111 protein-coding genes, 7 tRNA genes and 2 pseudogenes (2 of these 120 cut by a window edge) are annotated in these 112073 nt (G+C 57.9%); 60 read left to right on the forward strand and 60 right to left on the reverse strand.

Going from position 1 to position 112073, the window contains the following annotated elements:
* The 3 genes in view from ASC97_RS36245 to ASC97_RS14200 are tightly spaced (at most 1 nt apart) and all read left to right on the forward strand, a layout consistent with a single transcriptional unit that may run on beyond the window.
* A protein-coding gene (locus tag ASC97_RS36245; RefSeq protein ID WP_057468951.1) for a Lar family restriction alleviation protein crosses the window boundary here: on the forward strand, window positions 1-319 show its 3' end. The gene continues 458 nt to the left of window position 1, outside the view; the window shows 319 of its 777 coding nt (coding positions 459-777); the start codon falls outside the window, past its left edge; its stop codon occupies window positions 317-319.
* Window position 320: 1 nt separating this feature from the next.
* The gene (locus ASC97_RS14195; RefSeq protein WP_057468952.1) at window positions 321-584 is read left to right on the forward strand and encodes a hypothetical protein; all 264 of its coding nucleotides are present in this window, start codon (window positions 321-323) and stop codon (window positions 582-584) included.
* On the forward strand, window positions 581-1717 hold the full coding sequence (locus ASC97_RS14200; protein ID WP_057468953.1) for a tyrosine-type recombinase/integrase: 1137 nt from the start codon (window positions 581-583) through the stop codon (window positions 1715-1717). The genes ASC97_RS14195 and ASC97_RS14200 overlap by 4 nt, the downstream gene beginning before the upstream one ends.
* Window positions 1718-1834: 117 nt before the next feature.
* Here the strand turns inward: ASC97_RS14200 and ASC97_RS14205 are convergent.
* The 3 genes from ASC97_RS14205 to ASC97_RS14215 all read right to left on the reverse strand — a co-directional run bounded on the left by ASC97_RS14205 (window position 1835) and on the right by ASC97_RS14215 (window position 3516).
* Window positions 1835-1908 (reverse strand) — tRNA-Cys (locus tag ASC97_RS14205).
* A gap of 183 nt (window positions 1909-2091) precedes the next feature.
* A complete protein-coding gene (locus ASC97_RS14210) occupies window positions 2092-2589 on the reverse strand; it encodes a methyltransferase family protein (protein ID WP_162246688.1) in 498 nt (165 codons plus the stop codon).
* 468 nt (window positions 2590-3057) lie between these two features.
* Entirely contained in the window at window positions 3058-3516 is a 459-nt protein-coding gene (locus ASC97_RS14215; protein ID WP_057468955.1) for a BA14K family protein, read from the reverse strand.
* A 218-nt stretch (window positions 3517-3734) separates the two neighbouring features.
* Between ASC97_RS14215 and ASC97_RS14220 the strand changes: the two genes are divergently transcribed.
* Together ASC97_RS14220 and ASC97_RS14225 are read left to right on the forward strand one after the other, a co-directional pair.
* On the forward strand, window positions 3735-4376 hold the full coding sequence (locus ASC97_RS14220; RefSeq protein ID WP_057468956.1) for a DUF47 family protein: 642 nt from the start codon (window positions 3735-3737) through the stop codon (window positions 4374-4376).
* Window positions 4376-5380: an inorganic phosphate transporter gene (locus tag ASC97_RS14225; protein WP_057468957.1), complete on the forward strand. Its 1005-nt coding sequence runs from the start codon at window positions 4376-4378 to the stop codon at window positions 5378-5380. Before ASC97_RS14220 ends, ASC97_RS14225 begins: the two co-directional genes overlap by 1 nt.
* Here ASC97_RS14225 and ASC97_RS14230 read toward each other — a convergent pair whose 3' ends face one another.
* The gene (locus tag ASC97_RS14230; RefSeq protein WP_057469367.1) at window positions 5381-5677 is read right to left on the reverse strand and encodes a hypothetical protein; all 297 of its coding nucleotides are present in this window, start codon (window positions 5675-5677) and stop codon (window positions 5381-5383) included. It abuts the gene before it with no gap.
* A gap of 117 nt (window positions 5678-5794) precedes the next feature.
* Between ASC97_RS14230 and ASC97_RS14235 the strand changes: the two genes are divergently transcribed.
* Together ASC97_RS14235 and ASC97_RS14240 are read left to right on the forward strand one after the other, a co-directional pair.
* Window positions 5795-5869: transfer RNA gene (locus tag ASC97_RS14235), tRNA-Asn, on the forward strand.
* A gap of 235 nt (window positions 5870-6104) precedes the next feature.
* Window positions 6105-6845 carry a hypothetical protein gene (locus tag ASC97_RS14240; RefSeq protein ID WP_057468958.1) on the forward strand — a complete coding sequence of 247 codons (741 nt, stop codon included), beginning with the start codon at window positions 6105-6107 and terminating at the stop codon, window positions 6843-6845.
* Between the two features lie 41 nt (window positions 6846-6886).
* Here ASC97_RS14240 and ASC97_RS14245 read toward each other — a convergent pair whose 3' ends face one another.
* From ASC97_RS14245 to ASC97_RS14255, 3 genes are all read right to left on the reverse strand, one after another.
* The gene (locus ASC97_RS14245; RefSeq protein WP_057468959.1) at window positions 6887-8110 is read right to left on the reverse strand and encodes an MFS transporter; all 1224 of its coding nucleotides are present in this window, start codon (window positions 8108-8110) and stop codon (window positions 6887-6889) included.
* Window positions 8111-8333: 223 nt separating this feature from the next.
* Window positions 8334-8891: an RBBP9/YdeN family alpha/beta hydrolase gene (locus ASC97_RS14250; RefSeq protein WP_057468960.1), complete on the reverse strand. Its 558-nt coding sequence runs from the start codon at window positions 8889-8891 to the stop codon at window positions 8334-8336.
* Between the two features lie 13 nt (window positions 8892-8904).
* Window positions 8905-9105 carry a hypothetical protein gene (locus ASC97_RS14255; RefSeq protein ID WP_057468961.1) on the reverse strand — a complete coding sequence of 67 codons (201 nt, stop codon included), beginning with the start codon at window positions 9103-9105 and terminating at the stop codon, window positions 8905-8907.
* 268 nt (window positions 9106-9373) lie between these two features.
* On the opposite strand from ASC97_RS14255, the gene ASC97_RS14260 reads away from it, so the two are divergent.
* From ASC97_RS14260 to ASC97_RS14275, 4 genes are all read left to right on the forward strand, one after another.
* Window positions 9374-10828: a cryptochrome/photolyase family protein gene (locus tag ASC97_RS14260; protein WP_057468962.1), complete on the forward strand. Its 1455-nt coding sequence runs from the start codon at window positions 9374-9376 to the stop codon at window positions 10826-10828.
* A complete protein-coding gene (locus tag ASC97_RS14265; protein ID WP_057468963.1) occupies window positions 10825-12162 on the forward strand; it encodes an NAD(P)/FAD-dependent oxidoreductase in 1338 nt (445 codons plus the stop codon). The genes ASC97_RS14260 and ASC97_RS14265 overlap by 4 nt, the downstream gene beginning before the upstream one ends.
* Complete coding sequence (locus ASC97_RS14270; protein ID WP_057468964.1) at window positions 12159-13001, forward strand: DUF1365 domain-containing protein; 843 nt, start codon at window positions 12159-12161, stop codon at window positions 12999-13001. Before ASC97_RS14265 ends, ASC97_RS14270 begins: the two co-directional genes overlap by 4 nt.
* 180 nt (window positions 13002-13181) lie before the next feature.
* Window positions 13182-14438 carry an SAM-dependent methyltransferase gene (locus ASC97_RS14275; protein WP_057468965.1) on the forward strand — a complete coding sequence of 419 codons (1257 nt, stop codon included), beginning with the start codon at window positions 13182-13184 and terminating at the stop codon, window positions 14436-14438.
* A 108-nt stretch (window positions 14439-14546) separates the two neighbouring features.
* Here ASC97_RS14275 and ASC97_RS14280 read toward each other — a convergent pair whose 3' ends face one another.
* Window positions 14547-15380, reverse strand: a complete 834-nt coding sequence (locus tag ASC97_RS14280) for an SDR family NAD(P)-dependent oxidoreductase (protein ID WP_057468966.1) — start codon at window positions 15378-15380, stop codon at window positions 14547-14549.
* A 98-nt stretch (window positions 15381-15478) separates the two neighbouring features.
* Window positions 15479-16120, reverse strand: coding sequence for a ChrR family anti-sigma-E factor (locus ASC97_RS14285; RefSeq protein ID WP_057469368.1), 642 nt, complete (start codon window positions 16118-16120; stop codon window positions 15479-15481).
* A gap of 231 nt (window positions 16121-16351) precedes the next feature.
* Between ASC97_RS14285 and ASC97_RS14290 the strand changes: the two genes are divergently transcribed.
* From ASC97_RS14290 to ASC97_RS14310, 5 genes are all read left to right on the forward strand, one after another.
* Window positions 16352-17392: a cysteine synthase A gene (locus ASC97_RS14290; protein ID WP_057468967.1), complete on the forward strand. Its 1041-nt coding sequence runs from the start codon at window positions 16352-16354 to the stop codon at window positions 17390-17392.
* A 6-nt stretch (window positions 17393-17398) separates the two neighbouring features.
* The gene (locus ASC97_RS14295) at window positions 17399-18136 is read left to right on the forward strand and encodes an alanyl-tRNA editing protein (RefSeq protein WP_057468968.1); all 738 of its coding nucleotides are present in this window, start codon (window positions 17399-17401) and stop codon (window positions 18134-18136) included.
* A gap of 18 nt (window positions 18137-18154) precedes the next feature.
* Window positions 18155-19024: a 3-mercaptopyruvate sulfurtransferase gene (sseA, locus tag ASC97_RS14300; protein WP_057468969.1), complete on the forward strand. Its 870-nt coding sequence runs from the start codon at window positions 18155-18157 to the stop codon at window positions 19022-19024.
* 5 nt (window positions 19025-19029) lie between these two features.
* On the forward strand, window positions 19030-19590 hold the full coding sequence (locus ASC97_RS14305; protein ID WP_057468970.1) for a GNAT family N-acetyltransferase: 561 nt from the start codon (window positions 19030-19032) through the stop codon (window positions 19588-19590).
* 70 nt (window positions 19591-19660) lie between these two features.
* Window positions 19661-20134, forward strand: a complete 474-nt coding sequence (locus ASC97_RS14310) for a DUF1203 domain-containing protein (protein WP_057468971.1) — start codon at window positions 19661-19663, stop codon at window positions 20132-20134.
* 56 nt (window positions 20135-20190) lie between these two features.
* Here the strand turns inward: ASC97_RS14310 and ald are convergent, their stop codons facing one another.
* Complete coding sequence (ald, locus tag ASC97_RS14315) at window positions 20191-21309, reverse strand: alanine dehydrogenase (RefSeq protein WP_057468972.1); 1119 nt, start codon at window positions 21307-21309, stop codon at window positions 20191-20193.
* Between the two features lie 154 nt (window positions 21310-21463).
* Between ald and ASC97_RS14320 the strand changes: the two genes are divergently transcribed.
* The 4 genes from ASC97_RS14320 to ASC97_RS14335 all read left to right on the forward strand — a co-directional run bounded on the left by ASC97_RS14320 (window position 21464) and on the right by ASC97_RS14335 (window position 25397).
* The gene (locus ASC97_RS14320) at window positions 21464-21925 is read left to right on the forward strand and encodes an Lrp/AsnC family transcriptional regulator (protein WP_057469369.1); all 462 of its coding nucleotides are present in this window, start codon (window positions 21464-21466) and stop codon (window positions 21923-21925) included.
* A gap of 85 nt (window positions 21926-22010) precedes the next feature.
* On the forward strand, window positions 22011-22892 hold the full coding sequence (locus ASC97_RS14325; protein ID WP_057468973.1) for a DMT family transporter: 882 nt from the start codon (window positions 22011-22013) through the stop codon (window positions 22890-22892).
* Between the two features lie 94 nt (window positions 22893-22986).
* Complete coding sequence (locus tag ASC97_RS14330) at window positions 22987-23319, forward strand: PilZ domain-containing protein (protein WP_244481462.1); 333 nt, start codon at window positions 22987-22989, stop codon at window positions 23317-23319.
* 89 nt (window positions 23320-23408) lie between these two features.
* Complete coding sequence (locus tag ASC97_RS14335) at window positions 23409-25397, forward strand: bifunctional 2',3'-cyclic-nucleotide 2'-phosphodiesterase/3'-nucleotidase (RefSeq protein ID WP_057469370.1); 1989 nt, start codon at window positions 23409-23411, stop codon at window positions 25395-25397.
* 38 nt (window positions 25398-25435) lie between these two features.
* On the opposite strand, the gene ASC97_RS14340 is transcribed toward ASC97_RS14335, so the two are convergent.
* On the reverse strand, window positions 25436-26404 hold the full coding sequence (locus ASC97_RS14340; RefSeq protein WP_057468974.1) for a LysR family transcriptional regulator: 969 nt from the start codon (window positions 26402-26404) through the stop codon (window positions 25436-25438).
* 140 nt (window positions 26405-26544) lie between these two features.
* On the opposite strand from ASC97_RS14340, the gene ASC97_RS14345 reads away from it, so the two are divergent.
* Complete coding sequence (locus ASC97_RS14345) at window positions 26545-27159, forward strand: FMN-dependent NADH-azoreductase (RefSeq protein ID WP_057468975.1); 615 nt, start codon at window positions 26545-26547, stop codon at window positions 27157-27159.
* Between the two features lie 88 nt (window positions 27160-27247).
* On the opposite strand, the gene ASC97_RS14350 is transcribed toward ASC97_RS14345, so the two are convergent.
* The 3 genes from ASC97_RS14350 to ilvA all read right to left on the reverse strand — a co-directional run bounded on the left by ASC97_RS14350 (window position 27248) and on the right by ilvA (window position 30370).
* Complete coding sequence (locus ASC97_RS14350; RefSeq protein WP_200959480.1) at window positions 27248-28519, reverse strand: GGDEF domain-containing protein; 1272 nt, start codon at window positions 28517-28519, stop codon at window positions 27248-27250.
* Window positions 28520-28756: 237 nt separating this feature from the next.
* Window positions 28757-29083: an HlyU family transcriptional regulator gene (locus ASC97_RS14355; protein WP_057468977.1), complete on the reverse strand. Its 327-nt coding sequence runs from the start codon at window positions 29081-29083 to the stop codon at window positions 28757-28759.
* A gap of 36 nt (window positions 29084-29119) precedes the next feature.
* Window positions 29120-30370, reverse strand: a complete 1251-nt coding sequence (gene ilvA / locus ASC97_RS14360) for a threonine ammonia-lyase (RefSeq protein ID WP_057468978.1) — start codon at window positions 30368-30370, stop codon at window positions 29120-29122.
* Window positions 30371-30549: 179 nt separating this feature from the next.
* Here ilvA and ASC97_RS14365 point away from each other — a divergent pair, with 179 nt between their 5' ends.
* Both ASC97_RS14365 and ASC97_RS14370 read left to right on the forward strand, forming a co-directional pair.
* Complete coding sequence (locus tag ASC97_RS14365) at window positions 30550-30939, forward strand: antibiotic resistance protein VanZ (protein ID WP_057468979.1); 390 nt, start codon at window positions 30550-30552, stop codon at window positions 30937-30939.
* A 30-nt stretch (window positions 30940-30969) separates the two neighbouring features.
* A tRNA-Leu gene (locus ASC97_RS14370) sits at window positions 30970-31054 on the forward strand.
* A gap of 375 nt (window positions 31055-31429) precedes the next feature.
* Here the strand turns inward: ASC97_RS14370 and wrbA are convergent.
* Entirely contained in the window at window positions 31430-32026 is a 597-nt protein-coding gene (wrbA, locus tag ASC97_RS14375; protein WP_057469371.1) for an NAD(P)H:quinone oxidoreductase type IV, read from the reverse strand.
* 295 nt (window positions 32027-32321) lie between these two features.
* Between wrbA and ASC97_RS14380 the strand changes: the two genes are divergently transcribed.
* The 6 genes from ASC97_RS14380 to ASC97_RS14405 all read left to right on the forward strand — a co-directional run bounded on the left by ASC97_RS14380 (window position 32322) and on the right by ASC97_RS14405 (window position 40876).
* On the forward strand, window positions 32322-33095 hold the full coding sequence (locus ASC97_RS14380; protein ID WP_057468980.1) for a competence/damage-inducible protein A: 774 nt from the start codon (window positions 32322-32324) through the stop codon (window positions 33093-33095).
* 105 nt (window positions 33096-33200) lie between these two features.
* Window positions 33201-34043, forward strand: coding sequence for a universal stress protein (locus tag ASC97_RS14385; RefSeq protein WP_057468981.1), 843 nt, complete (start codon window positions 33201-33203; stop codon window positions 34041-34043).
* Window positions 34044-34226: 183 nt separating this feature from the next.
* Window positions 34227-34724: a xanthine phosphoribosyltransferase gene (gpt, locus tag ASC97_RS14390; protein WP_057468982.1), complete on the forward strand. Its 498-nt coding sequence runs from the start codon at window positions 34227-34229 to the stop codon at window positions 34722-34724.
* Window positions 34725-34907: 183 nt separating this feature from the next.
* On the forward strand, window positions 34908-35495 hold the full coding sequence (locus tag ASC97_RS14395; protein ID WP_057468983.1) for a PDC sensor domain-containing protein: 588 nt from the start codon (window positions 34908-34910) through the stop codon (window positions 35493-35495).
* Window positions 35496-36087: 592 nt separating this feature from the next.
* Window positions 36088-39912, forward strand: coding sequence for a vitamin B12-dependent ribonucleotide reductase (locus tag ASC97_RS14400; protein ID WP_057468984.1), 3825 nt, complete (start codon window positions 36088-36090; stop codon window positions 39910-39912).
* A 298-nt stretch (window positions 39913-40210) separates the two neighbouring features.
* Complete coding sequence (locus tag ASC97_RS14405; protein WP_057468985.1) at window positions 40211-40876, forward strand: hypothetical protein; 666 nt, start codon at window positions 40211-40213, stop codon at window positions 40874-40876.
* A gap of 426 nt (window positions 40877-41302) precedes the next feature.
* On the opposite strand, the gene ASC97_RS14415 is transcribed toward ASC97_RS14405, so the two are convergent.
* The 3 genes from ASC97_RS14415 to ASC97_RS14425 form a co-directional block, all read right to left on the reverse strand.
* The gene (locus ASC97_RS14415) at window positions 41303-43255 is read right to left on the reverse strand and encodes an AAA family ATPase (RefSeq protein WP_057468987.1); all 1953 of its coding nucleotides are present in this window, start codon (window positions 43253-43255) and stop codon (window positions 41303-41305) included.
* A gap of 22 nt (window positions 43256-43277) precedes the next feature.
* Complete coding sequence (locus ASC97_RS14420) at window positions 43278-43874, reverse strand: hypothetical protein (protein ID WP_057468988.1); 597 nt, start codon at window positions 43872-43874, stop codon at window positions 43278-43280.
* A gap of 197 nt (window positions 43875-44071) precedes the next feature.
* Window positions 44072-45385, reverse strand: a complete 1314-nt coding sequence (locus ASC97_RS14425) for a hypothetical protein (protein WP_156390372.1) — start codon at window positions 45383-45385, stop codon at window positions 44072-44074.
* A gap of 31 nt (window positions 45386-45416) precedes the next feature.
* Between ASC97_RS14425 and ASC97_RS14430 the strand changes: the two genes are divergently transcribed.
* Window positions 45417-45857 (forward strand): hypothetical protein, encoded by a 441-nt coding sequence (locus tag ASC97_RS14430; protein ID WP_156390373.1) that lies wholly within the window; start codon window positions 45417-45419, stop codon window positions 45855-45857.
* Between the two features lie 276 nt (window positions 45858-46133).
* Here the strand turns inward: ASC97_RS14430 and ASC97_RS14435 are convergent, their stop codons facing one another.
* Both ASC97_RS14435 and ASC97_RS14445 read right to left on the reverse strand, forming a co-directional pair.
* The gene (locus ASC97_RS14435) at window positions 46134-47963 is read right to left on the reverse strand and encodes a WG repeat-containing protein (protein ID WP_057468991.1); all 1830 of its coding nucleotides are present in this window, start codon (window positions 47961-47963) and stop codon (window positions 46134-46136) included.
* A gap of 576 nt (window positions 47964-48539) precedes the next feature.
* Window positions 48540-49007 (reverse strand): annotated as a pseudogene (locus ASC97_RS14445) (IS66 family transposase); the annotation flags it as partial.
* A 60-nt stretch (window positions 49008-49067) separates the two neighbouring features.
* On the opposite strand from ASC97_RS14445, the gene ASC97_RS14450 reads away from it, so the two are divergent.
* Window positions 49068-49250, forward strand: a complete 183-nt coding sequence (locus ASC97_RS14450; protein ID WP_057468994.1) for a hypothetical protein — start codon at window positions 49068-49070, stop codon at window positions 49248-49250.
* Window positions 49251-49526: 276 nt separating this feature from the next.
* On the opposite strand, the pseudogene ASC97_RS35290 reads toward ASC97_RS14450, so the two are convergent.
* Window positions 49527-49700, reverse strand: a pseudogene (locus tag ASC97_RS35290) (thermonuclease family protein); the annotation flags it as partial.
* 212 nt (window positions 49701-49912) lie between these two features.
* Here ASC97_RS35290 and ASC97_RS32970 point away from each other — a divergent pair.
* Entirely contained in the window at window positions 49913-50224 is a 312-nt protein-coding gene (locus ASC97_RS32970) for a hypothetical protein (protein WP_156390374.1), read from the forward strand.
* A gap of 229 nt (window positions 50225-50453) precedes the next feature.
* Here the strand turns inward: ASC97_RS32970 and ASC97_RS14460 are convergent, their stop codons facing one another.
* From ASC97_RS14460 to ASC97_RS14485, 4 genes are all read right to left on the reverse strand, one after another.
* Entirely contained in the window at window positions 50454-50783 is a 330-nt protein-coding gene (locus tag ASC97_RS14460; RefSeq protein ID WP_244481463.1) for a hypothetical protein, read from the reverse strand.
* Between the two features lie 205 nt (window positions 50784-50988).
* Window positions 50989-51558, reverse strand: coding sequence for a chloramphenicol phosphotransferase CPT family protein (locus ASC97_RS14465; protein ID WP_244481464.1), 570 nt, complete (start codon window positions 51556-51558; stop codon window positions 50989-50991).
* Between the two features lie 1030 nt (window positions 51559-52588).
* Window positions 52589-53137, reverse strand: a complete 549-nt coding sequence (locus ASC97_RS33990) for a DUF3885 domain-containing protein (protein ID WP_156390375.1) — start codon at window positions 53135-53137, stop codon at window positions 52589-52591.
* Window positions 53138-53301: 164 nt separating this feature from the next.
* Entirely contained in the window at window positions 53302-53559 is a 258-nt protein-coding gene (locus ASC97_RS14485) for a hypothetical protein (protein WP_057469000.1), read from the reverse strand.
* Between the two features lie 213 nt (window positions 53560-53772).
* Between ASC97_RS14485 and ASC97_RS14490 the strand changes: the two genes are divergently transcribed.
* From ASC97_RS14490 to ASC97_RS14500, 3 genes are all read left to right on the forward strand, one after another.
* Complete coding sequence (locus ASC97_RS14490) at window positions 53773-54138, forward strand: hypothetical protein (protein WP_057469001.1); 366 nt, start codon at window positions 53773-53775, stop codon at window positions 54136-54138.
* A gap of 142 nt (window positions 54139-54280) precedes the next feature.
* Window positions 54281-54454 (forward strand): hypothetical protein, encoded by a 174-nt coding sequence (locus ASC97_RS33995; protein WP_156390376.1) that lies wholly within the window; start codon window positions 54281-54283, stop codon window positions 54452-54454.
* A 297-nt stretch (window positions 54455-54751) separates the two neighbouring features.
* Window positions 54752-55357, forward strand: coding sequence for a hypothetical protein (locus ASC97_RS14500; protein WP_057469002.1), 606 nt, complete (start codon window positions 54752-54754; stop codon window positions 55355-55357).
* On the opposite strand, the gene tnpC (ASC97_RS14505) is transcribed toward ASC97_RS14500, so the two are convergent.
* The 8 genes from tnpC (ASC97_RS14505) to ASC97_RS14540 form a co-directional block, all read right to left on the reverse strand.
* Window positions 55344-56930 carry an IS66 family transposase gene (tnpC, locus tag ASC97_RS14505; RefSeq protein ID WP_057469003.1) on the reverse strand — a complete coding sequence of 529 codons (1587 nt, stop codon included), beginning with the start codon at window positions 56928-56930 and terminating at the stop codon, window positions 55344-55346. The genes ASC97_RS14500 and tnpC (ASC97_RS14505) overlap by 14 nt on opposite strands.
* 69 nt (window positions 56931-56999) lie before the next feature.
* A complete protein-coding gene (gene tnpB / locus ASC97_RS14510; protein WP_057469004.1) occupies window positions 57000-57353 on the reverse strand; it encodes an IS66 family insertion sequence element accessory protein TnpB in 354 nt (117 codons plus the stop codon).
* Window positions 57350-57736 (reverse strand): IS66-like element accessory protein TnpA, encoded by a 387-nt coding sequence (tnpA, locus tag ASC97_RS14515; RefSeq protein ID WP_057469005.1) that lies wholly within the window; start codon window positions 57734-57736, stop codon window positions 57350-57352. The genes tnpB (ASC97_RS14510) and tnpA (ASC97_RS14515) overlap by 4 nt, the downstream gene beginning before the upstream one ends.
* Before the next feature lie 94 nt (window positions 57737-57830).
* Window positions 57831-58181, reverse strand: coding sequence for a hypothetical protein (locus tag ASC97_RS35295; protein ID WP_244481465.1), 351 nt, complete (start codon window positions 58179-58181; stop codon window positions 57831-57833).
* 334 nt (window positions 58182-58515) lie between these two features.
* Window positions 58516-59052, reverse strand: coding sequence for a restriction endonuclease (locus tag ASC97_RS14525; protein WP_057469007.1), 537 nt, complete (start codon window positions 59050-59052; stop codon window positions 58516-58518).
* On the reverse strand, window positions 59052-59927 hold the full coding sequence (locus ASC97_RS14530; protein WP_057469008.1) for a nucleoside 2-deoxyribosyltransferase: 876 nt from the start codon (window positions 59925-59927) through the stop codon (window positions 59052-59054). The genes ASC97_RS14525 and ASC97_RS14530 overlap by 1 nt, the downstream gene beginning before the upstream one ends.
* Window positions 59928-59975: 48 nt before the next feature.
* Complete coding sequence (locus ASC97_RS14535; RefSeq protein ID WP_057469009.1) at window positions 59976-60869, reverse strand: nucleotidyltransferase domain-containing protein; 894 nt, start codon at window positions 60867-60869, stop codon at window positions 59976-59978.
* Window positions 60870-60879: 10 nt separating this feature from the next.
* Complete coding sequence (locus ASC97_RS14540; protein WP_200959468.1) at window positions 60880-61818, reverse strand: patatin-like phospholipase family protein; 939 nt, start codon at window positions 61816-61818, stop codon at window positions 60880-60882.
* A 223-nt stretch (window positions 61819-62041) separates the two neighbouring features.
* Here ASC97_RS14540 and ASC97_RS14545 point away from each other — a divergent pair, with 223 nt between their 5' ends.
* On the forward strand, window positions 62042-62299 hold the full coding sequence (locus tag ASC97_RS14545; protein WP_156390377.1) for a hypothetical protein: 258 nt from the start codon (window positions 62042-62044) through the stop codon (window positions 62297-62299).
* Between the two features lie 101 nt (window positions 62300-62400).
* Here ASC97_RS14545 and ASC97_RS14550 read toward each other — a convergent pair whose 3' ends face one another.
* On the reverse strand, window positions 62401-63489 hold the full coding sequence (locus ASC97_RS14550; RefSeq protein ID WP_156390378.1) for a hypothetical protein: 1089 nt from the start codon (window positions 63487-63489) through the stop codon (window positions 62401-62403).
* A 281-nt stretch (window positions 63490-63770) separates the two neighbouring features.
* Between ASC97_RS14550 and ASC97_RS14555 the strand changes: the two genes are divergently transcribed.
* The 3 genes from ASC97_RS14555 (at window position 63771) to ASC97_RS14565 (ending at window position 68278) form a co-directional block, all read left to right on the forward strand.
* On the forward strand, window positions 63771-64982 hold the full coding sequence (locus ASC97_RS14555; protein WP_057469013.1) for an RES family NAD+ phosphorylase: 1212 nt from the start codon (window positions 63771-63773) through the stop codon (window positions 64980-64982).
* A gap of 168 nt (window positions 64983-65150) precedes the next feature.
* Window positions 65151-66506, forward strand: coding sequence for an SIR2 family protein (locus tag ASC97_RS14560; protein WP_057469014.1), 1356 nt, complete (start codon window positions 65151-65153; stop codon window positions 66504-66506).
* On the forward strand, window positions 66503-68278 hold the full coding sequence (locus tag ASC97_RS14565) for an ATP-binding protein (protein WP_057469015.1): 1776 nt from the start codon (window positions 66503-66505) through the stop codon (window positions 68276-68278). The genes ASC97_RS14560 and ASC97_RS14565 overlap by 4 nt, the downstream gene beginning before the upstream one ends.
* A 206-nt stretch (window positions 68279-68484) precedes the next feature.
* Here ASC97_RS14565 and ASC97_RS14570 read toward each other — a convergent pair whose 3' ends face one another.
* Both ASC97_RS14570 and ASC97_RS14575 read right to left on the reverse strand, forming a co-directional pair.
* On the reverse strand, window positions 68485-69051 hold the full coding sequence (locus tag ASC97_RS14570; protein WP_057469016.1) for a TetR/AcrR family transcriptional regulator: 567 nt from the start codon (window positions 69049-69051) through the stop codon (window positions 68485-68487).
* 142 nt (window positions 69052-69193) lie between these two features.
* Window positions 69194-70576 (reverse strand): KAP family P-loop NTPase fold protein, encoded by a 1383-nt coding sequence (locus tag ASC97_RS14575; protein WP_057469017.1) that lies wholly within the window; start codon window positions 70574-70576, stop codon window positions 69194-69196.
* A gap of 501 nt (window positions 70577-71077) precedes the next feature.
* Here ASC97_RS14575 and ASC97_RS14585 point away from each other — a divergent pair.
* Window positions 71078-71635 (forward strand): type II toxin-antitoxin system VapC family toxin, encoded by a 558-nt coding sequence (locus tag ASC97_RS14585; protein WP_057469019.1) that lies wholly within the window; start codon window positions 71078-71080, stop codon window positions 71633-71635.
* Between the two features lie 128 nt (window positions 71636-71763).
* On the forward strand, window positions 71764-73929 hold the full coding sequence (gene dcm, locus ASC97_RS14590) for a DNA (cytosine-5-)-methyltransferase (protein WP_057469020.1): 2166 nt from the start codon (window positions 71764-71766) through the stop codon (window positions 73927-73929).
* On the opposite strand, the gene ASC97_RS14595 is transcribed toward dcm, so the two are convergent.
* Window positions 73909-74649: a hypothetical protein gene (locus ASC97_RS14595; protein ID WP_057469021.1), complete on the reverse strand. Its 741-nt coding sequence runs from the start codon at window positions 74647-74649 to the stop codon at window positions 73909-73911. The genes dcm and ASC97_RS14595 overlap by 21 nt on opposite strands.
* Before the next feature lie 614 nt (window positions 74650-75263).
* Here ASC97_RS14595 and tnpA (ASC97_RS14600) point away from each other — a divergent pair.
* The 4 genes from tnpA (ASC97_RS14600) to ASC97_RS14620 all read left to right on the forward strand — a co-directional run bounded on the left by tnpA (ASC97_RS14600) (window position 75264) and on the right by ASC97_RS14620 (window position 79192).
* Window positions 75264-75710, forward strand: coding sequence for an IS66-like element accessory protein TnpA (tnpA, locus tag ASC97_RS14600; protein WP_057469022.1), 447 nt, complete (start codon window positions 75264-75266; stop codon window positions 75708-75710).
* The gene (gene tnpB / locus ASC97_RS14605; RefSeq protein WP_047637286.1) at window positions 75707-76060 is read left to right on the forward strand and encodes an IS66 family insertion sequence element accessory protein TnpB; all 354 of its coding nucleotides are present in this window, start codon (window positions 75707-75709) and stop codon (window positions 76058-76060) included. The genes tnpA (ASC97_RS14600) and tnpB (ASC97_RS14605) overlap by 4 nt, the downstream gene beginning before the upstream one ends.
* A 62-nt stretch (window positions 76061-76122) precedes the next feature.
* Complete coding sequence (gene tnpC / locus ASC97_RS14610; protein ID WP_057469023.1) at window positions 76123-77775, forward strand: IS66 family transposase; 1653 nt, start codon at window positions 76123-76125, stop codon at window positions 77773-77775.
* A 197-nt stretch (window positions 77776-77972) separates the two neighbouring features.
* A protein-coding gene (locus ASC97_RS14620) for an IS3 family transposase (RefSeq protein ID WP_156390379.1) occupies window positions 77973-79192 on the forward strand; the annotation gives its coding sequence in 2 pieces (ribosomal slippage) (window positions 77973-78309 and window positions 78309-79192; 1221 coding nt in all).
* On the opposite strand, the gene ASC97_RS14625 is transcribed toward ASC97_RS14620, so the two are convergent.
* The 4 genes from ASC97_RS14625 to ASC97_RS34000 all read right to left on the reverse strand — a co-directional run bounded on the left by ASC97_RS14625 (window position 79183) and on the right by ASC97_RS34000 (window position 81972).
* Window positions 79183-80562, reverse strand: a complete 1380-nt coding sequence (locus ASC97_RS14625; protein WP_057469025.1) for a hypothetical protein — start codon at window positions 80560-80562, stop codon at window positions 79183-79185. The genes ASC97_RS14620 and ASC97_RS14625 overlap by 10 nt on opposite strands.
* A gap of 83 nt (window positions 80563-80645) precedes the next feature.
* The gene (locus ASC97_RS14630; RefSeq protein ID WP_156390380.1) at window positions 80646-80921 is read right to left on the reverse strand and encodes a TIGR02594 family protein; all 276 of its coding nucleotides are present in this window, start codon (window positions 80919-80921) and stop codon (window positions 80646-80648) included.
* Window positions 80922-81499: 578 nt separating this feature from the next.
* On the reverse strand, window positions 81500-81775 hold the full coding sequence (locus ASC97_RS14640) for a hypothetical protein (protein WP_156390381.1): 276 nt from the start codon (window positions 81773-81775) through the stop codon (window positions 81500-81502).
* Between the two features lie 44 nt (window positions 81776-81819).
* The gene (locus ASC97_RS34000; RefSeq protein ID WP_156390382.1) at window positions 81820-81972 is read right to left on the reverse strand and encodes a hypothetical protein; all 153 of its coding nucleotides are present in this window, start codon (window positions 81970-81972) and stop codon (window positions 81820-81822) included.
* Window positions 81973-82137: 165 nt separating this feature from the next.
* On the opposite strand from ASC97_RS34000, the gene ASC97_RS14645 reads away from it, so the two are divergent.
* Together ASC97_RS14645 and ASC97_RS14650 are read left to right on the forward strand one after the other, a co-directional pair.
* Entirely contained in the window at window positions 82138-82434 is a 297-nt protein-coding gene (locus tag ASC97_RS14645; RefSeq protein ID WP_057469029.1) for a hypothetical protein, read from the forward strand.
* A gap of 114 nt (window positions 82435-82548) precedes the next feature.
* Window positions 82549-83394, forward strand: coding sequence for a tyrosine-type recombinase/integrase (locus ASC97_RS14650; protein WP_244481466.1), 846 nt, complete (start codon window positions 82549-82551; stop codon window positions 83392-83394).
* A gap of 25 nt (window positions 83395-83419) precedes the next feature.
* Here ASC97_RS14650 and ASC97_RS14655 read toward each other — a convergent pair.
* The 3 genes from ASC97_RS14655 to ASC97_RS14665 all read right to left on the reverse strand — a co-directional run bounded on the left by ASC97_RS14655 (window position 83420) and on the right by ASC97_RS14665 (window position 85697).
* Window positions 83420-83496: transfer RNA gene (locus tag ASC97_RS14655), tRNA-Arg, on the reverse strand.
* 53 nt (window positions 83497-83549) lie between these two features.
* Window positions 83550-83855: an ETC complex I subunit gene (locus ASC97_RS14660; RefSeq protein ID WP_037066152.1), complete on the reverse strand. Its 306-nt coding sequence runs from the start codon at window positions 83853-83855 to the stop codon at window positions 83550-83552.
* A gap of 171 nt (window positions 83856-84026) precedes the next feature.
* Complete coding sequence (locus tag ASC97_RS14665) at window positions 84027-85697, reverse strand: phosphoethanolamine transferase (RefSeq protein WP_162246690.1); 1671 nt, start codon at window positions 85695-85697, stop codon at window positions 84027-84029.
* 181 nt (window positions 85698-85878) lie between these two features.
* On the opposite strand from ASC97_RS14665, the gene ASC97_RS14670 reads away from it, so the two are divergent.
* The 4 genes from ASC97_RS14670 (at window position 85879) to ASC97_RS14685 (ending at window position 89481) form a co-directional block, all read left to right on the forward strand.
* Window positions 85879-85955: transfer RNA gene (locus tag ASC97_RS14670), tRNA-Pro, on the forward strand.
* 298 nt (window positions 85956-86253) lie between these two features.
* On the forward strand, window positions 86254-88353 hold the full coding sequence (locus ASC97_RS32990) for an acyltransferase family protein (protein WP_082529999.1): 2100 nt from the start codon (window positions 86254-86256) through the stop codon (window positions 88351-88353).
* A gap of 36 nt (window positions 88354-88389) precedes the next feature.
* Window positions 88390-88614 (forward strand): alkylphosphonate utilization protein, encoded by a 225-nt coding sequence (locus ASC97_RS14680; protein ID WP_057469031.1) that lies wholly within the window; start codon window positions 88390-88392, stop codon window positions 88612-88614.
* Between the two features lie 225 nt (window positions 88615-88839).
* Entirely contained in the window at window positions 88840-89481 is a 642-nt protein-coding gene (locus ASC97_RS14685; protein WP_057469032.1) for an outer membrane protein, read from the forward strand.
* A gap of 62 nt (window positions 89482-89543) precedes the next feature.
* Here the strand turns inward: ASC97_RS14685 and ASC97_RS14690 are convergent, their stop codons facing one another.
* Both ASC97_RS14690 and ASC97_RS14695 read right to left on the reverse strand, forming a co-directional pair.
* Window positions 89544-90026, reverse strand: coding sequence for a DUF192 domain-containing protein (locus ASC97_RS14690; RefSeq protein ID WP_057469033.1), 483 nt, complete (start codon window positions 90024-90026; stop codon window positions 89544-89546).
* Entirely contained in the window at window positions 90026-90604 is a 579-nt protein-coding gene (locus ASC97_RS14695) for a cold-shock protein (RefSeq protein ID WP_057469034.1), read from the reverse strand. Before ASC97_RS14695 ends, ASC97_RS14690 begins: the two co-directional genes overlap by 1 nt.
* Window positions 90605-90797: 193 nt before the next feature.
* On the opposite strand from ASC97_RS14695, the gene gloA reads away from it, so the two are divergent.
* The 3 genes from gloA to ASC97_RS14710 all read left to right on the forward strand — a co-directional run bounded on the left by gloA (window position 90798) and on the right by ASC97_RS14710 (window position 92702).
* The gene (gloA, locus tag ASC97_RS14700; protein WP_057469035.1) at window positions 90798-91238 is read left to right on the forward strand and encodes a lactoylglutathione lyase; all 441 of its coding nucleotides are present in this window, start codon (window positions 90798-90800) and stop codon (window positions 91236-91238) included.
* Between the two features lie 157 nt (window positions 91239-91395).
* Window positions 91396-92457, forward strand: a complete 1062-nt coding sequence (locus tag ASC97_RS14705; protein ID WP_057469036.1) for a YcbK family protein — start codon at window positions 91396-91398, stop codon at window positions 92455-92457.
* Between the two features lie 170 nt (window positions 92458-92627).
* Window positions 92628-92702 (forward strand) — tRNA-Glu (locus tag ASC97_RS14710).
* Between the two features lie 87 nt (window positions 92703-92789).
* Here ASC97_RS14710 and ASC97_RS14715 read toward each other — a convergent pair.
* The 3 genes from ASC97_RS14715 to ASC97_RS14725 form a co-directional block, all read right to left on the reverse strand.
* A complete protein-coding gene (locus ASC97_RS14715; protein WP_057469037.1) occupies window positions 92790-93557 on the reverse strand; it encodes an alpha/beta hydrolase family protein in 768 nt (255 codons plus the stop codon).
* 69 nt (window positions 93558-93626) lie between these two features.
* The gene (locus tag ASC97_RS14720) at window positions 93627-94859 is read right to left on the reverse strand and encodes an adenylate/guanylate cyclase domain-containing protein (RefSeq protein ID WP_057469038.1); all 1233 of its coding nucleotides are present in this window, start codon (window positions 94857-94859) and stop codon (window positions 93627-93629) included.
* A 123-nt stretch (window positions 94860-94982) separates the two neighbouring features.
* Window positions 94983-95747: a TIM barrel protein gene (locus tag ASC97_RS14725; RefSeq protein WP_057469375.1), complete on the reverse strand. Its 765-nt coding sequence runs from the start codon at window positions 95745-95747 to the stop codon at window positions 94983-94985.
* 274 nt (window positions 95748-96021) lie between these two features.
* Between ASC97_RS14725 and ASC97_RS14730 the strand changes: the two genes are divergently transcribed.
* The 3 genes from ASC97_RS14730 to ASC97_RS14740 all read left to right on the forward strand — a co-directional run bounded on the left by ASC97_RS14730 (window position 96022) and on the right by ASC97_RS14740 (window position 99068).
* On the forward strand, window positions 96022-97224 hold the full coding sequence (locus ASC97_RS14730; RefSeq protein ID WP_057469039.1) for an MFS transporter: 1203 nt from the start codon (window positions 96022-96024) through the stop codon (window positions 97222-97224).
* A 363-nt stretch (window positions 97225-97587) separates the two neighbouring features.
* Window positions 97588-98388: a membrane-anchored protein gene (locus ASC97_RS14735; RefSeq protein WP_244481467.1), complete on the forward strand. Its 801-nt coding sequence runs from the start codon at window positions 97588-97590 to the stop codon at window positions 98386-98388.
* Window positions 98389-98594: 206 nt separating this feature from the next.
* Window positions 98595-99068, forward strand: a complete 474-nt coding sequence (locus tag ASC97_RS14740; protein ID WP_244481468.1) for a CAP domain-containing protein — start codon at window positions 98595-98597, stop codon at window positions 99066-99068.
* Between the two features lie 253 nt (window positions 99069-99321).
* On the opposite strand, the gene ASC97_RS14745 is transcribed toward ASC97_RS14740, so the two are convergent.
* The 7 genes from ASC97_RS14745 to ASC97_RS14775 all read right to left on the reverse strand — a co-directional run bounded on the left by ASC97_RS14745 (window position 99322) and on the right by ASC97_RS14775 (window position 106124).
* Window positions 99322-99397: transfer RNA gene (locus ASC97_RS14745), tRNA-Lys, on the reverse strand.
* A 123-nt stretch (window positions 99398-99520) separates the two neighbouring features.
* Entirely contained in the window at window positions 99521-100432 is a 912-nt protein-coding gene (locus ASC97_RS14750) for a PhzF family phenazine biosynthesis protein (RefSeq protein ID WP_057469040.1), read from the reverse strand.
* A 66-nt stretch (window positions 100433-100498) separates the two neighbouring features.
* Window positions 100499-101245 (reverse strand): NUDIX hydrolase, encoded by a 747-nt coding sequence (locus ASC97_RS14755; RefSeq protein ID WP_057469041.1) that lies wholly within the window; start codon window positions 101243-101245, stop codon window positions 100499-100501.
* Window positions 101242-102351, reverse strand: a complete 1110-nt coding sequence (locus ASC97_RS14760; protein ID WP_057469042.1) for an endonuclease/exonuclease/phosphatase family protein — start codon at window positions 102349-102351, stop codon at window positions 101242-101244. The genes ASC97_RS14755 and ASC97_RS14760 overlap by 4 nt, the downstream gene beginning before the upstream one ends.
* A gap of 70 nt (window positions 102352-102421) precedes the next feature.
* On the reverse strand, window positions 102422-103450 hold the full coding sequence (locus ASC97_RS14765) for an ABC transporter ATP-binding protein (RefSeq protein WP_057469043.1): 1029 nt from the start codon (window positions 103448-103450) through the stop codon (window positions 102422-102424).
* The gene (locus ASC97_RS14770) at window positions 103438-105132 is read right to left on the reverse strand and encodes an ABC transporter permease (protein WP_057469044.1); all 1695 of its coding nucleotides are present in this window, start codon (window positions 105130-105132) and stop codon (window positions 103438-103440) included. Before ASC97_RS14770 ends, ASC97_RS14765 begins: the two co-directional genes overlap by 13 nt.
* A 14-nt stretch (window positions 105133-105146) precedes the next feature.
* Window positions 105147-106124: an ABC transporter substrate-binding protein gene (locus tag ASC97_RS14775; RefSeq protein ID WP_057469045.1), complete on the reverse strand. Its 978-nt coding sequence runs from the start codon at window positions 106122-106124 to the stop codon at window positions 105147-105149.
* Between the two features lie 167 nt (window positions 106125-106291).
* On the opposite strand from ASC97_RS14775, the gene ASC97_RS14780 reads away from it, so the two are divergent.
* A complete protein-coding gene (locus ASC97_RS14780) occupies window positions 106292-107350 on the forward strand; it encodes an aldo/keto reductase (RefSeq protein ID WP_057469046.1) in 1059 nt (352 codons plus the stop codon).
* A gap of 19 nt (window positions 107351-107369) precedes the next feature.
* Here the strand turns inward: ASC97_RS14780 and ASC97_RS14785 are convergent, their stop codons facing one another.
* Together ASC97_RS14785 and ASC97_RS14790 are read right to left on the reverse strand one after the other, a co-directional pair.
* Window positions 107370-108593 carry an aminotransferase-like domain-containing protein gene (locus ASC97_RS14785; protein ID WP_057469047.1) on the reverse strand — a complete coding sequence of 408 codons (1224 nt, stop codon included), beginning with the start codon at window positions 108591-108593 and terminating at the stop codon, window positions 107370-107372.
* 215 nt (window positions 108594-108808) lie between these two features.
* Window positions 108809-109300, reverse strand: coding sequence for a YidB family protein (locus tag ASC97_RS14790; protein ID WP_057469048.1), 492 nt, complete (start codon window positions 109298-109300; stop codon window positions 108809-108811).
* 143 nt (window positions 109301-109443) lie between these two features.
* Here ASC97_RS14790 and ASC97_RS14795 point away from each other — a divergent pair, with 143 nt between their 5' ends.
* Entirely contained in the window at window positions 109444-109701 is a 258-nt protein-coding gene (locus tag ASC97_RS14795; RefSeq protein ID WP_057469049.1) for a GlsB/YeaQ/YmgE family stress response membrane protein, read from the forward strand.
* Between the two features lie 105 nt (window positions 109702-109806).
* Window positions 109807-110394 (forward strand): class I SAM-dependent methyltransferase, encoded by a 588-nt coding sequence (locus ASC97_RS14800; protein ID WP_057469377.1) that lies wholly within the window; start codon window positions 109807-109809, stop codon window positions 110392-110394.
* Between the two features lie 49 nt (window positions 110395-110443).
* Here ASC97_RS14800 and ilvC read toward each other — a convergent pair whose 3' ends face one another.
* The gene (gene ilvC / locus ASC97_RS14805; RefSeq protein WP_037066175.1) at window positions 110444-111463 is read right to left on the reverse strand and encodes a ketol-acid reductoisomerase; all 1020 of its coding nucleotides are present in this window, start codon (window positions 111461-111463) and stop codon (window positions 110444-110446) included.
* Window positions 111464-111515: 52 nt separating this feature from the next.
* Window positions 111516-112073: the 3' portion of a TetR/AcrR family transcriptional regulator gene (locus ASC97_RS14810; protein WP_057469050.1), read on the reverse strand. 108 nt of this gene lie beyond the right edge of the window; 558 of the gene's 666 nt are visible here — the last part of the coding sequence; its start codon lies off the right edge, out of view — the gene reads right to left on this strand; the stop codon is at window positions 111516-111518.

Raw genomic sequence — 112073 nt, forward strand, 5'->3', positions numbered from 1 at the left:
TATGGGTTGGCATCGTTCTAGCTTTCGCCGGGATGATCTCAGTCGGCTCCATGTGCATTGGTTTTGGGGTTTTGTCCTTAGGACTGGCCGCCATCGCCTATCGGCTGAAGCGACAACGTCCGAAATAGGCGATGCCATGGCTTTGGGAGTCCGGCTTCCGAGCGCAGCAAAGGCCCATCGCAGGGTTGGCGATGGGCCTCTAGGCCAGTACAGGAACAACAAGCCCGATGATCAACCGTCTGCTGGCCTGAATGTTCCATCCTCTGCACGGACGGTGGTTGCCGCCCCTGTGGACGATTCCGGTGGAAAGCGGGGATAACATGGGCACCACCGTTGATCTCACCCGCAATGTGCCCCGCCTTGGACTGAACAGGTCCGAGGTCGCTCTAGCCATCGGCGTGAGCGTGAACACGGTCGATCTCATGGTCGAGGAGGGTTTTCTTCCGAAGCCGCGGAAATGGCATACCCGAAAGGTGTGGCTTGTCGCAGAGGTCGCCACCGCTATGTCTGAGTGGCCTGAGGACGGCATTCCGAAGCAGAGGGAAGACGCTGACGACGGTGATGACTGGCGGGCGTCTGCATGACAGACGTGGCCAATATCGATCTGCCTTACGTGGAGAAGAACAAGAGCCGCCATGGCTCGACGCGCTACTATCTGCGCATCGATGGCGCCCGCATCTGCCGGCTGCCGGACGATATCAACAGCGAAGAGTTCGCCTCAGCCTATTGGAAGGCCCGTAAGGCCGCAAAGCCGGCCGTGGAGCGCGTTGGCGAAGCGAAGGCAATATCTGTCGTCGTGAAGCCAAACAGCTTTAGGTGGCTCTGTATGGAGTATATGCGCAGCAATGCGTTCATCACCCTCGACCAGTCGACGCAGACGCGCCGCCGCAACATCATGGAGAGCATGTGGGCGGAGCCATTGAGCGAAAAGGACGACAGGACGTTTTCGGATATCCCGCTGCCCAAATTAACCGTGTCGCACCTTGAGGTCCTTCGCGATCGGAAAAGGGAAGCCCCGTTTGCTGCCGACGAGCGGCTAAAGGTTCTGCGCCAGGTATTCGACACCAAGAAGGACGGCAAACCGATCACGGCGAACATCGCTCGACTGGTCGATCCCTTTAACGAGCATTCCGACGGGCACGAGACGGCCACTCCCGACGACATTGCGAAGTTCATCGAACATCATGGCACCGGATCCAAGGCGGTGCTCTACGTCGCTATCCAGATGTACACCGGCTTCCGCGTGTCCGATCTCGCGGTCCTAGGCCCGCAACACCGCCGCAAGGACGCCTTCAAGCTCCGCCTGTTCAAGAACAGGAACCGGACGCCCGTCGATATCGACATTACCATCCACCCCATCCTAGAGGCCGTTCTGGCCACGCACACGGTTACGGCAATGACCTATCTCGTAACTGAGTTCGGAAAGCCGTTCAGCGTGAAGGGCCTGGGCAACAGGATCTCCGATTGGTGGAGGCAAGCCGGTATGCCCCACCTCACCTCGCATTCGGTGCGCAAGGGACTTGCAACGGATGTCGCCCACAACGAGGCGACCGACAGCATGCTCGAGGCGATGTTTGGCTGGAAGGATTCGAAAACATCGAAAATTTACACGCGAAACGCGGAGAAAGCGCGCCTCGCTAGACAGACGGTTGAGAAGATCAACTGGGATGGAATCGGTTCAAAGCTGCTGCCGCTGAAGGACGGAACCGAAGGCTGAAACGGGAACGCATTGCCACACCTAGCTTTTGGTGTGGCGGAACGGTTCAAGTCCAAACTGCCACACCTGAGATAATGTGCAGCAAAACCAGATACCTAAATCGTGGGAAAAGAAGGTTGGAGGCCTCGCCCGGAATTGAACCGGGGTGCAAGGATTTGCAGTCCTCTGCGTCACCACTCCGCCACGAGGCCTCACGCGGTCGAAAAAACGAACCGTGGCGGTCGTTTAGAACCATCCTAGAGAAATCGCAAGAGGGTTCATTCTGAATATGGTCGTTTTTTATTCTGACTAAGCGTTGCGCGAACGTTCTTCCACAGGCTTAAGCTCTTGCTCCCGAAACCGACCAAAAGGGATCGCCGAGTAGTCGCCATGCCTCATGGAATATAGAAGACCGCGTAGAGGTATCTCCCTTCGTGCAGGAACTCCAGAAGCTCGGACAATGGGATCAGTGCTATCAAGAAAAGGGCGTCGCGGAACGCAGTGGTCAAAGACGACGTGCGGAAGGTGACTTCTGCGCCGAGCTTCATCAGCAGCGGATTCGGCACAAAGAATGGAGTTCGTGCCGCATAGTCGTCATAGACAGAGCCGAATTTCGATCTCAGATACTCGCTTTCGCGCCGCGCGGCATAGGCGAACAGAAAAAAGAAAATTGGCACGAAAATGGCTGTTATCAACGCGGAACCGATCATCAAGCTGACGCCGAGGATCGCCAGCATCGACGACACGTAGAGCGGATTCCTGGTTATCGAATAGGGACCGGTGACGATCAGGTGCCGGTTCTTGCGTTGGCCGATATACAAAGTTGACCAGAGACGGCCCAAAACACCGGCGATGACGAGAATGACGCCAATGTTCTCAAACAGTTCGTGCAATGCTGTTCCTACATACAGCGGACGAGCAAGGAATATGAGTGCAAAAAAGGCTGTCGTTGCGAGCCAAAGGCCGCCGATGCGCCTCTTCTGAGAGAATGGTTTTTTGGTATTCAGAACCTCCATGAGAATGCCCCTCCAACGCGCGCCCGCAGTCGCACGGGTTGCGTTCTACCGTCGAGTTGATTTCCTTCGACTACCTCCTAGTAAACTACAAGGATCGCGATTTCACAAAGCCCATCGTTGCTTGCGATGAATCCAACGTCAGAACGCGCTCCATATCGAACGCATTGCCGGGTATTTGAGGCGTTGGAGGAAGTTTTGGCGTGAATAGAGCGCAACGGAGTTGTTGACAAAACTATCGCATTTCGATGGATCGATCGGACAGCAGTGCTGCCGGTCTTATTCCCCACAGCACGGTGCTCGATTTCGGAATTCCAATGTCCTCCGCCCTCTCGGTGCGCGTTTTCATCACGGAGAAATGCACTGGCGGCGCGGGCCATAGTTCGGCTGGAATGTGTTGTCGGAGGAGCGGTAGGACCGATAGCGACTGTAGCACCAATCGACATGGGAGTTGCCGTAGGATCGGGCGCGCGGCTGCGAGGCGATGATGCCCCCGATAATTGCGCCAGCCGCCAGGCCACCGATTATAGCGGCGGCGCCGTTGTCGTCATGGCGATCGTAGCCGCGATCGTTGTAGCGATCGCGATAATAGCGATTGTTGCGGTATCCGTTGTCACCGTAGCGATAGCGACCACCGCCGCAGCGATAGACATCGCATCCTCTGGACCGGTGGTTATCCACACCTGAGTCACCGAAGCTTCCGCGGCTCTGGGCGGAATGCGGATCGTTCGAGTTCTCGGCAAGGGACGGCGAGAAGCTCGTCAGAGCAGTTGCGAATGCCAAAACGATGGTTGCCAGTCTTTTCATTGTCTTACCTTTCCAAGCAAACGCATTCTGTCACGCATAGACACCTAAATCTAACGCGGCGCTGAGGCGCATGTTCCATCCGCCTCCGTCGTTGTGGCGTCGAGGCCACCGCGGCCGACAAACCGAAAAAGAATCGGACGACTCCATTTGTGACACTTTTATTGCACGTCCCGCTATTTTATGACGGGCAACTAAAAATTATCGAACGGATGGATGGAATGCTCAGCTGGTTTCGCAAACTTCTGCCAAGGGAAGACAGGTTCTTCGACCTCTTCGCGCAGCATTCAAAGACCATCGTCGGCGCCGCCGAAGCGCTGAACGAGCTGCTTTCAGGCAAGGATGCGGAGCGGCATTGCGAGCGCATCGTAACGCTTGAGAACGAGGCGGACGATATCACCCGCGAGGTGCTGTTGGCCGTCCGGCGCAGCTTCATCACCCCATTCGACCGGGTCGACATCAAGGATCTGATCCAGTCGATGGATGACGCGATCGATATGATGCACAAGACAGTCAAGACGATCCGTCTGTTCGAACAGAGGGAGTTTGATCCGCTGATGCAGGAAATGGGCGCGGCCATCGTTCAGGCAGCGCACTTGGTTGCGGAAGCTATCCCGCTGCTCGACCGAATCAACACCAACGCCCCCAGGCTCATAGCGATTGCCGAAGAGGTCACGCGCGTCGAGGGACGATCCGACGAGTTGCATGACCGCGGCCTGAAGGAGCTTTTCATTCGTCATGGCATGTCGAATGCGATGGCCTACATCATCGGCAGCGAAATCTTCGGTGAACTGGAGAAGGTCGTCGATCGGTTCGAGGACGTCGCCAACGAGATCAGCGGCATCGTGATCGAGAACGTCTGATGGACGCCACCCTCGCCTTCCCGTTGCTCGCCGGGCTGATCGCGATCGCGCTGTTCTTCGATTTCCTGAACGGCCTTCACGATGCAGCGAACTCGATCGCGACGATTGTTTCGACGCGCGTCCTTCGCCCGCAATATGCCGTTGCCTGGGCGGCATTCTTCAATTTCATCGCCTTCCTGTTCTTCGGGCTGCACGTGGCCGAAACGCTCGGCACCGGCATAATCGATCCCGCCATCGTATCGCCGCTTGTCATTTTCGCAGCGCTGATGGGGGCAATCGTCTGGAACATCGTCACCTGGGTCTTCGGCATTCCATCCAGTTCGTCGCACGCTCTTGTGGGCGGTCTTGTCGGCGCAGGGCTCGCGAAGGTCGGGTTCAGCTCGATCGTCTGGAGCGGCCTCCTGAAAACGGCCGGCGCTATCGTCATGTCGCCGATGATCGGCTTCCTGCTGGCGCTTTTCCTCGTGCTGATCGTTTCCTGGATCTTCGTTCGGCAAACGCCGTTCGCGGTGGACCGCACGTTCCGCATCCTGCAGTTCGTGTCCGCATCGCTCTATTCGCTGGGTCACGGGGGCAACGACGCGCAAAAGACCATGGGGATAATTGCCATTCTGCTTTATTCGCAGGGCTATCTCGGCGGCAGTTTCCACGTCCCACTGTGGGTCGTTCTGTCATGTCAGTCGGCTATGGCGCTTGGCACGCTGTTCGGAGGCTGGCGGATCGTTCATACGATGGGATCGAAGATCACCCGGCTCAATCCGATGCAGGGTTTTTGCGCGGAAACGGGAGGCGCGCTGACACTCTTCGGCGCGACGTGGCTGGGCATTCCGGTCTCAACCACTCATACCATCACCGGCGCGATCATCGGCGTCGGCGCCGCACGGCGGGTATCGGCGGTGCGCTGGGGCCTCGCAGGCAATATTGTGGTCGCCTGGGTCGTTACGCTTCCGGCAGCAGCCCTGATTGCGGCAGCGGTCTATTGGGTCGCAGGCTTCTTCGGCTGATCAGGAGGCGGACTTCCGCCTCCTCTGCCACCACACTGAAAATCGTCGCCTCATGCGGCGTGCGATGTGAAGGTCGTGCGACAGAACCAAAATGCCGAGCGGCACCATCCAGAATCCGAGAATCGGCAAAAAACCCAAAAAGCCGCCAAACACAAGCAGGCTGCCAATCGACACGCGGGCCGCGCGCGATCGCGGCAGCGGGATGCGTGTCGACCCCATAACGATGTGGCCAGTCGAATGATCAATACCAAAACGCTTGGCGCCTGGTTTTCCGGTGGTATCATGCGCTTCAGTCATCCACAGGAGATGGGGATAAACAGGCTGAATGCAAGCGGATGTCATTTTTTTGAAAAAACCGCTTGGCAAATCGAGCAAGCATTTGTATTAGCCCACTCACACCGCGGCGAGCGGTGATCCCTGGTAGCTCAGCGGTAGAGCATTCGACTGTTAATCGACAGGTCGCCGGTTCGAATCCGGCCCGGGGAGCCAAATTCGAGAGGGTTGCGCAGCTAGCGCGACCCTCTTTTCATTTGAGCAATACAGCGACTTCAGGACACCTTTGAGATTGCGCTCGGCGCACCGCGTTTGCTCACGTGCGACTCCAGTTCAATTTTTGTCCCATTGGCGAAGCATCGATCGTCATCGAAATATCATTGACGCGCTGGAGAATAGTCGCATTTATATTAGATATTCAGCACGTTCTGTTTTTGCAGCGGGAGCGAGCATGGTTGACGTCGACACGATTGATGCGCGGTTACCCATACTGTCGGACGACGCGATCCGACAGATATTCCACGAGATCGAGACCCAGGGTTTTAGCTGCATTCCTCACTATATACAGGAACGAGATTTGCATCGGATGCAGGCGTTTGTGTCCAATGCGGTTACTCGATCGGAACATGAGTATGTCGTGTTTAACGGCAGCGACGCGGTACCCGGCACCGGAATCGACGAACTGGCGGCATCCGAGAAGTTTCAAAGCATTTTCTCGCGGCTCTATACGCTCGCTTCAAGCGGTCCCGCCCCGCAGGTGACGTTCTATCAGATCCTGCGCTGCCTGACTGGAAAAGGGGCGGCCAGGCACTCCCTTATCTTTCACTACGACTCTTATCTCATCACTGCCCTGATCCCCGTCACGATTCCGACCGTCGGCAAGCGAGGAGATTTCCTGCTCTTTCCAAACAGGCGAAAGGTGAGAACCTACTACGCGACAAACTTGATCGACAAGGTTCTGCTCGACAACAGGATCACGCAGTTCCTGCTCCGGACACTGGTGCAGTCCGGAAAGTCACCGCTCACCAGGATTGAGCTGGTGCCCGGCAATGCCTATTTTTTCTGGGGCTATCGAAGTGTACACACCAATGAAGCATGCGATCCGGAGGCGGTCCGCGCGACGGCACTCTTTCACTTCGCCGACCCTCACTTCGATAGTTCCTTGAGGGAGCGCTTGCGAGGTCACAGGTGATGACAGGAAGCCAGCACTTCACACCTATTGGCGGTTACTGCTCAGCCCTGCAGCGTTTTTACCTTGCGAAGATCCGGGAACAGTCCTGCCCATAGCAGAACGACGACGATCGTGCCGACGCCGCCGATGACGCCGGCCGCGACAGGTCCCATCATGCCTGCCAGCATGCCGGATTCGAATTCTCCGAGTTGATTGGACGTACCGATGAAAAGCGAATTCACCGCATTGACGCGTCCCCGCATCGCGTCCGGCGTCAGCAGTTGCACAAGGGAACTGCGCACGACGACGCTGACCGTGTCTGAAGCGCCGACAACCAGGAGGGCGACGATCGACAGCGTGACATTGGTCGACAGCGCGAACACGATGGTCGCAAGGCCGAACACAGCGACAGCACACAGCATCTTGAAGCCGACCTTGCTGGTTAGCGGTCTCCGTGCCAGGACAACCGACATCGCAAGGGCCCCGATGGCAGGGGCAGCACGCAGGAGGCCCAGCCCCCACGGACCGGCGTGAAGGATGTCGCGTGCAAACATCGGCAGCAGCGCTGTTGCGCCGCCGAGCAGGACGGCGAAGAGATCAAGCGAAATCGTTCCGAGCATGACCGGCCGGCTCTTGATGAAGGATACCCCTGCAAACACCGACGTCAGGGTCACCGGTTCGCGCTTTGAGGGTCTCCATTCCATTCGGATAGAGATGACGTTGATGCTTGCAACCGAAAAGAGCACGGCAGCCACCGCAAACGGCGCGACAGGGTCGAGACCGTAGAGCAGTCCTCCGAGCGAAGGCCCGACGATCAAGGCCGTCTGCATTAGCGACGTCGAGGTCGCGACGGCACGCTGCAACATGGACGTCGGCATGATGCTCGGAAGGAGAGCCGCCATCGTCGGACGCTCGAACGCGACGGTGGCCCCCATGACGGTGACGGCGACCAGTATCCCCGGCGGCGTCAGCCAGTTCTGCCAAGTGGCAACGGCCAGCAGAGCCGATACAGCCGCCTCGATCACCTGGCAGACAAGCCCGATCCGCCGCCGGTCGAACCGGTCGGCGACGTGGCCGACGACAAACGTCAATGCGACCATCGGTAAAAACTGGCACAGACCGACAAGCGCCAAGGCGAAGGCGCTATGCGTCTGATCGTAGATCATCCAACCCATCGCGATGGCGACGCACTGGAATGAGAGGGAAGAGAAAACGCGAGAGGCCGCGAAATTCAGATAGCCGGGATGGCGAAGGACGCTACCCTGCGGGACTTGACTTGTATCCATTGAGCGACTGTCCGGCGCGAGATCGGGAGCGCGCCTCTAGGTTTTTTTATGCCTGCCGTTTCGACCTCAACGGATGCGTTGTCAACCTCAACGGCGGCCTGTTCGGCCTCATCGGGCCAATACACCAAAGAGTGATCGGTTGCCTCGATCGGCAATTCGTTTTGAAGGTGACAGGAAGCTCGACGGATCTCGCCAGTCGAACCGGCGTGCGCAGGGGGCTACGTCATGCATAACGGCGAGGCGCCTTTGCCTTGTCTTTCAAGTTGTCGAACAGGGCGTACCCTCCCGCCCACCTGCCAAAGCCGCTGGAAATATTGATATGGCCTGCGAGACCGATATTTCGCAGGTCCGTCTTCCACAGCCGCGCATAAAGCGTCAGGCGGTCGAGGTCCATGTAGTGATCGTTCAGGCTCCCGACGGTGATGGTCGGAAAAGGAAGCCGTTGGGTCGGCATCGGTCCGAAGCGGATCGCGCCCGGGTGCATCTTCTCGGTCGGCCGTAAATCGCACGGCGCCACAAGGAGGGCAGCTTTGATCCGCCGGGCCGATGGTCTGTCGGCAAGTTTCGCAGTCAGCAGACAACCAAGACTGTGGGCGACGATGTAGGCTTCGCCCTGTTCCAGAAGAACATCCTCAAGCCGTTCCATCCATCTGTCGACCAGCGGCGCCTGCCAGTCGTCCTGTTGCACCAGAATGCTCCGCGGATCGTCGTCAAGCCAGAACCGCTGCCAGTGCCCCTTGTCCGACCCATTCAGCCCCGGCACGATGAGTGTCGCCGTCATTGGAGTTTCGACCTTACAAATCAAAATAGCGCGGACGATGTTCGAGAGCCGAGATCTCTTCCGTCACCTCGGTGATGCGTACACGCAAATCCCATCCCGTACCGTCTTCCAGATCTTCGCTGCCGAGGCAGTAGCGTGCTTCATGAAGTTCGAGCTTGGCTTCCAGTTGATCCCGAAGGGTACAAAGGCGATCGAAATGCCGAATAATGCTCATGCTCTGCTCCTGTTCGGCCGCAGTACCGGGGCGACGATCCCAGGAAAGTATTGCCTATAATTTTAGTAGATTAAAGAAACAGCGCACCAAGCTTCGCCCCGCGCGCGAAAATTCCGCATCGAAGAGATGCGTCAGCGAGCCGAAGACCACGCCTCGATCCGATTGAACCACGTTGGATCGATCGTGATCTCAATGTTTTCCCGCCCGCGAAACTTTTGATCCATGTTCCCCGTAGTTTCGTAGCAGATGCAAACCAGCAAATTGGGGAATGATTTCATTGCCGGATCCAGTGGAAAAGCCGGTCGTCCTGTGGTTTCGAAAGGATCTGCGCGTCGACGACAATCATGCGCTGCACGCCGCCTGCAGGAGCGGCCGTCCGATCATACCGCTCTTCATCCGCGAACCTGCCTCGGCTGGAACTGGCGCACTCGGGCGGGCGCAAGACTGGTGGCTCCATCATTCCCTCAAATCCCTGGACGATTCCATCAACGGTCTTGGCGGATCGCTGCACCTTGCGAGCGGAGACGCGCTCGACGTGCTGCTCGCTATGATCGAGACGACAGGCACAGACCTAATTTTTTGGAACCGGCGCTACGACCCGCCGGGTATGGCCATCGATGTTCGCATCAAGCGCAAGCTGGAGATGCGAAACGTCGAGGTAAAGAGCTTTGGCGGACAACTGTTACATGAGCCGTCGCGGCTACTGACAGCCGGTGGCACGCCCTACAGGGTCTATACGCCTTTCTGGCGCGCGCTCGAGAGGTCCGGCGAGCCGCCTCGTCCTGTGGATGCGCCAGCAACGATGAGGTTTGCGCCTGACGTGCGCTCTGCGGAGCACCTCGCCTCATGGGGACTTGTGCCGTCCGAACCGGATTGGGCGACGCGCTTCAACGAAATCTGGTCCCCCGGCGAAAAGGCAGCACGCCAGCGTCTGGAGGACTTCGTCGACGACGCGCTCGATGGCTACAAGGACAATCGTGATTTTCCCGCGAAGCAGGCAACCTCGATGCTGTCTCCCTATCTGGCACTGGGGGCAATATCCCCTGCCCGCATTTGGGAAGAAACGCGCGGCCTCCCCATTCCGTCCGAAGACGTCGTCCATTTCCGCAAGGAACTCGCCTGGCGCGAGTTTTCCTACCACCTGCTCTACCATTTCCCGAAGCTGCCTTACGCCAACTGGAACAGCCGGTTCGACGGGTTCGCCTGGCTCAATGACGCGATGCATTATCAAGCCTGGACCCGTGGCATGACAGGCTATCCGATCGTGGATGCCGGCATGCGCCAGCTCTGGCGGCACGGGTTCATGCACAACAGGGTGCGGATGATCGTCGCGTCGTTCCTCATCAAGGATCTGATGATCGACTGGCGGCGCGGTGAATCCTGGTTCCGCGACACGCTGATCGATGCCGACCCCGCAAACAACGCCGCAAGCTGGCAGTGGGTCGCAGGGTCCGGCGCGGACGCGGCACCGTTCTACCGTATATTCAACCCTATCCTGCAGGGGGAGAAGTTCGACCCGGATGGCTCTTACGTGCGCGAATTCGTGCCGGAGCTCGGCGCTCTCGACAGCAAATACGTACACAAACCCTTCCAAGCGCCCGCCAGCGTGCTCGAAAAGGCAGGCGTTAGGCTGGGTGATACCTATCCAAAACCGATCGTTCAGCACGCAGCCGCCCGAGATCGGGCGTTGAAGGCCTACAAGGCTGTAAAGGATGCAGCATGAACGCGCATTTTCACCCCCCGCTGCAGCGTCTGAAAATTGCCATTATCGGCTCAGGCATCTCGGGCGCATCAGCCGCCTGGGCGCTAAATCCTCTGCACGACGTGACGCTCTACGAAAAAGCGGCGCGTCCCGGTGGCCATACGGCAACCGTCGACGTTGACTATGACGGCGTCCAAATTCCCGTCGATACCGGCTTCATCGTCTACAACGAGCCAAGCTATCCAAAGCTGACGGCACTCTTTGCGGAACTTGGAATTGCAACGCATTCCAGCGACATGAACTTTTCGCTGTCGTTGGATCACGGCAAGCTGGAATGGAGTGGCGGCGGTCTGTCTTCGATCTTTGCACAGAAGCGCAATCTTCTCAGCCCGTCCTTCCTACTCATGATCCGGGAAATCCTGCGGTTCAACCGTACCTGCCTGCAGGACCGCGCCGCCGGTCTCCTCGCATCCCGCTCGATCGGCGATTATCTCGACTGGCGCGGCTTTTCGCCGGGCTTCACCAACAACTATCTGGTGCCGATGGCTGCCGCCATCTGGTCGACCCCCGCGACCAAAATGCTGCAGTTTCCCGCGGAGCACTTCGTGAACTTCTTCGATAATCACCGCCTGATCTATTCCAGGCAGCATCAGTGGCGCACCGTCACCGGAGGCAGCCGCAATTATCTGAGCAAGCTCCTGGCCCCACTTGGGGAACGGGTCAGGCTGGGTCTCGGCGTGCGTGGCGTCCTGCGCAGCCAGACGGGCGTCACAGTCATCGATGAAAGCGGCGAGGAGAATAGCTTCGATACCGTCGTCTTCGCCGCCCACAGCGATCAGACGCGCCGCATGCTGATCGACGCGACCGACCAGGAAAAGGGGATTCTCGCCGCGGTCCCCTACCAGACCAACAGGGTCGTTCTTCACCGCGACCCGAGATTGATGCCGCAACGCCAAAAGGTCTGGGCGTCCTGGAATTACCGGAGGTCAAGCCATGGAGACAGCGGGGCCGGGGTCGCGGTGACCTACTGGATGAACAGGCTTCAAGGTATCGACAACCGCCACCCGCTGTTCGTTACGCTCAACCCGGATCGAGAGCCGGACGAAGACAAGGTGTTTGCCGAGTTCGCCTACGATCACCCGCAGTTTTCCGCCGAGAGCGTTGCCGCCCAGCGGTTGCTGGCCGACATCCAAGGTCGAAACAACTGCTACTTTGCCGGAGCATGGACGGGCTATGGCTTCCACGAGGACGGCCTTGTTTCAGGCTTGGAGGCGGCAACAGCACTGGGGGCGGTCCTACCCTGGGCAACACCAAACCGGCAAATGCCGAAGCAGCAACTGGACGCCGCCGCATGACACAGCGAAACGAAGTTCATGGAGTCAGCATGGGTGGCAACGGCCCGCCGCCCGATGCGGCGGCGGCACTTTACGTCGGCAACGTGATGCATCAGCGCATGAAACCCTTCGGCCATCGTTTTCGGTACCGTGTTTTCTCGCTGTCGATCGACCTCGACCGACTGGACGAGGCAAACGAGCTGTCGGCGTTGTTTTCCGTCAACCGCCGGAATGTGGTGTCTTTCTACGAGCGGGATCACGCGGGCGAGCAAGGCATACGGGCCCATGCGGACAACCTTTTGGCGCAGGCTGGATTGCATGCCCGGCGGATCCTGCTCGTCTGCTATCCGCGTATTCTCGGCTACGTGTTCAATCCTCTGTCCGTCTACTACGCCTACGGGGAGCGCGATCAGGTGATCGCCCTGATCTACGAGGTGAGAAACACGTTCGGCGAGCGCCATACCTACGTTTGTCCCGTGGGCTGCGAAGAGATGTCAGAGGCCGGCGTGCGACAGACCTGCGAGAAGCTGTTCCACGTTTCGCCGTTCATCGGAATGAACATGCGGTATCACTTTCGAATGCTGCCGCCGGGAAAGGGCATTCGCTGGCGCATCCTCGAAACCGACCGGAACGGCCCGTTGCTCGCCGCCACCTTCTCGGGACAGCAGCGATTCCTGACGACGCCCGCCCTGGCGAAGCTCGGCGTCGGCATGCCGTTCCTCACCGTCAAGATCGTGGGAGGCATTCATTGGGAGGCGTTGAAACTGTGGCTGAAGGGCGCAAAGTACATGCCGCGTCCACCCGTTCCAGCCCCTGTCGGCATTGCTCGACCCCATGACACGACGGAAGCGGCAGAATGATCCTGAGATGCCTGATCGGTGCCTCGGATGCGTCGCCTCTTTCACGTTGCGTCAAATGCCTTTTGAAATCGGTTTTGATTTTCGATCTTATGGGTTAGCGTTTGAGCCAATCGCCGGGGGGCGGAGTGTTTCAGCGCATCGTCGTCCTTAACCGGCCAAAAGTCGCGGGAGGAAAGAACCATGACAGGTGCGAAGGATCCGGGAGTATCGGGGGATGCCGTGCAACTCTCGCATGACAATATAGGCAGGATTTCCAAGGGTTTACCTTTGCGAGCAAAGGTGGCCCTGCGGGGCCTGCTGCATATGCAACACGGTTCCTTGAGGATCGCCTTTCCGGACGGCCGCGTTGTGGTGGCGAGCGGCGCCCTGCCCGGGCCGGATGCCGCGATTCATCTGAAAAACTGGAACATCACCTTCCGGGCACTCGCCAGCGGCACGATCGGCGTTGCGGAGACCTACATGGACGGCGATTGGGACAGCCCGGACATAGCCGCCTTCCTAGAACTGTTCCTGATCAATGACGAAGCCGTCCTGGAGTATGCCAACGGCAAGGGCGGCATTACGCGCATCATCGAGCGTTTGCGGCACTGGATGAATACGAACACCAAAACGAGGTCGAAGCGCAACATCTCGGCGCACTACGATCTGGGCAACGACTTCTACAGGCAATGGCTCGACCCGACCATGACCTACTCGTCGGCGCTCTACTCGACTGGCGCAAACGATCTGCAATCGGCCCAGAACGCAAAATATCGCGCGCTCGCCGAGGCGACCGGCATAAAGGCCGGAGATCATGTCCTCGAAATCGGGTGCGGCTGGGGTGGCTTTGCCGAGTTTGCGGCCCGCGAACTGAACTGCCGGATTACCGGGCTGACAATCAGCCGGGAACAACTTGCGTTCGCCGAAGAGCGCATCCGCAAAGCCGGACTTAGCGACCGCGTCGAGCTCCGCTTTCAGGACTATCGTGATGAAACGGGTCTCTACGACCAGATCGTGTCAATCGAAATGTTCGAGGCCGTCGGGGAAAAGTACTGGCCGGCGTACTTTTCCAAATTGCGACAATGTCTCAAGCCAGGCGGCAAGGCAGGCCTTCAGATCATCACCATCCGCCCAGAAGCTTTCGAGCAATATCGGAGCAATCCGGACTTCATCCAGAAGTACGTTTTTCCGGGCGGCATGTTGCCGACCCGCGACCATCTTGCGGAGCTTGGCCAGAAGGTGAACTTGTCACTGGTCAGGGACTTTGGATTCGGGCTAGACTACGCCCGCACTCTTGCCGAATGGCGGGAGCGTTTCTGGTCCGTATGGGAACGCGTGCGACCGATGGGCTTCGACGAGCGCTTCAAGCGGCTCTGGGAGTTCTATCTGTTTTATTGCGAAGCAGGCTTCCGCGCCCGAAACATAGACGTCCGCCAGGTCGTCTTTTCGCGGAGCTGACGAGCGTGGATGGCGTCAGGCAGCCGACCTCCTGTCCCGGCCGCCATCCGCCTCGTCTATGACCTCAGCCCCTGCCGGTCCTGGTACTGGCACTCTTGAGCGAGGCCGTCACTCGGCAGGATGCGGAGTCACCGGTCGGTGATGCTGGGAAAGCGGTCGCTCGCGCCAGCCCGTCGCGCGGTTGAGGAACCAGAAGTAAAGGCCGTAGGGCATCAAGTTGAGAAGCTTCATCACGTAGGTGAAGCGCTTGGGGAAAGTGATTTCGAAGGTCTGCGACTTCAGCCCAGCGGAAATGTGAGCAGCGGCCTCCTCCACCGACACGAGCGACGGCATCGGAAAGTCGTTCTGCCTGGTGGCCGGGGTATCCACGAACCCAGGATTGATCAGCTGAATTCGGATGCCCATCTTATCGAGGTCGAACTTCAGGCTTTCCGCCATGTTGATCAGAGCGGCTTTGGTGGCGCCGTAGGCTGCGCTGGTCGGAAGCCCGCCATATCCCGTGACGGACGAGACGATGGCGATTTGACCCTGCCCCTTGGCCTTCATGTGCCTGACGGCGGGCACGAGGCAGTTGACCACGCCCTGCAGGTTGACCGCGAAGCTCTGTTCGAAGTCGCCAAGCTTCAGTTCCTCGGCATGAACAGGAAGATAAATACCTGCGTTGAAGATCGCGAGCGCCAGTGCGCCGTGCTCGTATTCGATGGATGCAAGCACGTGCTCCATGTCCTCGGCGTCCGTTACGTCGCCGTCGAGCACGATGATGCTGCCGGAAAGGCCGCTTGCCTCGGCCTGCAGTTCAGCAAGTTTGAGATGGTCTCGGGCGGTTACCGCAACCTTGTATCCCTCGCCCGCAAGCTTCAGCGCCAACGCTCGACCCATGCCTGAACTTGCACCTGATATCCACACGATTCCGTGTTCGGGACGGGCGACAAAATCTTGCATGGCGCATTCCTCCGGTTGCATGATGAACGACAAAACGGGGCCGGAAGTTCCTCGCCACCTCCCGGGATTATGCCGATATCACACTATTGTGGCTGCTTTCAGCCGATCAGATCGCCAATCAATTGTCGGAACGATCCGGTCAGCTTTATCGGCGCATCCAGGACGGAGAACGCAATGCAGGGGCGATCTTTCTCCGCAACCGGCCGATGATCCACCGTTTGGTCAGCGACCGAAATATCGCCGGGGCCGAAGCGGCCCCTGGCGTCATTGAACGCGCCATCGAGAATAAGGGTCAACTCGGTGCCCTTGTGCGTATGGGCAGGCAACGCCCGGCCGGGTTTGATCCACATAAGACTTACTTCGCAGCCGTCGATGTCGATCGAATACTCCTTGAAGCCGGGCAGTTTGGTCTTCCATGGAACCGTATCGACATCGAATCCGACAAGATCGCGAAGCGATTGCGGAAAGAAGCTCTGGGGTTTTTCGGCCGCCGGGAGCCTTTCCACTGGCGGTGCCGACGAAAAAATGGCGGAAAGCCGCGCGTCCCGGTTGCTGATAGGGGCGGCAGTCGTCTGCTCCAACGCCTCGCCTGCGAGAAGCTCCAGGTCTTTGACGAGTCCGCGGTGGTCAGGTTTCATCTCGAGATGCGATTGCACGAGCACGCGCGCCGGCTCAGGAAGAGAGCCGGCGACATAGTGCGCCATCAATGCATCGACCGTGTCGATATGCTGGTGAACCATGACGGTTTGGTCGTTTCCGCTTTCAGTGATCGCTTTGTCATCGTCCATACGGGGAAAGTCAATCGTCGGATCATCGACAGGCCGCCAGATCGCGGCCTTCACGCACAATCGAAAGCATGAAGTGTAATTTTATCGCGGTGGGCAGAGGCATGGAATAGCATTTCTTGCCAACCCAGCCTTGTGAAGGGAAAAGACCGTTCCTAAACTAAGAGTTCCAAAGAGGCAGATTCCATGACCTTCCATCCCTCCGTCCTCGAAGCAATCGGCAACACACCCCTGATCAAACTCAAGGGCGCGTCGGATGCGACCGGTTGCACCATTCTCGGCAAGGCGGAATTCCTGAACCCGGGGCAGTCGGTCAAGGATCGCGCAGCGCTCTACATCATCCGCGATGCGGAAAAGCAGGGATTGCTGCGACCGGGCGGCGTGATCGTCGAGGGCACCGCCGGCAACACCGGAATCGGCCTGACGCTGGTCGCAAAGGCGCTTGGCTATCGCACGGTCATCGTCATTCCCGAAACCCAAAGCCAGGAAAAGAAAGACGCGCTGAAACTGCTCGGCGCCGAACTCGTGGAAGTGCCGGCCGTTCCCTACAAGAACCCGAACAACTACGTGAAGGTTTCCGGCCGCCTTGCCGAACAGCTTGCGAAGTCCGAGCCGAACGGCGCTATCTGGGCAAACCAGTTCGACAACATCGCCAACCGCCAGGCGCACATCGAAACGACGGCGAAAGAGATCTGGAACGATACCAACGGGAAGGTCGACGGCTTTGTCTGCTCGGTTGGATCAGGTGGAACACTTGCCGGTGTCGCAGCCGGTCTCAAGTCATTCAACAAGGATATCAAGATCGGCATCGCCGATCCGGATGGTGCGGCACTATACGAATTCTACAAGACAGGTGAGCTGAAATCCGCCGGCTCTTCGATCACCGAAGGTATCGGACAGGGCCGGATCACGGCCAACCTCGAAGGTTTCAAGCCCGAGTTCGCCTATAATATCTCAGACGCAGAGGCTCTGCCCTACGTCTTCGATCTTGTAGAGCACGAGGGGCTCTGCCTCGGGGGATCCACCGCGATCAATATCGCCGGTGCCGTTCGCCTTGCCAGGGATCTCGGCCCCGGCCATACGGTGGTGACGATTCTCTGCGACTACGGCAATCGCTACCAGTCCAAGCTTTTCAATCCCGATTTCCTGACATCGAAAGGCCTGCCCGTTCCGGAGTGGCTGACGTCGTCGACGGATATAAAAATACCCTACGAACCAGCAGCGTGAGACCCAATGCCCGTCAATGCTCTCTATCGTGACGACTTCTATCTTTCGACATGCGAGGCGGTCGTCACCGCCGTTCACGAAGATGGGGGCATCGAACTGGATCAAACCTGCTTTTATGCCACGTCAGGCGGGCAACCGGGCGACACCGGGTTTCTGGAGCGGGCAGACGGCAGCAAGATTGCGCTTGGGCAAACCAAGCACGGCGCGAGCAAGGATGTTATTATCCACGTGCCGCTCGAAGGCGAGACACATCCCGCCGTCGGTGAGGCGCTGGTGCTGCATGTCGACTGGAGCCGCCGCTACAAGCTCATGCGCATGCATACGGCCTGCCACCTGCTTTCCGTCGTCTGCTCCTACCCGATCACGGGTGCCGCCGTGGGCGAAGAGGAGAGCCGCGTCGACTTCGACATGACGGATACCATCGAAAAGGACGAGGTCACGGCGAAGCTGATGGAACTCGTCAACCAGAACTATCCGGTCTATCTGCAGTGGATCACGGACGAGGAACTTGCGGCCAACCCCGGCATCGTGAAGTCCAAGAACGTGCGCCCGCCGATCGGGCTCGGACGCGTCAGTCTCGTCTGCATCGGCGAGAACTCTGCGATTGACAGCCAGCCCTGCGGCGGCACACATGTCTCCGAAACACAGGAAGTCGGCCGGATTCACATTGCCAAGATCGAGAAGAAGGGCAAGGAAAACCGGCGCTTTCGCATACGCTTCGGCGACGCCGGCGACGAAGCCTGAGAATTGAGGGAGAGTGGAATGAGCGAAGAGAAGAGCCGTTTTGTGGTGTCTGCCGACTGGCTGCAGGCGGAACTGGGAAAGCCTGATCTGCGCATCCTCGATGCCTCTTTCTACCTTCCGGTCCAGAAGCGCGATGCCGATGCAGAGTATGCGGTCGGCCACATCCCCGGCGCCATCCGTTTCGATCAGGACAAGATCGCCGATCACTCGGTGCCATTGCCGCACACGATACCCACGCCCGAATATTTCGCGGCAGAGGTCGGCAACCTCGGCATTGGCGAAACCGACCGTATCGTCGTCTATGACGGCATCGGCATGTTTGCATCGCCGAGGGTCTGGTGGTTGTTTCGCGTCATGGGCGCCAAGAACGTCTTCGTGCTCGACGGCGGGCTCGACGGCTGGAAGGCCGAAGGCCGGCCGCTTGAAACAGCCGTGTCACAGTACGAACCAAAGCCTTTCACGGCAGCCTACGACGCCGGTCGCGTTGTCAATCTCGAAGCGATGAAGAATATCGTGTCGAATGGTGCTCTGCAGATCGCCGATGCCCGCAGCGCCGGGCGCTTCGCTGCGACGGAGCCGGAGCCCCGCGCTGGCATGCGTTCGGGCCACATGCCCGGTGCACGCAATCTGCCGTCCGGCGTGTTCGCCAAGCAAGGCCGCTTCAAGTCGCTGCCCGAACTGAAGCAGACGATCGAAGACGCCGGCATCGACCTGGCGAAGCCGGTTGTCACCTCCTGCGGCTCCGGCATAACCGCCGCTATCATTACGCTGGCGCTCGAATCGCTCGGTCATACCGACAACAGACTCTATGACGGGTCCTGGAGCGAATGGGGGAGCCGCGCCGAAACGCCCGTCGTCACCGGTCCGCCGGAAGCGGTCAAAGCCTGATCGCCATGGCAAAGACACCCGCTACGCTCAAGGCTCATCTCACGCGTCTCGAAATGACGGTACCGCCGAAGGCAAGCCTGCCGGTGCCCGTCAACATCCAGACGGCCATCATGCGCGCTCCCGGCATCCCGCTGCCTTACTACCGCTATCTTTACCGCCAGGTCGGGGCGCGCTGGCAATGGGTCGATCGCATGCGGATGAGCGATGAGGAACTTGCGGCCACCTTGCATGACAAGCGCAACACCATCAGCGTGCTCTATGTCAACGGCGCACCGGCGGGCTTCTACGAGTATTTCGCCGAAGACGAGGAAACGATCGAACTCAGCCATTTTGGCCTGATGGAGAGCGGTCTCGGCCTCGGCATCGGCAAGTGGTTCCTGCTGCAGGCCCTCTACGCAATCTGGACGCAGAATCCCATCCGGGTCACCACGACGACGAATACCCTCGACCACCCGCGTGCTCTGCAGCTCTACCAGATGTTCGGCTTCTCGCCCGTCTCCACCGGCACGGCGATCGTTCGACCGCTCAGCGACAAGGAATTGCTGGAAGCTGCGAAAAAAAGCTAGCCGGCAAGGATCGGGTGGCCTCCACCCCCAGCAAGCGGCATTTAGTGGCAAAGTTCAAAGGAGACTTGCCATGTCCGATATTCGCTTTTCCGCAATGCCGACGACCGATGCCGAGCATCTCTGGAATGGTGGTCGCGACGCCTACGACAACCTGCCGGAAACGATGATTTCCGAAGGACCGGGATACCCGTGCCGTCACTGCCTGGAAAATATCGACGCCGGCGACGAGGTTCTGGTCTTTGCGTACCGGCCGTTCCCGGGGTTGCAGCCCTATGCGGAGACCGGCCCGGTCTTCCTGCACAAGCAGCGATGCGAGCGGTACGTGGCCGAAGAAATCATGCCGCCTGTGTTGGCAACAAGCCGCGACTTCATTGTCCGCGGTTATTCGGAAAACAACAGGATCGTCTACGGCAGTGGTGCGGTAACGCCAATCGGGGACATTCCTACCTATGCGGCAACGCTCCTCGATCGGCCGGAGATCTCGTACGTGCACGTCCGCTCGGCCCGCAACAACTGCTATCAGTGCCGGATAGACAAGTGTTGACCAAGGAAGCCGGCCGCAAAAATCAGCCGGCTTCTACTTACGCTACGTGATGTGACTTACGCTACGTTCAGCAGGCTTTCCGGAGCGTATGGCTCATAGCCAAGCGCCTCGGCGACAGGCTTGTTTGTCACGCGGCCCTTGTGGATGTTCAGGCCGTTTCGCAGGTGCTTATCCTCTGCGATTGCGCGCAGACCGCGATCGGCGAGCGCAAGTCCATACACCAGTGTTGCGTTGTTCAGCGCATGCGCGGAGGTGACCGGAACCGCGCCCGGCATGTTGGCCACACAGTAATGAACGACGCCGTCGACCACATAGGTCGGATCAGAGTGCGTGGTTGCATGCGAGGTCTCGAAGCAGCCACCCTGATCGATGGCGACGTCGACGATGACTGAGCCCTTCTTCATGGCTGAAAGCATCTCGCGGCTGACCAGTTTGGGGGCGGCAGCACCGGGTATCAACACGGCACCAATAACAAGATCGGCCGAGAACACTTCGTCTTCCAGGGCCTGGATGCTGGAGTAGCACGTGTGGATGCGGCCACCGAAGATGTCATCCAGCTGGCGCAGGCGCGGCAGGGACTTGTCGAGAATACTGACATCAGCACCAAGGCCGGAGGCTATTTTCGCGGCATGCAGGCCGACGACACCGCCGCCAATGATCGCAACCTTCGCCGGCAGGACACCAGGCACGCCGCCGAGTAGGATGCCAAGGCCGCCGTTCGCCTTCTGGAGTGCTGTTGCGCCAGCCTGAATCGACAGGCGACCGGCGACCTCCGACATCGGCGCAAGCAGCGGCAGGCCGCCGCGCTCATCGGTTACTGTCTCATAGGCGACCGCCGTCACGCCTGAAGCCAGCAGGCCCTTCGTCTGCTCGGGATCGGGCGCGAGGTGGAGATAGGTGTAGAGAATCTGGCCTTCGCGAAGCTGTGCCCATTCGGTGGGCTGCGGTTCCTTGACCTTGACGATCATGTCGCATTTCTCGAAGATATCCTTGGCCGAGGCCGCGATTTTCGCGCCAGCGCCGATATAGGCGGCATCGTCAGCGCCGATCCCGGCGCCGGCTTTTGTTTCGATCCAGACCTCGTGGCCGTGTGCGACATACTCACGAACCGACGCGGGTGTCAGACCGACACGATATTCATGGTTCTTGATTTCCTTCGGGCAACCGACACGCATTGGCGTTCCTCTCTTTTTGGGTCCGTCCAGCGGACTGTTTTGCGAGGGAAATCCAATCACCATGGCTGTGAAATGTCCTTGCAAAGAGCAATTGCATGGACGGAGTTTTTCGAAGATTATTGCAGAAATCATCAAAAACTCGAAGGTTCTTCGAATGTCACAACTCGACGCTATCGATCTTGCGATTCTGAAGACTCTTCAGACGACCGCGCGCATCACCAACGCAGACCTTGCGGCGAAGGTTGGCCTCTCGGCATCGGCCTGCTCGCGGCGGCTCGATATCCTGGAACGAACTGACATCATCCGCGGCTACCATGCGCACGTTTCGCATAAGGCTCTCGACTACAAGATGATCGCGATCGTGCATATCTCGCTGTCGGGCCAGTTCGCCAAGACGCTGTCCGAATTCGAGACGGCGGTGAAGCGCTGTCCGAACGTGCTGGTCTGCTATCTCATGTCGGGCGAGTATGATTACATCCTGCGCGTCGCGGCGCGCGATCTCGAAGACTACGAGCGTATCCACCGCGACTGGCTCTCGGCGCTTCCGCATGTGGTGAAGATCAATTCGAGCTTCGCGTTGCGCGAAGTCATAGACAGGCCGAACGTCGGGCTCTGACAGTGCATCGAAATCGATGCAATATCGGCGCATTCCGGCTCAAGTTTCCATGGCGTTGGCAGAACCGCCGAGATAAGACGACGCAATGAAATCGAAGACCCAAGGCTATATTTTCGTCCTCCTGGCGATCACCATCTTTTCCTTACAGGACGCCATCTCGAAGCACCTCGGCAGCGCCTACCCGCCGGTTTTCGTCACCATGATCCGCTATTGGGCCTTTGCGCTCTTTACAGTCCTGCTGGCATCGAAAATGCGAGGCGGACTATCTGCGACGGCACGCACCAAACGACCCGTGCTGCAGATCGTTCGCGGCCTCCTGCTCGCGGCTCAGGTCGTGGCGGTCATCAGTTGCTTCGCCGTCATCGGCCTCGCGCATTCGCAGGCGATCTTCTCCGCCACGCCAATTCTGATTGCGCTGCTTTCGATGCCTATTCTGGGCGAGCGGGTCGGGTGGCGCCGCTGGACCGCAATCTGCGCAGGCCTCATTGGGGTTTTGATGATCCTCAAGCCGGAAGGTGGATTCTTCGATCTCAAGCTGCTGCTTGCGATCCTGTCCTGCTTTCTCTTCGCCTTCTACGTCATTGCGACACGGCTCGTGAGCCGGGACGATTCGGCCATGACGAGCTTTTTCTATACGGGCGTCGTCGGCGGCGTCGCCATGACGCTCGTCGGCCCCTTCTATTGGACCTGGATGACCACACCGGACTGGGGATGGATGGCACTTGTGTGCATGACCAGCATCTCCAGCCACTACTTTCTCATCCGCGCCTACGACATGCTCGATGCAGCCGCCGTTCAGCCTCTGACATATCTGCAGTTGGTCTATGCCTCCATCATCGGCACGACAATCTACGGCGAGACGCTGAGCCTCAATACGATCATCGGTTCGCTGATCGTTGTCGGATCCGGCATCTTCACGATATGGCGCGAGCATGTCGTGGGTCGACGAAAATCAGCCTCGAGTTAAAGTGACTTTTTCTCAACATTAAGGACAATCGTGAAAGGATTCTCAATCTTTTCTGCCAATACTTCGCATCAGTTATCCTGTTGGGAGTAGTATGATGCACAATCTAAATATCATCACTCGCAAGGCCGATCGTAAACCTTGCCGTATATTCGGCAAGGTTCGCTACCTGAACAAGGAGGTGGATGCCCGCATTCTCGATATGTCGGTCACCGGCATGGCGGTCGAGATCAGGGCTCCATTGCATGCGGCATCGGGCAGCCGCGTGCAGATCCTCACCGAGGACGTCGGGACACTTCATGGCATCATCCGCTGGTGTCACAACGGGCGTCTGGGCATCCAGTTCGATCCGAACTCCAATGCCCGGGCTCAGGTTGCCTCGTACTTCCGTTTCTTCCACAAGGAAGTACGGCCGACACTGTCGCGTTAAGCGACTGTCATTTTGAGGGTTTACTCCTTCGCAGATCATCCTAATCTCGCCTTCGGGCCGGGCGATGCATGATTTTCGAAGGAGTTTTCATGTCTTCCATGCTTGATCTACCGCCGGTGAGCCGACGCTCGCTGCTGGCCGGAATCGCTGCTACCTCCGCTCTGGTGCTGCTGCATCCGTTCACCGCGCGTGCCGCCGCCAATCAGGCGCATCTGCGGCTGATGGAAACGACCGATATTCACGTCAACGTCTTTCCCTACGATTATTATGCCGACAAGCCGAACGACACGATGGGTCTGGCGCGCACGGCGACGATCATCGACAGCATTCGCGCGGAGGCGGCCAACTCGCTCTTGATCGACAACGGCGACGTGTTGCAGGGCAATCCGATGGGCGACTACATGGCCTATCAGCACGGAATGAAGGATGGCGACGTCCACCCCGTCATCAAGGCGATGAACACGCTCGGCTACACCGTCGGCACGCTTGGAAACCATGAGTTCAACTACGGCCTCGAATTCATGTTCAAGGTGCTGGCGGGCGCCAACTTCCCCTTCGTCTGTGCCAATCTGACCAAGGGCCAACTTGCCTCAGACCCGAAGCAGGACGAGCTTTTCTTCAAGCCCTACATCATCGTCGAGAAGATGATCAAGGACGGCGCCGGCAACGAGAGCCCGGTGAAAATCGGCTTCGTGGGTTTCGTGCCGCCCCAGATCATGCTCTGGGACATCAAGAATCTCGAGGGAAATGCGCAGACGCGCGATATCGTCGAGGCAGCCAGGGCTTGGGTTCCCGTGATGAAGGAAGAAGGGGCAGACATCGTCATCGCCCTCTCCCACTCCGGCATCGACGGCACGGCGCCGTCCGAAAAAATGGAAAACGCGTCCCTGCACCTGGCTGCGGTCGATGGCATCGACGCCATCTTTACCGGACACCAGCATCTCGTCTTCCCCGGACCGAAAACGTGGGACGACATCCCGAACGCTGATCCTGTCAAGGGCACGCTGCACGGTAAGCCCGCTGTCATGGCAGGTTTCTGGGGCTCGCATCTCGGCCTGATCGACCTTTTGCTGGAGAAGGACGGCAAGGGCTGGAAAATCGTCGATTTCACCTCGGAAGCGCGGCCTATCTACCACCGTGACGACAAGAAGAAAGTCGTCGCCGACGTGACGGACAACAGGGAGGTCGTCGACGCGGCCAAGGCCGAGCACGAGGCGACACTTGCCTATGTCCGCACGCCGGTCGGCAAGAGTTCCGCACCGCTCTACTCCTACTTCGCCCTGGTTGCGGACGACCCCTCCGTTCAGATCGTCTCACAGGCGCAGACCTGGTACATCAGACAGATGCTCGCGGACACGGAATTCAGGGATCTGCCGGTGCTCTCGGCTGCGGCGCCGTTCAAGGCCGGTGGACGCGGAGGGGCGGACTACTATACCGACGTTCCGGCCGGCGATATCGCCATCAGGAATGTAGCGGACCTCTACCTCTATCCGAACACCGTTCAGGCCGTCGTCATTTCAGGCGAGCAGGTGAGGAACTGGCTGGAAATGTCGGCTGGCATGTTCAACGAAGTGAAGCCGGGCTCCCAGGACGCCGATCTGTTGAACGACGAGTTTCCGTCCTACAACTACGACGTCATTGACGGCGTCACCTATCAGATCGACCTGTCGCAGCCGCGAAAATACGACAATGACGGAAAGGCGATCAATGCCGGTTCCAATCGCATCCAGAACCTGCAGTTCGACGGCAAACCGATCGACCCGCAGCAGAAATTCCTGGTGGTCACGAATAACTACCGCGCCGGCGGCGGCGGAAAATTCCCGGAGATCGCCGCGGACAAAGTGGTATTCCAGGCACCGGACACGAACCGAGACGTGATCGTGCGCTACGTTCACGAGCAAGGCACGATCAACCCTTCCGCCGACGGCAACTGGACATTCAAGCCATTGCCCGGAACGACGGCGACATTCCAGAGCGGCCCCAGGGCCAAGCAGTTTATCGCGGACGTCAAGGGCGCGAAGATAGAGGATGCCGGTGAAGGGAGCGATGGCTTCGCCAGGTTCAGGCTGATTCTGTAAGTCGATGTATACATATATAGCGAGGCGCCAGCGCCTCGCTATTCTGCAGCGAGCGGCATGTCGGGCGGGCGGAGCTCGCTCAGCGATGCTGTGAAGTCCGCATGGCTAGGGCATGCGGAAAGCCGGGACCTGAAAGCATCGATCATCCATGTGGCCGCCGGACCCGGCGGATTGGCGATCCGCCGCATGGCGTAGATTGGATATTCCCCCTGTTCATAGGCCTGAAGATCGAGATGGACCAGAGTGCCGCTCGCCAGATCGTCGCGTATGATTGACGCCGGTAACCCGCCCCAACCCAAGCCGCCCCGGATCAGCGCGTGCTTGGTCGCTATGTCGCTGACGCGCCAGGTCTTATAGGACAGCACGTTGAAGTCTCGCCCCTTCGTCAGACCGGATGCGTCGGTGACGACGAGCTGCACCTCCTCGCGGACATCGCCAAGAGTTAGCGGTCGATGGAACGCCGCCAGGGGATGATTGCGAGAAGCGACTGGCACCATGAAGGAATAGCCGATCTTCTCGACGATGATCGAATCGTCCTGCCTGAGTACCGCGCCGCCAATGCCGATCGTCGCCTTGCCGCTCAGCACCGCATCCATAACCATCCCGAGCTCTCCGACATTCAAGTTGAGCGCGACAGACGGGAACCTCTCCCTGAACTCTCTCAGCACATCGACCGTTGCCTGGGGCGGCACCATAACGCTGATCGCCACGGAAACCTCCGCCTCCAGCCCTTCCTTGAGGCTTTTCACACGCGCACGCATCACCTGCAAATCGATCAGCAACCGACGCGCATCCTCAAGCATGGCCTTGCCCGCTTCAGTCAGCTTCGGCTGGCGCGCCCCCGAACGTTCGAAGAGCTGCATTTCAAGCTGGGTCTCAAGGTTCGCAATCGTGTAGCTGATCACCGACTGGGCGCGGTTGAGCACGCGGGAGGCCGCTGAAAAGCTGCCTGTCTCGGCAACCGTCAGGAATACCTGCAACTGGTCCAAAGTAGGGTTCGGTAGCATCGTCCATCCAATCCATCGATAGATACGATCTACTTTATCCCAGTTTTTTCGATAGACAACCCGTCTTATCTGTTCACTCGAACCCCGGTCCAAACCTCCCAAACGGACCTCGAAAGCCACCGACGAGAGGAACAACAATCATGTCGTCCATCCTGCTTCTGACCTCCAGCCCCCGCGCTGAGTCTCTTTCGACCACTATTGCCTCGGACCTCGCAGGCAAGCTCAAGGCCCAGCAGCCAGGCAGCGTCGTGGTTCGCCGCGACCTCGCAGCCAACCCGCTTCCACATATCGACGATCTCTTCACGGCTGCCATCCGCAAGCCGGCAGACGCCCGTACTGCTCAGGAAGCGGAAGCAGTCAAGACGTCCGACGCACTCGTGGACGAACTGCTTGCAGCCGACACCATCGTCATCGGTACCGGCCTCATCAACTTCGGCATCTACTCGTCGTTGAAGACCTGGATCGACAACGTCGCGCGTGCCGGCCGTACCTTCACCTACACCGAAAACGGCCCAGTGGGCCTTGCCACGGGGAAAAAGGTCTACGTCGTTCTCGCCTCCGGCGGTGTCTATTCGCAAGGCCCGGCTGCGCCGATGAACCACGCGGTTCCCTACCTCAAATCGGTTCTCGGCTTCCTCGGCATCACCGACGTCGAGACCATCTATGTCGAAGGCCTCGCGTTCGGCCCTGAAGCTGCAGAGAAGGCGATCGGCGCTGCCAAGGCGCGCGCCGAAGAAATTGCGCTTGCGGCTTAATTTCCGATCCGCGTAGCAAGCTCGCGGGGCAACCGGTTATGCCGGCTGCCCCTTCTTTTGTTGCTCCGACGAGACGGCAGGCGAAAGGTCAGCCGACTACTGCGACCTCAGGACGGCCGACAACGCAGTTGCGGCCGATCTTTTTCGCCTGGTACAGCCGTTCGTCAGCAGCAGACAGTACCGTTGTGAAGCCGATCCCGTCCTCGTCTGCAGTAGCCACTCCAACACTCACCGTGACCGGCTTGCCGTCTGGAGTGCTGACGCTGCTGGCGATCGTCCAGCGCAATCGCTCTGCCAGGCGCAGGCCCTCGGCGTGATCGGTCGCGGGGCATATCGCCACGAACTCCTCACCACCGAAACGGAACATCCGATCGCTGGCACGCAGAATTGTGCCGAGACGTGCCGCAATTGCCTTGAGCACCTCATCGCCCTGCAGGTGGCCGAAGTGGTCGTTGACGTCCTTGAAATGATCGGCATCCAGAATGACGACGGTGACGGGCTGCCCCTGTCGCAAGGACTCGCGGATCATGGTCGGGGCCTCGAACTCCATGCGTGCACGGTCATAAAGCCCTGTCAGGACATCCCTACCCGTGCGGCTCAACAAATCGTGGTAGCGCTCCCGAAACGTCAGGTCGCTGAAGATGTCGCTGATCGGACGCGCGCTGGCGGCGACGGCACCACGGCGAATTCCGATCTCGTAGATTGCGAAGAGGGCCGTATAAATACAGACGGCAAGCATCTTCGCCTTCCATCCACCCCAGAAGGCATCGGCCGGTACGCCTGCAAAGTAGTACAGCGCGCCAAAGAAACCGATCTGGTCGAAGGTCAGGAGCGCGAAACCGCAGATCATGAACCGCAGGATGACCTTGTGCTTGAAATAACGGCCAAGTCGCTCGTAGAGCAGAATAATCCCGATCGAATCGAGATACAGAAGGGCCGTCCCCCAAACCATCAGCCAGCCCATCTCCCGCAAGAAATCGAAGTTGGGCGCCCTTCCCGGTGACAACGCGACTGGTGAATGCCATTGCAACAGCCAGGCTACGCCGACCGTCAGCAGATTACCGAGGAACAGTCCGTAGATGGGCTGGCGGACGACTGCCGCGTCCTCCTGCAGATACAGCATCAGGATCATCATCAGCTTGCCGGCAAAGAAGATGGACGAGCCCGGCGAGACGATGCCGAATGGTACGGACACATAGAAGACCGCCGCCAGATATGTCTCCATGAAATGCATGACGCCAAGCGCCGTCAGAAACATGCCCAGGCCAAGGCGGTAGCGAAAATGCAGCAATGTCACCATCAGTGTGAAATAGCCGACGGCTTCGATCACAAACAGCAGAAGATTGAGAGTTTCCATCAGCCGCTCCGCTCCCCGCCGTTGCTTTGCGACGCGGTCGCAGATCGATCGAGGTCACAGCCGAAAGCGCCCTCCTCGTCTATGGCCATAGCGGTCGTTATTTCGGTATCCTGACGCACAAAACAGTCCTGCGAAGCCTGCGGACAGCAAGAGTCGCTTCAATACTTTAAAATTGGATGAGTGAACGTCCACTTCAAACATGCGGACGTGCAGATTATCGCCTAAGGCAGCCGGTTGCCGTCAGACTTGGCGTACCTTGGCGCCGTCGCTGAAGAGCGATGAGCCATTCTGGTCGATGATCTGCTGCGCCTTGCGCACGGTGCATTCGACAGCATCGTCGGATGATGAAAACATGTCGGCTCGAATGAAATTGCGCACCAGAACGTCCTCGCCGATAGTCTTCTCGATGCGACCCGCCAGACGGTATTGGCCGCCTTCCTTCTGGGGCTCGGCATAGATCGTGCAGTCGCCATAAAGCTGTGGTTCCGCGGTTATGCCTGCTGCAGTGCCTGCTGGCTTTGCGCCGCCTGAGAACATCGAAAAAATGCTGGTGAATATCGAAGCCATAGTCCGCCTTTATCACGCCGGTTCGCGTCGTTAAAGTTAAATGATGAGGTTGGCGAGGATCTCGTTTTCGGTGATGTCCTCGAAGCCGATGCCAGCATTTTCAAAATTCTTGATCAGCTCAGCGAAATTTTCGGGCGCCTTGGATTCGATCCCGATCAGGACCGAGCCGAAGTTGCGAGCAGTCTTCTTCAAGTACTCGAAGCGAGCAATGTCGTCTTCAGTACCGAGAAGATTAAGGAAGTCGCGTAGCGCACCGGGCCGCTGCGGCATTCGCAGGATAAAATACTTTTTCAGGCCGGCGTAGCGCATGGCACGCTCCTTCACATCCGGCAACCGCTCGAAATCGAAGTTCCCCCCCGAGACGATCGCGACGATCGTTTTGCCTCGGATCGTTTGTGCATCCATGGCTGCGATAGCGGTCAGCGACAGCGCGCCGGCAGGCTCAAGCACGACGCCCTCGACGTTCAGCATCTCGCTGATCGTCACGCAGATCGCATTCTCAGGCATCAGCATGACCTGATCCGCCGGAAAGCCGCTGAGCGCCGCAAAGTTCAAATCGCCGATCCGCGCCACCGCGGCACCGTCCACAAAATTGTCGACCTTGGAAAGGGTCACGACTTCGCCGGCCTCGATGCTGCGCCTAAGGCTCGGCGCACCGGCGGGCTCGACAAAGACGAATCCGGCTTTCGGCACGATCCCATCGAGATAACCCGTGGTTCCCGCCGCCAGACCGCCGCCGCCAACAGGCATGACGACCATGTCCGGCAGGGTTCCCTCCGGCAACTGCTGGAGAATCTCCGCGGCGACGGTTGCCTGCCCCTCGATAATATCGGCGTGATCGAAGGGCGGCACCATGACGCCGTCGATAGCCTCGACGTGTTCACGCGCTGCCTTGTAGCACTGATCGAAGAAATCGCCTGTCAGCTTGATGGTGATGAACTCGGCGCCGAAAATACGCGTCTTGTCTATCTTCTGCTGCGGTGTCGTCACCGGCATGAACACAACACCTGGCACGCCGAAATGACGGCAGACGAATGCAAAGCCCTGCGCGTGATTGCCGGCGGAGGCGCAGACGAACGTTTTGCCGGCGGCACCTTCAGCGATAGCCTTGCGGAAAAAATTGAACGCGCCTCGAATTTTGTAGGATCGCACCGGCGACAGATCTTCGCGCTTCAGCCAGATATCGGCACCGTAGCGTGCGGAAAGGTGCTCGTTGAGTTGCAGCGGCGTTGCCGGAAAGAGGCTGCGGATCGACTCTTCGGCAGCTTCGACATCCTGTCTGGTCACGGTCTCGGTTCCTTGCTGTTACCGCGTTTCGCTATGGCATAGCCAGAGGGCCGAAAGAAGCCCATTTTCGGCACCAACCGTTCGGTGAACGAACACTTGCCGCAACACCATAGCAAAAACAGCGCCTGATAACGCAGTTGTGCGCTGTCAACGAAGCGTCACATCGCTTAGATAGCGGCATGATGATCAATAGACTTGCCAAACCGCTTGCCTGGTTTCTTCTCGCTGCGATTGTTTTCGTTACCGTTTCGCCGATCGGCCTGCGACCTCACACGGTCACGTCGGTCAATATCGACCGCGCCGTTGCCTATCTCCTTGTCGGCCTCGCCTTCGCTTTGGCCTACCCTCGGCACTGGATGACGGTGGCAACGCTCCTGGTCGTCGGCGCCGTCGCCATCGAGTATATGCAATACCTGTCGCCAACACGACACGCGCGCTTGCATGACGCGGCGGTGAAGGCCGTCGGCGCATCCTTCGGCGTGCTGACCGGCTGCATGCTCAACCGCTTCCGTCCGCTCAAGCCGACTGAACTGCGCACGGCAGGCGCCGCAACAGATGCCCTTGACTGAATCGCTGCAGTCGTTGAAGGAGAAGGCTGCGCGGGCGTGGCGAAACTGGTAGACGCAAGGGACTTAAAATCCCTCGGAGCAATCTGTGCGGGTTCGACCCCCGCCGCCCGCACCAGCCCTGCAGCGAAAATCTCCTACCGGTCGCGCACGGGCGCGCTTTAGCTGTGACAAGCCGGCGTGCCCGCAACAAGATCGCTTTATTACAACGTGAGAATGTGTTTGTATGCCACGGCCAGAGAAGCTGCGGTTTTTGGCGTGTAATTAGTAAAACTTGTCTTGTGGGAGTAAGGCGATGGTTTACGATTGGGATGGCGCGAAAACCCGGCGCCTCAGGCTATTTCGAGCAGGCACGGCATTCTTGATTGCTCTTGCGGTATTCGGTGTACCGCTGCTTTTCTACACCGCAAAATTCCACGGACTCTACGGCTGACGCGCTGCGATAGAAAAAGCGCGACCGAAGGGCCGCGCTCAAACTTATGCGATATCCGAATTAAGCCAGCTTTGCCGCGATCTTGGCGACGTGGGCGCCCTGATACTTGGCTGCCTCCAGCTCGATTGCCGACGGCTGGCGCGAGCCGTCACCGTTGGTGATCGTGGATGCGCCGTAGGGCGAGCCGCCCTTGACTTCTTCCGTACCCATCTGGCCTTGGAAAGCATAGGGCAGACCGACAACGACCATGCCCTGATGGAGGAAGGTCGGGATGAAGCCGAGAATGGTGGATTCCTGACCGCCGTGCTGCGTCGCAGAGGAGGTGAAGGTCGAGCCGATCTTGCCGACCAGCTTTCCAGCGAACCAGAGGCCGCCCGTCTGATCCCAGAAATTGCGCATCTGCGAAGCGACCGTACCGAAGCGGGTGCCAGCGCCGACAATGATCGCATCGTATTCGACCAGTTCATCGACTGTGGCGATGGGAGCGGCCTGATCCATCTTGAAGTGGGATGACTTTGCAACCTCTTCCGGAACAAGCTCCGGTACGCGTTTGACGACAACCTCGGCTCCCGCCGACTTCGCGCCTTCGGCAACGGCGTAGGCCATCGTTTCAATGTGACCGTATGACGAATAGTAGAGTACCAGAACCTTAGCCATTTTCGCAGTTTCCTTCTTCTGTGGTGTGGAGGGCGCCGGGGTCGGCGCGCCGAATAGAATCCGTTTGATGAACTCGGGTATCATGAATAATGCCTCGAAACGCACGGTGCGCTGAGGCAATAGCTATCCCAGCGGATGGCAGGCGGCCAGCCGCGCCAACGGAAACGGACTGTTCAATCAAATTGCACGTTTCCGGACTTGCATTCACTTTTTCGCCAGTCGACGCACGGGCTTCCCGTCTGCCCTATTTGATATAAGTTCGCTCCCGAACAACGAGAAAAGACAGAGACCTGCAATGACCCAACAGATTGTGACTGCAGCCATTCTTGCCATCGGCGACGAACTTCTTTCCGGTCGCACCAAAGACAAGAACATCGGCCATCTCGCCGACATGCTGCTTCTGGCCGGTATCGACCTCAAGGAAGTTCGGATCGTCGGCGATGAGGAAGATGCCATTGTCGACGCTCTCAATGCCCTGCGCACGCAGTACGATTATGTCTTCACCTCCGGTGGCATTGGACCGACGCACGACGATATTACTGCGGATGCGGTTTCCAGGGCGTTCGGCGTCGCCTGCGAATACAACGACGAGGCTATGACCCTGCTCGGCGGCATGTACAAGCGCCGTGAACTGGAATTTACCGAGGCACGCAAGCGCATGGCACGCATGCCTGTCGGGGCGCGTCATATTCCCAATCCTGTGTCGACGGCTCCGGGGTTTGTCATCGGCAACGTGCATGTCATGGCAGGCGTGCCGCAGGTGTTCCAGGCAATGGTCGACGCAGTCATCCCTACTCTGCGCACCGGGACGCGCGTCCTTTCGCTGGCGATTTCCTGCCCTTATGGTGAGGGGGATATAGGAACGCCGCTCGCCGCGATCCAAAAGGCTCACCCAGACACGAGCATCGGCTCCTATCCGCGCTATGTCGGCCAGAAATTCTCGACCGAGATTGTCGTTCGCGGCCGCTCACAGGATGCCATCGACGCTGCAGGCGCAGACGTTCAGGCTATGATCGAAGCCATTCGCCTGGGGCGGGAAACGCTCGAAAATCACTCTGCGGAGGCATAGACTTCCTCTCGCCGTCACCCACTCATGATCTGCATCAAGGAAACAACCGCCTGCAACGAGCATTGCTTATCTTAGAGCCGATTTTATCCGCACGAGGAGAAACACATGTCCTACAAAACGATTCTGGCCATTCTCGATACCACCGACAACTGCAGCGCCGTCGCGGATTTTGCCTTCGCCATCGCGGCTGAGACCAACGCGCACGTGATCGGCCTGCATGCGGAGACAATCGCCGTCGTGCCGCTTGTCGCACCGATGGAGATACCCGATCCGGTCGCGGTTCAGGCCCTGCAGGATATGGCGCATGCCGAGACGGTCGAGATCGAGCGGATTGTCCGCCGGAAGGCAGAGCTGGAAGGTGTCTCTTTCGAATGGCGCAGCTTCACCTCGTCAGCCGGCTACGGCTCAGCACCGCTGATCGAAAGCGCCCGCAGCTCCGATCTGCTGATTGCCTCCCAGGCCGACCCCGCAAAACCATCGGACAGTCACGTGGATGTGGACAATTTTCTTCTGGACAGCGGTCGCCCCGTCCTGATGATTCCCTTCACCATCCGCAAACCCAAGCCGATCAAGCGTGTCCTCATTGCATGGAACGGTTCGAAAGAGGCGGCGCGTGCGACGTTCGACGCCCTTCCAATCCTGAAGGCGGCCGACGAAGTGGAGGTTTTTTCCGTCGATCCGGTGGACAACGCGCTGCAATCGGCCGCGGTCGCCGGGGCGGAAATTGCGGCAACCCTCGCCCGCCACGGCGTGAAAGCAACGCTAGCGACTGCCGTAAGCCAGGACAAGCATGCCGCTACCGTCATAGAAAACCGTCTCTCGGACAGCAGCATCGATCTGCTCGTCATGGGCGCCTACACGCATTCGCGGCTATGGCAGATGATTTTCGGCGGCACGACGAAGAGCCTGCTCCAATCGATGACGGCCCTGACGCTGCTGTCGCGATAAGATGTGCGGAGGGCTTGCGTTTCACAGCCAAATTCCGCTAATTGCGACGACCGACGACGAGCTTCGGCCTCGGTCCCTCCATCGCGCAGTTTCGGCTGCGCGATTTGCGTTTGACAGAGTGCGTGGAAGAGCGTCCGGCCGCCGGCAAACGGCGTGTCATTATTCATGCCGCGGAGCAAGCTCATGTCCCTTCCTGATAAAGCCTTTCCTGTTTCCTGGGATCAGTTCCACCGTGACGCGCGGGCGCTGGCCTGGCGTCTTGCCGGCCTCAAGCGCGACTTCAAGGCCATCGTCTGCATTACACGCGGCGGCCTCGTTCCGGCCGCCATCATCTCTCGCGAATTGAACATTCGCCTGATCGAAACCGTGTGTGTCGCCTCCTACCACGACTACGTGAACCAGGGAGAGATGATGCTTCTGAAGGGGATCGCATCGGAGCTGGTGGCCGACGGCGGCGAAAGCGTTCTGGTCATTGACGATCTTACCGATACCGGCAAAACCGCGTCCGAAGTTCGCACGCTGCTGCCAAAGGCGCACTTCGCCTGCGTCTACGCCAAGCCCCAGGGCGTTCCGACCATCGATACCTTTGTGACGGAGGTGAGCCAGGATACCTGGATCTATTTCCCGTGGGACATGGGCTTCACCTATCAGGAGCCGATTGCCAAGGGCGACCGGGGCTGACCTGACGTATGGATCAGGATTGGTGCAACCATAAATTGTGCCAATCTTTGTTTACTAATATCTCGAATTCCGCTGTCCGGCTACCGCGGTCCGACCTAATATAGAACAGAGGGGTGGTGCTTGACCTACCGGTCTGACACCATCGTGCAAAAGCAAGGTCGCAGACGCGACGCTGGAATAAATATGGTCTGTTGGCGATTCGTCGGCATTGTTGCGACTTTGGGTTTTGGTGCTCAACTGTATCCCTGCAGCGTTTCCGCCGAGCCCGCTTATGTCTCCATCGTGCGGGAATACGTCGAGAAGCGTATCAAGCCGATCTTCTCCGAGCCGATTGTACGGAATGCCATCACTGCGCAGAACGGTAGGTTGGGCGACGTCAGCGAGATGGACATCCGGGTGCTGGACAACACCTACCGCTCGGAAATCCAGACCGGCAAATTGCAGATGGCGGTGCAGCTGCTCAGCAATCCGGTGTCGCTCTATCTCAAGTCGAAGCAAGATCAGTCGCAGGGAACAATTGTCGAGATGTTCGTGACCGATCGCCGCGGTCTCAATGTCGCCCAGAGCACCATCACCACCGATTACTGGCAAGGCGACGAAGATAAATTCCTTAAGACGATTGCGAAAGGGTCGGACGACATCTTCATCGACCGTGCAGAACGCGACGATGTCACGCAATTGCTGCAGACGCAGGCAAGTTTCATGATCCGCGGGGAGGACGGAACGCCCATCGGCATAGCAACGGTGACCATCGCAATCGATGCTCTTTGAGCAAACTGGCACCAACGAATCGGCATGCGCATTTGGACCGCAAACGCCACCGGCAAAATCCGCAAAACAGAGTAATTTTATCGCCTTTTCGGATCTGGCTTCCGCATTGGGCGACAAACCATTGAAATTCTTGCACGACTCGCTTTTCCCCAGTCTCCACAGGGTGATCCACAATATCTTGTGGTGAACACTTCCTTAAGAACCACCCCTTGACGGAATCGTCTCTTTTCAACTTAATGGGATCCGATGTTGCGGCGGCAGCTGGACCGGAAACAACGAGGCCGGTTCTCATCAAAAATCGAGCGTAGAATCAGGGCGTTGCATCCATGATGGGATGACCGCTGCGAGGGGCTTTGTGCGCGATCTTTGATCTGTAAAAAGCGACATCCGGGGCTGGCGAAATTAAGCTGTTAATACTATATTTAGTGTTTGCAGCCACCATCACCACAAGATACAGGATGAGCATCTCCGGATGACACGCCTGTGACGGTACGGAAACGAGAACTGGCTGCGCCCTTACCGGCGAGGCCGGACGTGGAAACTTGCGCCTTGGTCGACGGGGATGGGGCGCGCGAGCTAGAGGTTAAGGCACATGCGCATAGAACGCCGTTTTACGAAGGCAGATCAGGGCGCTTACGCGGCTATTGAATTCCGCAAGGCAACCAGCGAGATCAAGAACCCAGACGGTTCGATCGTATTCCGCCTCGAGAACATCGACGTTCCTGCGCAGTTTTCGCAGGTCGCGGCCGACATCCTGGCGCAGAAGTATTTCCGCAAGGCAGGCGTTCCAGCCAGGCTCAAGAAGATCGAGGAAAACGACGTTCCTTCCTTCCTATGGCGTTCGGTTGCCGATGAAGCTGCACTGAAGGAGCTGCCGAAGGAGCAGCAGTACGGGTCGGAAACAGATGCCCGCCAGGTCTTCGACCGCCTTGCCGGCACATGGACCTACTGGGGCTGGAAGGGCGGCTATTTCTCCTCCGAGGAAGATGCGTCGGCTTTCCGCGACGAACTCGCCTACATGCTCGCAACGCAGCGCGTCGCTCCGAACTCACCGCAGTGGTTCAACACCGGCATGCACTGGGCCTACGGCATCGACGGCCCCGGCCAGGGCCATTTCTATGTCGACCCCTTCACCGGCAAGCTGACAAAGTCGAAGTCGGCCTACGAACACCCGCAGCCGCACGCCTGCTTCATTCAGTCCGTCGAAGACGATCTCGTCAATGAAGGCGGCATCATGGACCTCTGGGTTCGCGAGGCACGCCTCTTCAAGTACGGCTCGGGCACCGGCTCCAATTTCTCCTATCTTCGCGGCGAAGGCGAAAAGCTCTCGGGCGGCGGCCGTTCCTCCGGTCTGATGAGCTTCCTGAAGATCGGCGACCGTGCAGCCGGCGCCATCAAGTCGGGCGGCACGACGCGCCGTGCCGCCAAGATGGTGGTCGTCGATATCGACCATCCCGACATCGAGGAATACATCAACTGGAAGGTGAAGGAAGAGCAGAAGGTCGCGGCTCTCGTCACCGGTTCGAAGGTCGTCGCAAAGCATCTGAAGGCGATCATGAAGGCCTGCGTCAACTGCGAAGGCGGCGACGATGGCGATTGCTACGACCCGAACAAGAACCCTGCGCTGAAGCGCGAGATCCGCGCTGCCAAGAAGGACCAGGTTCCGGAAAACTATATCGGCCGCGTCATCCAGTTCGCCCGCCAGGGCTACAAGGACCTCGAATTCAAGACTTACGACACCGACTGGGATTCGGAAGCCTACCTCACGGTATCGGGTCAGAACTCCAACAACTCGGTCTCGATCAAGGACGACTTCCTGCGCGCTGTCGAAAATGACGGCGACTGGAACCTGACCGCCCGCAAGGACGGCAAGGTCATGAAGACCCTGAAGGCCCGCGACCTCTGGGAGTCCATCTCCTACGCCGCCTGGGCTTCCGCTGACCCGGGCCTGCACTTCAACACGACGATGAACGACTGGCACACCAGCCCGGCAGAAGGCCCGATCCGCGCCTCCAACCCGTGCTCGGAATACATGTTCCTCGACGACACGGCCTGCAACCTTGCTTCGCTGAACCTCCTGCAGTTCAAGGACGCGGCGACGAAGCGCATCAACATCACCGACTACGAACACGCCGTTCGCCTGTGGACGGTCGTTCTCGAAGTGTCGGTGATGATGGCGCAGTTCCCGTCGCGCCAGATTGCCGAACGCTCCTACGAATACCGGACGCTCGGCCTCGGCTATGCCAACATCGGCGGCCTCCTGATGTCTTCGGGCATTCCTTATGACAGCGACGAAGCCCGTGCGATTGCCGGTTCTCTGACGGCCATCATGACGGGTGTCGCCTATGCGACCTCGGCCGAAATGGCCTCCGAACTCGGCCCGTTCAAGAACTTCGCTCCGAACCGCGAGAGCATGCTGCGCGTCATGCGCAACCATCGCCGCGCGGCCTACGGCGAGACGACTGGCTACGAAGGCCTGTCGATCAATCCAGTCGCGCTGATCCACTCCGAAAACCCGGACCAGGATCTGGTTTCCCATGCCAAGGCTGCCTGGGACAAGGCAATTGAACTCGGCGAGAAGCACGGCTTCCGCAATGCCCAGGCAACCGTGATCGCGCCGACCGGCACGATCGGCCTTGTCATGGATTGCGATACGACCGGCATCGAACCCGACTTCGCTCTGGTGAAGTTCAAGAAGCTCGCCGGCGGCGGCTACTTCAAGATCATCAACCGCGCCGTTCCCGAAGCGCTTCGCACGCTCGGCTATTCGGAAAGCCAGATCGCCGAGATTGAAGCTTATGCTGTCGGCCACGGCAACCTGAACCAGGCACCGGCCGTCAATCCCGGGTCACTGAAGGCAAAGGGCTTTACCGACGAGAAGATCGAGGCCGTCAACGGCGCGCTGAAACAGGCGTTCGACATCAAGTTCGTCTTCAACCAGTGGACGCTCGGCACCGACTTCCTGAAGAACACGCTCGGCGTCACCGACGAACAGCTCGGCGACATGAGCTTCAACCTGCTCGACCATCTCGGCTTCGCCAAGAAGGACATCGAGGCTGCAAACGTCCATGTTTGCGGCGCGATGACGCTGGAAGGCGCGCCGTTCCTGAGGCAGGAACATCTCGCGGTGTTCGATTGCGCCAACCCCTGCGGCAAGATCGGCAAGCGTTACCTCTCGGTCGATAGCCACATCCGCATGATGGCGGCTGCCCAGCCGTTCATCTCGGGTGCTATTTCCAAGACCATCAACATGCCGAACGATGCGACGGTCGACGATTGCAAGAGCGCCTACATGCTCTCCTGGAAGCTCGGCCTGAAGGCAAACGCGCTCTACCGCGACGGCTCCAAGCTGTCGCAGCCTCTGAACGCCTCGCTGATCGAAGACGACAACGACGAGGATGCTTTGGACGATCTGCTGCAGCAGCCGGTCGCCGCCCAGGCCGTCACCATCACCGAGAAGATCATCGAGCGCGTGGTCGAGCGCGTCACCCGCGAACGCGAGAAGCTGCCGAACCGCCGTCAGGGTTACACCCAGAAGGCCGCCGTCGGCGGACACAAGGTGTATCTGCGCACCGGCGAATTCGGCGACGGCCGCATTGGCGAGATCTTCATCGACATGCACAAGGAAGGTGCGGCGTTCCGTGCGATGATGAACAACTTCGCCATCGCCATCTCCCTTGGCCTGCAGTACGGCGTACCGCTCGAAGAATACGTGGAGGCCTTCACTTTCACCAAGTTCGAACCCGCCGGCGTGGTCATCGGCAACGATGCGATCAAGAACGCCACGTCGATCCTCGACTACGTGTTCCGCGAGCTTGCCGTCTCCTATCTCGGCCGCCACGATCTCGCGCACGTGGATACGTCGGATTTCTCGAACACGGCGCTCGGCAAGGGCATCCAGGAAGGCAAGACCAATCTCGTCTCCACCGGCTGGACCCGCGGCTACAAGCCGACCCTGGTCTCTGGCAACGAGCGCCAGGCCTCGGGCGAGCCGAAGGGCTCCGCCACCGCAGCCCCTGCCCGCGCCTCCTCCGGCGGAACGGTCACGCCGTTTGCCGGAAACGCCGCCCGCAAGCTGGAGACAACAGTCGCCATCTCGACCTCCGAAATCGTCGCCTTCAAGCGCGACTACGAGGAACGCGCCAAGGAACTGGCGGAAGAGATCGCTGAAGAAGTAAGCGAAGAGATCGCAACCGAAACCCAGCAGCAGGCAACCGCCCTGTTCTCCGACAAGGCAGCCGCCGACGCCGCATCGGCCAAGACGGAAGCCAAGAAGCTCGAATCCGAACGCCGGGCGCGCTCGATCATGCAGGGCTACACCGGCAATATGTGCTCTGAGTGCCAGAACTTCACAATGGTGCGGAACGGCACCTGCGAAAAGTGCGACACATGCGGCAGCACAAGTGGTTGCTCTTGAGCAGTGGGACTGGGGGCGGCTGAATGGGCTACGAACAAAAGTCACTGGCACCGGGTTACGGAGCACTATTGATCTCTAACCGGTGTCACCGGCTCTACTATGACTGAAGCCAATGGTAGGCAGTCCAGCATTACTCGGCCGGTCCGCAGCGCAACCCGGATCGGTCGGTAGCCAAGTCATCAGCGCACAAGGAACTCGTCCCAGGCAGGCCTGCCCTGCCCGGGACCATATTCGAAGCAAAAAGCAATCAGGGATGGGGAAGCAGATTCAGATCAATAGACCATAGGAATTCAGCAATATGAGCCAAGTGCCCAAGTTCGGTTTTTCCGCCTTCTTAAAGTTGATCAATGCCAATCCCAATCCGCAGAAGCGCCTTGTCCGTGACCGTTTCCGTCCGAGCACCGGGGGATATGATTTTCACAAAAGCCTTAGACAACGCGTCCAGCGGATCGCGTTCGAAAACCTCGCCTTCGAGGACGCCTTAGCATCGACAGCTGATATCGGAAAAAAAGCCGAGCGCGAATCGGCCATCAAAGGCCTTCGTCAATTTTCTCAATGGCGACAACAGAACCCCGGTTCCCTATCGGCCTGTGACGGTTTTCTGTTCAGCAGTCCCAAGGGGCTTTTCAAGGTCGAGTTTACACCGAACTTCCTCATCGAGTTGAACGGCCGTCGTACTGCAGTCCATTTGTGGAACACACGTCAAACGTTGAGCGCTGGCCTGGTGAATGCATCTCTCTGGATGGTCGCGAATCGCCATCCGCTGAACGGCCGTCCAGATGATTTTGCTGTCCTGTCGTTGCAGGATGGCCGTCTGTTCAGATGGTCTGACGCGAACAAAGAGACTGCAGCATACGGCGAGAGATTGCTGGAGGTGCTTGATCTAGACTTCGCCAACGCCCGGCTTGAGTTTGGCCTGCCGGGAGTCGTCGAGGGAGACGCGCCGGAAATCCCGACCCTGTGAACGTTTCCTGATAAGCAAACCTGAGGCGGCCAGCCCGTCCAGGGCCTCGTCCTTGCTACCCCGCCGTTTGACTGAAGCGCATGGCCGAGAACTAGAGCGGCTCGACGAGCTAGGGTCGATGATGCTGTTCAGTGTCCGAAGCTGTTCCCCGACGCCAATGCTCTTTCAGAATCACCGCAATTCCTCGGACGGTCTTATCACCGATATCTGCGAACGGAGCGCCCCAACCTGACAAATGCTCCTTCAGCCGAAGCTCCGCGCTCTCAAACGCGACGTCATTGCCTTTTCCAGTTGCCGTGTCCGAATTCGTGCAGGCGTCAGGCGGAGCGTCGGTGATTGGAAATCGCATTTGAATCTCCAGAAGGCACTTACAAAATGCTCATGGCAACGCGACCAGCAGTCAAGGGGGACGCGTGGACACCGGCATCATTGGATGCCAGCCGGTACGGCATCCGACGCCGCTTGCGCTGGTAGGAGCGCTGTAGATTTTGTCGCGCCATTGGAGGCGTTCACTTCGCTCCCCATCAGCTCCGCCAACCGATCCGGCGTCAACGACCCCACCTCGATCAATTCGTTCGCGATTTCATCAAGAAGCTGCCTTCCCTCTAACAGGATCGTCTTCGCCCGTTCGAACTCCTCCTGCATCGTGCGATGCACCCGTTCCGATAAATGGCGGTCGAACTGACGCAGCCGCTCAAGTTCCGCATCCTCGGCGGCAAGGCTGTGCCTGAGGGTGCCGCCCATTCCAAACCGCGACTCCAGCAACGTCGCGATCCTTGTCGCGGCGGCTAGGTCGGAGGACCCACCGTCCGCAAACGCCCCGAAAACAACTTCTTCGGCCGCGATCCCTGCCAGCATCACCGCGATCTGGTCGCAGTAAAACTGTCTGTCACGGCGCGCGATCAGTGGCATGTCGAAATACGCGGCACCGCCCTGAGAAGATGCGTTCTGTGCGGAGATCGCGTCGACGATGGTCGTACCGATGAAGAAACCGTGCTTGAGACGAGTACCGACGAGCGTGTGTCCGCTTTCGTGCACCGCGATGAAGCGACGCATCTCCCCTTCAATTTTCACCGTCGGGGGAAGAGAGGCCCTCACATCTTCGAGGCAAACGGGCCGTCTTGCTTGCCGTGCAATACGACGTGCTTCGCGCGCAGCCTTCGCAAGATCGGCACCGGACATATCGTGTGTCGCAACCTTCAACACTTCGAGGTCGTCAGCTGCTAGATCGCTTTTAAGGTGCGCGGCCAGAATGGCGATCCGGTCCGCCGCATTTGGCATCCCGATCTCGATCAATTGGTCGAGCCTTCCAGACCTCAGGATAGCGTGGTCGATGTTTTCAAGATTGTTGGTCGCTCCGATAATGACAACGCCTTCTCGCCCCTCGATGCCATCGATTTGTTCAAGGAGCGCATTAACTACCTGCGTGCTGTAGTCTTTATTGTCCGGCGCGAACTTCGATCTGTCGCCGAATGAATCGATCTCATCGATGAACAGGATGGAGGGTGCGGCCATCTTGGCCTTCGCGAAGGTAGTCCTCATCGCTTTCAGTGTATCGCCCAAGTGGCCAGCGGCCTGCCATTGGCCGAGCGATCCGGCAACCAGTTCGACCCCGCACTCCGCTGCTAGCGCCTTGGCAAAGACCGTCTTTCCAACGCCTGGTGGCCCGTTCAGAACCAGCCCCTTATCGACGTCGTCCCAAGGAATGGTTCCGATAGACCAGGCGTAAAGATCGCGGGCGAGTTGCAGGCCCCACTCCTTCGCTCTTCCATATCCGTGCATGCCTGCCAACGACCCCGAAGCCGGTACCGGCTTGGGTTTGCCAGCTGGTTCTTCTTCACGGTGCAGGGACGCCATCCGCCGAAGGATATCATCTAGACTCCTCTCACTCCGCAGCGCGATCCACATGTGCTCTTTTGGATATTTCAGCAGCTGCAAAGCCTGTTCTTCAGTCATTCGCATCTTGAGGACGACTCGTGCCGCGATACGCAGCTCTCTCGCGCAGATGGGTGCGAGGTCCAGGATGCTATCGACCGCAACTTTAATCCCGGCGGGGATCACGGCATTGAACGCCGCTACCATGATCGAACGGTTCTTGCTCCCGCATTCGACCTCGAATTCGGTCAAGATTTTCGCTTCCTTCATGGTGTCATCAAGGATCATATAGCCAGAGTCGGCTTCGCGAATCTCATCGTTCGGACAGAGCAAATGGAAGGCTGCAGTGCTGTATTCGCCCGGCGTCGTTCCCTGCGGGGCACGGAGCAAGATGTGACCTGCCCCTCCCGATGCAAATCGGACATTCCCGCGAACTGCCCGTTGCATGGTCACATATAACGCGTAGTCTTTCGCACGCTTCAGCGGCGTCCGCTTCTTAAACATCGGTTTTCCTTGAGCTTTGGTTTCAGTAGCGCGAGCAGCGAATGACGCTGTCGGGGCCGATCAATTCTTCGTCCATATCGATTGTGATCAGACGCTGCAGGATCATGGAGAATATGATGGGAATGGCCTTGGTACCGGATGCCATGGTGATGGCCTCGGACAGGCGGAGTGATCCAGCTTCTTTGAGGGCCGAAAGCAGGATTACGCGATCAACGAGGCTGGTTTCGACGCGGGCGTATCGGATCAGGTCTTTGGCGTTTCGTAGTCTGACCGGTGGAAGATCATCCTCCGACCAAGCCTGATAACGAAAGCCCTCCAGCTCGGCGACACGCGGGACCCAAGACGGGACTGGCCGCTGCCCAAGGATGTCGACCACGTAGCTGTCGCCATCGTCTCGATTGACGAGAAAGTCGGGCAGATGGAGATCGGTGCCGTCGCTAAAAGACCTGGACTGGCACGACCAGCTTTCTACGGTCTCATCAACGTCCAGAAGGCATGCTGCGTCACGCGCAACCTGACTCCGGAACCTGGGCGCGCCGATGCAATAAACTGTGTGAAGGGGATGGAAAATTTGTGACTGCGAGGACGCTTCCGCGTGACGCGACTGACCGATGTTCATGACACCCACTCATCGAATACGAGTTGACCCAGCCTCGACGGAGGCAGTGGTTCAGGCCGTTATTCGTATGAGTTGAGCGATCTTTTCCATGGATGGAACATACGCAGAACAGGTTTCGAGAGTCAACAGGACCGAAAAAAATTCGGTCCTGCCTATGCCGTTCAAGCCGAGCCCGAGTGTAAGCCCGGCGCGGAGCGTCAAAACTGATCGGTTCCGTTGTTGATAGAAATGATGTCGTCCCTGAGAGATTTATAAAACTCCCGCTTTGCCTCGTCCTCGCTCCCAAATTGAGATGGGTCATGGTGGATCAGCCTCGCGAGCTTATCTGATCTGCGCAGGTCAATGGCGGTGAAGTAGTCTTTGAGCCTTAGCTTTCTGTTCCGATACCGAGTGTCAGTGTATCCCATTGTTTCGATGACAACGGTCCTCGACAACGGCCTCGACAAGACCTCGATGAGGAAATCCGGGATACAAGCGGGCTGCGTTTCGCCTTCCATGTTAACGTTCATATCAAACAACGGTTTGGTCAGGCGAATTTGGATGTCCCGGTTGGAGAGGCCGAATCTGCATCTCTGTATGGCGTCAATGGTCTCCCGCTCCAGTATGCTGTCTGTTAATGCCCACTTTGCCCAGTTCATGCATGGATGTGCATAGGCACGTAGCACTGCAGGATAAGATGACTTGGCGTCGGGTTTCCCTATCAGGCAGATCGCCAGGTAAGGATGTCGGTTGGCTGCCTCTCTTTCTCCGAATACGGCAATTCGCCCCAGGACGGGTACCGGAGAAATCTGGTCATTATTAAAGAAGATTTCTCTGTCTCTAATATCGTGAAAATTGCAAAGAAGAATGCCGTGAGGCCTTGAAGCCCCCCAATCATCCGCGTTCTCTGCTGCAATCCTGCTTTTAAGGGCGGGCAGCTCGCTCAAGCCAACGGCGATCCAATCGTTCAGAAAACGGCCGTCAGCGATCTCGATTTGCGTTGCAGCTGCTTTAATTCTTCCGGTCATAGCGTTGAATCGTTCCAGAGTTGGAAAATGATCCTCGGGATTGATCTCTTGGACCCTCGCCTCCGTCAGTAGTTCACAAAGCATTCTTGCCAGGCCCGGACGTGGCGTCGACCTGTTGATCCGCTCCACCGGCGTATTGGGTTTGCGCACCTGCGTCTCTTCGCTAGGACCTCTCGCCAGCCTGAACTTCAATATGCCGTTCGCCCGAGGCCGCCGCTTATACGATGCGCGCACCCGCGTTGCCGAAACAGGGTCCTGGTTGAATTCGCAGACGTCCGAATGTGGTACCAAAGGAGGCTGAGGCGGATCAGGGTCGCGACGAAATCCGGCGTTCGTAACCGGTATCAATCTGGGCTTGATCCGTTCTGTCGGTTGACAGTCACAACCTACCCACATCGAATTTGCGCTGTAACTGTTTATCAATGCTAAAGCCACGGGCCGCAATTCCGGTCCAGCGAAGAAACCGAGGCCCTCGCGGAATATCTCCTCATCCTTATCGGACATGTCCACATGCCTTGTTACCGGACGCCGGTGTATGACAGTCAAAACCAATGATGTTGTCCCTTGCAATGAAATCAAAAATCCTGATGCGATGAATAGTCAGGCACTCATTGCTATGTCCCTTAAGCGTTCGATTGAATTTGATGAAAGCGGCTTTTACGTATTTGACCTCCCTGGCGATGGAGAATGGGAGGTCTCGATTGATTTTTTCTACAGGCCCATCGATTTTCGATTCCCAGAACTTCTCATAACTGCGAAGTGGCCTGGAGGACCTGCTCTTGGATTGCCTGACGTTAGAACAGCCGCCGATTTACGGGAGCGACTTGTTTCGCTCCGAGATGGCGCATCCAGAGAGGTCATCACGATCCCTGAGTTGCCTTCGATTTTCGCAGGTAACTTATTGGATGACCTTATCGCGGTTCAGCTGGCAAAATGGCAAGAGGCAGAAAGTGTTCGCATCTCGCTATGTGCCTAGGTGAAGCTGGGTGCCCGCTTGCGAGCGCTTTAAGGTGTCGTGTTTCAGCGCGTAGCACCCGAGTTGTAGGCTGCAAGAAAGCGCCATTCCAGTCCGTGCCAGCCCATGCCATCGAGATGCTGATGAAGAGCCGCTCGTCGGGCGTTTCGGCTGAGTGGGCTCTTATCGACCAGTAATCGAAGGAAGCGGTGACGTGTAAGCGGTGTTCCACTGCCACGTCGTGGTCGCCGCTCTGATTTGCGATCTCCCATCCCATGGTCTTTCAGTGAAATGAGTTCAGAAACGAGTGCTGAAATCGCCGACGATCCGAGGAGCGTCCTCCCTGACCCCCATGCCGTAATCAAGATTGGCTCGCATCCAGAGAACTCCACTCTCGTATGGGTCTTCGGCCATTTTCTCCGGTCCGGCATCAGATATTCGAGTGGCCATAAAGTTCGTAACGCAAGTGACGCCTTCCCGCACTTTCTCGTGACGGTCGATAGGGCACCACTGCTTACGGTCATCGAAGGGTACCCAGACCAGCCCACCTTCAAAGCATGAAATCGCGCGATATTTCGGAGCCATGATAACGCGTCCGTCTATGTTGGCGAGACCCCACAACTTCTGCCCGTCGACCTCTCTGCTGATCAGGGTTCCGCCGTCGTTTTTGCAGGTTAGTGCGGCGCGTCGCTCATCGGATCGATTGGGTTCGGTGCGTCTATCGCCTCGGCTGTTGATCCAGAAATCCTCGGCGTCGCCTTTGACCGCATAAAGGCCTTCATCGTCCGGCCGCAGCTCCTTGTATTGAAGGTCTACGGTAAAGCGACCATTGGTATTGGCAATGCCCCACTTGCCATGAGCCAGAACGCCTGCGTGCCCTTGGATGAACTGGTAGGTGTTGTCGAAATAAGGCGGGTCAAAGAGAAGTTTCCCATCGGCACCTACAAAGCCCCATTTCTCTTTGAGCTTCACCGCCTTTGGGAAATCGCAGTCCCTACCTGGATAGGTGTTCTCAAAGATGTAAGAGCTGGTTGGCTGGCCATCCTTGACGATTTCGAATCCACCGTCTCGGGCCAGGAACTGGACACCAGAGCAGGACAACAACACCTTTGCGTTTCCGGGATTTTCGACGATTTCGCCGTTGCGGGTGAGCCCAATCCATTCGCCATTTTCTCGAACTTCGAGAACGGTGCCGGGTTCAGCGAAGTTGACCTCGTCAAACAGGCCACCGCCGATCAACTGGCCATCCTCATTGAGGAGGCCTATTTTCCTCGTCTCGTCGAAAAACCGATACACACCGTTACGATAGCCAACGATCTTACGCGGCACCATCGGGAGCGCAGAATTGCCGTTCTCGTCGACGGACCCGCATTGGACAGCTTGGTCACGGCGGCCATTGTCGTCACCTTCGGAGACGCAAACTATAGCGCGGCCTTCCCAAAGCTGGTTCACGCCAGTGTATTTGGGTTTCAATTTCCAGCTTCCGTCCGGCGCGAGCAAGCCAAAAACCTTATCGCCTTCGCTTCTGGCCCAGACGAAGGTATTGAAGTCGAATGCGTTGATACGGAGCCCGGCTTTGAGGGTTTTGCCAGAGAACAAGTCCACCAGCGCAAATAGGGGTACTCCGTTGTCCTGGCGCAAATAGTCGGTCGTGAGCCGCTCGTATCCCATCGCATAGGGTGACTTCCATTTACCGGAAAGTACGAGTGCGGCCGTCTTGCCAAAAGGGATCGCACGACCGTGTTCAGGTCTCAGAAGCCATTTGCCATCGCTGTCGATGACACCGACATGTTCTCCGATCAGCGCCTCGGCATGACCATTGCGAAATTCCCCTACTAGATCAAACTGTGGGGAGATTACGACATTTCCGGTTCGGTCGATGTAGCCGTACTTTCCCTCGATGCGGACACCAGCCAAGTCCTCGGAGAAATTCATCACGCGCTCGAACTCTCTGGGAATGCGCCGTTCTCTGCTTCCCCGTTCGACGAAGCCGCAGAGATTGTAAGTGCCGCCGCAATCGGCGATCCAAGCATCGTTGCGGCTGGTCTGCGCCCCAACGGTGTTTGTCCAAAGGACCACCATAAGCATGCTTGATGCGAGAATTGAACGAACTGCAAACGATGACATTGTCGGCTCCATAACACCAAAGGTTTGAACCGAGCCAATATGTCTGAAGTGTGATTGCCGAGCTGGACAACCAACGACAAGACTGAGGGGATGCAGGTGACCCGTAAGCGATGTCCGCATCACACCGGCCAGAACATTCATCCATTGCAAAGACCGAACCAACCCTCCATAGTTGCGCTCGATGTAGGGTTGGGTTGTGATGATTAGACAAACTTACGATCCAAAGGTGACGCGAGAACTCGCGGTAATAAAGGTTATATTCCCTTTGATTGGATTGGTGATCTGCGCGACCATTCTTGGCCTTTACCTATGGCGACTTCATCATTTTGAGCGTTCCGTTGCGACAATAGATGCCGTTTGGGAAGAGGAAGTCAGTCGTCGTGGCGTGACGGTCATAACGATGGCGGACCTATCTTTTTCAAGGACCACCGCCACCGGGGAGTCCTTGCCGTGTAGATACCGGTTTGAGATCGGGACGCCTCGTGATGGCTTCAAGGTCGGGGACAAGCTCGACATCGTGCCAGCGACCGGTACTTGCCAACGGGCTGATGTCATCGGGCGAAGCGAGCAAAATCCCTAGAGTTTCGGAGTGTTCCACGGCAGTAGCTCATCGAGCTTACTCTGCTTGTCGCCGTTGACGATGGCGGTCAGCGTGGCGCTCAGATACGCCAGCGGCTCCACGGCATTGAGCTTGCAGGTTTCGATGAGCGAGGCGATGGTTGCCCAGTTCTCTGCTCCCGCATCGTGGCCAGCGAAGAGAGAGTTCTTGCGGTTCAGCGCTATCGGCCGAATGGTTCTCTCAACGCTGTTATTGTCGATCTCGATGCGACCGTCGGTCAGGAAGATACAGAGGCCATCCCAGAATTTGGCGATATAGGCGATTACTTCGCCGAGCGGCGACTTTCCAGCGACGCGGGAACGATGAAGCGTGAGCCATGTCTGCATATCGGCGACCAACGGCGCTGACCGTGCCCGCCTTCCAGCGAGGCGGGCGTTGGCGTCGAGACCGCGCAGCTCTGCCTCGATGCGATAGAGTTCGCCGAATAGACTGATGGCTTCGTTATCACCCTACTCCCTAAATCGAAAGGGCGTTGGAAGGTTCATATGATGCATGTCGACTCCGGCTATTCCCCCTCCTGGCCGCGCTGGCAGGACAGCCTCGATCAGGCAAAGGAAGTGGCATGGATGACCCTCGACAACGCGATCAACTGGATCGCGGAGGTCGAGCGAGATCGGGCGGCTGAGCGCCAGCGCGGTCGTCGTCGAGCCGTCAATCTCGATGACTAGCCCTGCCACGGTTTATGACAAGTCCATCTGCACCATGAGAGTGGCTGGTCCGACCCTTTCAAATCCTGTGGGAACAGCCGGTCCTACGGTTCCAGGAACGGAACGCTACCGCATCATGCGTAAAGCAAAGTGAGTGAGGTAAATGAAGATGGGGTCCTGCGTTGTATGCGGTAGCGCCGCCGAGATAGGTAGCAACGGTGATGTCCGTCAGTTCCGTTGTGACCGATGCGGACCCTTCGCCATAACAACCGCGTCCATTCGAGAGCGTCGTAGGTTCTAATTACACCACGGTCGAGGCGTCCTCGGGCAACGATCCTTGCCGCAGATGAAGGGGACCGCGAGCCCTTCAGAAATCAGAATTTTCCCGACATCCCTTCCGTTGATCGTGAGGACGCCGCAAGAACGGCCATAGTTGCATTTATCTGACCCTTCCGTGCCGGGCTTGCAAGCACCATGGCACCTGCAGCATGCGATGTCCCGGAACTCTGTTTGGGCGACGGGATCGCATGCGGCTCCAGCTACAACTAGGGTCGGACAACTCCCATCTGTATCCATTCTCGGTAACGTGCCGTCGCTGCATCAAAACCAAGGCATTTCGCGACGCTCTCACCGCCTATCATAGAGACGCTCCTCCGGCTTACATTGTAAACCGCGTCCCCCGAATGAAGCACGACGTCTACCGACAGCACGGTGTATATGACGTCGAAGAAAACAATTCGATCCGTCGATGGCTTGGAATGCAGCCGGTCATTCCAACCCAACCTTACCTCGACGCCATTATGGCCGATGAGCGCCGCATTTATGAGGGTTACCGACAGAACCGCGCAAGATCGGAAGAGTTGGACAAACAATTGGAGGGGTTGGGGATCACTGGCGAAGTTCGGATCATCCGGCGCTTTGATCTAGCGACCGGCGAAAGCGATGAGGAGATCGTCGTTACTGCTGACAACGTGCCGCGACTAACTAGCAGCTGAAGCCGACCGCCCGTCATCGCCCGAACCTCGGCGACATTTTAGGGGTTGGTTCCGGCTGGGGGCGAAAATGACACGCTAAGCAAGCCGGTCACTTGCTCCACGTGAGCCTTCATGGATTTTGCTGCCGGAAGCCTTGGTTTGCATGGGCTGGTAGCCATCCAAAATAGACGATAGTTCATATGGGACGGCGCGGCGGCAATGCGCCAGAGGCGGTCAATGAACCACACGTTCACTCTGTCAAGTGAGTTCTTAGTTGTTCGTTCCTACGCTCAAAAAACTTCGTCTTGAAGGCTAGATAAGCAAGCGCGAGTAACACGCCCATCCCGACATATATGTTAACGAAAAACACAGCTAGAAGTCCCATAGCGATGCCGCTTCCGAAAATTAGCCCGAAGCTGATCGAATACGGCTTCCCTTTCCCTCCCCATCCCGTAGCGACCGAAATAGTCAGCCAAGACAGGAAGATGACGGTGAACGGGCCCCATTCAGAGAGCCAAAAGGATCGAAATAAGACACCGGCCAAAATAAGCCCTAAAATAACTGACAGAGCTTTCGCCATCACACTCTCCGTCCAATCCGCCTCTGGAACGACGCCTTTTTATGGACTCCAACTTTGCGATGACATCAGCGCGAGAATAACCCCCGCGAGAGAAGTGTTCGCGGATACAACCTGTAAAGGTTTAATAACTGCTTTGCTTAGGGCCGACCGCTGCCCACCAGTTTGGCAGGAAAGCGCCAGAAGCAGACATGTCAGGGATGATCCACTACAAGTCAAACACCTGCACAATCTTGTTCGCAATCTCGGTCGGCGAAAGATCGTCGCTGTACACCGTCAAATCATAGGTCGCTCCGGCGTGAACTCGTGGAAATTGCCACCTCGCGAGCCCGTGCAAACGGTCGCCCCGGCTTTTCTCGCGGTGTTCCAACGTTTCGAGCTTTGCGAGAACCCCGACTGTTCGGAATGAGAACGGCGACAGCAGAGTTCGGTACTCCTCGAACCCTGGGTCGTCACCACCCATCAGGACATCATCGACTACCAGATTCAAACCGGCCTCAGCCATTGCTCGGACCGCGCAGCGCATGCCGTGAAGCAGTTGTTTTCCAACCGAACCTTCCCCGATCACCACTTCATAAGTGCCATCTCTGGCGATCTGAGAATAGGTAAACGTGGTCGAATGTTTTTGAAGCGATTTGGGCAACATTTCCAGGAAGGCATCCATTTGAACATGCATCAATGGGTTAGAAACACGTTCCTGAAGAGCCTTTGCTATGGAAGACTTGCCGACGCTTCCCACGCCATTCAGGAGAATTATGTATGGACGTGGCAATGTCACGAGTGACCCCCTTTAATTACCCATTCGGGAGAATAGCAACATTCCGTCAAAATTCTAAGACTGCTCAGGGGTCGACTGCCGTCATGGCGCATAAGCGCCAGAAGCGGACATTTTGTTTGTGGGTGTTATCGTGTTCGGACGAACGTCATGGTTCGCCTTGCTCCCGCCCAAAACATTGCAACCCCATACCATAGGATCGTCACTACGATCTGAGCTGCGACGGGCAGCAGAATGACCTCCTGCGCAAGGGGTCCATTTTGTTCGTCAGGGATGTCAGCTAGCCCAAGGTATGCAAGGAGGAAGATAGAGCATAGCAGCCAAGCCGTTGAAATCGCATGAGGTAGCCATTTGAGTTTCTTTTGGCGTCGTGAGGCGACCACTGCCACCGTCAGCACCAAAACATTCAATGTCAATATCAGTGTCATAGCGAATAGGGGCGGCAGTATTGTTGATTGGTCCAAGCGATGTCGCCTCGGTTAGAATGCTCAAAGCAAACTAACACAACACTTAGCGATGAACATATCAGGGGAGTTGATATAGCCGATTGTGACGACCGCTTCGGGCCGGTAGCTGTCATCGGCCCCGACTAAACTGAACGTCGCTATCAAAGGCGGTGCCAAACCATTCAGGGGCCAAGTCGTCTATGAGCTGCTTGCTCTCCTGAGCTGAGAGCCCTCGGATTGTTACTCCAGCCGCTTGTGGGTGATGCTCGAACACCGTCGGCAACATCGCCGACGCATTCTCTAAGCGAGAGCCTAGATCATTGAAAACTGTCGTAGATTTACTCCCTGGCGCTCTTCGCCGGAGATCAGCTAGTGCTAGATTAGCCTCCGATGTCACGATCCAGATATCCCGATCAAGGTCGCCTTCTGCAGGGAGGTAGTTTGGATCAACCGACACAATGACTTCGGCTCGCATCTCGGTCCCCTGTGACAAGTGCCTGTCTTACATCACTGACCTCCTGTCGGCCAAGGGCCGACTGCTGTCATGGCGCAGAAGCGCGAGAAGCGGTCATTGCGTTATCACGGAGCTACAAACCCGATAATTCGGGCGAAAGCCATTCACTGTGTCGCTGCTTTAGTTCGACAACTTCAGCCTCGGTTGTTGGAAAGAGATCAAAGCCGCCGTCGTATGGAGCGAACACTTTGCCAGTTTTCCGGCTGAACCAGAGTGTTGGTCCCGTTCGATCTTTGGAAATGTCGACCAGTAGGCCCCTGAACTCATTGGCATTCCATGATACCGGACGCACAGATGCCACCCAATGAAGGTCATCTTCCGTATCGCGATACCGAAGTTGAGGGTCGAATTTGGCCTTGAGCGACACCCAATACGGTTTCTCATACTCTTCAATTCGGCATTGCACGAGCCAACATGGTTCACTTTCGCCCAGAAACTCATTGCCCAAGATGGTTGCTCGTCTTCGCACTTCGTTACGCTCAACGCGATTTGAAGGATACCGATCACTATTCGGCAAGGCATGAAAGCGAACCCAAGGCTTCCCTGACATCTCTCGCAGCTCGAACCCTAGCGGAGGTATCTTGCCGTGAAACTTGCCCCACTCTTCTTCAAACGAGTTCATACTTTCTCGGCTTATTTTCACACACTCGGAAATTCTGTCACGACGTGGTCTCATCGCAAAGTCTGCTTCGGGCCGACTTCAGCCATGCGCATCCGCGCCGATTGCGGCCTTGCACTCCTATTCTTCGTACCTGCTCGCGACAGCACGCGTTTTGTCAGCGTTGCTCAAAAGCTCAACAACTCCACCAGAAGCTGTTCAAAGTCCTTCGGATCAATCGCGAAGGCGCAGGAGATGATCACATCGGTAATGGCATCCGACGAGCAATCCACACCGCGAACAGACGAGGGAATCGACGGACTGTTCAGGATAAATGCGAGGCGTCGAGGGTCCCTGAGACCATCAAGGCTATTCATCACCCTGGCGAACCCCCATAGCACCGCAGACCCCGCTAGAATCAGCACCAGCGCTCGCGCGAACTTCACTGTTTCACCCCACGACTAATCGGTAAGCTCCTTTTATCAGCAACCGGTGGCTGAATAGTAAGGAAGATTAGTACAATTTTCCAAGTCCGCTCTGGGCCGATAGGAGACCTAGGCGGGTTTGCGCCACAAGCGGACAATCGCCAACTTCCTTGTCTATCTGTGATCGGCTTGCACAATACGCTAAGGTCCATTCCGTCGTATCGCGAGGACGAGATGAAGTTATTTGCATTAGCTTTGATAATTGCAGCTTCGCCATATGGAATGGGCGCAGCGCATGCCAGTCAGATTGAGTGCGCCGATGATTTAGCCAGCATTAAGCGGGTCGTGGCTGGCTATGCTGAGCTGACAAAAGTCACCTCTGTTCTAAATGCGAACAAGCTTGAAGCCTATTTGCGTCAAGGACTCGGAGAGCGCTTTGAGCCGAGCTGCCTAAGCGATCTGAGTTCATTGAAAGACATTATCGATATCGAACCGATTGCGAAGGGGTTTACACTATATAAATGGGAACCAGGACATCGCTACGGCTTCACAATAACCTCGGCTGGTCGCGTTCGAGACGTATACGTCATTTTCAAATAGACCCACAGCGTCATCTCTCCGCAAGTCCGCTTCGGGCCGACTGCGATCTTCCGCTTCGCGCCGATTCCGTTGAAAAACACCTATTGATCGTCGGCTCTCAAACATCCACCTTTAACGAGGTTGCGCGGTAGAGGGGAACGCCATGGAGAGGCTTGTGCTAGCCATCGATTTCGTGATCGATATTCTTGGGGCATTAGGGGGTGGCGGCCCTGACGCGGGCTTTTGGAGAAACGCTGAACGCATTATGGTCGCCATCGCGGCAATGGTCTTATCTTCCGTGCTTTGCTTTATTATTGCCGTCAAGATCATGGCGTGATTCAAAACGCGCATTGATTTGCGGAGGATTGAGCGATGATGGGATGTCAGGAAGCTCCGGCGCAGCTCTTTTATGACTTCTCGCTAGATGATCACGTTACCGCCGACCACATGCTACGCGGGATCGACCGCCATCTCGAACTCGACAGCGTACGAGGACCCGGCTTTATCGTGCAAGTAAGAAGGACTGTGATCAGTAAGCGATGTCTCAATCCCACCGTGGGGGTGTCCCTCACGTTTAAAGGACTTGGAAGTTAATTGATTTACGATCCGCTGCGTGAGCACGGAGGGACCCCGCTTGACGGGCAAGGTACGCAAAGTAATCCATCGCCTTGTCGATTTTGCGCTTCTTAGGCTTTCGAAGTCGATCAGTGTGGACGGTCTTTGGATCGGGGCTTTCTGTGATCAAGATCAGGGTGAGGTGTTACTGCGCGTGCAAAGTGCGTTGGCCTTGATAAAGGCCCACGACGTCAAACGGTACAAACGGGCAATTGCATCATTCGACCGAATTTGGGTGAACTACCTGTTTGGGGCCGTTGGACAATACGTCCCCGAACTAAGGAGATGCCAACTCGATCCGGGATTTGTCCTGTCGTCACCGATTGAAACTATTGCATCGACGATTGTTCATGAGGCGGCACATGCTCGATTTATCAACGTCGGCATCCCTTACACGTATGAGAACCGCCATCGTGTCGAGAAAGCATGCATCCGACAAGAGTTGGTGTTCGCCCAAAGAATTCCTGATGCTGAAGAGCTGCGAAGACGGATCAATGAGAAGCTGCTTCTCGATCCTGATGTGTGGTCCAAGGAAACTTCTTCCAACCGCTTTCGCGAGGCATTTGCGGAATCGGAAGGAGGCCTCCCAAAATGGCTCCGCAGAAGACTGTTTAAAGCGGATTGAAGTACCGTGTGCCGCTTATCCCGTGTGCTGGGTGCCAGGGCAGCAGTTCCTCGATTCGGCTCTGCTTGTGACCGTCAACGATGGCGGTGAGTGTAGCGGTCAGATACGTCTGCGGATTGACAGCATTGAGTTTGCAGGTCTCGATGAGTGAGGCGATGGTCGCCCAGCTCTCAGCTCCAGCGTCATGCCCTGCAAAGAGCGCATTTTTGCGGTTGAGCGCTATCGGCCGAATGGTCCGCTCAACGGTATTGTTGTCGATCTCGATGCGGCCGTCGGCCAGGAAGATGCAGAGGCCATCCCAGTATTTGGCGATGTAGGAAAGCGCTTCGCCGAGCGGCGATTTACCAGCGACGCGGGCGCGATGCTGCGTGAGCCAGGTTCGCATGTCGGCAATCAATGGCGATGATCGTTCTTGCCGCGCAGCGAGGCGAGCTTCTGCGGGGAGCCCGCGTAGCTCGGCCTCGATCCGATAGAGTTCGCCGATCCGCCTTACACCCTCCTCCGCAATGGGCGCTGACCCAGTTCGCGTGATCTCGACCAGCTTGCGACGAGCATGCGCCCAACAATAGGCAAGCTGGATGTCGGGACCGACACGATCCGGTGCGATCAGCCGATTGTATCCGGCGTATCCATCGACCTGTAGGATGCCCGTAAACCCTTGCATTATCCGCTCGGCATGGTGTCCGCTACGACCGGGCGCATAGGTGAAGGCCACACCGGACGGCGCACCACCACTCCACGGTCGGTCATCACGAGCCAGCGCCCAGAAGTATCCTGTTTTGGTCTTGCGGGAGCCAGGATCGAGAATTGGCGCACGAGTCTCGTCCATGAACAGCTTCGTCGACCGCTTCAGGTTGGCAATCAGAGCATCGAAGACCGGACGCAGTTCGAATGCTGCCCGGCCGACCCAGTCTGCAAGAGTGGATCGATCAAGATTGATGCCCTGTCTGCTTATAATCTGGGCCTGGCGGTGGAGCGGCAGATGATCGGCATATTTGGACACCAACACATGAGCGATGGTCGCCTCGGTCGGCAATCCAGCGTGGATCAATCGTGCCGGAGCCGGGGCCTGAACGACACCGTCGGTGCAGGCACGGCACGCATACTTAGGGCGGCGCGTGACGATGACCCGGAACTGCGCCGGGACCACATCCAATCGCTCGGAGACATCCTCGCCGATGCAATGCAGGCAACCGCCGCAGGCGCAGATCAGGCATTCCGGCTCGATCACCTCCACCACACGGGGAAGATGTTCTGGAAGAGAGCCGCGATTGATCGCGCGTGGCTTGGCAATCCTCCGTCCGGCAGGAACGTCTGCCTCATCCTCGGCATGGATCGTGGCAATCGCCGTTTCCAGGTCTTCCAGTGCCAGATCGAATTGGTCGGGATCGGTCTTCTCGGACTTGTGTCCGAAGGCTGCCTGCTTGAAGGTGGCAACAAGCTTCTCAAGCCGTTCGATCCGCTCGTCCTTGCGGGCAATCTGGGCATCTTTGCCTGCCTCGCTTAGCCGCGCCGCGATCAGCATCGCCTTCAGGGCGGCAACATCATCAGGAAGATCGGCGGCATCAAGCATGGCCAGAAATTACCAAATCCCGCGCCGATTTGCCTTTGGAATTTGCCGTGCTGAGTCATCGTGCCGCAGCTATTCGATGGTCTGCGGCGTTCTCGGCTGGACGGCATGAACCCGTCGCCAATCCAGGCCAGCAAACAGCGCCTCGAACTGGGCATGGGTCAGCGTCATCAGGCCATCCTTGATGCCGGGCCAGGTAAAGGGGTGCTCTTCCAGCCTTTTGTAGGCCAGTACAATCCCGCTGCCATCCCAGTAGATCAGCTTCAACCGGTCCGCCTTGCGCGACCGGAACACGAAGACCGTTCCGGTGAACGGGTCCTTGTGCAGTTCGTTCTTCACCAGCGCCGCCAATCCGTCATGACCCTTGCGGAAGTCGACAGGTTTGGTCGCTACCATGATCCTGACGCGGTTCGACGGAAAGATCATGTCTCCACCACCAGTGCCCGAGCGATGGCAGCGATCCGGGCCGCAGACGCACCTTCCTCAAGACGGATCGTGATGGGACCGAGGACGATCTCGGGGCGACTGAGCATTTTAGGCGGCTGTTCCGAAACAGGCGGATCAACGATCACCGCCGCGAACTCTACCGCATCCTCCGGTGCTGGCGGGATCAGCTTGCCCTGCCGCGCCATCGTCCGCCAGGTGGAAAGGCTATTAGCTCGCAATCCATAGCGCTGCGCAACTTCATTGACCGTCGTGCCAGGCCTCAAGCTTTCCGAAACAATCTTAGCCTTGACCTCATCAGGCCAATGTCGGTGAACCTCACGTCCAGGCTTCCTGGTTGTGAGAAACTCCAATGAGGTCTCCATGGAGAAACTCCCGTTCATGATCCATGGAATGTCGATCACAGATCAGGAGGCAACCAGCAACGTGGGACTAGAACACCGGTTACGGTGACGTCCTTCACCGCTGAGATTCATTGCGATCATTGGGGTCAAGCCATTCGCCACCGTATTTCGCCATGAAAGCGCCTGCGCCCGCCTTGGTGGCGAAGCGATGAATGACGAATTCCTCACCGTGCCGCATGAATGAAAGCTGATGGTAGAGCGAGAAATTGTCAGCGTCAGCGCGGCCGGTGATCCGCAGGCAAGCTGTCACAGTCCGTTTGCCAGGACATAGGATCGCACCCATTACCAATGCCAGCAGATGCTCCCAGCTGGGCGCGGTGAACCAGGGACGAAACGGCAAAAGCCATCGGCCAAGGATGTGCGGAACCGGATCGCCCGATCCGCAGTGGACATTGTGATCGGACATCCCCCGTTCGAATCCGAAGACGAGGCGGAGGCAAGACGGACGGCCTGCGACGAATTGATTCACCCGTCCAGATTGCCGCAGATTTAAACCGCGCTGCTCCGCCGATACCGGCGTCAAACGGCGTCAAATCCGCCGCGTCTCCGGCGCATAATTTACAAAGCCGAGCTAAGAGCCTGACTCCGTGTACCTTCTTAACCGGTCAGCCGCCGCAATTGCCTAGCAACCTTCTGACAGGATTGGCGACATGGTCGTGTCTGGCGCTTGGTCAGGCCAACCCTCCGATCTTATGGATGCCGCCCAGACCACCGAATGCTGGTCAACTAGGCGCTTTGGCCTAGAAGTGAGCCATGTTCATCAGGAACTTTCCCAGCTTGAGTTTCAGCAGAGCGCCGAATTCCTCGGTACTCGTTTGTGCCTCCAGCTCAGCCCGGGTAACGACCAGAAGAGTCAAATCCTCCCGATTGAACTCATCGCGTATGTGAGCGTAGCAGGCGGTCCGCTCCTCTTGGCTTCCAGTGACGCCATTTGCCGCCACGAGCAGGCCAAACTTCATTCGCATATGACGCAGTTTGGAGGTGAAGGCTCGAACAGTGGCGGTATCGACAGGTGCCTGCCAGTTCTTGCACTCGACGACGATATAAAAAGGCAGGAATGGAAGTCCGTCAGGATGATGTTGATTATTTGAAAGAATTAAGTCGATCTCGCAGGACCCAGCAACATCTTCAGCATTCTTGTGGATAAGGGTCACCCCGCTGAATAGCCCCAGCGTCTGACTAACCACTTGCTCCAGGGCTTCGCCCTTGGCCGCAGTATGGCCGAGATCACCCGCTACCAGCTGAGCAATGATTTGATGCTGTGGAATGGCAACCATCAAGGAGCACCATGTGCTGCGCGATTACGCATGCCTCGAAGATGAAATCCCAGGTGACCTTCTAGGATAAGCCGTTCAAAATCATCAACGGAAAGCCAGAAGAAGTTGGGAGCGATTGACCGGAATCGTGGGACTGGTTCGTCAGCGGTAAGTAGCAGGGCGGATTGAACGCCCCCTGCCTGCATGAAGGAAAGCAGCCGTCTTTCAACCGTCCTGGCGATTTGATGTGTACCGCTCAGTTTAACTTCGATCACAGCCGGGTCCAGCAGGGAGGGCTCTTGATGCGGCAGCCACATCAGAAGGTCGGGAGCGGCGGCTCCGGCATCATCTTTCGGCTCGACAATCGCGCTTCCACCGGCTCCAATGATAATTTCGTAAACGCGTTGTTCGAGCGCAGACCCGCGAGCAGCGCCTGCCCCGGAGCGCTCGATCTTGGGAACGACAGGTCTCGCATGAGATGGCGATGGCAGCTCCCTGGTGAAGATAGTTTCGTGAGGGGTAGAAAGGAATAGGTCCAACTGAAAGGCAAGAGCGGCGGCCTCGCCAAGACCGACCGTTGCTATGGAGAATTTTGACATCGCGAACGAGTTCACTCGTTTGTTCAATGCAACGACGAATATTGGCTTGCCCAATCCCTCGCCTATGCCCATCTCGTAAAGCACGCGGTGGTCGCTCTTGGTGCCGTCCAGAACCGCAAGCACAAAGTCGCAGCGCTCGATACCCTTGACGTAGCCCAATTCGCCTGGGACATCTTCTGATGCCCAGTTCCATCCGATCTGACGCTCCCCGAGGAGGACGGGCAACGAGCCCAGATCAATGCCGTAGGGTGCTGAGATGTAACATCGATGCAGCCTGCGAAGTGGCTCTTTAAACATCCGATACTCCAACTGCTAACAAGGAGTTAAACTCTTTCATTTTCGTTATCAAAACGCATTCCAGTATTGTTTGAATGCTTCCATGAACACGGCATGCTGGTCTGGCGACCAGCATACAGAATGACCTGGGCGAATGAGCCAATGAATGCCGTTGGCACAGGTGAGCCGCGACTTATCCTCCATCCCATCTATGTGGTTGAAGCAATTGATTACTGTTTGCTGATAACTGGTCCCGTACAGGTTGGTCGGGACGTTATAGAGCATGCCCTCAAGAAAGTAAGACGGCGCGCCCCCCTCTTTTAGCCATCCGTCCTCAACCATCCTGTTGCGAATGTTCTTGAAAATGCGAACGGTGGGCTTGAAGTACCCGCCGGTTGCTTGGTGCTTGTTCGTGCAGTTAGCGGAATGTTGCTTCGGATAGTTGATAATCTGACCGCCATCGGCCTTCCAGAACACAATTCCCTCCCGATAGGCTGGCTGTCCGCTCGCGGGATACGTGATGTACTCGCGGTGCTCGGCACAAGCCAGAACATCAGCGTCACGGCGGCTCCCACTGCCAGGAACGAATATCGCCTTGCCCGAGGCATCCACACCTCTGCCGAAGCTCCTGGTGAGCCAGCTGGCTACCTCTTGCTTGAACAAAGCAAATGAATACTCCGCCCGAGAGAAGTTTCGGTCATAATTCGCTTTGTCCGCAGGGTTCAGGCCACTGGTGTCGGAATAGTAGACAGAGCTGAGCCGCATGACGATATCGACATCACTGTCGCGCCACACGTTTGTGTCGTTGCCATACGAACCCTGCAAGAAATTCTCGAACGACCTGACTCGATAAGGTGACGACGTGTCGTTGAGAACACCTTTGATGCTTTGATATGTCGCCGCCGACTGCTGTACGCTTCCGATGGAAGCCCACGTGTTAAGCTGATTTTCGCCGATTGCCATTGGTTGTCCGTTACAGCAGGAATTCTTTGAGTAACGCTTCGCTTTTCGCGAAGGATTCCCGTCCGCGTTGCCGCAGGATGTTGAGCTTCTTCAGGTCGTGCTCGAACAGGTCCGTTGCCATCTCGGGCTGCTCAAACGTGTCTGAGATTCGGACCGTCGGTACGTCCTTGAAAAGGATCGACCGAAGCTGGTCCATGGACTGGGTGTTGATTTCGAGCGTCTTCTGAAGGAGCTGCACGCTCAGCAAATACTTGTTCGCCCAATACATGATGCTCATTTTGGACTGTTTCGGGCTCGGATATACCCCGACACCGATACTAACCACCCGGAGGTCTTGGTGAGAGAGGTTCAGAGCACGGCTAGCATCGGCGATTGCATAGAGCGTCGGATTGTTGGCGCAGTAGCCTCCATCGACCAGCGTTACCTCATCGCCATCAGCAGTCGTAACGGTTTTCGGGGAGAAGAACGGATAGGCGGAGCATGAAGCTTGAACTGCGTCACCGATCTTTACGCCGAAGCCGGGCTTAAAGGTGCCTTTCCGTCTGTGAGCCTGGTCGACGCTTCCCTTGAAAATCATCGGCCGCTCGATGACCCACTTGGTGGTAACGATGCCGACAGCTATCTTCACGTCGTCGAACTTTGCCTCACCGAAAACTTTCTCCGACAACTCCGCAAGTTTGGCAGACTTCTGCTCCGGCTTCTTCAAGCGCATTATTTCGGGAACGAATGACTTGTAGTTGTCGTGGATTTCCTCAACCGACATTCCGAGCGCTATCATGGAAGCGATTATTGCGCCGGTGCTGGTACCGAACACCAAGTCGAACTTTTCGCAAAGGCGGCAGCCGATCAGACCTTCGATCTCGGCGAGCACGCCAAGGCTATAGAACCCCTTCGCGCCGCCACCATCGAGGCTAAGAATGCGGTACGGTTTCTTCTCTTCCCTGTCCAAGTGCTTGCCCTCCGACAATGCAACCTGTAAATGAAATTAGGTCCAGCGTCCGTCGAATAGCGACGTTGTCCACAGTAAAACCTTGAGGCAAACAGTATTTGGATTGGGCACACAAAACCGTGCGAGCAGGTTTGACAAGCACTTCAAGACTAAATTCGGCTGGCGTTTAAGAGACCGGCACCGGGTTGTTCACGCTCACGAGAGACCGTCTTTGACGTCCCGTGTGGCTGATATGATGGTCGCGACTGACGAAACGACGAAGAGTTTCTTCGAAGATTACATCGTCAATTTGCTGACCGATATTGCCGACAAGTTGCCGGGTGATCAGACCGACGACCCAAAGGAAAAGCTAAAGCGCCTGCACTTGGTCCGCGACGTATACGAGAAGGGAGCGGAGGACGAAGCGACACAGATGATCGAAATCTTCGTCGAGGAACTTCAAATGACAATCAATCCGCCGACCAGCATACGGTCAGACTAGCTGCGGAAGTGGTGAGACGCGCTGGGACAGCTATGCGGATCGCAAGTTCTACATGGTTCATCACGGTTCCTCATCGCCACGCTCGCCAACTGCTCAGGGCTTCAATCGTCCCGCATATTTCCGGCTGCCCCATCGCAGACCTCACACCCAACGAGATAACTATTCTCTGGAACGCCTCCAATCTGCCCCTCGCCGCAGTAGTCGCAGACCTCCATTACTTCAGACGAGTCCAGACACTGAACGCACACGTACAGGTCATGATGCTCGACGCCGGTGTGGTAGCCGGTGCACTGACTGCAGTTTATGTTGATGTGATCGAAGTAGTTATCTTGGTGGACGCCCTCCCCGGTATCCAGGGCTTCAGTCAAGAACGCTTCGTCAATTGCTGTGGCGCAATGGGGGCATTCATTTGGCGCGCTTTCGTAGCTATTGAACTGTATCGGCTGGGCGCAGTCCACGTTAATACACGCCAGCTCTATCTCCGAGCCCGCGTACCAACACACGACGCATGATCCAGATGAAATTGCGCCATGAGGCGGCTCTATGAGGACGGCCTCGAATTTACAGCTCGGGCAACTTCCGACGCGCTTCCCGGCGTCGCGATGCTCCTTTAAGACATCCGCTTTCGAGTCGAACTTGGCTTCTAGAAACGCGCGATGTCGTTCCATCGCATGACCGACACGCCAGATATCGTTCTCGAACTCTGAAAATTCGGGCCAGCTTTCGAGAAGAACACGCAAAGAAAGCCAACCCGCGCACTGTTCGGCTGCAATTTGTGCCGTCGCGTTGTCATCTTCGCGATCATCCGCATGAACGAAATGAACCATCTTGTTGCGGTGGCTGGCTATCTTCAGAAAAGCTTCACGGAAGTGAGCAGGTATCGCGACCCCCGCGATCCTCTTCAGTCGCTCCATGGTTTGATCTGGCGAAACCGTTCTGGCCTCGCCTTTGAAAAAATCGGTTTTGTCACCCTGGTCGGGTTTATCTAGAAGCAGTGACCAGTGCTCGCGCATCAATCTGGCTTTCAGGAAAAGCTCGATGGCGATTGCGAAATTTACCGTTGAGAACTTCGTGGAGTGCTCGAATTCTGCAATTGCCTTTTCGAGGAATTCGAAGGCGCTTTTCGTCAGCGACTGGAACAACTCTTGCTCGGACAAAAATGCAGCTTGTCGTTTCTTTGAGGCGCTCACGATTCCCAATCTCTACTGATCGCTGACGGTCGAACTCTCCAGCTTTTAACATCGCGGTGCCGCTAATCACAGTCCTACGACGGCAGGGAAAAGGAACGCCGGTGATCGACTTGACAGCGGTCCGTTCATCATCATCGTGAGACTGAAACGCGGTGAAGCTTTGCGTGAAGATCGAGAGCGCCGCTTGGCAAAATTCGCAGCAGGACCCCCATAGCACTCAATCGCCACTTGTATCGCGAAACATCTCATTTACTCATACGGCGGTTCAAAGGGAGTCGACGATGGGACAGGATGCGGTCGAGGCAAACGACGAGAGCGAAGATATCGAACTTAATGATGATGAGCTGTTCCCCAGCCTTTGCATGGATTGCGCTCGACACCCGAGTGTAAAGAAACTCGTCGCCCAGGACTGCACCAAAGGACGATGCGCTCTATGTGCTCGCGATGACGTGGATGTACGAAATCCACAAAATCTCGAACCTTTGGTCATGGTCATCCGCGCCCTTGTTCGATTCCATTACGATGAGCAGGACTACAATCCCCACTGGGGTGGCGAGAGCGTGATGTCGCTCTTTTACGACGACGCAAACCTGATTGTGGAGCCGCCTAAATCGAATCTGTATGTCGATGACTTCGACGAGTGGCTCAATTGGCCTGTTTACCCCGACTGGGACAAGGGCATTGCTATGTTTGCCGGTCACGACCACGGTGACCGTGGCATGAATTTCGCGATCTCAAGAACAACCCCGCCGGGCTTCAGTGAGCTGCAGGCTCGTCTGCTAACTGAAAATTTCTTCCAGGTCGAAAGCGGCCTAGAGGACTACATCGCGCGATTCATTAACGACATTGAGGCCATGCTTCCTCAAGGCGAGGTCTGGTTTCGCGCACGCGTCGGAGAGACAAAGACGTTTCATCGCTTTTCGATTGATAGCATGGAGACCATGCGGATGCACGTCCCTTGGCTCGGTAAGGACATTGGCGCACCGCCACCTCCGAAAGCGGGCTTTGGTCGCGTGAATCGCGCGGGCGTCTCTGTCATGTACCTGGCGTCGGACCCGTACACGGCAGTGGCGGAGATCAGACCGCACCCGGGCCATACCGTGTCGTTGGGCGGTTTCAGAAGCAAGGAGCCAATTCGCCTTGCTGATTTCAACCCCGACATCGGCTTGTTCTCACAGAGCGACCAACGGCTTTCGCTCTACGCCATAATTCGGGCCTTCGACCGCTTGATGAGTATGCCGGTCACGCCTGATGAACGAACGCCGTACCTGCTGACGCAGCTTCTTGCGGAAGTTCTGCTACGTCATGGATTCGACGGTGTTCGCTTCCGCAGTTCGGTTTCTCAGGGCAGCAACATCTGTATCTTCTACCCCGACAAGTTCGAGTTCGTTTCCGATCATTCGGAGGTGAGGCAAATCAAGGCTGTCGCTTACGAAATCGAGCCGGTGCACTCTGCTCTCGCAAAGGAACCCGGAGACATGCCGTTCGATTAAGAGGCCTGGGACCAATTGCCGATTATCATTTCTGTTTCCGCAGCCTTTGAGCTGGATCGCCCGCGACGTGGCCGATGTCAGCATCAGACAGCCCGTACGAGATTGCGTTCGCATGAAATGGCGATAACTTCACATACAACTCTTTGTTGATTCCCCTCGGAGATGAAATTGGACGACTATTGGACTGGGAGATCAGGCAACGCCAAACACCTCCGACTACTCACCAAAAGCGACGAGTGGTTGGCGTGGGAGGACAAGGACGCCGACCCGGCTGATCCGTCTTCAGCACGAATTGCTGGTGCCCGTTCACGAGTAGAAGATGCGTTGTTGCAGTCCATCCACTCGACGAATTTAGTTGTCCTGTTAGGCTCTGGAGCGTCTTTCTGCGCTAAGAACGCCACGGGCGCGGCGGCACCGAGCATGGCAGGGTTATGGCATGCTGTGAGAGAGGATGCTTCTGAAGGCGACATTCTGGGCGGTTACGATGACTTCGATGATATCGTGCGCGATGTTACCGGGAAGTCACCGGTCAAAACTCCCGACGGCGAGGTGAAGGCTGGCGACATCGAGGCGCTCTTAAGCCTATGCAAGATGAAGCTGGAGCTTTTGAACGTGAGTGCGACGGATGAGGAGAAAATCGACCCCAAGGGCGCGATCCTCAAGTTAACAGACTTCATAGAGAAAGCAGAAAAAACGATCCTCAGGCAGGTCGACTTTGTGAACGGCGAGACTGAGCTGACAGCCCATAAAGGATTGGTGCAGAAACTTGCAAAGCGCGCGGTTGAAAAGCCACGGGTCAAGCTTTTCACGACCAACTATGATCTTTGCCTCGAAGAAGCATCCTCTCGGCTGGGCGTGATCCTGGTAGATGGCTTTTCGCACAGCGCCGAACAGCGCTTCAACCGAGATCATTTCCATCACGACATCGTCCGACGACCCACGTCCGGTACCAAAGCCGATTATATCGATGGCGTTTTTCACCTCTACAAGCTGCACGGGTCCGTCGACTGGCGTCGTCGCCCAGACGGCATAGTCATTCGCTCCCGTGCTACAGATGCCAAGACACTGAAACCGGTGCTGATCTATCCCAGGTCGACCAAATACCAGGAGGCCTTCGAGACGCCTTACCTCGACATGTTCGCGGCCTTGCAGTCAGCATTGCGCGAGCCCGACACCACAGTGATCGTAAGTGGGTTTGGGTTTGCCGACGATCACATCAGCTCTCCCATATGGTCCGCTCTGGAGTCGAACCTCGGCCTCCGGTTCATCATGGTCGACCCCTCTTACATTCCTGCAAAGCAACTCGACGCCATCGACCCCGATCACCTGATGAAGGCTAATATCGGCGGGCAGAAGCCTTATCAGAAGAAGATTATGCGGTTGGTCCAGGAGGGCGATCCCAGGATCACCGTCCTGAACGGCCGCTTCGAAGATTTGGTCGACGCGATCCCGGCAATAACGGGCGAGACTGATCGGCAGCGGCTCGAAATACGTTTGGATAACATAAGAGGGGTAGCGCCGTGACTGAACCCGTCGCAGCCCTGATCGACGTCGACAAGCGGGTCGGCACGATAACACGGGTGAACGCGTCCGCAGTGGAGCTGACGATTCCGCAAGCACTAGCCGCAAGTGGCCAACGTGGATTGGCAAAAGGTACCGCTGGCGATTTTATATTTATCGATTGCGACCAGGAATGCATCCTTGGCCGGATTGTCGACGTCGCAGTACCTGAGCGCCAGCGCCCTAACTTGGAGCGGCAGTTGGAACATGATGCGGTCGCCGAGCCTCAAGGCCGAGCCCAACTTCTGGCGACAATCAGCAAATCCACACACAAAGTCGTACGCGGGATCAACATCAAGCCGAGAGTGGGCGATAGCGTTTATCTGGCGGATGGTGATGCGCTTGCGTCTGCCATACGCGAAGCACTGCAGGGTGAGTTGATTGACGGACGGGAAGAAAGACTTCTGGTGAACCTGGGAAGGCTTTCAGGGATTGCCAATGCTACCATTTCGATGCCTCCGGAGAAGCTGTTCGGCAGACACTGCGGCATATTTGGTGCCACCGGGGGCGGCAAAAGCTGGACACTGTCGAAACTTTTGAACGAGGTTGTCAGGCTGCGCGGCAAATGCATCCTGTTTGATCCCACTGGAGAGTTCTCCGGAAAAGTCTCCGGTGCCACAGAATTCTCATTTTCTAAAGAGCGGCCAGGGCAGCCCTTGGCGCGCTTCCCCTATCGACGCTTGTCCGAGATTGACCTGTATGCCCTTCTGACACCGTCAGCGCAGATGCAAGGGCCCAACCTGCGCAGCGCCATCAAAAGCCTCCGATTGGCAAAGCTCCTTGGCTCTAATCCTCATCGGTTCCCTTCTGTCCTATCGGAAGACGGAAGCAGGCAGTTCGAGTTCGGTGGGCGCGGCGGCCATGTCGACGTGAGGCAGAAAGGTGTCATCAGAAAAAAGGAACGTAGCCGGAATGCCCACTCCGTCGCCCTTATCGAACTGGCGTCCGATCTGGACTCGCATATGTGCGACTTCGACATTCGACTTTTGTCAGACCAGATCAAGGAAGAGTGCGTAAAGCAACATAATAATCAAAAGAAAGGTGCTTTCGGGGACGTTGATGAATTCGCTCTGAGCAGCTGCAATTCCTTGATGGTTCGCATCGAGAACTACCTTTCATCTCCCGAAATGGGATGCCTGTTCGCGGACAACGGCGTCGATATCTGCGCGGAAATACTCGCGTTCCTGGAGGATGATGAGCGCCACGCGATGGTCCTCTCGTTCGCGGATGTAAGCTTCAAGTACAATACCCGCGAACTTCTGCTCAATACGCTTGGCCGCTTCCTGCTGGGGCTTGCGCGCGACAACAGGTTCCTGAAGCGGCCCTTGGTGGCTTTTCTGGATGAAGCTCACCAATTCATCGGCCGCTCCATCGGAGACGAGGCAAACAATGTTTCGTTGGATGCGTTCGGGCTGATCGCGAAAGAAGGACGCAAATACGGCCTGACAGCTGCTATCGCGACGCAGCGGCCACGTGATGTTCCCAATGACGTCCTCAGCCAGCTCGGGACGCTTTTCGTTCACCGGCTTACCAACGAGCGTGACCGGGAGACAATTGAACGAGCTTGCGGCGACCTTGATCGTGATGCAGCTGCATTCATCCCGTCGCTGGCACAGGGCGAAGCAATCGTGGTTGGACCGGAGTTGCCTGCACCACTTCCAATCATCATCAACCGACCTGAAAAAGGGCAACAGCCAGAGTCCCACGGCCCACGGTACCAACAGTTTTGGGGCTGAGACAGTACGGAGAGTTGTCGTCGTCCCGCTTCTTGCCCGGAAATTCAGAGCCGATACGACGTTTCGAACAACTGGCGCATTACCACTCTCATCCCGCTCGAATTTCTGATTGAAAGGTATTCCCACACCGGCGGGGTGCTTCACTCTAGGAAGGTGCGGACATCTCATTGCAGATGAGGATCAACTCGCCGCCCACTGCGACTTTCCTAAACACTCCGAGCCTTATGCCCACCGGAATTCTCGGTAAGCTCCCGCAGGTCCTCAAAGATTTCGGCCCAGCGGTCTTTATCCACTTCCAGTCCGATAACGTTTCGAACGAGGAAAGCACCCTCAGCGGCGAGGTACGCGATCCGCCGACGCCGGTCGTCGGCACTTTCCGCCTCAAGCCCAAGCAAACGATCCTGGTACCAATCCTTCATGACTTGGCTAGTTCGACCATCCTCCGCAATCGCGGCAAGCATTGTCAGAACCGTTCGGCCGAGTTCGACATCTTCCTGTTCGGTCGTTTTAAGGTGAGCCAGAACGCGAGCCTCGGCGGTATTGACCCCTGCCCTCTCATTTTCAAACCTGGCTTTTTCGCGCTCCGTCCAACGCGACAGAAGCGCTTCCAGGAGCTTATCGCGCGTCACGAAAATCGTTTGAACAGTTCCCTTTGACAAGCCCGCAGCGGCTGCAAGCGAGCCGAACGAAAGCGACACGGCACCGTTTTCGGCAACGCATTGTTCCGCGATGTCCAGAAGGTGGTCTCGGTCGATAGTGCGGGGTCTCGCCATTTACTTTTCATGCTTTCAAATCATACGGCGTATTTATGATGTGCGGACCCGGAATTCAAATCGAGAGGGTTGCAGGGCTCGCGGTGCGTCACAGAAAACGAGCTGAACTGATGAGCGCTATTAGAAGCGACAGCGGCCCCAGCTACGAGGGCTCCGGGATTTCGAATAACCCAAAATAATCGCGTTCTAGGATTTCCATCACTTGCGACGTCCGACCATGTGAAGAAAAACTTCTTGCGAAATGGGGCTTGTCTTCCTCGACGTCGACGCTTCCCGTAAGGATTAGCTGCCAAAGGCCCCGAAGCAGATAGGCTTCATGAATGTAGGTCTCAGTCTGGCGCTTAAGCATCGCCTGAGTTATCCCATAGAACGCTTCGATTTCGGCGACCGCCAGGCTGCGTTTCATTGCGCGGCTGAAAAGCTCAGGCTTTAGAACCTGCCACAGGACAAGAGAAACTATCAGTTCCTGATAGCCGTGAAAAAAACTATGGAATTCCTTGCGCTGCGGCAACAGTACCAGACGCGTCAGAATTCTCTCGATGTCCCTAAGAGAGACCTGGCCACCCCTCAGGGCCATCCTAAGATGCTCGCGGGTCAATTCCTCCATCTTCGGCTCGATACCCATCTGTTCTGAGAGAGCGTTGAAGTAGTGGATCGAAGCACTGGCTGACAGGTCCGTGCCTATATGTTGGGGCAAGGAAAGCGAGAGCGACACGAAGCGCTTCAGATAGTCACCGGCGTTGATGCTCGATCCGTAGCGCACCCGTACGATCTGTTCGAGCGCTTCCAGATTCACCCCAAATAAGAAATGGACGCGTTCCACTGCAAAGAAGTGTTTGACCACTTCCAACACAGACAACGCGTAATCGGGGCGGCAACGATCCAATTCATCGACCACTATGATCAGTGGTGTCCCATCCTTGGTAATCTCACTTAGCGCGGCCCGAAACTGCATCATCGCCGCACGACGGCCATCTTCGCGTTTCCAAAACGCTTCAGCGGCGTCTTGAAATTCCTTTCCCGCTGCCTCGGCAGCCGCATCAATCAAGGGGCCGGTGAATTCACTTACGCCCGCAGTGGCGAAGGCAGCAGCTATTCGCAGAGCCGGTCGCGCGACAGTTGCGACGACCTTCTTCGCCTTCTTCCAAGTTCTTTGCGGCTTTCCCGTTGGTAGACGCTCCCCTATCGCTCCTGTCAGACCGATCAGAGGATCATCGAGAAAATCGTTGGCAAATGCATCGAAATAAACGGTTGTGGCAGTGCCGCCGTTTTCGAGGGTATGAGCCCCGACCCATCTCTTCAGGAAATATGATTTGCCACTTCCCCACGCGCCGTCAACCGCAAGGACTACAGGGTCTTCAACCCGTTCCAGCAATTCCGAAATTCGCTTTCCGGCGGTCTGTCTCCCAAGAAGATCGGAGTCGCCGAAGCCCTCTTCGTAGAGAGCTACATCTTTTTGCTGTGGATGAAGTCGCATGATTGTCGCCGAGAAGTTGTTTGCCGGAAGATTGAAGTTCTTCGGCATCTAACTCAAGGCGAACTGGCGCGACCCAATAGGTTTTCCACTTCCTTGCACGCGAGGATGATTAGCGGCGGGGCGAAAATCGTTTACGAAATCGCGAGCGCGGCAACCAGCGCGGACTAGTCAATTTTAGCCGGTCCCCCACCTGCTAGGAACTCCCGTCCCGTTTTAGAGACGGCGTCAGTCCGAACGCTGACGAAATAGCGCATGCCACCTGCTTCGACGACAGCTGATCCGAGCGCACGAACTTGCTCAAGGAATCCCAGCAGCTCCTTGTCGTCAGAATGGATTTTTATGGAATCCTTCGCACCCATCGCCGAAACCTATCATCGCACGCAGACTCCTAGCAATGAGTTTCGCGCATTTTGCATATGAGGTTTGGGCATCGGACGAATGCTCTACAGGCTCATCCAACCGCATTAACATTCATCGTATGTTAACCTCCATCTCGCAGAATGTTTTCAACAGGGATGAAAATCAGACCTCACCTGGACAGAGGTCAAAATGAATCTGGCGTTTCTATTAGACACGGACGTTCTTAGCGAAACAAGCAAACCTAACCCGCATCCGAAAGTAGTCGAGTTTATTCGCACCGCGCCGAACATCTACTTACCGGCAGCTGCCCTCCTGGAGATTCAGAAGGGGATCACGGAGGTCTGCGCCCGGGACCCGATCAAGGCCGTGCGATTGAGCGCCTGGTATAAGAGGCTGACGAACGGCGAGATACCGATCATCCTTCCGAGTTTGGAGATCATTGAAGTGTGCGGAACGCTCGCGGCAGAACCAGCTCTCAAGAACCTCCGGGTTCCTCGCGCAGACGCCAAACACCCCAGGTTCGGACAGGACCTCTACATTGCCGCGACCGCGCTCGTCTATCGAACGGCCATCGCAACCTTGAATGTGCGGGATTTCCTCCAGATAAACGAAATCCACCCTCTCCCAGGAATTTACGATCCCAAACACGGGCGGTGGCACGCGCGGATGGAGCCTCTGGATTTCGGCGTCGAGGCTAGCCTCACCAGTCAGGATGAAACTGATAGAACTCCTTCCTGGAGCCGATGAATTGGCAGCAGAGCGATCAACGCCCAAGGAATTCCGTCATTTCGATAAAATGCAATCAATTCGCTTATGACGTAAAAAAACGTTGCCGCGCTAAAGGTTAGCCGAGATTAAATGATTGAGTTCGGCGTATGCCTGAGGTTGCTACAGAATTGGTCGACATCCTCCCGACTGACGAGGTTCAGGTCGGCGGGAATGAAATAGACCATTTCAAAGACGCCAGGAAGTCGGTGCTTCGAGCCCGCAAGCGCATGACCCGCGCTATGCTTGAAATCGTCAATGCGACTGAGAAGTTGCGATTGAACACGGGTCTCGATCTCAAGCAAGCACAAATCTGGCTCATAGAGGACTGCGGCCTGTCCAAAGCCGACGCGCGAACCGTGCAGTTGTACCCCGACCGACTTCGGAAGGATGAAGAGGTCATCAAGGGCGGGCGTGTGGCACCGGAAACGATCAGGGCGCTAGTCGCGACAAGCGATGATGTTCGTGCCGATGCGGTGAAACGCATCTCCAAAGGCGAGGTAATGAGCCCATACAAGGTGCAGGCTATCCGTCGAGCCCAGCTTGCGGTAGCGACACCAGACAGCCATGACTGGCACAACGAGAGCCAGCTCTTTTTAAGAAAAAAAGCTAATGAACAGGGTGCTCGCCTTCTGTCCGACGTCCGAAATGCGGCCCGGGCCGTGTTAGACGAACGGGCAGCGTCAGCCCTTCGTCACGCAGGCGTCGAAACGATGGATCAAAGCGAATTTGACCACGTCTACGTCGAGACACCGGAATATCAGCGCGACGTCGAGACGCTGGTCAGCCTGGTATGCGTCCTACGCGAGAAGTTCGATTTTCTGTTCCCCGGACCGCATCCGACCAGAACCGAAGCGTTGACAATAACGATTGACAATCCTTATGCCGCCTGGATCGCAAACACTCATCACGACCTGCACGATCTCATGTCCCGTTGCCGTCCCCGCAGTATCGAGGGCGAAGCTCTGTTGAGACAGTTAGCCGGTTTGAAACCCCGGCCCGAGACGAGCACTAACTCTGAACCGGTGGCTGAACCTGCGGCGGCTATCGTGACTCCTGATCTCCCGAACCGCCTGCGTCTTCGCCCGGTGAAGTCTTTGAAGTCCATCGAACTCTGCGCAGGCGCTGGCGGCGAAGCGATTGGTCTGAGTGCTGCCGGGTTTCGACCATCGATCCTTGTTGACAATGACATGCACGCAGCACTGACACTCAAGGCGAACCGGGCCGACTGGACAGTGAGAAGAAAGCGCCTCGACGATCCTGCTGTCATGGGCGAGATTTCGGAGCTTAGAGATCGGGTTGATCTGGTTGCAGGCGGGGTTCCATGCCAGCCCTTTTCCACCGGAGGCAAAAGTCAGGGCGCGGATGACCAGCGAAACCAGTTTCCGCAGGCCATTGAGATCGTCAAAGTTGTCCGGCCGAAAGCGTTCTACTTCGAGAATGTCGAGGGTCTTCTCGACAGCAAACACACGCCGCATGTCTTGGACATCATCTCGCGGCTCCAAGAGCAGGGCTACAACGTCGGAACATACGTCCTTGACGCGGCGGACTGGGGTGTCGCCCAGCGGCGGCGACGGATGATCATTTACGGCCTATCGAGTGACCTGGGTGTCAAGGAACTGACGGTTCCGATGGCCTCTCATGACCTACGCACGGACTTCCGAAACAGTGTAGCGGACATCCTGTTTCCCTACTGGCCTAAGAGCGGGACACGGCACAAAGCCCGTTTCCATGTCGACGATCAGAGGAAATATGACGACTGGGTTGAAACCTGGTTCTCCAAGCACGGAAATAAGATCGCTCCGACTGTAACGGGCGTGAACCCTAACAAGGCAGTCGTCGGGAGGTGGGAAGCCGTGGGCATCGATTATTCGCGCCTGCTACCTGAACCTGTCAAACCAGGAGAATTGCCTTCCAACGGGCTCGCTCCGGTGACGATTCCCCTGCTGATGCGCTTGCAGGGGTTTCCCACCGGTTGGCAACTTTCACCGAAAGCCTCTCTGCTTGTTCAAAGGAGACTGGTGGCAAACGCGTTCCCGCCAGTCTTGGCGCGGATCGTGGGTCAGCAGCTGCACGGCGTGATTTCTGGTGAACAGATCGACCTCACGGCAGCTGCTTTGGCCCCGATAAACCTCGAAGCCTTGAAGCCTGCCGTAAGGAAAGGTTTCAACCGCACTCGCTATCCGGACGACCCCCGGCACGAGGCAGCATTCCAAATCCGCTATCAAATGGAAGCGGAGACCGTGCCGGACCACTTATTTGAGTACGGGGACTGATCCTGCTTGTATCGCGCGGATGCTCGTTTTTAGTGCCTCTTGATCTTTCGTTGATCCTCCAGTGTGTACCGCGCCGTTCTCGCGCAGGACTGCTTCCAGGTCATTAAAAAACTCAAGGTGGTACTCACGACCGTCGGCGTCGGTGAACACAAGCATCTCGACGGAACCGTGGACATCGTCTTGTCTGCGTTCGGCGAGTACCGGACCTCCACCGATTTCGTTCAGGACCTCCTTCAGGTCTTCGTACAGCACAGCGAGCGCGAAGTTCCGCGTATGTGTCGGCCCATCGCCTTTCTGCACGACTGCGTTTTGCGGTAGAAACTCGATGAGGCTCGGAATGATTGATTTCGGCGGCCACTCTCGAAGCTCGTGCACTTCAGGATAGTTGAAGGCATTGTAGGTCCAGCCATTGTCACTGACAGTGAGAATTTCTGCCCAATCAACGTCCATTATGCACTTTGCCCAAGTTGCGTTCGCTGACCTTGTCTTGTCCTTCCCGTCGAAATGCAATGTGATGACGCTAGCGCGGTCGCGCGCCGGGTTCTCAAAGGACACGACGACCTTCTTGTCGACCTCTCGAACGATTACCTCCAGTCCCAACTCTTTCAGGACCGGGTCAAGTGCCTTCAGCTCCTCCAGTCTTGGCGCGATATACGTTTCAAGGTCAGCCTCACGCTTTGCGCTGATGCGAGTGTCAATATCAGTAAGAAGTTGGGGCATGTTAGCTCTCCGACGTTCGTGTCAGGAAAGCTTTGCTTTCGATCTTGCAAGCAACAACGCATGCGCTTCGGTCGGCGGACAGGGAATTTTGACGGCCAGCAAACCGATAGTAAAAATACGATAGACTTTTAATCCGTTTGATGGCACGTTTCAGACGTCCATATGTCTACGGAGACAAGATGATGCTGCAAGAAAGCATATCTCGCTAGGCGGGATCATTTGGAAGCGGTTTTGCTTGGCATACCGCTCATTCGGACACTCCCGCGTTGAAGGTTTCATTCTCGACCGTGATGGAGTCCGTAATGCGTCATCTCCCTTCTACTCGTAATGAGCTGAAAATGCGCGACGACGTGTCGTCAGTGACGGCATGGATCGTGAACGAACCCGTTAGACACAATCCTCAATTCCGGCCACCTGAGCCGTAAGCGCCGTCTCCGCCCCATTGGATTGGCTATATTTTGAGGCTTGCTGCGTGTGCGAGAAGGTTTCCAGGACTAACTGGAGATTTGCATGGCAGAAGATGGTGTAAGCGCCGTCTCCGCCCCATTGGATTGGCTATATTTTGAGGCTTGCTGCGTGTGCGAGAAGGTTTCCAGGACTAACTGGAGATTTGCATGGCAGAAGATGGATTTGTGGGTCGCTACGAAGTTGTCGAGCCGCGCCGGGGAAATCGGCGTTGGCCGGATGACGTTAAGGCTCGGATTGTAGCGGAAAGCTTTCAGCCCGGTGTTCGTGTTGTTGATGTTGCGCGTCGTCATGACGTTATAGCAAACCAACTTTCCAGTTGGCGGCGACAAGCACGAGATGGGGTTTTGGCCCTGCCTTTTGAGGCTATGCCGGGCCCTTCGGAGAACGTGGATGCCGAGCCTGCATTTGTGCCTTTGGCGATCACAGCGGAGCCGAGCGAGGCTGTGGGTGTTTTAGCGCCGCCGAAACTGCCGGAGGCGGTTTCAGCGGTCTTGACGCTGGAGATCGGCCCGGACGTTGTGATGCGGGTTCCCGGTGACGTGCCGGTTGAACGTGTGGCGGCTCTGGTGCGAGCGATGCGAGGGACGGCATGATCGTCGCTGGCCAACGACTGCCGATCCTGATCGCGACGCGGCCGGTGGACTTCCGCTGCGGGCATCAGGCGCTGGCTTTGATGGTTCAAACCGAATTGAAGCTTGATCCGCATTCCGGGGTGACGGTGATCTTCCGGTCGAAGCGCGGGGATCGTCTGAAGATCCTGGTGTGGGATGGCACAGGAATGGTGCTAACTTACAAAATTCTTGAACATGGAAGCTTTGCCTGGCCCAAGGTGCAGGATGGGACGATGCGTCTTTCCAGGGGTCAATACGAGGCTTTGTTCGAGGGTCTTGACTGGCGGCGGGTCATGGCGCAACGGGTGATTGCGCCATCGGCGGCAGGGTGAATATCCGGCCGTCTTTGCATTGTTTTATTTGGCTTTTTCGTGCTGCCTTGCTATAAGGGCGCATGTCATCGCCCCTTGATCTCAGCCTGTTTCCGGACCTTCCGCCAGAGGTTGTCAAAGCCTTTGCGGCGATGCAGTTCGAGCTGTCGGTCGAGCGTGCTGCACGTCAGCATGAGCAGGCTGTGGTGGCCGAAAAGGACGCGTTCATCTCCGAGTTGAAGGAACTGATCGAGAAGCTTGAGGGGCAGGTTCACGACTATCGGCGCACGAAGTTCGGGCCGAAATCGGAAAAGCTAGATCCGGCGCAGATGGAACTGGCGCTGGAAGACCTTGAAACGGCGATCGCCGAAACACAGGCGCGGATCGCCGCCGTCGAGAAAAAGATCGAAGCCAGCACATCCGATCCGGAAAAGGCCGCTCCTCGCAAGGAGCGGAAGGCTCGTGCACTGCCCGAACACCTGCCGCGGGTCGAGCGCGTGATCGAGCCCGAGAGCATCGCTTGTCCCTGCGGTTGCGGCAACATGGTCCGGATCGGCGAGGACCGGACGGAACGGCTCGACCGGGTCCCGGCGCGCTACGAGGTGATCGTCACGATCCGCCCGAAATACGCATGTCCCAAGGGTCGAACGGGCGTCGTCCAGGCCAGAGCGCCGGCGCATCTCCTGGAAGGAAGCTGGCCGACCGAAGCCCTACTGGCGGAGATTGCCGTCTCCAAGCATTCCGAACATATGCCGCTCAACCGGCAGGCCGAGGTCATGGCGCGACACGGCGTGCCGATCGACCGCACGGTGCTGGCCGATTGGATGGGGCGCACGGGCAGCGAAATCGCACCGGTGGTCGACCACATGGCCAAACGGCTGCTGTGGGAAAGCACGCGGCTCTATGTCGACGAGACAACAGCTCCGGTTCTTGATCCGGGGCGAGGTAAGACGAAGACCGGTTATCTCTGGGCCGTGTTGCGTGACGACCGCGGCTGGAATGGTTCCGCGCCGCCAGGCGTGGTGTTCCATTACCGGCCCGGGCGTAAAGGCGAATATGCCGCTGAAATCCTCGACGGGTTCAACGGGACAATCCAGGTGGATGCCTACGGTGGCTATTCGCACCTCGCCACGTCGGACCGGATGGGTGGCGTTCCCTTGAAGCTGGCTTTCTGTTGGGCACATGGGCGCAGAAAGCTGATCAAGGCCACGCCAAAGAGCGGATCACCCATCGTCGACGAGGCGCTCATTCGCATCGCCGCGCTATACAAGATCGAAGACAGTATCCGAGGCTCAGACCCCGGACATCGCCGGGCCGTTCGACAGGACCTGTCCCTCCCGCTGGTGGACGAGTTCTTCACCTGGCTCGCGGCTCAGGCTGTGCGTGTCTCACGCAAATCCGATCTCGGCATTGCCCTGGCGTATATGCTGAAACGACAGGATGGCTTTCGGCTATTCCTTGATGACGGCTGCGTCGATATCGATTCCAACCTGGTGGAAAACGCCATCCGTCGCCCGGCCATGAACCGCCGCAACGCGCTCTTTGCGGGCCATGATGAAGGGGGGCGGAACTGGGCCCGGTTTGCCAGCCTGATCGGCACTTGTAAAATGAATGGCGTTGAGCCCTACGCCTATCTGTGCGACCTCTTCACCCGCCTCGCAAACGGCCACCTCGCCAAAGACATCGATGCCCTGATGCCATGGGCCTATGCCGCGCGCATCAGAGCCTCACAATGAGCTCGTCAGATACTCTTCGGTGAGCTCATTTGACGGCCCGTAGATCAACCGAAAAATCTATGGGGCGTGGACGTCGCATACNCATCAGAGCCTCACAATGAGCTCGTCAGATACTCTTCGGTGAGCTCATTTGACGGCCCGTAGATCAACCGAAAAATCTATGGGGCGTGGACGTCGCATACAGTAATGTTGGTAATATGACTAGCAGCAATTTTAAGATGGAAGTCCTCGCCGGGCCGGAACGTCGGCGGCGCTGGAGCACGGCAGATAAGCTGGCGATCATCCACGAGACCTATGAGGCGGACGCGACGGTTAGCATCGTCGCGCGTCGGCACGGCATCCAGCCGAACCAGTTGTTCGCCTGGCGCAAGCTAGCGTCCCAAGGGGCTCTGACGGCGACGGCCGCCGAAGAGGAGGTCGTTCCGGCTTCCGAATACCGGGCGCTTCAGGCCCAGGTGAAAGAGTTGCAACGCTTGTTGGGCAAGAAGACGATGGAGAGCGAAATCCTGAAGGAAGCTCTCGAAATCGCCGGTAGCCCAAAAAAACATCTGTTGCGCTCGCTCTCTCTTCCGAGGGGGATTTTGGAATGAAGACCGTCTGCGAAACTCTAGGTGTCGCCCGCTCGAATATCGCCGCGCGTGCCGCAGGCTCCCCTTCCAGAGCCAGAGGACGCCCGCCACTACCTGATCGTGAGCTGGTAGGGGAAATCAAGGCCGTGATCGCCGATACGCCTACCTACGGCTATCGGCGTGTCCATGCCGTCCTGCGTCGGAATGCCCGGAAACTGGGGCGTTCATGGCCCAATGCCAAGCGTGTCTACCGGGTGATGAAGCTGCACAATCTGATGCTGGTGCGTCATACCGGAGCGGTCGATGATCGCCTTCACGACGGCCGCGTCGCCGTCGAGCGTTCAAACGTCAGATGGTGCTCCGACGGCTTCGAGATCGGCTGCGACAACAAGGAGAAGGTCCGCGTCGCCTTCGCTCTCGACTGCTGCGACCGCGAGGCAATCGCCCATGTCGCCACCACGGAGGGCATCAAGAGCGAAGACGTGCAGGACCTCGTGATAACTGCTGTCGAGAACCGCTTCGGCCGCATCAACATGCTATCCGAGCCCATCGAATGGCTCACCGACAACGGCTCCTGCTTCATCGCCAAGGACACGGCATCCTTGCTCCGCGAGATCGGCATGGAACCGTGCACGACACCGGTGAGAAGCCCGCAATCGAACGGCATGGCCGAGGCGTTCGTCAAAACCTTCAAGCGCGACTACGTCTCGGTCAATCCAACCCCGGATGCTGAAACCGTCATCGCTCAACTGCCGTCCTGGTTCGAGCATTACAACAATCTTCACCCGCACAGTGCTTTAGGATATCAATCGCCGCGCGAGTTCATCATCTCGCAATCTCAAACCTGAGCATGTCCGGTCTTTTGGGGGCAACTCCATGCGGCAACAAAAAGTGCCACCATGGGCTGAAATGTTAGCGCGTAGCGCGCGTTCCTAATGGCCGCGTCAGACCCGAGAGCAGTGACCAAAGAGGCGAAGGAAAACCAAAACACGAGCGCGATGCCGGACGAGACCAACGCCAACTTGAGTTTCTTATGGACGTCGACTGGCCGCACAAGAAGCATTATGCCAGTAAGAATAGCGCCAGCGAGCGCTAAGTAGTACCATGGGCCGAAGCCGGTGGTATCGCTGAACCCCCTGAGGACACCTAGCCACACTTGATCGCTGGCATCTAGTAGGCCGCGCTCCCTACGCTGCAGCTCCGAAAAATCTAGGTTAGGGAGGTTCCAAACTAGCTGGGAGTCGGTAAGGATCGATCCTAGTCGTTGATAATTTCGCACCCACCATGGCGCGACTACCGCCACTGCAGCGATACCGAACATCGCCACGCGACGAATGTTGGGTTTGTTCTCGCTGGCTGTCCAAACCAGAAATGCCGCTCCGACCGCTAAGATGCCAGTTGAATGGGAATAAAGTGCCAGTCCACAAAGTATACCAGCGTACACGGCTCGGCGCGCATCCCCAATATGCGACCCATAAATCACCGCACAGGTAATGGCAAAGATACGCAGAGGGTCAAGGTGCGCTGAAACAATAGCGTGTCCGTACCAGTAGGTCGAAAGCAGAATCAACGAGGCGAGGCCGCCCACCCACCAACCACCGACGGCCAGCAATATTACTACGCTGGACAAGCCAAAGTACGGAGCAATAAGGCGCGAAATGCCGGCCTGATCAAAACCGCCGACCAGTGACTGAACCCAGACTATCAAGCCAACGAAAGCTGGAGGATGCGTCCAAGGGGCGTAGATGTTACCCACAGACGTGTCTGTTGCTGGGTAATTCCTGAAGCTATTCGTCTCAAAAACGTGTCTCGCGACAGTCGCATACTCAAGAGGATCATTTTGGGCGTAGGGCAAGATGAACACGACGAGCGTAAACACGCCCAACAGGACACCGGAGCCTATAAGGAATGGGCTGGCAGCCAGCACCTCTGCGAGCTTCGGTGCGTAACCAATGATTTCCCTGCGCCCGATGAAAACAATCGACGCTAGCAAGCCGCTAACAGCAAAATTAACCACCCACCATTCAACACCTTCCAGAAGAAGTGAGACTGCGCAAAACACCCACGACAGGAATAGCGGCCCCATGCCGAATGATATTGCTATAAGGAGGATGCGATCATCTTTGTCACGGCTACCCGTTATCGCGACTGACATTACGAAGAAGGCAATACAAGAAAGCGCCAACATGGCGACGCCGATTAACGAGCCAACGACCACCCACTCCCCCCTTTTTTTCGCGGATGCGATACAACTAGCCTGGACTTGTGTTGATACTCAAGGGCGGAGATGCCGCATCTAGTTCAGAACGGCTTGATACTGACCATGTCGCCCTGGTTACCCCCAAGCACCATGAGGTTGCCATTCGCATCACGCCCGACGACAAACGCGACATGGCCTGACCATCCCTGCGGAGTGCCACGCCAAAAGATGACGATGCACCCGACGACAGGGCTAGCAAGCTTCGTAGGCAGCTTCAGCCAGGAGCGCGCTGCGGCGGCGCCCTGTACGATCGGAAGCCCGGACTGCGCCAGAACGCCGCCCACAAACGGCACCACACCAGCTCGTTTCATCGTCACGGAACGGCGCTTTGATCTGTTCCCAAAATTTAAGAATACGGGGTTCGTGCTTGGGGCCAGGTATCTCGCGCATGCCAAGGTAGCCGCGCGCCCTGGTGATCCAGTGCGGTTCAGACATTTTACGTCTCCAAATTTGAAGTGACAGCGTTGAAGTTGAGAGAGCGGGAACCCTAAAGGCGTGGACGCTTTCCTCTGAGAGTTTCGGAACTCCCGGGGTCTGATCCGGAGAAAAAAATGCGCGTCGCCGCGATTGTTTCCGTCATCGGGATCACCGCGCTTGCGTGGTCGTTTCGGCCTGTCGAACCACCGCGTGCCGAGGCGCCGAAGGCTCATGCCGTGCCGAAGAGGACGGAACTTGTTCGATGTCGAAGTTCCGGTGAACTAGCGATAGGCCTCAAGAAACAGCATCGTGTACGGATCAGCCGCATCAGGAACGGTATTTTGGTTGAGCTCGACATATGAGTTATCTGTCGTCTGCCCTGAGCTGTGCGAATTGCCCCAGTGCTCGATCCGATGGCATCCAGCCGGCAGCGTGAGCGCATATGCGATCTCTGACGCCCTATAGTGATCTTCCAGGCTCAGAATGTTTGAAGCCCGCTTCGATCCGGGATAACGCCTGTGGTCTCTACCGACTGCCAGTAGGCAAGGTTCACGGTGGACGCGGGGATAGTGGGCATCGCTGCGAAGCTTGCGGCAGAACGAAGCGTCGCCTTGACGCCATATCCTACCGCCCCCACGATGTTGCCTCGGTGCGTCAGGTTCACTGTTCCGAAGACCTTCACATAGGCAGGAGCATCGAGTGTGACGTCGAACCGCAAGCCGTGGAAAGCAGCTCGCACACCTGCAGGAGGCAACGCTGTTTGCGCTGCAGTGCTGCGAACCGCCCTTCAAGGTGTTTCTACACGAGTGGAAAGGCCTCGCCTTCCCACTCAGCGACGACCAGGCAGTTGCCGACACTCTGACGCTGCTCGGCGTGCGCAGCCGCGACGAGATCCGAACCGACGAAGCGACAGCAGAAGAATGGCGCGCGCTGCGTGCCGAGTTTCAGCAATGGAGAGTTTCATGAGCTGCCACCAGGAGAAGGTGACCGAGGCCGCCGAACGCTATCGGGGCGGCCGCTCTACGAGTACCAGCAAATGATCCGCGCGTTCTGTGCGGGAAATGTCGCGGTCATCGAGGAGGACATCTCAGCGCCCTCGACGTGGGAGAGACGATAATGGGACGCCGCGCCGTAGCTTTCAGTGAGGATTCCGTGTCGCGTGCCATTCGCGCGGTGAAAAAGGCTGGCGTGGATGTGAAAAGCGTTCGCGTCGAAACCGACGGATCAGTCGTCATTAATGCCGAAGCCGACGGGTTTACAAAAAACAGGTTGACGAGAGTGCGGCAGGTTACCTCTGATGGAGGACATGCCGCGCAACAAATATCCGAATACATCCCGCGAAGTCGATCGTTTCGGCAATGTCCGATGGTACTTCCGGCTGAGCAAGGGCAAGCGAACCTGGTTGCCGAGTGAATGGGGCTCAAAGGAGTTCGCTGCAGCCTGGCGTAAATGCGCCGCCAATGTGGAGAGGAAGAGGTTCCGACCCCGTCCAAGCACACCCTTCAGTGGCTTGTCGACAAATACGTTGTGAGTGCAGCCTTCAAGGGCTTGCGAGACACGACGCAGACCGCCCGTCACAACATACTCAAGGTCGCCTGCAAAACAGGCGGAAAGCTAATCCTTTCTCAAATTGATCGGAAGATGATTGCCGCCGGCAGGGACCGACGCGCCGACACGCCCTTCGCTGCAATCTCCTACCTCAAGGTCATGGGGTATTTGTTCGAATGGGCGGTCGATTCCGGCTTCGTGAACGACAATCCAGCCAAGGGCGTGAAGAAGCCAAAGGCCAAGTCACAAGGTTTCCCGCCATGGACCGTAACCGACATCGAGAATTTTTATGAAAAACACGAAGAGGGAACCCAAGCGCGATTGGCAATGGACCTCTTGCTCTTCACTGGGTTGCGTCGATCGGACGTCTTCAGGATTGGTCCCCAGCACATAAGAGACGGCATAATCGAATATCGGGCATCCAAGAACGAGGAAATGACCTACAGCCCGATTCACCCGACGCTGAAAGCAATATTGGAGAATCACCAAACGACGCACTTGGCGTATTTGGTGACACCGGTTCACGGGCGCCCGTTCAAGAGCGCGGCCGCTTTTGGGAATTGGTTCGGGGAGGTTTGTGCTGAAGCCGGCGTCGGCGGGAGAGCGCATGGACTGCGCAAGACGCTCGCAACGAGCCTGGCTGAGGCGGGGAATAGCAACAGCGAGCTGAAGGCAAGATTCGGCTGGAGAAGCGACGCGATGGCGAGCCTTTACACGCGCAGCGCCAACAAACGGAAGCTCGCAATATCGGGCGCCACGAAACTAAATGAGAACAACCTATCCCCTCACCTGAATTCAGTGAGGGGAAAACAGCCAAAAGACTGAATAAAATCAAACATTGAAAAATGAATGGCGACCCCTGCAGGAATCGAACCTGCGACAACCTGCTTAGAAGGCAGGTGCTCTATCCAGCTGAGCTAAGGGGCCGCATAGCCGATGCGAAACTGTACATCGGACAGGCCGTCATGCCTGAACGCGGATCAATGCGTCCAAGGCTGCGTCCGCGTATAGCGGAAATTATCGGGATAGGCCACCGTCTGTCGCTGCGGATCCTTCGGCGCGATCACCCGGTATTCGATGCCGTTGCGCTTGGCATAGGCTTCGGCGAGTTCCTGCGTTTCGAAGGCCAGCTTCACCTGCTGGCGCATGTCCGATGACGAGGTGTAGCCCATGATCGGGTCGATCGTGCGCGGCGTCTCCTGATCGAACTCGAGCACCCACACGTGGGTCTTTGCCTTGCCGGACTGCATGGCGGTCTTGGCTGGACGGTAGATCTTGGCAGACATTGCTGCAACGCCTCCGAATTAGGGCTTTCGCATTCAAATTCATCTGGCCCCGTTGCCGGGGGCGTCTCCAGCGTACAATCACATCAGGAGATGAATTTTGCTTAGCGGCGAATCCCTTTCTTTTCAAGGAAAAAGCCGCGGCGCTCGTTCCCCTCGTTTCAACCGCACGCTTCAGCCACTCGACGCCGCCTGAGCGACCGTGTCGCCTGTCTTTCGGCACCCGGCAAACAGATCGAGTTTCGCATCGTAGACTGATGTCGCAATATCCAGAAGCCCGAGAACACTGTGGAAAACGTTGTCGTGGGAGGCGGGTTCCGCAGCATTAGCGGCAAGGCAGGCCGCGTCTATGCGCGAGGCCGCGCTGAAATCGGGAGAAAGCCAGGCGATGATCGGAACTCGAATCTGTTCGGCAGGCGCGATGATATAGGGCGCGCCGTGAAGATAGAGACCGTTTTCGCCAAGCGATTCGCCGTGATCCGAGATGTAGAGCATGTTTGCGGAAATCGCGCCCTCGTGCTCCTTCAGCGCGTCGATCACCTTGGCAACGACGTGGTCGGTAAAGAGGATCGTATTGTCGTAGGCATTGACGATTTCCTCCGGCTTGCAGGCACCGAATTCGGCCGTCCGGCAATCCGGCGTAAAGCGGCGGAAATCATCGGGATAGCGTCGGTAGTATGCCGGTCCATGGCTTCCGAGCTGATGCAGAACGAGCACGCTGTCGCTCTTCACGTTCGAAAGCCAGTCGTCGAGCTTGTCGAGCAGCACCGTATCCAGGCACTCTCCGTCGGTGCAGAAGCGCGGATCCGCCGCATCCGGCAGGAAGCGATAGGGAATGCGGTTGGCAACGCCGTAGCTGCCGGTATCGTTGTCCCACCACTCGACCTGCACCTTGGCATGACCGAGAATATCCATGAGATTGTCGGTCTCCAGACCCTTGCGATGGGTATACTTTTGCCTGGGGTAGACGGAGTACATGCACGGCAGCGACACGGCAGTCGCTGTGCCGCAACTCGTCGCATTCGAAAAATAGACGACGCCTCGCGCCTTCATTTCCGGGTTGGTCTCGCGCGGGTAACCGCCGAGCGAAAAATTCTGCGCCCGGCCCGTCTCACCGGCGACGATAATAGTCACCCGCGGCTTGCCGGTGGTGCTTGCCGAACGCTGGTGCGCATCGGTGCCGAGCGGTCGGCGCACGATGTTGCGATCCTCTTCCGACGCAAAGACAAAGCGGGCTACGCTGCCGATCGGAAGGAATGGATTGAGCGTCAGCATGATGTCCTTGTGCAACCGGCCGACCGACGCATACGTCTGCGAAAATCCGAGCCCAACGGCAACAAAAACGGCAACACATGGGATGACAACAGCCGTGTTCCAGAGGAACTTCCTGACCACCGGCTTGTGAACAACCTTCACCCACAGGATGAAAAGCGACGGGACCATGCCTGCAAAGAAGATATGAAATAGGAACGCCGGCGTCATGAGATGCGCCGATTCGGCCTGTGTCGTCACCGCGGCATTGCGGATCATTTCCTTGTCGATGATCACACCGAACTGATCGGTGAACCACGAAGACACGACTGCAACCATGATAAAGAAAATTAAAGCAGGCTTGATGACGTATTTTGCCGAGAGCGTGACCATCGCAGCAACGGTGATCGCGGCGATACCGATGACAAACCCAACGAAGGCTGCAGGAGTCGACGAGAGATATCCGAACGCTTTTGCCCAGAAGGTTTGATTCGCAACGACGAGGATGTAAACCGCAGTCAGTACCGCCAGGGTAACGCTACCCATGCGCGGGCGCAGGCTCCGCCGAGGAGCCGATACGACGATCTCTTCCAATATGCTCTCCGCGGTGTAGGTTGAGCGAGTCCGCATGGGACAACGACATAGTCCTGAGGGCAATGTCATCCTTTCCTGACAGAAACCTGAAAACGGCAGGCGCCCTCCGCCAACCGTGGACAGACGATTTTTGTTATTGCGGGTCAGGAACGAACCGTGTATTGCCCTCATCCATCGGCGACGGAGTGTAGCGCAGTCTGGTAGCGCATCTGGTTTGGGACCAGAGGGTCGGGAGTTCGAATCTCTCCACTCCGACCACCGACATCTAGCTGAAAACGTTCAGCATTTCTCCACAATGAATATACTTGCACGACATGCGCGCGCAGTGGGAGTATTGGTCTTTCCGTTCGTTGCGGGAGCGGCTTTCGCCACAATCCCTTGCTCGCCCTGTTCGGTGCGCCGAGCCAACGAGCGTGGACTCTTCGGGTTGTGAAGAACAGGAATACTCTAGTTATATTAGAATCCATGGATTAACTCTGCCCCGAAGATTTCGCGTGCAGAAAATATCTTTCATGTAGAAAACCCGCGTATCGCGCCGTATGCCGGGGAATATTGCATGTTGATAAAGCTAAATACTTCAGCAGTTTGCAGCAATCAGGCCGCCTTGTATCGGCCAGAAGTCGATGGTCTGCGGGCCGTCGCCGTTCTTCCTGTTATCCTTTTTCATGCAGGCGTGCCGTTTTTCAGCGGCGGCTATATTGGTGTGGACATATTCTTCGTGATCAGCGGCTTTCTGATCACATCGATCATTGCCCGCGATATCGACAATGGCAGGTTCTCGATTGTCGACTTTTACGAGCGGCGAGCCCGGCGCATTCTTCCTGCGTTGTTCGTGGTTATCCTGGCATGCCTGCCATTGGCGTGGCTTTGGATGCTGCCGAATGCTTACAAGGATTTTTCGCAAAGCCTGATGGCGACCGTCGGCTATGCGTCAAATGTGCTCTTCTATATCGAGACGGGATACTTCGATGTCACGTCGGCGCAAAAGCCGCTGCTGCACACTTGGAGCCTCTCGGTCGAGGAGCAGTTCTACGTCGTCTTTCCGCTGCTTCTGCTGGGCATCCTGAAATTTGGCCGGCGGCTGACGATCCCGCTCCTGGCCGGGTTGGCGCTTGCAAGCATCGCCTGTTCTGAATGGCTGCAGTCCACTGATCCGGAAGCGGGATTTTACATGATCTTCTCGCGTGCCTGGGAGCTTCTGTTCGGAGCGATCGGGGCGCTTGCGATGCTGGGCCGCCGGACAGATTCTCTGTCCTTGCAAGGCGACTGGCTTTCGCTGGCAGGCCTGCTGCTGATCGTCGGTTCCCTGGCACTCTTCCCGACGGGGGCGGCAACCCCCGGCCTTTTGGTAGTGCCATGCGTCGTGGGAACTGTACTGGTGCTGATGTTCGCCCGGTCGGGCTCGCTTTCGGGTCGTCTGCTGAGCCTCAAGCCGCTGGTCTGGGTCGGCTTGATCAGCTACAGCGCCTATCTCTGGCACCAGCCGCTGCTCGCATTTCTGCGCTTGAGAAGTTTGAACGAGGTGTCGGTCTGGACGAGCGTCCCAGTAGCACTGATGTCCTTGCCGATCGCCTGGATCAGCTGGCGCTATGTCGAGCGCCCGTTTCGCGATCGAAGCCGGACGAGCCGCAGGACGATCTTTGCAGCCGCAATTGCCTTCAGCACGGTGATTTTTGCGGTTGGCGCGGCGGGCCAGCTCAAAAACGGCTTCCCTGAACGCCTTTCAGACGAGGCCCAAAGCATGGCGGGGGTCTTCAACGAAGGCGTAGCAGCGTTTTCGGCATGCCTTGGTACCGAAAGACACTACATCGAACCGCAGGATACCTGCCTGCACAACAGGGGGCTGCCTGAAACGGCGATGCTCTATGGCGACAGTCACGGCGCGACCATATCGCGTCAGGTGGCCAAGGTGTTCGCGGCGAAGGGCGCGAGCCTCAGGGAATTCACGCATTCTGGCTGCATGCCGGTTCCGGAGCTGGAAAGTTCGGTGCCGGGCGAGAGCTGCCGGCGCTTCAATACCGATGCCATGAGTTATCTGGAGAACCATCCGGCCATCGACACCGTCGTTCTGGTGTCCCGATGGACCACCCATCTCGAGGGTTCTCTGTTCAATAACGACGAGGGTGGCAACGAGGGCACGATTATACGCTACATGAAGCCGATAGCGGCTGAAGTACCGCAGAGCGAGCCCGCCGCCCGCATCCGGTCGGTTTCCCGTCTTGTCCAGCAGCACATCAAGTCGCTGCTCCAACGCGGCAAAAAAGTGGTGCTGATCTATCAGATCCCGGAGGCGGGTTGGGATGTGCCGGCTTACCTGACCAAGGAAATGCAGTTCGGCATAGAGCGTCATATAGAACTTTCGACCGCCTCTGACGTCAACAAGGTGCGCAACGCCGGTTCCGATGCCATGCTGGACGATGTCGGCCTTCATCCGAATCTGTTGCGGATCAAGCCGGCGGAATTGTTTTGCGACACCCTGCAGCAGGGCCGGTGCCTGTTGCAGAAGGACGGTCGTGCGCTCTATATCGATGACGATCACCTGAGCCAGCTCGGAGCCAGCATTATCGCCGATCGGCTCTTCGGCGCGTATGAGGACGAGCCGTCGCCCGACCAATCGGAGCCGCGATCGACCGTTCCGGCAAAGACAGAATCGTGAGGACGGCCCACTGGCCTTTGCAAGACGAGGATAAAAATGACCGACGATACCATCGTAAGAGACAGCAACGGTGCGCAGCTCACCGACGGCGATTCCGTCACCCTGATCAAGGACCTGAAGGTTAAGGGCACCTCGGAAACGATCAAGCGAGGCACCGTGGTGAAAAATATCAGGCTTACCGGAAATCCGGGCGAGATCGAATGCAACACCAAGCAGGTCAAGGGATTGGTGCTGAAGACCGAATTTCTGAAGAAGGCCTAGCATCGGCGCCGGCGGCTGTCGATTTCACCAGCCCCTTTGTCGGCCCGTCAGGCGCCCGTGCGTCGGACGGGCCGTTTTTCGTTCACGGCTGATATCCGGCACCATCGAGCCAATCCGGCTTGAGGCGCCCCACAAAACGCGGTCAAGTAGAAATAACTTATTAAGGATACAACTATATATTTACCCTATTAGATCGCATTTGATTAACCCTGTTGGGAGCGCCCCATGAAGTCCTTGCATGCCTATGTTGCGCTGACGGCGCTGGCTTTCGCTCTTCCTGCCCATGGCGCAGACCTCGCGGAGGTACCGGTGGAGCTGGCCGCCCCCGCTCCGCTTTTCAGTTGGACCGGTGGTTACGGCGGCCTGCGAGGCGGGCTTGGCTTTGCGAACGCCGATTTCAAGGTCCAGGGATTATATGACGCCTCTGCACACTACGATGGCGGCCAGATAGGCGGCTTCCTGGGTGCCAACTACCAGATGGATAGCATCGTCGTCGGTATCGAAGGCGATCTGTCCTACGACTGGAACGAGAACGACGCAGATTTCCTCGGCATCGACGCCAAGGTCGGAACGGATATGTCCGGATCGGTGCGCGGCCGCGTCGGTTATGCATTGGACCACGCCCTGCTCTATGCAACGGCAGGCTGGACGGCAACGCGCGCCTATACCGAGATCGCAGGCGATGAAAAGGATAGCGAGACGATCAACGGCTGGACGGTCGGAGCGGGACTGGATTATGCGTTCACCGACACCGTGTTTGGTCGCGGAGAATATCGCTACAACGACTACGGCAGCAAAACCATTCGGGGAACGGAGGTCGATCTCGACCAGCACGTCGTTTCAGCCGGCATCGGCGTCAAGTTTTAAAGCGCTTTCAACGATCGATTGCACCGCCGCCCGGGATTCGGGCGGCGCCTATCCCGCATAGACTATTTCTTTTTGGTCGTTGTCGCGCTCATGACCTTGTCGCCGGGCTTGATGCCGAGTTTCGCTGTTGCTCCGGCATTCAGCTCGATGACGTATTTCACCTCGATCACCGAATCGATAATGTCCCTCGAGTAGGGCACGGCATTCTCTTTGATGCCCCGGATTGTTCCCGTCGAATCGACGAAAAGCATATCAAGCGGCAGAACGGTGTTTTCCATCCACATTTGCACGCGCCGCGGAGAACCGAAATCGAAGATCATTCCGGCGTCGTCCGCCATCTCCGTGCGGTACATCAGACCGCGCTGGCGTAGTTCGTTGGTATCGGCGACCTCGACCGTGAAATTCAGCGGCTTGCCGGAAGCCGTCAGGATGATCAGCGGTTCCTTGCCGAACTTCATCGGCTGTTGTGCAAAAGCCGGATGCGCAACGATGAAAAAAAGCGCCGCAAGGGCGCTTATGATCCTATGGGACAATGATACACGCATCAGTGCGCACGGCTGACCGGGCTTGGAACGTCCGGATGGATCTCCGCAGCCATCAGGCCCTTGTCGCCGTCGCCATATCGCACCAGGACAACCTGTCCCGGGCGCAACTCGGTCAGACCGAAGCGGCGCAGCGTTTCCATGTGAACGAAAATGTCCTCGGTCCCCTCGCCGCGGGTCAGGAAGCCGAACCCCTTCGTGCGGTTGAACCACTTGACCAGCGCCCGCTCCAGCCCGCTCGTCGCCGTGACCTGCACATGAGTGCGGACCGGCGGCAGCTGCGAAGGATGTACCGCTGTTGACTGATCCATCGAAAGTATCTTGAACGCCTGATAGCCACGATCACGGCGCTGGATGAGCGCTACGATGCGCGTCCCCTCCAAGATTGTCTGGTATCCGTCGCGTCTGAGGCAGGTCACATGCAGAAGAACATCCTGCATCCCGTTGTCGGGCACGATGAAGCCGAAGCCCTTGGCGACGTCGAACCACTTGACGATGCCAGTGATTTCAATGAGTTCGACCGCTTCTCCCGCGAGTTGATCGAGGTCGGTGAATTCCTTTGATGAAATTCTGTCAGCCATTTCGCCAGCCCCTCAATACGCGTCACACTGTTACGGTTAACTGATTCTTGAGATCAAGATTAACATGTTGGTAACGGATTAGCGCAAGTCCTACTTTTCGATTATTTCCTGCGCCTAATCTTACCCCGGTGTCTTGCCCGAAGCTGACGTTCCGCCACATAACGGACGCCGCCGTATTTAGAGAGGAAACAGAATGCGTTATCTCCACACCATGGTCCGCGTGAAGGATCTGGACGCCTCCCTTCACTTTTATACAACGCTGTTCGGCCTGGAGGAAATCCGCCGCTCAGAGAACGAAAATGGCCGCTTCACCCTCGTCTTTCTCGCCGCTCCCGCCGACCAGGGCGACGCTGGCGCCAAGGGCGCGCCATGCCTGGAGCTCACCTACAACTGGGATACCGAAGACTATACGGGCGGCCGCAACTTCGGTCACCTCGCCTACGAGGTCGACGATATCTATGCGATCTGCCAGAAACTGATGGACAACGGCGTCATCATCAATCGCCCGCCCCGCGACGGCCGGATGGCATTTGTCCGCTCGCCGGATGGAATCTCGATCGAGATTCTGCAGAAGGGCGGCAGCCTGCCGGCAGCCGAACCCTGGGCGTCGATGGGTAATACGGGCTCCTGGTAGGCCGAGGCTTTTGCGAGGCTTGCGGCTTTTGCGATTTCGGGCAACTGCGCCCGGATCGCGCTTGCCGCGTACCGGAGCTGCGGGCATCCTCCAGCCGACACCAGACGAATGGCGTGATGTGAGCGCCGCTCGCCTTCATTTTTTGGAGAACGCTCGCTTGCTCGCTGTTGAAAAGCGCACACCCATCGGGGTGGCACTTCTGCTTGCCACATCTGCTCTGATGCTGAGCGGCTGCGTCTCGGACAAGAAGACGGCAGACGCGGCAGCCTTGGCTGGGCCGGTCGATCCGGCCCTGGAACAACAGACCGCAGCTTCCAATGCGGCCGCAAAGCCCGGTTATCGGGATCCCATGGTCTCCAACGTCTCCGGCGCGCAGACAGCAGGAACGACCCAAACGCCGGGCGCGCAAGCGGTGGCCGCCGGCTCGGCGACATCGGCTCCCGCCAATATCGGCGGCCTGGCGATGCAATCGACCGGCATCAATGCGCAGGCAATGAGCATCTTTTCGGTCCGGACGGCGCCGCAGAACAATCCGACATCGACCGTGCTCGATTCCGGCGGCAACGCCTACGCGCCGGTCGGCGTCAGTCCCGCCCGGTCCAGCGTCTACAGCACCCAGATGCCGCCGGAACAGACGCCGCAGGGCGAGGTCGTTCTCCCGCAGCAATCCTCGCAGAATACCAGCACGCAGACAGCGCCCGTCCAGGCGGCATCGCTGGCAACGGGCGCGCTTCCCGGGCAAACGATGAACGCGTTGTACAGCGCTCCGAAGCAAAACCTTCTCGGCAGCCTGTCTGGCCTGCTTCAGAAAGCATCGATGCCCGGCATGACGCGCATCGCGCCGAACGGCCTGCACGTGCAGAACGACAAGGTCGAGGTCGGCTGTTTCAAACCCGACCTGATGAACGTCATCAAGGCCGTCGAGGGGCACTTCGGCAAGCCGGTCGTCGTCACGTCGGGCTACCGCGATCCGGAACACAATCGCATGGTCGGCGGCGCCGAAGAATCGATGCACAAGACCTGCGATGCAGCAGATATTCAGGTCGACGGCATCTCCAAGTGGGACATCGCCAGCTATATCCGGTCGCTGCCCGACCGCGGCGGTGTCGGCACCTACTGTCACACCGACTCCGTTCACCTCGACACCGGGAAGAACCGGGATTGGAACTGGGGCTGCGGCGGCAGGGCATCCCCGACCGCAACCGCGCGGGCACTCTGACGTCAGCCGCGGCGCCCGAGCGACGCAACGTCAGCGACTGCCATGAAGTGCGAGTACTTACGCCTAGCCAATTGATTCATTGGGGCTAATCGAGATTTCGCCGTCGCAGGAAATTCCTGTCATTTTTTTGCAGAAAATCGAAATTGCATAAGGGCGCCACCACGAAGGAAGCGCCCTTCGTCTATCGGTTAGGACACCAGATTTTCATTCTGGGAAGAGGGGTTCGACTCCCCTAGGGCGTGCCATCTTCTCTCGTAATTCTCCGAAATTGCTATATTATTTCACGCCGCTGCCGCTTGTCGGCCTCACACTTGGCGCTCTGTTCGTTCTGGCTAGTGATATGTGACCACGCGAGCGAACATCCTTTGCAGGAAGTGACCAAGAGCATTCCGGGCGTGGCCCCTTGGAATACGATGTCCGCATTCAAATACATGAAGCTCAACAGGGACTCCCGCGTCGGAAAGAGCTTTTGAAAACAGTTCGGCTTGGGCAACAGAAGCTCGGTCGTCATACCTGCCATGCAACAACATCGTCTCCGACCGAAATTCAGATGCGTGATGCAGCGCAGAGCGAGCCAGAAAGGCTTCTCTCGAGAGGCCCGCTTCTTTTTCAATAGCCAACCGCAGGCCTTGTGAACTCTCGTGATAAGCAGCTCGAAGGTCGTAAACGCCGCCAGATAGAATGACTGCTCGCAGATCAGTGATCTGGGTGGCGACCATTCCCGACGCAACGGCCCCGCGACTGATGCCATAGAGAACAATACGGTCAGAATTGACGGACGGCTGGTTCCTCAGGAAGGCGAGAGCAGCTCTGATCGCCCGCTGGGTCAGTGGACCGCAGAAATCTGGAGGCCCGTCTGAAGCGCCAAAACCGGGCTGCGAGACTGCCGCCGCGGTGATGTTCAGACCAGAGCAGAATCGAAGCAGTGCTCCATTATCGACGGTCTCTGTGGCTCCAAGGAGACTACCCCCCTGATTGCCGTGGACCAGGAGGATTGCTCCTGTGGGCGTTTCGCTCGAAGCCTGAGCTTGAAAAAGCTCGACCGTTGCTCCGTCACCCCGGTCGATGAGATGTCGAGTCACTATCGGCATGGTCGTCATCGCGTTTTTGTTTAACGCATGGCACAGTACTTCAACCTGAGGTAATGGCAACACCCACGCGAGGAGCTCTTATGCCTGGCGCAAAGGGAAAGCAAAGACGTCGACCGGCTCGCCGAGCCCTCGCAACGGAAACGATCCGAGGCTGTCCATTCCCGTCTTGCATTCCGCCATGTCCACAAAGGCCTTCGAGAAAAGCACAGGGCGCTTGATCTCCTTGGTCAGGCTTTCGAGGCGCGACGCGACGTTGACGGCCGGTCCGATTACCGTGAAGTCGAGCCGTCTGCGCGATCCGATGTTGCCGTACATGACATCGCCGACATGGACGCCGATGCCGTAGCGAAGCACCTCGCGACCGTCCCGCTCGTTCCGTTCGTTCAGCGCCGCCATCGCAACCGCGGCCTCCTGAATAGCCGCCAGCAGGTTGCTGCAGGCCTTGGGATCGCTCAGCGGGAAGATCGCCAGCATTCCATCGCCCATGAACTTCAGGATTTCGCCGCCATGTTTCTCGATCGGCTCCGACATCGCGTCGAAATAGTCGTTCAGGAGTTCGATCACGTTGTCGCGCGGCCAGTGGTCCGATATTGTCGTGAAGTCCCTCAGATCGCAGATCAGAATAGCCGCGCCCACTGTCGTGCCGCTGCCGCGCGTCGTCGCTCCGGCGAGAATCTGTTCGCTGGCATGCGGGCCGACATAGGTCTGAAGCAGCGTGCGCGCCAGGATATTCTTCAGCCGAATCTCGGTAACGAGCGTCAGCGCCGGCAGCAGGTCCTGGAGAAACGCGATGTGGTCACCGGAGAAGCCACCCGGTCGGTCGCTGGAAAAGGTCACGATGTGACGCTTGTCGAACGTATGCTCCATCGGCCAGGCAACATATTCGGTCAGGCCTTCGTGCCGCAGCTCGTCGTAGAATTCGTAGTGGCCATCGCCCTCACGCATCCCCTCGAGGTTCTGGCGAACTTCGGTCGCACCGCTGAAGATCTCGTTTACCGGGCTCTTCAGAAACTGTGGCGTACTTTCGATACCGTAGCCGAAGGTCGCGATCTTGGCCTCCGCCATCCCTGTACTCCAGAGAATGCGGGCGCCCAGCCATTGGGGATGGTGCGTCCGGAAATGCATCGTCGCTCGCGCCACGGGAACACCTTCCTCCCGCAGCTTCGAGCACATCTGCACCAGAATGTTGTCGATAAAGCGCTCGTTGCGCGTTTCGTTCACCAGCCAGTCGAGGATGCTTCTCCTCTTTGTCGGCCAGACCCCCGCGCTTTGATCGGGTACGCTCAAAGCCGGGTTCGATAACGATTGCATGGGCATCACTCCACAAAGGTCGCGGCGACCTCTAACAGCAAAAGGAATTCCTACGTCAGTTAGATGGGGAGCCTCTACGTTGAATGAAATGCCTGCGGGCGCGAGATTGTGACCACAGTGAAATCAGCCAAGCAATCGCCGCGTGGCTTCGATCGTTTCTGCACTTCCCACGCTGGGCCGATATTCCAGTCCAACCGCCCCGGCATATCCATTCGCAACGAGCCAATCGACGCGCGTCTTCAGGTCGATCGCACCGCTTCCCGGTTCATTGCGGCCCGGATGGTCGGCGATGTGAATGTGGAACACCCGGTCGATATCCCTGCCGATCACCGCTGCGGTATCCTCGCCCATCACGGCCGAATGATAGACGTCGTAGATGATGCCGATCTCGGCGCGACCAGTCGCCCTGGCGATCTCGATACCCTCGCTTGTCGAGGGCAGGAAATAACCGACGTGGTCGATCAGCGTGTTCAGCGGTTCGACGCCGAGGCGAACGCCGCTGCCGTCCAGCACCTCGCCGGCCTTCGTCAGTGTCGCGATCAGCGCTGCCTTTTGTTCTTCGCGCGACTTGCCCGCAAGGTCGTCGCCGGCCTGCGCGATCAGCGTATGCGCGCCGAGACGCCGCGCCACCTCGACAGAGCGCTTCAGTCCCTCGATGAAGGCGGCGCTGTTGGCACTATCGGTCAGCGCGATCATCGGCTCGGCGACAAAGCTCGTCAGCTCGATGCCCGTCTCGTTCAGGGCCCACTCGATGCTCCCGAGGTCCTTGTCCGTCCATCTCCAGAATTCCACGGATTCGACGCAGTGTTTGTGGGCCAACCGGATGCGGTCGGCGAAGTTCTCAGCTTCGGCTGCAAACAGCCATTCGATGCAGGCAGACAGTCTCATGATACTCTCGTTGTGAACCACACGTCGTGCCTGCAGTCGATCAGCAATCGCCACCGAATTGCAAGCGTTATCCTGAAGCCGCATGAGTATCTGCCGCCTGAACGCACAGGTTCCTGGCGGAAAGGTTCGCGCGAGGAAGGCGGCTCCATACAAACCAGCGCGATAGTCAGCCCTGCTTCGAATAGCGATAGCATTGATTCAGGGTTGTGCACTCCCTACCGCGAACCTAGAACCTTATTTGCGTTTTCCTGCCTACACGTCCCGGAGCTTCTTCATGCAGCTTGCGCCGCAGCACCGAATCTACATCTGCTTTTTCCTGTTCGCCGTGTCGATGGGGGCGTTGCTGGCACGCATGCCGGACCTTCAGATGGCGCTTGGGGTGGATCGATCCGAACTTGGACTGACGCTGATCGGTGCCGCAATCGGTGCCCTGACGTCGCTCACCTTCGCGTCCCCGATCATCGCCCGCCTCGGTGCCCGCACGACTGCTTTCATCACCGTACTGGGAACCTCTGCCCTTCTCGCGACGGTGCCATGGATGGCAAGCGCGCCGCTTGTATTTCTCATCCTGATCGGCGAAGGCCTCCTCGCAGGCGCGCTGGAGATCAATCTCAATGTCGAGATCGACCGCATCGAGGCGCAACTGGGCCGCGGGGTGATGAACAGGGCACACGGCTTCTGGAGCCTCGGGTTCTTCCTGACGGCGCTTGTCGCTTCGGCGATCCGGCAGGCGGGCATTTCCATGGAACTGCACCTTGCCATGACGTTTACGCTTGTCGCCGTCGTCGGAACCTGGGCGATCTCCGGCATGCAAAATGCGCCGGAGCGGACACTGCAGGAGAAATCAAGGGCACCGCTGATCGCGCTGCCGACATGGGGCCTGCTGCCGCTCTGCGTGATCGGCGTAGCCGCCTTTCTTGTCGAAGGCGCAGGCATCGACTGGTCGGCGATCTATATGCGCGATGTCTTTGCCTCCGAGCCCTTCGTCGGCGGGCTTGGCCTGACGCTGTTCACCTTCTTCATGGCAGGCGCACGTCTGTTCGTCGATCCGCAGGTGGATCGCTTTGGCGCTCGCGTCGTTGCGACGGTGCTTCTCATTCTTGCCGCCGCCGGCGTCTGCGCCGTCTGGGCAGCACCCTACCCCTATATCGCGCTGTTCGGCTTCGCGCTGATGGGTGTCGGGTGCAGCGCCGTATACCCGCTGGCGGTCTCCGCTGCCGCACAGCGCATCGACAGGCCGGCGCATGTCAACGTCGCGGCGCTTGGCCAGATGTCGTTCGTCGTCTTCTTCCTGGCCCCCCCACTGCTCGGCTTCATCGCCGAACACGCCGGCATCAGAACCGCCTATCTCGTCTGTCTGCCGCTGATCGTCTATGCGCTTTTCTCCATCAGATCGCTTGCCGGCCGAAGGGAGCCAGACGGATATCCCGTGGCGGTTACGCAAGACGAAGCAGACGCGCCGCAACAGGGGATCTGACAGGCGGCGGCTTCATAAGCCGCGCATTCGCGTCATCGCATTCATTGCAGCGCCCCCACGCCTGACAAAACCTGGATGTCCTTCAGAATTTCCTGTCGGAAACGCCAGAATTGGTGTGCGTGTGCTACTTGCATACTCGGACGTTGCAACTATGTCACACATAAGGAAAAGCTAAAGTGACGGTTGGGAGTAAGTCGACGTTTCGCTTGCCGCTTGTAGAGTCTTCGTATCAACTCCGCAGTTGCGAGCACACATAGTATTGATGAGGCCAGCCTTGCCGTCGAATGGGTAGCGAAGCGTAGGTCGGCAGTAATACCAGCAGTCTTTCAGAGAAACCGGACCGAATCCACCGGAGGCGACCTGATGGTATATTCACTTGCAGATCTTAGAACCTATCTCTACAGGTCGATAAAATATAAGATTTCGCGTCCAATGCCTCCTCCGGCACCTTTTGGCTTCGGTGGTCCCGTGGTTGTCGTCGGCTCGGCGCCAGTGTCCCACCGACCGGTGGGATTCAACGATCAATTCACTCTCATTACCATAAACGGCTCGCAATCAGTTACATCCGGCTGGGGAATCAAGTCTCCTGATGTGACGCTGATGATGTTCAATCAGGTTGAAGGCACAACTCAAAACGCGCAGGAAGTAAGAAGGGTCTTGTCCGGACAGCGGACCAAGGCGTTGTACGTCCTGCTGTGGCGGAAGGACGACCGTTTGCGTTTGGAGCGAGGGTTGAAGTCCTTCAACTATGGGTACGAGCATCTCTACATCGTGGACCGATACGAACGAATGGCACTGCTCGACAGAGTGGCAGGGGTTTGCTCCCTCGAGATCGACGCCGACGCGAAGTGTTCGAATGGTATCAATGCGGTTCTTCTTGCACTTTTCCACGGCGCGCCGGCGGTGATCATCACCGGCATCAATCCGAATTCATCTGGGCACGTTTACAACTGCGCCGGATTGACAAGGCTTCACGTTCAGATGGACAGAATGATTTTAGACCGTTTGCTGGCGGCCGGGAGACCAATCTTCACATCAGACCCGATCGTGTCCGTCGAAACCGGAATTCCCTTGTGGCACGAAAGCCTCTGCGCACCACTGGCGGAGGGGGCAACTTCATACGATGGCGAAAAATACGACGGCAACATACAGCGCCGCGCATAATAGCAGGAGTGTGCCAGGTTTAAGCACAGGCGTTCCTCCACAATTGCCGGAAGATCCGATCGCGCCAATATCTATCAGCGAGACCGCAAGCAATGATATGCAATATTACTGCCATCGCTGTTTTGACTGCCCGGTTCGTTGATTGCTCCCCGCCGCTCTGCGCGCGGCCTCGAACTTTCACTGCCGCGCATCGTTGAAAAAGGTGGATGAAACCTTTTGATGGCGAGCAGGGGAAACCGGAAATGAAAATCCTACAGACGATTGCAGGTGCGGTTCTGATTGCAGGTTCATCCATCGGTGCAGCGCAGCCGCCGACCAGGCCGGGCGATTTCGGCTCGCAAACCTTGACCCTCATCAATTCTTACCGGACGAGCCGGGGCCTGCCTGCCCTCGTGGCAAATAGCACGTTGAAGGCGTTGGCCACGGAACACAGCCGCTATCAGGCGGCCCGTAGCGCCATCAGCCACGACGGCTTTCGCCAAAGATCGGCCCAGGCCAGAGCCGCCGGGCTCAAGGGAATCTGTGCTGAAAATGTCGGTGTCGGATACCAGAATGCGCAACATCTTTTTTCTGGGTGGAAGAATTCCTCTGCCCACAACAAGAATCTGCTCAGGCCGAACCTGCGATACGCCAGCGTTTCAGTCGTCGGAAATTACTCGACGTTCTTCGCATGTGAATAGTGAGTACGCTCGAAGCGCATTTACTCGGCTTGCCGCGAATGGATCGAGCGGGTCCTGCTCAATGACAGCAAAGAGGCGCTCAAGCCCTTCGGAGGGGAGCGGATCGTCTTCCTCGGATTGCGCCAGAATGCCGTGATAAATCGACAGAAAGTCGGTGCTCGAAGAACCCGGTCAGGGCGATCTTCGACATGGAATCCGAGTACCGCAGAAAACCTGCAGCGTCGCCAATCAGCTAACAATATCAAGAGGATAATGGTGGGTGATGTAGGGCTCGAACCTACGACCCGCTGATTAAGAGTCAGCTGCTCTACCAACTGAGCTAATCACCCGTAACCGCTTCGTCTCGCGGTGTGAGAGGGCGTATAAACAGGATCGTTCGGCTTGTCTAGCGCCCTTCCGAAAAATCTTCGATCTATCTCGATTTTTTTGTGCATGGCTGAAATTCAACAAAATCAAAGGTCCAGAGTGCCGCTGGCGAGACGCACGGCCTGGCCGCCGATGCGCGCGTTCGAGATCGCGCCGCCTTCGATATCCATGTGCAGATGGATGAAGGAAGGACGCCCCATCTCCACGCCCTGCTCGATCATCACACCGTGATGGCCGTCCGTCAGGCGGTCGAAGTGATGGATCGCGCCGGACAGTGCCGCCGCTGCGGACCCTGTTGCCGGGTCCTCCAGGATGCCCATGCCGCTGGCGAACATGCGCGCATGAAACTTCGCCACATGGTTCACGCCGCCGCGGCAGTAGATGTACGCAGAGGCGAGCGCGCCGTCGACGAAGGGGACCATCGCTTCCCAGAGCTGCGGATCGAAATCCAGGTTTTGTGCCGCGCCGACATCGCGCACGGGCACCATGAGGAACGGCACGCCGGCGGTCCACAGCGACGGCACATGGTTTTCAAACCCGATATCCGTCGTCTTCAGGGAAAGCGCCTTGGCGATGCCGGGTCTGTCGAGCGGCATATTGATCTGTCGGGATTTGCGCGGCAGGTCGAACTCCGCGAAGCTCGCCTCGCCGACGTTCAGTCGCACGGCACAGCGCACCGGCCCGACATTCTCCTCAAGGACACACACCAGATCCATTGTGGTGTCGCCGTGCTGCTTTTCGGCAAGGGCGATCGCCCCCCCGACGGTCGGATGGCCGGCGAACGGTAGCTCGCGGCCGGGCGTATAGATGCGGATCCTGGCGGTGTAGGCGGGATTTTCGGATGCCTGCACAAAGACCGTTTCGGAAAGGTTCATCTCCTTGGCGATCGCCTGCATCGCCTCATCGCTCAACCCGTCGCCGTCGAATATTACAGCAAGCGGATTGCCCGCCAGCCTGCGGTCGGTGAACACGTCGTAGACGCTGTAGCTGCGCGCCACATCGGCCTCCTTGTCTCAGGTCCTCGTGCCGCCAACCTGCCCGACCGCCGACGCGAGCGCAAGGCGTTACGCAAGCTGCCTCTGATGGAAGTACCAATCGATGACGGGAAGCATCGCAACATTGTAGGGATGCGCTGCGGGATCCGCGGAACGGATTGCCACGGCACCTGCGATCTCCTTGTCTTCGGCGACCAGCATGTGCGCATGAATCTTCGCGATCATATCGTCGGCGCTGAGGTCGAATTTGAAAAGGCGCAGCACGGTGACAGTGCGTCTGTTGTGGCTGGCGAAATAGCGGTCGCAGGCGCGCGCTTCCAAAAGGTCGAGCCCAGTCTCCTCCAGCACTTCGCGGCGCATGTTGCTCTCGATGTCGCAACATCCGCCCGACACGTCCTCAGGTTCCAGCGAGCCGGCCGCGAAATAGACTTGCCCGGGATTGGCGGTGTGCGGCCCCATGCGGATCGCCACGAGCGCGCCGTCGGATGTCTCCAGGACCGGGTAGGCAAAAAGGTGAATTCCGCCCAGCCGCTTGGGCTGCCTGCGCCACCACATGAAGGTTGAGAATGGAATGACGTGGCTTTCGCCCGCGATCCCTTTGTCGCTCAGTGAAAGCCGCTTCTGGAAGATCATGCGGCCATCGAAAAGCGCGGGATTCGCAGCCGTTTCCCTTGCCCAGTTTTCCGCGATCGCATCCCGTTCGGCGACATAGAAGGGGTGGTCGCCTGGGAGAACCCTGAGATCTATCCCCGCAATCGGAAAGACTGTCTGTTCAGGAGGCCAGCCGCTGAAGTCCTCCGAGAAATACACGTTCATATGAGATCCAATGTCATGACGACGGGGCAATGATCCGAGGCTTTCGGCCGATCCCAACCCGTTCGGGGATAGCGCTCTACCTCCTGTCCGGGTGGAAACACCGTGCGATAGGGTTGGCCATGCCGCATGATCTCCGGAAGCCGCCCAGCGTTCGTCTTCGCAAGCGCGGGAGAGAGCCAGAGATAATCGAGCTGGCACAGCCACTGCTCCTCCGGCCCGCGCGCATGATAGAGGGTCCAGCGATCGAGCGGATCGCGGCGGCGAACCACGTTTTCGGCAAAACCGTCCCGGCTGAAGACATCGAGCGCGCTCTCGCTTTCGTCTTGATGCTGGAACGCGTAGCCGGTCCGGCGGCGGCCGACCACGTCGACGCGCTCCTGGTAGTCGTTCATATCCCCGCAGATGACGAAGCGCTTGGCGGATGTCTGGTCTGCGCCGAAACGGTCTTCGATGATGCGACGCACAGCACTTGCCTCGGCGCGCCGGATGGGCATGGTGTAGCGGCGCCCGTCGAGCCCCTCACGGGGACTGCCCATCGATTTGAAATGAACGACATACAGCGTTATCGGCACCCCGCCGATCAGAAGATCGAGCTCCAGGCAGTCGCGCTTGAATACCTTGTCGTCGATGTGGTTGGTCAGGGCCAGTTCGTCGTCGAAGAGGCCGAGGCTGCGATAGGTCGTCATCGCGTGGCTCTTGATCTCCTTGAGCTCGATCTTCTGGCCGTCCCTCGTCTCCTCGCGCATCAGCACGGCGACGTCGATGCCGCGGCTGTCGTTTCCTTCGACCAGGTATTTCTGCCGATAGCCGGTTCCCACCATGCGGAACAGATAGCCGTATTCGAAGGCCTGCAGCGCCTCCATGTTGTCGATCTCCTGCAGGCACAGGATGTCCGCGTCCGCATCGGCAATCGCCAGTGCCGTCATCTGGCGGGTGTCGTCAGTCGAGGCGATCACACGCGCCTGCTCGAGCTGCTGGTAGACACCTTCGCTGCGAACCTCGAAAAGCTTGATGACGCGATCCTGGCGCAGTTGGTTGCGGAACCCGGTAAAGTCGAAACGCGTCATCAGGTTTTCGACGTTGAACGTAGCAATGCGTAGCGACATCAGGCATTTCCGATTGGCATTGCGACATTTGTAGAGACGAACGACCAGTTCGGAAAGACCCGATCAACCATCACAATCGCCAGGCGCTGCGAATGACCACCCGTACCTCTTCCCCGACCCGCGGCCGCTTGCGGCTGAACGCACGCAGCGTCTGTCCGTCGGCGAGGCACAGCCTGGAGGCGTAGCGCTCCCCCTCGTAGAGGACGGATACCACGGTTGCCGTTGCTCCTTCGGTATCGAGGACGACATCCTCCTGCCGGACGAGAATATCCGCTCGGGGACCGTTGCACCTATCGACGGCCATCAGCGGTGCGATCGCGTCCCAGTCGAGACGCCTGATGTCACCGCCAGGAGACGGAAGCGAAAGGATCGCGCCGCGCCCGATCAGGCCGCCGACAATGCGGCCTTCCGGGCGGGCATAGATTTCGGCCGGCGGCGCCACCTGCAACAGTTGCCCTTCCGACATCACCGCCACATCGGTGGCGAGCGCCATCGCCTCGCTCTGGTCGTGCGTGACATAGACCATCGTGGCGCCGGACCGCTGGTGGAACTCGCGAAACGTCTCCTCCATCTCCTGCTTCAGATGCCGGTCCAGATTGGCGAGCGGCTCGTCGAGCAGCACAACGTCGGGCGATGTCACCAGGCAGCGCGCCAGAGCCACCCGCTGCCGCTGCCCGCCCGACAGGTCGGCCGGGCGCCGTTGCGCGTAGTCTGCCAGCCTGACCGTGGAAAGCGCCTCAAGCACCTTTTGCCGATACGCTTCGCCGGAGATGCCCCTCACCTTCAGTGGATACCCGACATTGTCGGCGACGCTCATGTGCGGCCACAACGCGTACGATTGGAACACCATCGCCATGTTGCGCCGTTCCGGCGGCAGTGATTGCGCCGCATCAGCAAGCAAGCGCTCGCCGAGGTGAATCGAACCGTCCGTCGGCGTCTCGAACCCGGCGATCATTCGAAGCACCGTGGTCTTGCCGCAACCCGACGGACCGAGCAGCGCCAGAAAGCCGCCTTCCCGCACATCGAGCGAAAACCCGCTGACGGCTGCGCGCCCGGTGCCGAAATCCTTGGCAAGCCGGTTGAGGATCAGCTTCGCCACGGCACCACACCCCTCGGTAGCCGCTTTGCCATGAGTTCAAGAAGCAGCATCATGAAAACGACCATGACGACGACGAGCACCGAGAGGGCGGATGCCAGATCGGAGCTGCCGCTGTCGTCGAGATTGTAAATCGCAACCCCGAGCGTCTGCGTCCCCGCCGACCACAGAAGCGCCGATATGGTGAGTTCGTTGCAGGCGATCAGGAAGACGAGGATGACCGACGCACCGGCAGCCGGCGCGATCAGCGGCACGATGATGTCCTTCAGGCGGCGGAAAAAGCCGGCGCCGGATAGCCGAGCTGCCTCCTCGAGCGCCGGATCGAGCTGGTGGAAAGCGCTGACGACCGGTTTCAGGCTGACGGCGAAAAAGCTCGACAGATAGGCAAGAAGGATGATCCATATTGTACCGTACAGCGTCACATGAAAGAGAGGGATCGGCGCCGCAAAAACAAGGATGAACGACACCGCAATGACGATGCCAGGCAACGAATAGGGTATCTCGATTGCCCTGGAAACGACGCGGCTCAGCGCGTCCCTCCGGCACGTCAGCGCGTAGGCTGTAAGCACGGTCACCACCAGGAGACATACGGCGGTGCCTGACGCAAGCGAGATAGAATTGGCAAACGCCGCCCGCGTCACCGATTGTCGGAAAAGGATTTCGTAGAAGGCATTGAACGACATCGTGTTGAACGTCAGCGGCACGCCGTAGGCGGGCACCAGGGCACCGGCCAAAAGTGCGAAGAATGGTGCCGCAAAGACGAAGAACACCGTCAACCAGAGAAGGGGCGCAGCGAGAAACCTCCAGCGCCCGAGTTCGAAGCTCACCGGCGCGGCGGAAAGGCCCAGCATGCGATAGTCGCGGCCGCGCAGTGCGCGATCCTGAACCGCAAGGCCCGCAACGGAGATAACAGCAATGATCGCCGAGAGCAGAGCCACCTCGCCGAACGTGCGGCTGGTAAAGGCCGAGAACTTCGTAAAGATCAGCGTGGGCAACGTATAGATCGACGCCGGAATGCCGAGAATGGCAGGAATGCCGAAATTGCCGGTGCAGGAAACGAAGGAAATCGCAGCACCTGCAATGATTCCGGGCAGCGACAGCGGCAGGATGATGTCGCGAAAGACGCGGAGGCTCGTGGCGCCCGAAAGACGCGCCGCCTCCACGCCGTCGCGCGGCAACGCCATAAGACCTGCGCGCAGCGCGAGATAGACGAGCGGCGCGTGCTGGACGCCATAAAGCAGTGCAATACCGCCGACCGAGTAGAGCGGCTGCGGCGAGCCGAGCGGCGGGGCGATATGCAGTGCCTTCAGCAGCGGGCTCGATGGTCCGGACATCTGCACCCAGGCAAGCGCCGTGACCTGCGGCGGAATCATCATCGGCAAAACGAAGAGGAAGCTGAGCACGCCCTTCCCGCCTATGTCTGTGAGCGTCAGGACGAAGGCGAAGGCGCAGCCAATGACCAGTGAAATGACGGTGCCGAGAACGGCGGTGACAAGCGTGTAGTAGGTCGCCGACCAGAGTGCCGGATCCGTCAGCACAGCGATTGCACCACCGTCGGCAAGTGCCGCAATGCCGGTTGCCGCCAGCCGCGCGAGCGGAAGCACGCTGAGGATCAGGACGACAATGACGACAGAAGGAAACAGCCAGGCGGGCTGGCTGCTTCCGGGACGAACATATCCGTACATTTCGTCTGCGGCGATCAGTTCGAGGTGTAGATGCCGGAGAAGGTCTTGAGGTCCTGATCGGTGCTCTTCAGTGCAGCCGCCGCATTGATCGGCAGAACCTTGATGCTCTCACGCGCCGGGAAGCCTTCGGGAACCTTCATGCCGGTGCGGGCCGGGATATAGCCAAGCTCCAGGAAACCTTCCTGGCCCTTTTCCGACAGCACGTAGTCCACGAATTTCTTCGCTGCATCCGCATTCTTGGCGCTGGAAAGGATGCCGACCGGCTCGGTAACGGCGGAAACACCCTCTGCCGGAAAGACGAATTCGACCGGCGCACCCTTCGCCTTTTCGCGGATCGGCATATAGTCGACGATCATCCCATAGGCTTTCTCGCCCGAAGCGACGGCCTTCAGGATCGCGCCGTTTCCACCGGCAGCCGTCGCGCCGTTGGCGGCGAGATCCTTGTAGAAATCCCAACCGAGGCCATCGACGCCGGCAAGCGTCTGCGCGTGGATGAGCGCAGCACCCGATGTCAGCGGGCTCGGCATGGTGACGAGGCCTTTGGCTTCCGGCTTGGTCAGGTCCTTCCAGCTCACCGGCTTCAGCGAGGCGGCCGTGTTGTAGATGATGCCGGTCGTGATGAGCTTCGTGGAGTAGTAGTAGCCGTCGGCGTCATAAAGCGCAGCGTCGTAGTTCGCTGCTTCCGGAGACTTGTAGGCAAGCAGCTTGCCGGCCTCCTTCAGGCGCTCCAGTGTGACGGTATCGGCGATCAGCAGCACGTCGGCAACCGGATTGCCGGCTGCGATCTCGGCCTGCAGCTTTGCCATGATCTTCGGCGTGCCATCGCGGACCCAATCGACCTTGATGTCGGGGTTTGAAGCCATGAAGCCATCGACGGTTGCCTGCGCGTCTTCGTTCGGCTGGCTCGTATAGAGCACGAGGTTGCCGGCCGAAACCGGGACGGTGAAGAGGCTCGCGGCGACAAGCGCGGCAGCGGAAACGATGATCTTCATGATATTGCCCTCGGGTGATGGAAGAGCCGTTTCATAGTCATGGCTGACAACATGATTGTGACAATCCGCTTTGGCAGTGCGGAATAGATGGGACGTACTTGACCGAATGCCGGCGCCCCTATCTTCTAGCGTCTCACACTTTCGTTTTGGGAATTGGAGGAAGGTACATGGAGTACCGCTTGCTCGGCCGTTCAGGCCTCAAGATCTCGACATTGACCATGGGTACGATGACCTTTGGCGGAAAGGGCTGGGCCAAGACCGTTGGCGATCTCGACGTCGCCGAGGCACGAAGGCTGGTCGACATGTGCGTCGACGCCGGCGTCAATCTCCTGGACACAGCGGATGTCTATTCGCAAGGCGTGTCTGAGGAGATCCTTGGCGAGATCATCGGAGGGCCGCGCAGGAGCGGCGTGCTTATCGCGACCAAAGCCCGTTTTCCGATGGGCAGCGGCCCGAACGACGCAGGATCGTCGCGGTATCATCTGATCAACGCGTGCGAAGCCAGCCTTAGGCGGCTCAGGACAGACGTCATCGACCTTTTCCAGTTGCACGAGTGGGATGGCCAGACGCCGCTGGAAGAAACCATGGAAGCGCTCGATACCCTCGTCCGCCAGGGCAAGGTGCGCTACATCGGGTGTTCGAACTTCTCCGGCTGGCACATCATGAAGGCGCTCGGCGTCAGCGAGCGGGAGAAGCGCGAACGTTTCGTCAGCCAACAGATTCACTATACGCTCGAAGCACGCGATGCCGAAAACGAGCTGCTGCCGATCAGCACCGACCAAGGGCTCGGCGTGCTCGTCTGGAGCCCACTCGCCGGCGGCCTGCTGTCCGGCAAGCATCGCCGCAACCAGGCCGCTCCCGAAGGGACGCGCCAGTTCGCCGGATGGACGGAACCCCCGATCCGCGACGAGAACCGTCTCTGGAACATTGTTGAAACGCTGGTATCGATTGCCGAGGAACGCAACGTCTCGGCAGCCCAGGTCGCACTCGCCTGGCTCATCGGTCGCAGGGCCGTGACGTCGGTGATCATCGGCGGGCGCACCGAGGCCCAGTTCAGGGACAACCTTGCGGCGGCCGAGCTCAAGCTATCGGACGAGGAACGCAAGCGGCTGGACGACGTCAGCCTGCTGCCGTTGCTCTATCCCTACTGGCATCAGCGCAATACGGCAGCCGACAGGCTTGGTGAGGCCGATCTCGAACTGCTCGGCCCTCACCTGGCACAATAGCCGCACAAAAATCGGCGGCCTATTTGCCGCCGATTTCGCCTGTGATCAATGCGCCTAGACGAGCGATGCCGTCCTCGATCCTGGCTTCGTTGCTGGACGAGAAGCTGATGCGGAAGGTATTCTCGCCCGAACCGTCTGCGAAGAACGCGCGGCCGGGAACGAAGGCCACCTTGGCGCTCTCGATCGATTTCGCCAGGAGCTTGGCGCCGTCCATGCCCTTCGGCAACGTCACCCAGATGAACATGCCGCCTTCCGGCTTCGTCCAGCTGGTGCCTTCCGGCATGTGCTTTTCGAGCGCCGCCAGCATGCAGTCACGGCGCTTGCTGTAGGCAGCCTTGATCTTCGCGACCTGCGCGTCGAAGCCTTTCCGTGCCACCTCGGCGATCGCCATCTGGTTGATGGTCGAGGAATGCAGATCCGCCGCCTGCTTCATCAATACGAGTTTGCGAATGACAGGCGCGTTGGCGACGATGAAGCCGACGCGAAGGCCGGGCGCCAGTGTCTTCGAGAAACTTCCGCAATAGATCGTGCGGGTATCGTCGATATGTCCCTTCTGGGCGATCTCCAACGCCAGGATCGGCGGGACAGGATCGCCGTCATAGCGCAGCGACTGGTATGCCGCATCCTCGATGATCGCGATATCCATCTCGTTGGCGAGATCGATGAGCTTTTCGCGCCCCGCCAGATCGACGGTTTCGCCGGTCGGATTGGAGAAATCAGCAGACAGATAGGCGAATTTCACCTTGCCGCCGGCCGCTGCGGCCTGCGCACGATAGGAATCGGGTGTTCGATTGCCGTTCGGTGTCAGTTGGTCGTAGGACGGCTCATAGGCATTGAAAGCCTGCAGCGCGCCGAGATATGTCGGCCAGGTCACCAATGCCGTGTCGTTCGGCGACAGGAAGAGCTTGCCGAGATAGTCGAGACCCTGTTGCGACCCCGAGACGATGAAGACATTGTCGAGTTCACAAGGAATGCCGAGCGCTGCGAGCTGGGTGATCAGCCACTCCCGCAACGGCTTGTAACCCTCGCTCACCGAATACTGCAGGGCGGAATTGACGGCAGCGCTGTCGAAGATATCGGCGTAGGCCTGCTTGAACTCCTTGTCCGGAAACAGCGCCGGATCCGGAATACCGCCGGCAAACGAAATTATGTCCGGACGGTCGAGAAGCTTGAGAAGTTCGCGAATCTCAGATGCACGCATCCGCGACGAGCGGGTTGCAAAGATATTGTCCCAGTTCAACATAGGGCTTCCTCGTAATTTTTTGTCTTTAACCGACAGAACCACGCAACAAATGATAAGTCAACATTACTGACCTATTTGATTGCTACCGTGACAACTGCCGCGCCTTTTATTCCAAAAAACAGAGGACGGCGACCGGAAAAAAAGCAAGAAAATCCCCGCCCCCGAGCGGAGGCAGGGCACTCTCTTTGGCCGACGAAAATCGGCCGAAGACCGCGTCAGGAGCGAAACAAGGCTGCAATCTGATCCCGGCTCGGAAGCTGCCCCTGCGGCGTCAGTTTGTCGACCACGCCAGGAAGAACGGTCGAAAGCTGCTTTAGCAGTTCCTGCTCGCTGATCCCTGCCTGGCGAGCCAGGTCACTGATGGTCTGCGAACCGAGTGCGCTTTCCAGATTGCCGGGCGCGATGGGCTTGTTCTGGCCGGGTTTGACCCAGGAATCGACAGTGTCGCCTTGCCCTGCCTCTGCCAGCTTGCCGAGCAGTCCGCCAAGCCCTCCCGCAAGGCCACCAAGCCCGCCGAGCCCTCCCGCCAGGTCTCCAAGTCCGCCAGGCAGACCGCTGTCGCCGGCCTGAGGATTAGCCTGCTGCGCGGCCGGATCCTCCTGGGTTTTGCCGCCGCCGAGAAGCTTGCCGACAAGTAAGGCGCCGAGCGCGATCATGATCGGTTTTGATATACTGCCGCCGGGGACGGCGTCGTCAAAGATTCCCATGCTATTCTCCTTTTCGATTTTCTTGGCAAGAAGAGTGAAACAACAGCATTGGCTCCGGCTGAGCCTTGAATTTCTGATCCATCCATTTAGCTTAAATGTGGAGATGGTCGGAATATTCGACCAATCAAGGAGGGGAATGAGAGATGTCTGTTATCGGGTGGATTATTCTTGGCCTCATCGCCGGCTTTATTGGCAGCAAGATCGTCAACAAGAGCGGTTCCGGAATGCTCATGGACATCGTCCTCGGCATCGTCGGAGCGATAGTCGGCGGCGTCATCTTCACGTTTTTCGGGGCTGCCGGCGTAACGGGCTTCAATATCTACAGCCTCGTCGTCGCGGTCATCGGCGCTGTCGTAGTCCTCTGGCTCTATCACGCATTCAGCGGACGGCGCTCGATATAAATTCTCTTGCACGGGTGCGGTGATAATTTCAGCACCTTTGCCCAGTGCGGCAGCGACGAAACCGTCGTATCGTGGCCTCAGCCACGAACAATGGATCGAACTGCTGTGCCCGACGACACGACGTCTTCCTTTTACAGAGAGCACGCAACAGCTTATGCCGCGCGGGCGCGCAACCTGCCGATCAGGCGCCTCGACACTTTCCTGTCGATGCTGCCTCCAGGCGCTGCCATACTCGAACTCGGCTGCGGCGGCGGTCAGGACAGCGCCTACATGCTGTCCAAGGGTTTCGACGTCACGCCGACGGATAGGTCCGCAGAGCTCGCAAGCCAGGCGGAGGCGCTGCTTGGACGCCCCGTGGGGATCATGGCGTTCGAGGAACTCGATGCTGACGAGACATTCCACGGCGTGTGGGCCGAAGCGAGCCTGTTGCATGTGCCGCGTGCATCCTTGGCCGACGTCATCGAGCGCATCAGACCAGCGCTGAGGCCAGCGGGCGCCTTTCATGCCACTTTCAAGGCCGGAGATGCCGAGGGGCACGACGGCCTTGGCCGCTATTACAACTATCCCTCGGCGGAATTGCTCTCCGGCATGCTGAACCGCACCGGCTGGCACGACGCCGCCATCAGCGAAAGCGACGGCAGCGGCTACGACGGCAAGCCGACGCGCTGGCTCGCGTTGCGCGCCCAAAAGTAAAAGGCCGGAGCTTTCGCCCCGGCCTCCATTCCTGCCAAAGCAGAAAAGCTTAGTTGACGGACTTGTCGACCAGCTTGTTCTTGCCGATCCAGGGCATCATGCCGCGCAGCTTGGCGCCGACTTCCTCGATCTGGTGGCTGTCGTTCATGCGGCGGATGCCCTTGAAGCGCGAGCCGCCCGCCTTGTATTCCTGCATCCAATCCGAGGTGAACTTGCCCGTCTGGATGTCCTTGAGGACGCGCTTCATCTCGGCCTTGGTTTCAGCGGTGATGATGCGCGGGCCGGAGACGTATTCGCCCCACTCTGCCGTGTTCGAGATCGAGTAGTTCATGTTGGCGATGCCGCCTTCATAGATCAGGTCGACGATGAGCTTCACTTCGTGCAGGCACTCGAAGTAGGCCATTTCAGGCGCGTAGCCCGCTTCGACAAGCGTTTCGAAGCCGGCGCGGATCAACTCGACCAGACCGCCGCAGAGCACGACCTGTTCGCCGAAGAGATCGGTTTCGCACTCTTCGCGGAAGTTGGTTTCGATGATGCCCGAACGGCCGCCGCCAACGCCGCAGGCGTAGGAGAGAGCGAGCTCAAGAGCATTGCCCGAAGCGTTCTGGTGAACGGCGACGAGGCAGGGAACGCCGCCGCCCTTCTGGTATTCGCCGCGAACCGTGTGGCCCGGCCCCTTCGGCGCGATCATGACCACGTCGAGCGACGCCTTCGGTTCGATAAGGCCGAAGTGAACGTTAAGGCCGTGTGCGAACGCGATCGCGGCGCCGTCGCGGATGTTGCCGGCGATGTCGGCCTTGTAGATGTCGGCCTGCAGTTCGTCAGGCGTCGCCATCATCAGGAGGTCGCCCCACTTGGCAGCGTCAGCGACGGTCATGACCTTGAAGCCGTCGGCCTCTGCCTTCTTGATGGTCGGCGAGCCGGCCTTGAGGGCGATGACGACGTTGGCATGGCCGCTGTCCTTGAGGTTCAGCGCGTGCGCACGGCCCTGGGAGCCATAGCCGACAATGACGACGTTCTTGGACTTGATGAGGTTGAGGTCAGCATCACGATCGTAATAGACGCGCATTTGAATTTTCCTTCCCTTTGCTTGTCTTGTTGAGTGTCAGTAAAAAGCGAAATCAGCCGATAGGAGGCATGTCCGCCAATGCTTTTTCGGTGCCGTAGAGCCGGAGAAACGAGGTCACCGCCCTCTCCGCCTGTCGGCCGGTATCCTTGACGCCCGTGTCGCCAAGCAGCATGCGCACATGCAGATCCGAAACGATCAGGCCATAGAGCGTATGATACGCCTCGTCGGCGTCGAAGAAACGCAGCAGTCCGGCGCGCTTGCCGGAATCGATCAATCCCATCGCGCGACGGTCGATCTGGCGTCGTCCGCGCTCCAGCAGGAGCTTGCCGAGCTTGGAGCCGTCGCGTGGCGACTGGCCGATGGCGAGCCTGTTCAGCGCCAGCGAAACGTCACCCGCCAGAACATCGAGCAGATCGCGCGAGAAAATGACGAGATGGTCGTGCAGGCTGGCCGTCGTCAGCCGCTCACCGTTGCGCTCGAACGTCCTGACCTTGCTCGCCTGATAGGCGATCATCGCCGACAACAGCCCGTCGCGGTCACCGAACCACTTGTAGAGGCTCTCCTTGGAGCAGTTTGCCGCACGCGCAACACCCGATGTCGTCAGCGCCTT

This window comes from Rhizobium sp. Root1203 (assembly GCF_001424945.1).
Taxonomy (GTDB): domain Bacteria; phylum Pseudomonadota; class Alphaproteobacteria; order Rhizobiales; family Rhizobiaceae; genus Rhizobium.

What these genes read in the sequence shown, in the direction of transcription:
- ASC97_RS14195 (WP_057468952.1), top strand. Translation starts at nt 321, where the DNA reads ATGGGCACCACCGTTGATCTCACCCGCAATGTGCCCCGCCTTGGACTG.
- ASC97_RS14200 (WP_057468953.1), top strand. Translation starts at nt 581, where the DNA reads ATGACAGACGTGGCCAATATCGATCTGCCTTACGTGGAGAAGAACAAG.
- ASC97_RS14215 (WP_057468955.1), bottom strand. Translation starts at nt 3,516, where the DNA reads ATGAAAAGACTGGCAACCATCGTTTTGGCATTCGCAACTGCTCTGACG.
- ASC97_RS14220 (WP_057468956.1), top strand. Translation starts at nt 3,735, where the DNA reads ATGCTCAGCTGGTTTCGCAAACTTCTGCCAAGGGAAGACAGGTTCTTC.
- ASC97_RS14225 (WP_057468957.1), top strand. Translation starts at nt 4,376, where the DNA reads ATGGACGCCACCCTCGCCTTCCCGTTGCTCGCCGGGCTGATCGCGATC.
- ASC97_RS14230 (WP_057469367.1), bottom strand. Translation starts at nt 5,677, where the DNA reads ATGACTGAAGCGCATGATACCACCGGAAAACCAGGCGCCAAGCGTTTT.
- ASC97_RS14240 (WP_057468958.1), top strand. Translation starts at nt 6,105, where the DNA reads ATGGTTGACGTCGACACGATTGATGCGCGGTTACCCATACTGTCGGAC.
- ASC97_RS14245 (WP_057468959.1), bottom strand. Translation starts at nt 8,110, where the DNA reads ATGGATACAAGTCAAGTCCCGCAGGGTAGCGTCCTTCGCCATCCCGGC.
- ASC97_RS14250 (WP_057468960.1), bottom strand. Translation starts at nt 8,891, where the DNA reads ATGACGGCGACACTCATCGTGCCGGGGCTGAATGGGTCGGACAAGGGG.
- ASC97_RS14255 (WP_057468961.1), bottom strand. Translation starts at nt 9,105, where the DNA reads ATGAGCATTATTCGGCATTTCGATCGCCTTTGTACCCTTCGGGATCAA.
- ASC97_RS14260 (WP_057468962.1), top strand. Translation starts at nt 9,374, where the DNA reads ATGATTTCATTGCCGGATCCAGTGGAAAAGCCGGTCGTCCTGTGGTTT.
- ASC97_RS14265 (WP_057468963.1), top strand. Translation starts at nt 10,825, where the DNA reads ATGAACGCGCATTTTCACCCCCCGCTGCAGCGTCTGAAAATTGCCATT.
- ASC97_RS14270 (WP_057468964.1), top strand. Translation starts at nt 12,159, where the DNA reads ATGACACAGCGAAACGAAGTTCATGGAGTCAGCATGGGTGGCAACGGC.
- ASC97_RS14275 (WP_057468965.1), top strand. Translation starts at nt 13,182, where the DNA reads ATGACAGGTGCGAAGGATCCGGGAGTATCGGGGGATGCCGTGCAACTC.
- ASC97_RS14280 (WP_057468966.1), bottom strand. Translation starts at nt 15,380, where the DNA reads ATGCAAGATTTTGTCGCCCGTCCCGAACACGGAATCGTGTGGATATCA.
- ASC97_RS14285 (WP_057469368.1), bottom strand. Translation starts at nt 16,120, where the DNA reads ATGGTTCACCAGCATATCGACACGGTCGATGCATTGATGGCGCACTAT.
- ASC97_RS14290 (WP_057468967.1), top strand. Translation starts at nt 16,352, where the DNA reads ATGACCTTCCATCCCTCCGTCCTCGAAGCAATCGGCAACACACCCCTG.
- ASC97_RS14295 (WP_057468968.1), top strand. Translation starts at nt 17,399, where the DNA reads ATGCCCGTCAATGCTCTCTATCGTGACGACTTCTATCTTTCGACATGC.
- sseA (WP_057468969.1), top strand. Translation starts at nt 18,155, where the DNA reads ATGAGCGAAGAGAAGAGCCGTTTTGTGGTGTCTGCCGACTGGCTGCAG.
- ASC97_RS14305 (WP_057468970.1), top strand. Translation starts at nt 19,030, where the DNA reads ATGGCAAAGACACCCGCTACGCTCAAGGCTCATCTCACGCGTCTCGAA.
- ASC97_RS14310 (WP_057468971.1), top strand. Translation starts at nt 19,661, where the DNA reads ATGTCCGATATTCGCTTTTCCGCAATGCCGACGACCGATGCCGAGCAT.
- ald (WP_057468972.1), bottom strand. Translation starts at nt 21,309, where the DNA reads ATGCGTGTCGGTTGCCCGAAGGAAATCAAGAACCATGAATATCGTGTC.
- ASC97_RS14320 (WP_057469369.1), top strand. Translation starts at nt 21,464, where the DNA reads ATGTCACAACTCGACGCTATCGATCTTGCGATTCTGAAGACTCTTCAG.
- ASC97_RS14325 (WP_057468973.1), top strand. Translation starts at nt 22,011, where the DNA reads ATGAAATCGAAGACCCAAGGCTATATTTTCGTCCTCCTGGCGATCACC.
- ASC97_RS14330 (WP_244481462.1), top strand. Translation starts at nt 22,987, where the DNA reads ATGCACAATCTAAATATCATCACTCGCAAGGCCGATCGTAAACCTTGC.
- ASC97_RS14335 (WP_057469370.1), top strand. Translation starts at nt 23,409, where the DNA reads ATGTCTTCCATGCTTGATCTACCGCCGGTGAGCCGACGCTCGCTGCTG.
- ASC97_RS14340 (WP_057468974.1), bottom strand. Translation starts at nt 26,404, where the DNA reads ATGCTACCGAACCCTACTTTGGACCAGTTGCAGGTATTCCTGACGGTT.
- ASC97_RS14345 (WP_057468975.1), top strand. Translation starts at nt 26,545, where the DNA reads ATGTCGTCCATCCTGCTTCTGACCTCCAGCCCCCGCGCTGAGTCTCTT.
- ASC97_RS14355 (WP_057468977.1), bottom strand. Translation starts at nt 29,083, where the DNA reads ATGGCTTCGATATTCACCAGCATTTTTTCGATGTTCTCAGGCGGCGCA.
- ASC97_RS14365 (WP_057468979.1), top strand. Translation starts at nt 30,550, where the DNA reads ATGATGATCAATAGACTTGCCAAACCGCTTGCCTGGTTTCTTCTCGCT.
- wrbA (WP_057469371.1), bottom strand. Translation starts at nt 32,026, where the DNA reads ATGGCTAAGGTTCTGGTACTCTACTATTCGTCATACGGTCACATTGAA.
- ASC97_RS14380 (WP_057468980.1), top strand. Translation starts at nt 32,322, where the DNA reads ATGACCCAACAGATTGTGACTGCAGCCATTCTTGCCATCGGCGACGAA.
- ASC97_RS14385 (WP_057468981.1), top strand. Translation starts at nt 33,201, where the DNA reads ATGTCCTACAAAACGATTCTGGCCATTCTCGATACCACCGACAACTGC.
- gpt (WP_057468982.1), top strand. Translation starts at nt 34,227, where the DNA reads ATGTCCCTTCCTGATAAAGCCTTTCCTGTTTCCTGGGATCAGTTCCAC.
- ASC97_RS14395 (WP_057468983.1), top strand. Translation starts at nt 34,908, where the DNA reads ATGGTCTGTTGGCGATTCGTCGGCATTGTTGCGACTTTGGGTTTTGGT.
- ASC97_RS14400 (WP_057468984.1), top strand. Translation starts at nt 36,088, where the DNA reads ATGCGCATAGAACGCCGTTTTACGAAGGCAGATCAGGGCGCTTACGCG.
- ASC97_RS14405 (WP_057468985.1), top strand. Translation starts at nt 40,211, where the DNA reads ATGAGCCAAGTGCCCAAGTTCGGTTTTTCCGCCTTCTTAAAGTTGATC.
- ASC97_RS14415 (WP_057468987.1), bottom strand. Translation starts at nt 43,255, where the DNA reads ATGTTTAAGAAGCGGACGCCGCTGAAGCGTGCGAAAGACTACGCGTTA.
- ASC97_RS14420 (WP_057468988.1), bottom strand. Translation starts at nt 43,874, where the DNA reads ATGAACATCGGTCAGTCGCGTCACGCGGAAGCGTCCTCGCAGTCACAA.
- ASC97_RS14425 (WP_156390372.1), bottom strand. Translation starts at nt 45,385, where the DNA reads ATGTCCGATAAGGATGAGGAGATATTCCGCGAGGGCCTCGGTTTCTTC.
- ASC97_RS14430 (WP_156390373.1), top strand. Translation starts at nt 45,417, where the DNA reads ATGACAGTCAAAACCAATGATGTTGTCCCTTGCAATGAAATCAAAAAT.
- ASC97_RS14435 (WP_057468991.1), bottom strand. Translation starts at nt 47,963, where the DNA reads ATGTCATCGTTTGCAGTTCGTTCAATTCTCGCATCAAGCATGCTTATG.
- ASC97_RS14450 (WP_057468994.1), top strand. Translation starts at nt 49,068, where the DNA reads ATGATGCATGTCGACTCCGGCTATTCCCCCTCCTGGCCGCGCTGGCAG.
- ASC97_RS32970 (WP_156390374.1), top strand. Translation starts at nt 49,913, where the DNA reads ATGAAGCACGACGTCTACCGACAGCACGGTGTATATGACGTCGAAGAA.
- ASC97_RS14460 (WP_244481463.1), bottom strand. Translation starts at nt 50,783, where the DNA reads ATGGCGAAAGCTCTGTCAGTTATTTTAGGGCTTATTTTGGCCGGTGTC.
- ASC97_RS33990 (WP_156390375.1), bottom strand. Translation starts at nt 53,137, where the DNA reads ATGAACTCGTTTGAAGAAGAGTGGGGCAAGTTTCACGGCAAGATACCT.
- ASC97_RS14490 (WP_057469001.1), top strand. Translation starts at nt 53,773, where the DNA reads ATGAAGTTATTTGCATTAGCTTTGATAATTGCAGCTTCGCCATATGGA.
- ASC97_RS33995 (WP_156390376.1), top strand. Translation starts at nt 54,281, where the DNA reads ATGGAGAGGCTTGTGCTAGCCATCGATTTCGTGATCGATATTCTTGGG.
- tnpC (WP_057469003.1), bottom strand. Translation starts at nt 56,930, where the DNA reads ATGCTTGATGCCGCCGATCTTCCTGATGATGTTGCCGCCCTGAAGGCG.
- tnpB (WP_057469004.1), bottom strand. Translation starts at nt 57,353, where the DNA reads ATGATCTTTCCGTCGAACCGCGTCAGGATCATGGTAGCGACCAAACCT.
- tnpA (WP_057469005.1), bottom strand. Translation starts at nt 57,736, where the DNA reads ATGGAGACCTCATTGGAGTTTCTCACAACCAGGAAGCCTGGACGTGAG.
- ASC97_RS35295 (WP_244481465.1), bottom strand. Translation starts at nt 58,181, where the DNA reads ATGTCCGATCACAATGTCCACTGCGGATCGGGCGATCCGGTTCCGCAC.
- ASC97_RS14525 (WP_057469007.1), bottom strand. Translation starts at nt 59,052, where the DNA reads ATGGTTGCCATTCCACAGCATCAAATCATTGCTCAGCTGGTAGCGGGT.
- ASC97_RS14530 (WP_057469008.1), bottom strand. Translation starts at nt 59,927, where the DNA reads ATGTTTAAAGAGCCACTTCGCAGGCTGCATCGATGTTACATCTCAGCA.
- ASC97_RS14535 (WP_057469009.1), bottom strand. Translation starts at nt 60,869, where the DNA reads ATGGCAATCGGCGAAAATCAGCTTAACACGTGGGCTTCCATCGGAAGC.
- ASC97_RS14555 (WP_057469013.1), top strand. Translation starts at nt 63,771, where the DNA reads ATGGGACAGGATGCGGTCGAGGCAAACGACGAGAGCGAAGATATCGAA.
- ASC97_RS14570 (WP_057469016.1), bottom strand. Translation starts at nt 69,051, where the DNA reads ATGGCGAGACCCCGCACTATCGACCGAGACCACCTTCTGGACATCGCG.
- ASC97_RS14575 (WP_057469017.1), bottom strand. Translation starts at nt 70,576, where the DNA reads ATGCCGAAGAACTTCAATCTTCCGGCAAACAACTTCTCGGCGACAATC.
- ASC97_RS14585 (WP_057469019.1), top strand. Translation starts at nt 71,078, where the DNA reads ATGAATCTGGCGTTTCTATTAGACACGGACGTTCTTAGCGAAACAAGC.
- dcm (WP_057469020.1), top strand. Translation starts at nt 71,764, where the DNA reads ATGCCTGAGGTTGCTACAGAATTGGTCGACATCCTCCCGACTGACGAG.
- ASC97_RS14595 (WP_057469021.1), bottom strand. Translation starts at nt 74,649, where the DNA reads ATGCCCCAACTTCTTACTGATATTGACACTCGCATCAGCGCAAAGCGT.
- tnpA (WP_057469022.1), top strand. Translation starts at nt 75,264, where the DNA reads ATGGCAGAAGATGGATTTGTGGGTCGCTACGAAGTTGTCGAGCCGCGC.
- tnpB (WP_047637286.1), top strand. Translation starts at nt 75,707, where the DNA reads ATGATCGTCGCTGGCCAACGACTGCCGATCCTGATCGCGACGCGGCCG.
- tnpC (WP_057469023.1), top strand. Translation starts at nt 76,123, where the DNA reads ATGTCATCGCCCCTTGATCTCAGCCTGTTTCCGGACCTTCCGCCAGAG.
- ASC97_RS14645 (WP_057469029.1), top strand. Translation starts at nt 82,138, where the DNA reads ATGGGACGCCGCGCCGTAGCTTTCAGTGAGGATTCCGTGTCGCGTGCC.
- ASC97_RS14660 (WP_037066152.1), bottom strand. Translation starts at nt 83,855, where the DNA reads ATGTCTGCCAAGATCTACCGTCCAGCCAAGACCGCCATGCAGTCCGGC.
- ASC97_RS32990 (WP_082529999.1), top strand. Translation starts at nt 86,254, where the DNA reads ATGTTGATAAAGCTAAATACTTCAGCAGTTTGCAGCAATCAGGCCGCC.
- ASC97_RS14680 (WP_057469031.1), top strand. Translation starts at nt 88,390, where the DNA reads ATGACCGACGATACCATCGTAAGAGACAGCAACGGTGCGCAGCTCACC.
- ASC97_RS14685 (WP_057469032.1), top strand. Translation starts at nt 88,840, where the DNA reads ATGAAGTCCTTGCATGCCTATGTTGCGCTGACGGCGCTGGCTTTCGCT.
- ASC97_RS14690 (WP_057469033.1), bottom strand. Translation starts at nt 90,026, where the DNA reads ATGCGTGTATCATTGTCCCATAGGATCATAAGCGCCCTTGCGGCGCTT.
- ASC97_RS14695 (WP_057469034.1), bottom strand. Translation starts at nt 90,604, where the DNA reads ATGGCTGACAGAATTTCATCAAAGGAATTCACCGACCTCGATCAACTC.
- gloA (WP_057469035.1), top strand. Translation starts at nt 90,798, where the DNA reads ATGCGTTATCTCCACACCATGGTCCGCGTGAAGGATCTGGACGCCTCC.
- ASC97_RS14715 (WP_057469037.1), bottom strand. Translation starts at nt 93,557, where the DNA reads ATGACGACCATGCCGATAGTGACTCGACATCTCATCGACCGGGGTGAC.
- ASC97_RS14720 (WP_057469038.1), bottom strand. Translation starts at nt 94,859, where the DNA reads ATGCAATCGTTATCGAACCCGGCTTTGAGCGTACCCGATCAAAGCGCG.
- ASC97_RS14725 (WP_057469375.1), bottom strand. Translation starts at nt 95,747, where the DNA reads ATGAGACTGTCTGCCTGCATCGAATGGCTGTTTGCAGCCGAAGCTGAG.
- ASC97_RS14730 (WP_057469039.1), top strand. Translation starts at nt 96,022, where the DNA reads ATGCAGCTTGCGCCGCAGCACCGAATCTACATCTGCTTTTTCCTGTTC.
- ASC97_RS14735 (WP_244481467.1), top strand. Translation starts at nt 97,588, where the DNA reads ATGGTATATTCACTTGCAGATCTTAGAACCTATCTCTACAGGTCGATA.
- ASC97_RS14740 (WP_244481468.1), top strand. Translation starts at nt 98,595, where the DNA reads ATGAAACCTTTTGATGGCGAGCAGGGGAAACCGGAAATGAAAATCCTA.
- ASC97_RS14755 (WP_057469041.1), bottom strand. Translation starts at nt 101,245, where the DNA reads ATGAACGTGTATTTCTCGGAGGACTTCAGCGGCTGGCCTCCTGAACAG.
- ASC97_RS14760 (WP_057469042.1), bottom strand. Translation starts at nt 102,351, where the DNA reads ATGTCGCTACGCATTGCTACGTTCAACGTCGAAAACCTGATGACGCGT.
- ASC97_RS14770 (WP_057469044.1), bottom strand. Translation starts at nt 105,132, where the DNA reads ATGTACGGATATGTTCGTCCCGGAAGCAGCCAGCCCGCCTGGCTGTTT.
- ASC97_RS14775 (WP_057469045.1), bottom strand. Translation starts at nt 106,124, where the DNA reads ATGAAGATCATCGTTTCCGCTGCCGCGCTTGTCGCCGCGAGCCTCTTC.
- ASC97_RS14780 (WP_057469046.1), top strand. Translation starts at nt 106,292, where the DNA reads ATGGAGTACCGCTTGCTCGGCCGTTCAGGCCTCAAGATCTCGACATTG.
- ASC97_RS14785 (WP_057469047.1), bottom strand. Translation starts at nt 108,593, where the DNA reads ATGTTGAACTGGGACAATATCTTTGCAACCCGCTCGTCGCGGATGCGT.
- ASC97_RS14790 (WP_057469048.1), bottom strand. Translation starts at nt 109,300, where the DNA reads ATGGGAATCTTTGACGACGCCGTCCCCGGCGGCAGTATATCAAAACCG.
- ASC97_RS14795 (WP_057469049.1), top strand. Translation starts at nt 109,444, where the DNA reads ATGTCTGTTATCGGGTGGATTATTCTTGGCCTCATCGCCGGCTTTATT.
- ilvC (WP_037066175.1), bottom strand. Translation starts at nt 111,463, where the DNA reads ATGCGCGTCTATTACGATCGTGATGCTGACCTCAACCTCATCAAGTCC.